The sequence below is a fragment of the Delftia sp. CH05 genome, from assembly GCF_009827015.1.
GTDB classification, from domain to species: Bacteria; Pseudomonadota; Gammaproteobacteria; order Burkholderiales; family Burkholderiaceae_C; genus Comamonas; species Comamonas tsuruhatensis.
In genome coordinates, this window is sequence record NZ_WUMG01000013.1 from 1 (window position 1) to 115,343 (window position 115,343).

Consider the following 115,343-nt stretch of genomic DNA (forward strand, 5'->3'; position numbering starts at 1 on the left):
GGCTGGCGCGGCGGTGGAGCTGGCTCCAGCTATGCCCCTGGTCAAGGCGGCAGTGCGACGCCAGGTGCAGGCGGCGGCGGGGCAAATCCTGGCACTTCCGGCAGCGGACACAACGGCGGGGTCAGCACCTATCCAGATGGGAGCAGCGCACCCATTGGTGATACCACGCGCAGCCCGGCATTTTGGCAAAGGCCCATTCATCAGTGGGCAGATGGAACGCCGGAATCAATGCGTCCTGCAAAGTGGTGGATGTATCTGGATGCACGAATTCCTGCGACACCCACACGCTCGGGATCTAATGGTCTTTCATTTCCGCTGGAGGTGAATGCAGAGGCTAACGACAGCATGGTTCCCGGATTTGGTGGCGCTTGGGGACGAGCGGGATCTCCTGCCCCGCGCACCACTTGGGGCGGCAGCTGGGGCTATGAAGAAAGACTTAATGGCACGCCTGTTCAAGCTTCAAACGACCAGCTGACAGTACCAAAATGTGGGGGGTACAACTGCTCTTTCACAACAAACTACTACCAACTCTCGCATGTGGGAAATTATGCAGACCCAACGGAATTTCAACTGACTCGAAAGCCGACTCTCAGATCGTATGAGTACGGGAGTGACTACGAAGAAAAATCCAATTTGCCCGGACAAGTCGTTTTTATGTATAGCGCCGTAGAGTGCAGTCTCCTGAAATAAAATGAACATCGACGCCGTCACCGCAACAGACCTGAGCAGCCTCATTGAAGGTATTTCCGACTTGGGCGTATGTCTCACTGCACCTGAAAAAAGCATTCAATTTCCGGGCCCCCTGCATCTCGATCCCCTGCTTCGAGACTACGCTATCAGTCTCGCAAAGTGTTTCAAGGAGCTGAACCTTGAGGACGGCACTGTTTCGTTCCAAGGGAATAATTGGCGCGGTCACTTGGACTCAAGTGTTGTGGACGGCACTTGGATTCGCTTCCGTAAAATGCAATCGAGTGCGCCCACACTGGAGAGCTTACCCACCAAGCTCTCTGAAGCGTCACAGCGATTCCTTCTTGACCAACGACATTCATCAGGGGGGCTCATACTCATCAGTGGTCCAACAGGCAGTGGTAAAAGCACTACGGCTGCCGCCACTGTCGTATCCAGACTGATTGAATTCAGTGGATATGCTCACACAGTTGAAGAGCCCGTAGAACACCCGCTCAATGGCTGGCATGGACAAGGATATTGCACCCAAACCCAAGTGAAAGAGAACGGAAGCGGCTGCTGGGAAAAGGCACTTCAGGGAGTTTTGCGATCGCAAGCCGTTGGCACTCCATCCATGCTATTTATTGGCGAGATTCGTGAAGACGGAGCAGCAAGAGAGGCCTTGCGCGCAGCAGGAAACGGGTTCCTCGTCATTACGACAAGCTTTGCATCTGATGTCGCTACAGCCGTCCAAAGTTTCAGTGACAGAATTGAGAAGGGACAGATAGAGATGTTTTCTCAATTGCTACGCGGTCTATTGTTTCAGCGCCTTGAAAACAAGCTTCTGCAAGTTCAGCTATTAGAGAAAACATTGGTCGTACAGCAGCGTATTTCTCAAGGAAACTACTCAGGCATTAATGAAGAGGCACAACGACAGGCCAATGCCCGACTGTATGCATCTGCACCTCCAACGATTACAGCAGTTTCAGGCGGTAGAACAGTCACTGGCTCCATCGGCGGTTTTCGTTTACCTTGACTGCGAGTGATGAATGTGGATATTCGTATACATTGCGTTCTTTTTGGCTGCAATACTCAGCTATGCGTCATCGCAGGGTGATTCCGGCGCCACAGAAATAAAGATAAGCGCGAGTGAAGAAATAAAGCAGTACAAAGCATTCATGACCGCTGCTGATCATTATTTTTCTGATAGTGACAGAATCGCTATGAAGAGACTTTACTGGCGAGACATCAAGGTGAGCGCCCCTTCTGGCATGAACACAGCTGATATGCGCTCTTCCTGGTATGTGATCAAAGGCGAAGACGGTGCGTGGTCTGCTTGTACTGACATCAGCGAGGAAGCCATGGCAAACATTGCTCAACTGTTTCCCGACGCAGAATCAGGGCCGAAGATTCAAAAAAGAGAGAATTACTATGCCGTCGGAAATCAAGAAATCGCAGAGTCCGCCACTTTACTGTGCAGTATGTAGGAAAGACAAAATGAAAAACCAACACAGAGGTGTAGCGTTGATCGAGATAGCTGTTGGATTGACGCTGCTTTCAATCATTCTGCTGGCAAGTTTTAGCCTATTATCAAAGGGCAACGAAGTAACTAAGGCAAAGTCCATATCGAGCGACTGGACGCAATTCGCAATAGCTGCTGATGCACATTTCAACTCCAACAGAACGGCTTACATAGCAGCCATGACGGACGGAACAGATGCGGACAAGCTATGCAAGGTCAATGTGAACAGTGCGACCGGAGAAGGTGGAACCGTCACATATGATCCAACATTGCATAGGTGCGCTATTGATAGCAGCATGCTGAAATTCCATGCAGCCTTGCCAGCGACCACAGGTGATCTGAATCCTTATAGGGAGCGGTGGGTTGCCATATTCAAGCTGGTGTACGACCGGGACGACCCACCCAAGCCGACTGGTGGTGTAGAGAGCTTTATCGTCTCTGCGACGGTCGATGGATCGGCCCCTGTCGTCTTGGCTGATCCCAAGCTGTATGACAGCGCCTTGACCGCATCGGGATACACGCAAGGTAATGGAGGAGTTGTACCAGATGCAGATCGGTCCACCTGTATCGCATCGCGTGCGCAGAATCGTTATGAATCTTGTGGTGCGGGTTGGAAAATCAATTTACCTGACTTCCTTACATCGGCTGAGGTCCAGGCATTCGCAAATAGGTTGAGCAAATAGGCGAAAATATGCAACAAAATTCTTTTGTCGAGCTGGATAGCTTCACAGACCTGATCAACAAGATTTTCAATACGAATGATTCTGCCCTGTACACTGATGTGTATATTCAGCCCGAACAGCCTGTCAGATTGAGAATTACCAGCAATCAATGGGCCGACTTTGAAATAACCAGCGATGGTGCAGCACCTCGAAAGCTTATCTACACCGCTGGCGATCTCAACAAACTGATCACCAATCTCTTTTCCAAAAGGGAACAGACTCCGCAATCGGGGGGGAAATGGAATGATCTGCTTGAGAAGAACAACGGATGTCTTCATCCGATGATTACCCTTGATGCTCCAGGAAAAACCGAAGGCGAGGTAATACCATTTCGCGTTAGGTGCACGCTGCAACAGCAAGATATGGGGGGAATCGGTTTGATGCTGCGGTGTCTGCGTCCGGTAGCGGAGACGTTGAGCGAACTGGGTCTTCCGGAGACACTCTCCAGTATATGCAATGCACGCAGTGGCCTGGTTCTGGTAACTGGCCGCACTGGTGCAGGAAAGAGCACAAGCATTGCAGCGATGCTCAACCAGATCAATAAGCAACGATCATCCAATATCGTCATCATCGAAGAGCCCATAGAATTCATCTACAAAGCTCGGATGTCGCGGTTTACCTACCGAGAGGTGGGAAACGATGTAGACAGTTATGCCAACGCAGTTGAACAAGCGCTACGGTATGTTCCAGACGTCCTGAGCATCGGCGAAATCCGTGACGCAGAGACTATGAAGGCTGCCGTGCGCGCCGGTGAATCGGGTCACCTGGTGTTCGGCACTATCCACGCCGCCAATGCCATGGGCGCAATCCGAAAAGCGCTAGGCTTTCTTGATATGCAGGGCGAAAAACTGTCTTTTGCGACAAATGTAGTAGGAGTTTTGGCTCAAGCCTTGCTGCCAACCATTAATTCTCACGCGAAATCGCTCGCTTTTGAAATAATGGATTTCACGGCCAAGCAAAACGGTGTGACTTTGTTGGCTGAAACTGTTGAGAAAATGCTGTCGCCACAAAGCGATGGTACGGAACTGCAAAATTTTGAGAAAGATTTTTTAAGTCAACAACGGCGAATAGGCGTGGGAAGCTCCCCTTATGTACAAAGTCTCAAATACCTGTTGAAACACAAAAAAATAGATCTTTCAAGCGGATTGTCACTGATTCATGACTCGACAAGTATAAAGGAGTTGAGGGACATAGCTAGCCAAACCAATTAGTTCAAGGCTCATTAAAATTCCATAAGGACGATTTACTGGAGTATTTTTGGAAATTAATTTATTATTTAGACTCCACTTTCTAAGAAGTTATTTCATACTTCTCGGAAAGCTCGGCTATCTGGGCTGCTGCCGATTTCGATGACACCCTCCCGGTGGAACCGCTGCGGCCCAAGCCTAAGCTCGGCCAAAAGCAAGACTGCGTTCACCTCTCGGCACATCGCTACCGCGAGAACTACAGGACAAGAACATGCCAAACAATTATTTCGGTGAATCTTCCTGCACCGCCGCGGCCAGCGGGCTCGTGCAGGTGCGCGGTGCGCGCGAGAATAACCTCAAAGAGGTGGACGTCTCCATCCCGCGTAACACGCTGGTGGTGTTCTCGGGAGTCTCCGGCTCCGGCAAGTCCTCGCTGGCCTTCGGCACGATCTATGCCGAAGCCCAGCGACGCTATTTCGAGTCAGTGGCCCCCTATGCGCGGCGACTGATCGACCAGGCCGGAGTACCGGACGTCGATGCGATCGATGGCCTGCCACCGGCAGTCGCGCTGCAGCAGCAGCGGGGCTCCAGCAACGCACGCTCCTCCGTGGGGAGCGTGACCACCCTGTCCAGCCTGGTGCGGATGCTGTATTCGCGCGCCGGAGCCTATCCGGCCGGCCAGCCGATGCTGTACGCCGAGGATTTTTCGCCCAACACGCCGCAGGGAGCGTGCCCAACGTGCCACGGCCTAGGCCATGTGTACGAGGTGACCGAGGCCATCATGGTGCCTGACCCCTCCCTGAGCATTCGCGAGCGGGCAATCGCCTCCTGGCCACCCGCCTGGCAAGGCCAGAACCTGCGCGACATCCTGGTCAGCATGGGCTACGACGTTGACCGACCGTGGAAGGACCTGCCGAAGAAGGACCGCGACTGGATTCTGTTCACCGAGGAAACACCCACGGCGCCGGTGTACGCAGGCTTCACGCCTGCCGAAACCCGCGCCGCGCTCAAACGGAAGATGGAGCCAAGCTACATGGGCACTTTCACCGGCGCCCGGCGGTATGTACTGCACACCTTTGCCAATACCCAGAGCGCGCTGATGAGAAAGCGCGTGTCCCGCTTTATGGAGGGCAAGCCGTGTCCCACATGCCAGGGAAAGCGGCTCAAGCCCGAAGCGCTGTCGGTCACCTTTGCCGGAGTGGACATCGGCGCGTTCATGCAAATGCCGCTGGACCACTTGGCGACCCTGCTCGAACCCATCGCCCAGGGCGATTTCCGCGCCCATGCGGCGGGCGCGGGTACGGACAAGGAAGCGACCCGGCGCGACCGTGCCGAACGCGCTGCCTCCGGCCGTGCCGTCCATGAGGTATCGCCCGATGTGCGCCGCACGTCGGCGTTGTCGCAAGAAAAGCGGCTCGCCGCGCAGCGCCTGGCCGGTGGCGTGATGGCACGCCTGCGCCAACTGCGCGGGCTGGGCCTGGGATACCTGACGTTGGACCGCGCCACGCCGACACTTTCGGCTGGCGAGTTGCAACGCCTGCGGCTGGCCACGCAATTGAGTTCGCTGCTGTTCGGCGTCGTGTACGTGCTTGACGAGCCTTCGGCGGGGCTGCATCCCTCCGACAGCCAGGCCCTGTACAACGCACTCGATCGGCTGCGCGACGCCGGCAACTCGGTGTTCGTGGTGGAGCACGACTTGGACCTGATGCGACGCGCGCAATGGCTGGTGGATGTCGGGCCGGATGCCGGTGAGCGTGGCGGGCGGGTGCTCTACAGCGGCGAGCCGGATGGCTTGCGCAAGATTGCCGAATCGCGCACCGCGCGCTATCTGTTCGACGAGATCCCCGCGCCCGGGAGTCGGGAGCGTGAGGCGTCCGGCTGGCTGGAACTGCTGGGCATCCACCGCCACAACCTACATGGCGTGGATGCACGCATTCCGCTGGGCGTGCTGACAGCCGTTACCGGCATCTCAGGCTCCGGCAAATCCAGCCTCGTCGCGCAGGCCCTGCCGGAGTTGATGTTGCTGCACCTGGGCCACGAACCTGAAGATGATTCGGCCGAAAGCACCACCAGCGAAGGACCGGCAGTGATCGAAGCGACCGGCGGTCATCTAGCGGGCGACGTTAACGCGATACATCGCCTGGTACAGGTGGACCAGAAGCCGATCGGGCGCACTCCGCGGTCGAACCTGGCGACCTACACCGGCCTGTTCGACCATGTGCGCAAGCTGTTCGCCGCCACGCCCGATGCACGGCGCCGCCGCTACGATGCCGGGCGCTTCTCGTTCAACGTCGCCAAGGGGCGCTGCGAAACCTGTGAGGGCGAGGGCTTCGTTAGCGTGGAACTGCTGTTCATGCCAAGCGTGTACGCCCCGTGTCCGACCTGCCATGGAGCACGCTATAACGAGGCCACGCTGAAGGTGCAATGGAACGGGCGCAACATCGCCGAAGTGCTGCAGATGACCGTGGACGAAGCCCGCGAATTCTTCGCGGGTGAAGAGGCGGTGGCGAGGCCACTGCAACTGCTGCGCGATATCGGCCTGGGCTATCTGCGTCTGGGACAACCGGCCACTGAGCTTTCCGGTGGCGAGGCGCAGCGCATTAAGCTGGCGACCGAACTTCAGCGCAGCCAACGCGGACGCAGCCTGTACGTGCTCGACGAGCCGACCACCGGGCTGCATGCCTCGGATGTCGACCGGCTGCTCGTGCAGTTGCAGCGCCTTGTCGACGCCGGCAATACCGTGGTGATGATCGAGCACGACATGCGCGCGGTTACCCAGGCCGATTGGGTGATCGACGTGGGACCCGGCGCGGGGGAGGCCGGAGGCAGCATCGTGGTGGCGGGCTCCCCTCGGCAGGTGGCGGGGGCGTCGGGCAGCCGAACCGCACCGTTCCTTGCACAGGTTTTGGCACGGGGTGAGTAGCCCGGCTTCCAGCGGCTGGAGACTGTCGCAATTTTGGCGAGCGCCAAATCAAGCCACATGGAGGGACGTCTGAACTGCATGATCTATACGCTGTACTGCAGTTCGGGCGCGCCGATCGGGGCGTAAGCGTCCTGCGGACATTTTTCCTGGAAGGCCCATAGACGCATCGTCTCAGCCAACGTCTGGTTTGCAGCGATTGCAGTCAGTGATCATTTCCAGACATGTTCACGCGCATGCCAGGAAGCAGTCGCTGACCGCCGCGTATTCCGGCGATGTTGCGAGCGTTGATGAGTGCATTGAAGTCAATGGCCAAGCCAAGTCTTGAACCGAGACCAAAAATTTTGGGGGCGTGGCTCCCATTCTTGATAGGCCACTTTGGGCTCTGGTGCTAGTACGGTCAACTGTCGAATCGCCGAGCGCATCTCGCCGCTGCCACCGTAGTGTGATGCTTTGGCCTTCTTGTCACGACGTCGCTCCGCTTCAACCTGCGCGTCTGACCAGGGGCCTGCCTCCAGCACGCGATTGCGCTGGATCACATAGTGCGACCGGCACTTCTGGTTCCAGTTGCCCACGGAGGGGAAAAGCGAAATGGATTCGCCGTCGAAGGTCATGCGCCAGTCGGTCGGTGTGAACGGCGTCACCACGCGGTCGCCGCAGCCGCAGCAGCACGAGTGCACCGCTGTTGCGTACTCCATCGAGACGTACAGCACTCCTGGCTCCAGTTCACGTGGCACGTTCCGAACGAATCGGTGCTCCAGGGCGTGGTGCCGCATCACGATTGGTCTCCGTTCAGCAGCATGCCGCCGTCCGTGGTGTAAGTGCAGTGGTGCTCCTGCTCCAGGTCTCGGTAGAAGCCGCGCAGCTTCTTCCACTTCATCACGGCCAAGCACGCGTTCAGAGCATTCAGGTCGGCCACCTGGATGTTGGACGCATACAGGTCCTGGCCACCACCACCAGCGAAGGAGATGCGACCCTGGTGGACGTGTTCGCGCTTCTCAGGCGTGCTCGTTGTGACGCGCAGGATGCCCCCGAGGCTGCCGTTTGTAAGTTCCAGGCCCATACCGACGTCGATGAAGGGAACGCCCAGCGCCTCAAGCTTGGTCACGACGGCGCGCTTCTCCTCGCCGGCATCCATGCTGAGGAACGCAAAGGTGATGCCGTCTAGCAGACCGAGCGTCTCCGTCTTCATCTTCACAGGGTGTGCCTCGATGAAGCGGTGCATGCGCCCGTAGATGCTCTTCAGGTAGTGCACCTTCATCGGAGCATCCCGCAGCTCCTCCAGGGTCGGTGCGCCAGGTGCACGGAAGGCGTTGTGCGACAGGAAGACATCGGGGTCGAACAGGCGAATTTGCTTGACGGGGGTCTTTGCCACAAAGTCGAGGATGTAGCCACCGGTGCCGCCTAGGCCGATGATGGCCACGACCTCCTGTCCCAGCTTGGCGACCAGCGCGCCAATCCCAACGCGGCTGGAAGCCGTGTCGAGGTAGTTGAAAACGCTAGCCTCGTCTTCCTCGTCGCCTCCGCGGAAAACGCGCGGGCTAAGGCCCTTCTGTAGCACCGCAGCCGGCCCGGACACGATGGTCGCATAGGTCGACATCTTGGCGTAGTAGTCCGGGTAGCCCTGATCGCTCGGCTTGCTGGAGAAGGTGAACCGTGCCTTGAGCCCGTGGCCAAGGTCGGTGTTCGGCTCGGCATGCGAGATGCCCTGCAAGCGCGTCCCGTCGGCATTGCATGGGAAGTCGCCATCCCAGTTCATGACGTGCGTTTCGGGCTTGCGGGTGCGGTCGCCAGCCAAGTCAAGGGCCGACGACAGCGTGCCGAGGCGAACCTGGCGCTGGGCATCGACGTAGGGCACCTCCCGCATCACCAGGAGGCTCCCCTGGATGCGCATGAAGTAACCCTCCGAACGAAGGCGCGCCAGGTCGGGATTAAGACTGAACAGTGCGCGTGACATTGAAGATGGTTCCTTTCCTCTTGACTTCGACCGAGCCGCCCTCGCCGAGCTCGCCGGCGTGGGGGAGCGAGGCCGCATTGCGGTAGGTCATCGAGAACTTCACATTGGTCTCGCCGGCCGCGTTCGGGTAGTACAGCTTGACTACTTGCTCGAAGGTGACGTGCTTGTCCGGCACAGTCTTCTCTTCAGAATTGACCAAGATGACGTAGCCCGTGTCCGGCTTAGGTGCGGTGATGAAGCGCTCGATGCCCGGTGCGTCGAGGTTGATGCGGTCGTCCGGGTCGATCATGCGGTCTTCACCGCCACGAACCTCCACGAACACGGCCTCATCCGGCGACGTGTCCGCGAGGTCGTACAGGACGCTACCCAGCATGTCGGCGCGACCCCAGGCCAACTGGCGGTCGTTCAGCGTGAACTTGAAGTCGCGGTCGGACTTGAACGCGATGAAGCGCTCAGCGCCCTTGCCGCGCAGATCGAAAGTCTCGTCGAGACGGACGTCCTCGAATTCACCCGTGTCCAGGTAGGCGAACAGGATGTAGTCGTTGCGGTGGTCCAGGCCTGCGCTGGCCAGGATTTGCCGGCCTGTGGGAACCGGGTCCGGCACGTCGATGTGGCGGAAGGTCAGGCCTTCCAAGCCAAAGCGGATACGGTAGGCGGCAGCCTCCCGCAGAGGACGGTCCTCACGGATCGCGTCGCCAACGTCGTCAAAATCAGGATGTTTCATAAGGTCCTTGCGGTTGCTGTAGCGAGGTTTTTCTCGCCTACAACCCTCGAATCGGACCTACCGGACATCGCCGGTCAACTTTTTTCAGAAATTTTTCGAGAGCGTGCCTGGTGGCACGGCGCCGCACACGAAGAAAGCTGGGCAGTTAGGACAGATAGCGTCCGATGGCTCGGTCTTGAACTGGCCGGCTCGGATGCCACGGAAGATGTCCGCCAGCTTGTCCTGGCGGTTACTCAGTTCCCTGGGGGTGAGAGTCAACGGCTTGGATTCAGCGTCTGCCAAGTAGACGAGCTCGACACTGGCATCGGGGAATGCCGCCCTGGAGGCCAGCACGAAGGCTGCTGCTCCAACGTCCTTCCCGTCACCACTGGACGCGTGACCCGTCTTCACCCTGCGCAAGGTTCTGACGCCGTTTCGCACCAAGACTTCGTCTGGGGTGACTTCTACCTCGTAGTCGCCGAACGAGACGGGGAGCGCTGTTGGTGCCTCTATAACTGCGCCCGCTCTGGAATCCAGGAAATATTGAAGCATCGTCGTTGCCATCGCCCGGAAGTCGTCGACGTAGCCGTGTTCATGCAGACCGTGGGTGACAAATGCCATCGAGAGCAGCTCATCGAGTTTTCCTGTCGGTGCCCCCCCTTGCGCCGCGAGGGCGCGGTAGACCTCGCGCACCGCCTCGTGCATCTGCATGAACGAGTTCGTCCGACGACGACCGCCCACCTGCAGCAGGTGCGTGTACAGAAACCGTCGGGCGCAAGACTCGTAGAGTCCGACTGCGTCGGAACTGAAGCGCGGCGTACCGGAGAAGACGACAGGAATGATCGCCTCGTCCGGAGCAGGAGGCATGACGGTCGACGGCGTCACCGGGCACGAATCGACTGGCCCGATCCGCTCTAGGAACGGCGATAGCGCTCTGGCGCGCCCGGTCGCGGTCGCGGTAGCACCGTAGAACGCCAGGCGATTCTTTGCACGGGACATGGCGACGAAGAACAGACATTCCTGCTCTTCGTTATGGGCTGCCCGTGCCACCTCGTCAGCGTTCCCTTTTCCGCCGATGAACATGCCCGCTGGTGGCGGGCACCTTGAGGTCCGCAGAGAGCCAGGAATCGAGTCCTTGTTGACGCCGGCGATGTGGACAACCGGGAACTCAAGCCCCTTCGAACCGTGGATAGTCATCAGGCGGACTGCGTCGACCCCCTGGGCAGCCGCAGGTAGCTGCCTCAGGTCTCTGTCATCCCTCAGACGCAGCAGCCGCCTTATGCGGTCAGACAGTCGCTGGATCGGGAGTCCTTGAGCGTTAGGTTGCACTCGAACGAAGTTCATGAACTGCCATATTGCGATGCCTTGGGCCTGCTCCGGTACGCTGGTCGACGCTGCGATGCGTGCTGCTTGCCTGGTTCGGTCCAACAGCAGCGTCGCTAGAACGGTCCAAGGCTGCGATGTTGCGTCGAAACCAGCAAGGGCCGCATGGAGCGCAGCCAGTGCCGCTTGCCCCGCTGGCGTTACCTCGATCGGGGCATCAAGCCGCCATGCGCCTAGCTCCGCGTTGGTTCCCCGAAGATGCTCAAGGACCCGGACTGCGTCTTCCAAGCCCATCGTGAACTCCGGCCAGCAAGCGGTCCGGATCAGCCCCATCGCGCGGCGGTCGACAAGGAGCGTCAGCATGGCGACAAGGTCCTTCACTTCCGGCCGCTCGAAAAGGCTCCCCAGGAAAAGCACCGGAATGCCTGCGCGCTCGAGTTCCCGTCCGATATCAGACAGTCGGTCATTCCCGCGACACAGGACGGCTTGGTCGCGATACTGGTATCCCTCTGCGCGGAGCTCTTCAATGCCATCAGCGATGGCCGATGTAAGCAAGGGCGTGGTGCCCACCGTGATGACCTCGGGCAGCTTTCCACCAGGGCCTCGATCCGCTTCGAGCGCCTTCTCGCTGCCGGCGACAGACATGCCCGTCGCGAACGTCGAAAAGGCATGGACCACTTCCGAGGTGGAGCGGTAGTTGAGCTTCAGGCTGTCGCGCACAGCGCCAGGGAAATCTTCTCGTCCGAAGCGGGACATGTTGAACGACGAGGCACCGCGGAACCGGTAGATGGATTGCTTGGCATCTCCTACCACCCACAGGTTGAGGCCCGTTGGCTTCAGCGCCGCCAGAAGCCGTACGCTGCTGCGGTTCACATCCTGGTACTCGTCAACCAGGATGTGGTCGTAGTCGCTCTGAAGCTGAGCTCGAACTGCATCATCGCTCTCCAGCAGCAGCACCGGGCGCATGACCAGGTCACCGAAGTCCAGGCATTGAGAAACGGCTTTCAGTTCCTCGTAGCGCGCATAGACCTTGGCGACCTCTGCTGCCTTCTCTGCAGCTTCCACCGCGCCCGGGTCGGTTGCCGCCGCATGCATAGCTGCGGCCAACACCTGATACCCAGCGGCATCAACAACCTCATCCTTTGCGCGTGACACCGCAGTCAAGATTTCAGCCGCTGTCTGCGATGGATCGTAGAGGTTGCGGTAATGGGTCAGGCCGAGTCGTGGAAACTCGTTCTCAAGAAGCTCCACGGCCTCGGCTCGATCCAACAGGCGAGGATCGGCCGGTAGGCCGCACCGGTCATTGAATCGCCGTAGGATGTCCAGGCCGAAGCTGTGGAAGGTACCGATGCAGAGTGCTGCCGCGTCCTTCGGCCGCTTCAACGCGATCCGCTCGATCATCTCTCCAGCGGCCTTATTCGAGAAGGTAAGGAGAAGGATGCGTCGTGGGTCCACGCCTTCGTCCAGCAAGCTTTCAACACGTGCAACGAGTGTGCGGGTCTTCCCCGTTCCCGGCCCAGCCTGTAGTAGGAATGCCGCGCCCCGATGCCGAGCCGCATCACGCTGTTTGTCGTTGAGAGGAATTTCAACGGGGTCGGCTTCAGCGGCGACCGGAACGGCTGGCAGGAGCAGCGCATCGAGCATCTGCTGAGCGACGACTTCGAATGGAGCACCTAGACGTCCTGCAATGTCAGAACAGGTTTGGCCCTGAACAACATGCAGGTCAACGATCCGGGACCTCGGTAGCAGAAGTTCCCTGGCGAAGAGGTCCATTTGGACTTCTCGACGTTGTCGGCGGCTATAGTCGATGACCCGATCCATCCCGATAGGAGCAGCTTCCGAGGTGCGGGCTGGGTCAATCTGCGCAGCTGTCTCGTGCGCCTTTTCTCCATCGCCTAGTACGGCGTGCCCGATTTCGTGCGCAACCAGGAAGGCTTGATCGAAAGGTGAGCCTTCGCGCTCATGGAGGATGAGGGGAAGTTCAGGATCAAAGGAGGCTCGGCCGCCATCGAGCATCGCGGCGCCGGGAGCGCAGGTCTCGACGGTTATGCCGAGGTCGTTCGCGATGCCAACAGAGAATTCGTACGGAGACCAGGGGTTGTCCCCGCGCTGGAGGGCCTCATCATGTAGTCGCCGAGCGTGCTGCCGAGCCAGCTCTATCGGGTCCATGACTACTCCTCGCGAAATAGGTTCGAAATGCTCTGTTCGTCGACGCCTGCGTCTTGCAAGACTCTCTCGAACGACACTTTCTCAGGGGCGACAGGTTTTACGGCCGACTTCCTAGCACGAGCCAGCGAAGCCTCAGGAGGAAGAGCGAGGTATGAGAGCAGTGTCTCGGTTGATGTCTGCAGCGCCTCAGCCATTTTCGCCAGAACGCGGCGGGGTAAAGTGGCGACCTCTATACGGCGCTCTCGGAACGCAAGGCCAACCTGCACAGGTAAGGACAGTACTTTGATGGCGTCGGCAAACGTCTTTGCTGGGGCAACCTGCAGAGTCTGAAGCGTTGCCAGGGTCTCTTGAAGACGCTCCATGCCTGCCGCGACGAGGTCGAATTCGGCAGCACCAGGGGGAACGTCGTCGTCAAACTCGCGAGTCATCTCCATGGAGAGGTCTATCAAGGCCGAGGAATACTCGGGGTACTGGGCGAGGTATCGCTGCAGAACTCCGTCGTCTCCTGACTCAAATTCCATGGCGAACGCCCTCAGGACATCGTCTGCGGTGATTTGTGGCCGATTAGCCATCACTTCCTCCCCTTGCGCTCAAGGCGCAGCTTCAGAGACACAAAGGCCTTGTCACGATGCGTGCGGACGGTCTTCTCCGATCTTCCCAGGACTTTGCTGATGGACTCGACCGAGGGGTCGTTGGACTCAATGGGAATGTCTTGCCGCCACATCACGACGATCCTCCTTTGGAACTCAGGTAGGCTGTCAATCGCCTCATCAAGGAGGAGCCGGTAATCTTTTTTGTCGAGTTCGTTGGCGTCGAACGGATCGTAGTCTCCGACGGCTGACTCGACCTGGACGGAGACCTCGCCATCCTCTGTCTCAATTTCAGTAGTCCGGTTCTCGTGCTTCCAGTGGCGATCGTTCGCGTCCCGACGATCCGCCGCGACCGCGCTGTTGAAGTTGACTTCGTAGTAGTCGAGGCGATCGTCGTACTGGTTCCGGTCGCTGAGTAGCAGGTCAATGAAGTGATCGCGTACGGCCTCGCGGATGTTGATCTTGGTCATCGAGACCGTTTTGCCGTCGGCGTTGGCTGCTGAGGGAACTCGGCGAGCCACGCGGAGTAGAAGTTTCTCGGTCAATTTCTCGCGATGAGCGCCGGAAGCCGCATTGCGCACAAAATATAGCAACGCTTCAGCGGAAACGTATTCGGGATCACTGACCTGCCATATGTCAGCACGACGCTCCAGTTCTGCGGCGCTGATCCCAGTGAGAGCTTGAATCTCGCTCTCGACCTTTTCTCGCCTGAAGTAAGGCGTACCGTCGAGCTTGCGTTTACGAAGAGGACGTGTCACGACTACTCCTCAGCTTGGGGAATGAAGGGCGCCTATTCGGCCACTGCGTCAAACTGTAACATAGTGATCGAGATGCACTTCGCATCGCGCGGTACGCCAAAGTTATCAGTCCAATGAAGCGGCTCGCCCGCCGCTGTTTTGAGAGCCCCCTAATTGTGGCCATCCACTCGCACAACAAGTCTGCAGCGGCCGACTACTCCTGGTCGCGATCTCCAGGTCGCCCGGTGCCAGCTAGCCGCCGTTCAGAGCGGCCGAACCAAGCTTGCGCCCGTGCGGCTATCACTGAGCACCTCAGATTTCTGTCTGCTCTGAAATTTCTAGGGCGTCATCAACCTCGATGCCCAGGTATCTCACTGTCGACTCGAGCTTGGAGTGTCCTAGAAGTAGTTGAACCGCCCTGAGATTTTTGGTGCGCCGGTAAATCAGCGTTGCCTTTGTTCTGCGTACAGAGTGCGTGCCGTACTCCGCACGGTCCAGGCCGAGCTCCTCGACCCAATGTCCCAGGATCCGAGCGTACTGTCGGGTGCCCAAATGAGGCGACTCGTGCAGTCGGCTGGGGAACAGGAAGTCCTCGGACTTCAGGCGCGCCTGCTTGATCCAAACCTGCAATACGTCCCGCGTCGCTTGAGTGATTTCGAACTGGACCGGTCGCCGTGTCTTCTGCTGCATGATGATGGCGCGCGTCGCTACCTGATCGCCATGGCACACGTCCCGAACCTTGAGAGCGACGAGGTCACAGCCGCGCAGCTTGCTGTCAATGCCGAGGTTGAACAAGGCGAGTTCACGAACCCTGCCGTCCATTTGGAGCCGAACGCGTAGCGCCCAAATGTCCTTAAGTTTGAAGGGCACCTTTTGGCCGACGAGCTTGCCTTTGTTCCATGGCTCGCGATGAATGAAGTTGCCTGTGGTTCCCATGATGGTCTCCCATCGAGTAAAGAACACTACAGGATGCACTTCTCAACGGACCGAAGTCGCCGCGTTGCCGGCGCTCCACACCGGCAACGCGGGAATTTTCGACGTCGGCTGATTTCCGTGCATGTGAAATGTCGGTCTCGGCCAGAAGCGGTCAGCCGCGATGCCCCTTCTGGCCGGCTGCTTCAGGCTTCAGCCGCCGGTCGGCCGCCCTCCCATGAATGACGGCTGCTAGGAAGAGGGGACACTTACATGTTCAGTCCCACAGTGAGATGGTGCGGATGAAGTCTAAAGCGGCTTGGATCTTTTTCCCATGCCTCGCAAATCGCCCGGAATGGTGTCTTCCACCTGAGCGCCTTCAAGTGCTTGCCGAAGTTATAGCTTTGAACGAAGGCCTGGACATGCTCCCGTAGCTGCTCCAGCCCCTCGTACTCGTAGGCCTTGATCGTGGATTCCTTGATGGGCCGATTCATGCGCTCGACCATTCCGCTTGTCCAGGGGTGGTACGGCTTGGTATGCCTTTTCTCGACGCCATTGAACTTGCAGATGCGCTCGAAGATGTGACCGATGCATGTGTCAGTGACGCCGCCTCTGAAGCGTTCTTGTCCCGTAAAGGCCATGCCGTTGTCCGTCAATACGGTATGTATGCGGTACGGGAAGGCCACAAGCACCTGCCGAAGGAACTGTGCTGCATTGGCTTTTGTGGCCCTGTCAAAGAACGCGACATGCGTGAATTTTGTGACGCGGTCTATGGCAACAAACATGTGCTGTTTGCCGCTGGAGATCTTCATTTCGGCGCTGTCGATGTGCACGAAGCCCAGCGTCGTTTCTTCAAACTTTCCGTGCCTTCGTGGCAGGTGCGTTGCGGGTTGTCGGCTGATTCCGTGACGCTGCAGGCATCGATGCAAGGCGCTGCGGCTGAGCTTGGGTGCTGTCTCCAGGAGTTGCCCCATGAGATCGTCCAGCGACAGATGCCCTTGCTTGCGCAACGCAATCGCCAAGTGTTCTTGCTCTTGGGAAAGATGCTGGCTTGCTCTGCCCCGAGGACCCATGGGCTCATCGAGCACCGAGGTGCGCGCACGCCACTTGGCCACGGTCTTGGGGTTGATGCCGTAGAGCTGGGCCAAGGACCGATGGGAACCGGTCGCTAGCTGGAGCTCTGCGCGGATACGCGGCGTTGTGCGGGCGCTGCCATGCAGGCGGATTGCCATAGTGCTTTCTCCTGTTCCAGGCTGAAGAATGCACCATGACTTCCCGGGACCGTACATCTTAGGTGCAACTTGCCCACAGCTTAATTAAACATGGCAGCTACACGTTCAAACTCAAGCACAGATTTTCCACCTTGCTCGAATATATTAACAATCGTCTTATAAGGATCAGAAACCTTATATTGCCTTAGAGTCGGCTTCTTAGGGTCTTTATAGTCAATAATCACCTTATTCTTCAAAAGAACTGGCAATAGTTTACCTGTGTAAATCCGAGCACGAACATCATCTTGCTTCTTGGGATAAAAATTCCCTTGATCATGAAACAGTTTGAAAAATTGAGTGAGCTTATCTTTTAGCTCAGCCTGCTCGTCTATGACCTCTCTTTCTCTTTTTGAAATATGATGTGCGATATCTGAAACGTCGCAGCTTGAATCAAATGTATTTTTATGTATCTTTATCCTGACTCCTGCACCCGGCTCCAAATCTATAAATGAAGATGATAAAAACCTCGTTTTCTCATCGATAGAGCAGTCCCAAAAATGCTCATAACCCTCAAAATGAGATGAGCGTATCGTCATCCCTCGAAAATCAAATATTGGCTTTGCTCGCGCAGAACTATTTAATCCAAAAACATAAACACCGTCCAGTGAATTTTCCTTTAAATGTAAATCTTTCAATATTTTGGTATTAACTTCTGAGTCAAAGATATTTTTCTGCCTCCACTGCATTGTAAGCCACAAAGCTAGAATGGCTGAAATTGCTCCCTGCAGTATAGATTTATCGATCGACGCTTCATCTGTCAATCTTTTTTTGAGCTCATCAACTGTCTCTACAGCCATTAGCTCAAAATCATCATCCAATATTATTCTTTCAGATATAGAGCGACTAAAATCATTATCAAATCCAACATAGGAATTCAAGATTTCTATAACTCTAACATCTAACAATTCGATCTTGTAATTGATAAAATATCTAACTAAATATAATGCCTTAAAGTAATCGTAGAAAAAATCATACCTGAAATATAGTTTATTATCTGTACATGATAAAAGCGGATGTCCTGTTAGCTTCTCCACAAATTCATCACTAATCTGAATAGAAGTAGATCTTTCAAACGCAGCTTTCACATCATATAAACTTATATACCCAGATTTCGATAATGAAAAATCAATCAGAAAATTTATTTGCGTATCTATATCATAGTTACTGAGTTTTTTGATTTCTCGACCACACACACTTCCAACTAAAAAGTCATTCGAGTTTTTTAGATTGAGTATCTTACTGCGAGTAACTAACTGTACCTCTTCGTCCCCGAATTCTTCCTCGTGCTTAATTAAATAGACAATTAGATCCAAAATGTAGGGAACATATATTGCTTCGTCACTTGTGTCATCTGAAACCAACTTCAATGCTAGCTTCTGAGCCATCACCATTGCTTTGTTGACCTTGAAGCGATTATTCTTGAATGCTTGAACAAAAAAATCGTCAGCCAATTTTTCATTGAACGGTAGTAGCGTAATTTCATTAACTACATGACCTGGATCAACTTCTCGCCAAAAATTATCGCGGCAAGTTACAAGGATTTTCCCTCGCTCCATATTGTCTGAATAGCTTCCAACGATAGATGAAATGAACGCAGCAATATCAAATTTGGAGCCAAGCTTAGCAATTACTTCATCAATACCATCTAAAACTATAATTAGGCTACCGTTGTCAACAGACAATTTCAGAAGATCCTTGCTAAAACTCTTAGTGGCAAATTCTTCACGTTGATTCTGAGCAGAATAAAAATCATAGAGATCATCTATCTTCTTCTCAGATCTGGCAGCTCGTGTTAAGCCATCAATAATCTCATTTGAATCGATAAACATTAATCCTATAGTTTCATCTATTTTATTAATATTATCTAAAAACTGCTTAACCAAAGTTGTTTTCCCAATGCCTCCATATCCTTTTACAATCATCAAGGGCGATGAAGAACAAGCATACCATCTGTCCAAAACCTTGAGCGCCGAATTTTCCCCTTCTATTACCTCCGCTGTGAAGCTCTCCACAAATACTGGCAAGTTGTACCGTTCAAAATCTCCTATAAAGTCTCCATACAAAAAATTCAAACCAAACTCTTCGATAAAATAAACATGTTTACTTTTAAAAACCTGAGCAATATTTTCTTTTCTTTTGTCCTTATCCTTTATCGAAGGAGAATCGGTCAAAATTATTAGCGGAAGTTTTGGATCGAAATAGTCATTTTTTTTAATAAACGCGTTAGTTTTACCTTGACTAGTACGTTCGTGAAGATAAAGAAAGTGCTTAGACCCCCCCAGCGCCTCACTAATTTTAAAAAGCTCGAATACAATGTCTGCCTTCCAATCTCTTACGACTATTGGATAGCCAACATCAATTGACCAACTGGAGTTTTTTTCGATATACAGTTGGACTGTCTTGGAGATGCTTCGATCTTTTTCTTTAATCACCCCACTATTTTTTAAAACCATCTGAGAGTTGTAAAATTCAAATTGCTTATTTAGCTCTTCTATTTCTCTTGGATCGGCAATACGAATAGAGTCGCTGTCTTGCCCTTTTCTGACGAGAACAGCTCCGGCATCTAGTGTTCTGGTTTTAGTCATCAATTCAGACTTCAGCAAAACAAGACGACGAGGGGATGGTATTTTGAATACTAAAATATTTTTTCCACCTATTTCAACTGCATCGACTTCAAGATCGAGTGGTGGATAGTTAATTAGATTTTCTAAGCGATTTATTATCTTTTGCCTAAAACCACGAAGATCACTGATAATAGGAATCTGTTTCAAATCAATATTGAATATATTTCTGGTCTTTTCACAGAATCCGAATATCAAATATCTTTCATGGCCAACGTAATCAACATAAGCATTACATAGACTCACGATATCTTTATAAAATTCACCCCATTTTGAACCAAGATTACTTGTATCGGCATCTGATGACCAATACCATTCGCGCTTAAACTCCAATATTGGGGATTCATCTTGCTCAAGAAGGCTCTCTATAAAAGCGGAATCAATCATATTAACCCTTTATTAATTGAAATTAAAATCAAAAAAGTAATTTTTAGAAGTTTGACTAAAAAAGCGATTTGCGAACACTACTCTTCACCAGGCGGATGAAGCTTCTGGTACGCTCTTAAAGTTACTGCCGTTTGTCGCAGGCGATATTTGGAGTCTGATTCCAATTCCTGCTACCTCGCGGGCAAGTGTCGCGTAGAACCAATGATCGTCAAGGACTTAGATCCACGGGTCATGGCGACATACAGATCCTTGGCGCCCAATGCGTCAGCATCAAGAATGACTACATGGTCGTACTCCAACCCCTTCACCAGCAGCGTTGTGCCAATGAGCTTGGGGTGGGTTATCGGCCTCCCCGTGTACCTCATGTCGCGCTGATATTTATTCGCAGCTTCTGTCAAATCTGCTTCCACCCCATCAATGTGAATCTTCAGCACGTTAAGGAAGCGATACAGCAGATCACGACGGTAAGGTGACGTTTCAGGGTTGGCCTTCAACGCCAAGAAGAAATCTCTAAGGTGAGCGCTTGTGGGGCCGTTCAGATAGGCATTGGCGGCATGCAGGACCAACGGGTACTTGGTAGCCTTGCTCTGCTTTGCGACCTCGCCCTTCTGAGTCCCTGCAGTCAGTGCCTTTCCAACCCCTGTGAAGCACATCTTGGAAAAATCTAAAGCCAAGAGGAAACCTTGCTGGATTGTCTTGGCTGCAACCAGTTTCTTGATGAACAAGTGAAGGTCTTTGCCTTCAACCTCTTCAATGGAAGAGAAATTGCCACCCGTAGTTCTTGCCAACAAATGGGTCTTGTTCTTGGACTGCTGGTCGCCGCCATGAAGGGCAATCACACTCTCCTGATGACCCAGCAAACGCATCAGTGAGGAGTACTGCTTTGACGCCAATAACTCTGGGGTGGTGTGATTGAGTATCACACAGGCAGGGAGGTCGTCTGAAAGATCGATCTTCTGCCCCTGTTCCAGTGTCTCCCTCGCCTTCTTGAGCCAAGCTCCAAGATTCGGATCGCCAGCCGTATTCCAGCGCCACGGAATGTTCAGTTGCCCCAGACAAGTGAAGCTCGGATAGACACTTACCGTCCAATCAACAGGTTTGCCTTCTTCACCACCAAAGTCAAAGATGGCCTGCATAGGATCGCCTAGAATTCGGCAAGGCATGAACTCAGCTAAGACACAGACAAGGGTGTGCTGCAGATCGGAGCAGTCTTGGTACTCGTCTACATACACGCCGGCATAGGTTGCAGCGACAACGCGACGAACGAACTGCTTGGCAAGCAACCCTGAACAGCATTCGTAGAGCTTGTTCCACTGCTTGCTTGTGGGGTGCTCTGCCTTCCACCCAGAAGTTTTCGGGTAGGCCAGGCAGAGGCGAAGTGACCAGCTCGCAATTGTGTCAATCTGGTACTTGGAAGCAGGCACACCAAGAGCGGCCATTTTAGTCTTGATGGAGTTCACACCTGCGAAGGTGTGAGTCAGGATGAGCTGCCTTTTGGTGGCCGCTTTCACTGCCATGGCGATGAGGTGCGTTTTGCCGTAGCCGGCCGGAGCGATCACATACCCTTTGGTAGTGAAGTCATTGAGCTTGAGGGCTAATTCCTCAGACATGCTCAGCCCAATTCCAAAGCGCCTCCAGTTTGACTGCCAAATCCTTCTTTAAAAAAGCAGCCTCGTTAAACGTATGGCTCACCACCTTGAACCACTGATCGCCCCGTGTTGTATCCTTGAACCAGCCGGCCTTTTTCGCGGCAGATCCAATAGCGTTTCGCAGCTTCGCACTTTCAGTCCATTTCTCAAGATCTTGGTCAATTTCATCCTGAACTCTGGAGCGCACTTGGTCATACACCGGGTAACCCAATTCATTTTGGGCAAGCTTTAAGCTGACCAAGACGCTCTCCCAAGGCAGATCTTGAAATGCTCGCTCCTCCAAGGAGTACTTGTCGCTCCAAACATGCACGGGGACACCAAGCATTATGAGTTCCGCTACATCAGCAGTCGAAAACTGATCTTCAGCGTCTGCATCCGCGAGCACTGAAACGTCATAGCAGAGCGACTTGAACGCCTTTGCCAAATCCTTGATCTTGCTAGCGCCCCTCGCGTCCAGAAGGGCAACGCCGTGATACGACAGCGGGTCCTTGCCCTTTTCGACCTGGTGATCATCAAACCCTCGCACGAACCCAACTTCGGTCGCCCCCTCGCAGACCACTACCTTCTTCGCCAAGAATGCTTCTGTGCTGGATCGAATCTTTCCCTGCACCTCAAACTCTTCCAGACCGTCCTCCGATGCGGAAGTGATCTGCACAACCCCACCCTTGCTATGCACGACGTATAGCTCCTTGACGGTGAGTTCCCGCAGGACTGTAGGTGAGTGCGTAGTGAGGAAGTATTGGCCTCGTTTGTCATCTCGGATATGCTTGATAAGACGGGTGATCCGGTGCGGCTCCAAGCCAAACTCCACCTCGTCAAACAACGTGATGTGTCCTTCTTCTAAACCCATCTTTTGAATGCCGCACAACAGCATTCGCCTCGACCCAAGGCCCAACTGACGAAGAGGGATTTCACCATCATGGAGTGCCAACCCACCCACTTTCAGATTGATGGAAGCCAGATCGAGGTGAGCCTTGTAGGCGCCTGACACCGGCACCCCCAAAAGCTTTGCAATCTCCTGTGACTTCTCAGCCGCCGCATCAAAATTCTTGAGAGAGACAGCCCGATCACCCTCCAAAGAGGCCTTGGCCGTTCGGGAAGCATTTGCCAGCAGTTCGGTTAGACTCTGGGCTTCAGTGAGCTTCGCCAACGCCGTGCCGGTAGCCCAAGAAAGCTGCTTCTCGCTGTAGGCTCCGATTAGGCCGACACTGACCTTGTTCCTGTCGCTTTGCTTAAATGGAACACCGTCAGGGTGCCGATCACAGACAACCACCCACTTGGGCTCAAGATCTTTATCCACCGTGAGCCGCACGGTCAGAACACTCTCGTGATGGTCTTCAGGTTCGTCAGTGAGCTTCAGCGCGGCAGCATCCCAGCCCCGAACATACTGACCATACTTGTCCAAGGAGCAGAACACTTCGCTCAAGGCCCCGATGGTGACTTCAATGATGATTGAATCTGCGACATTGCACTGGTGAAAGTCAGAGTCGCTGATGGTCAGGTTCCACTGCGGATGGAAGGCATATCTGATAGCGTCTAAGATTGTGGACTTGCAAGAATCACCTTTGCCTATCAAGCAAAAGATGTCTGCGTTGGGAAGACACCAGTCAAGTTCTTTCAAGCCTCGAAAGTTCTTGATTTTTATTTTTCTGATCTTCACAGAGCCACGTCCTCCAGAACTTCAGCTATGAACTGGGCTACTCCCCATCAATGCCCCAAGCACAGCATGGAACTCTCTTCGCCCTCATCTTCCCATCATAGATACATCTCGTCACGTTGAGCAACTGTTGCTGGAAATCGAGTGGCTTTTAATGGTGTTTGAGGAGCCAGCGACGTCAATCGCTGCAGAATCGTTGGATTCAGGGGAATGTCCGAAGTGCGACATAGAGCGGGCACTGACGCTGGACTACCTGCTGTCAGCAAACGCCGCAAAGCCGACACTACAGGCCCGAGACGAAAGACTGGAACGGGTCGAGAGCCGTCGTCTGGTTGTCTCCGCTGAACCTCGGAAATCAGCCGCAGTTGCCGTCGGCAAGGACGGCAGTGCAGCGGGGGCGCTGAACTCGGCGCCCGAAAGCTGCATCTCAGTGCTGAAGTGGATGCTTGCCAGCGGCGCACGGTTGTCTGAGAAATCCGGGGTGATTCAAGTCTGAAGAGCTTTCAGATACGCTGACGTTCCATCGGGCGCCAGGTCGATACGCCAGTTCTTGACGACCTGCGCCGCATGGGCCTCATCGAAAGTGCCCAGCAAGTACTCCATTAAGTCGTCCTGACGAGGCTGACCGAACACCATCCGATAGATCGCCAAGCTCGCCTTCAGGCGCTTCAGCCGCTGATCGTCCTTGCTCCATGGCAACCTGAAGACGAGCCTCTCGACCTTGGCACCGTCTGGCAGCTCGAAGATCCAAAACGGGAGCAAGTCGGATGCACCTTGCGGACGACGCGCGCGCACATGGTCGAACATGTCCTGCCACGGCTCAGTACTCGCCGTGCTGAGCCCCGCGCGCCCCGCCTGCGCCACGTTCTTGCGCACGGCATGCCCCTTGTATCGGTGCACACGGCCCTCGCGCTGCTCCAGGTCGACAGGATTGCCCGGCAGGTTCCAGTGCACGATCGAGTGACACCAGGAGTGAAAGTCCAGACCTTCCTGCCCAACCGACGTGGAGGCAAGAACGAACGGCCGGAAAGGAGAGTTGAAGGCCGCTCGGATCGACTCCTTCCGCGAGATTGCGCCGTCTTCCTCTTTGGCATCTCCGTATCGCACCGCGTATCGGCAGCGCAGCGACAGTGGATCAGGATCCATTGCGAGCCTGCCGTCGACGACCAGCGGATAGTCGGGGCGCAGCTGGCTGGTCCGGATGGTTGCCGCCTCGAAGACTTTGCTGGCGACTGCAAAGATGCCATCCGTAGCGTCCTCGGCGCTGCCCGACTCGGCCTCGTGCAGCAAGTGAACGTACTCGTCGAGCAAGGCCTGCAGATTGCCTTGCGCGCAATAGTTCAACGCACGCTTCCAGTACGCGGCCTCGTCTTCGTCCTGCTGCAGCATTGCAATCGCCTCGGGCGCATTGAACTGATGTCGCAGCCCATCGGCAATTTGCACAGCGGCAGTGCTCAGCGCAGCGAAGGTCGCCGTCGTCTCCGGCGCGACGCGGCGCAGAGCCCTCAGCGCGCACACCGCAGGACCAGCAATCGCAATATCCGCCAAGACGTCGACCAAGTCCTTGGGGACTCGCCGCATGGCAGGCAATTCGCCGTCCCAGACCTCGATCCAGTGTTGAACGTGGCGGGCGAATCCCCCCTCGGCCTCATGCGTATCACCCTCTTCGTCGGCACCGGAACGCTTGCGCGCACGGTGCCAATGGTCATCGCACCAGTTGCGCATTCCGGCGTTAGTTGCGCTGGTTTGCTCCAGGAGAATGAGCGCAACCCAGTACCAGCGCGGATCAGGTGGGCTGAACTCGTCAGCCGAGGTGACCGAGAGCGGAGGCAGAAACGCCTCGATCCGCTCGCGGACGCTCGCGCGGACTTCGGCCAGCGATGCTTTGCCGCCCGTCTCGACAAATGCCTGCAGTGGATCAAAGGCGTCAGCCAGCACCCGCGACGGGAACATCAGGGTCAGTGCGTTCATGCCGGCGAACGTGCCGTCCTCCTTGACCGGGAAGCGAAGCCGCGCCCGCACTTGCCGCGTGAGCTGGTCGTACCGCGGCTTGCGTTCCAGGCCGGTCACCGACTTGGATTCGACCAGGTAGGACAGAAGCCCCGCAATTGCGTCGGGCACCACGTTCCAGCTGGAGAAGACCAAGGACTTGGTGAATCCGGCTGCATGCTCAAAAGGCCCCTCGCCGGCCCAGTACAGCATCGACGGAGGCACCCAAAGCAGGCGCCACGATTGATGAGCTTCGATATCCGCCGCCAATGCGCGCAAACGACCGTTGGCAGGATCGACGGCGCCGTATTTCGCCATCGACCTCTTGTGCAAAGTCCGATACGCCGGCTGCTTCTGCAACGCCTCGACGAACACTCCCTCGTTCTTTTTGTCGGCCAGCCGGCGCTTGAGCTCGTACTCCTTCATGAAGTTCAGCAGATACGGGCTCGAACGCCAGTACTCGATCGGGTCGCCGGACCCTACGGCCGTGCTCAGCCGATCAATGGAGCGGAATTCCAGCAAGTCTTCTGGGGCCAGTTGGACCGGCACCGCTCGCTCACGAACCATGGCATCCAGTCCTGCCGTTGCTCCGACGCGCTCGGTCCGGCACATGATGCGGCGCAGTCGCCGCTCGATCTTGGCCTTGGTCTGCGCCGGCCGCTGAGTGGCAAGGCTCTGAGCATCCAGCGTCATCAGCACCTCGCGGAACTCCCGCAGGTCCTCTTGCAACGCGTCGACCTGACGGCAATCGTCAAACAGGAACCCGGCGGTCTGCAGGAAGTCTCGGTAGTGGTTCTCTTCCTCGTGATGCGCCGCGTACATCTTGTACGGCGTGGCCGACAACAACAGCACCCGGAGATCGTCCGAGTGGTTGAAGAGCTGATGCGCCAGCTCAGCCGCCGGGCTGATTTCTGGCGCCGCGAGCAGATCCCTGAAGCGCTGGAACTCGTCCAAGATCACAAGATCTGGCTTCAATGCGCTCAGGCAGCAACGGGCCAGCGTGCGCCTAAGCTCACTCGTCAAATTGCGCGCTTCCTCACGATGCTTCGGAGTTATGGTTCTCCGACCGTCGGCCGCGTGTGCCGTCAGCTCACGAAGCCTTTCCAGGAATTCGCTGCCTTCCACGGCATCGAGGAACGCTTCGGCAATTGGCTCGTCATAGTCCAGCGGTTCAAACGCTTCGGTGAACCACCCCTGGCCGGCTGTACCTTGAAGCACGTGAACCAGTCCTTTGGCACGGAGGTTCAACCGGTCGCGCAACATCTGGAAAATCAACCTGCGCTCGAGCTTCTGACCGCCGCGATTGCCATGGTCGAAAGTCGTTCCCGGCGTGAAGCTGATGAAGTTAATGGGCTGCTTGCGCAAGCACTTCACTTCCAGTGGAAGCAGCGTCAGACGTGTTGCCTTCACGAACGCGTTCTTCCCCGTGACGTTCAGACGCGCGACGTTCTGCGCTGCGATGTCGGCGTTGGAGCAGATATAGATTATGTCGATGCGTTCACGCGTTCCTTGCAAGTGCTCAACCGCCTTGGCGATGACGCCGCGCGCCACCAGCGTCTTGCCCAAGCCCACCTCGTCCGCCACCAGGAACCGGCGTACCGCGTCTTGATCCAGGAACAGGCGGCGAAACGCGAACTCCACCGTACGGAGCTGGAAGTCCTTGAGCCGGGCCAGCACCGGCTGCGCACTGAAGGGGTGGTTCATCGCGCGCCCTCACTGCTTCTGGCTTCCTCGAAGACTCGCCACAGCGCCATGAAGTCTGGCGGGATGAGCGATTCAGCCCCCTCTCCTTGTGCCTGGGCGAGCTTGCCGACGGCGCTGGCCACATGATCCAGCTTGGCAGGCTCACGCGAGAAGGCCTTGAGCATCAGCTCGAAGAGAGCAAGCGAGTCATCGGGAGCAGAGACGCCCCAAAACCAGCTTCCCGTGCCCTCGCCTTCACCGTCCGGCGCCTCATTGCCAAACACGCCCAGCAGCAAAGCGAGGTAGCGCAGGAATGCAGCTCGGTTGCCGAGCAACACGGCGAGCACCGCTGCCTCTCTGTCCTGCGGTGGATTGGCAAGCGGCAGTTCCAGTCCGAACAGCAGTTCCTGCTTTCCCATCCGAACCCGGAATCCGGTCAGAGACGTCACCTCATGCGCCATGAAGCTTCCGAGCTCAAGGCTTGGCGCCCCCTCCACCCTCCGGTTTCCTTCTGGCGACACGGTCAACGGCCACGCCCAGATCTCGGTTGTCGGGTAAGCCAATGTCTGCGTTCCGTGAAGCGTCAGCGAATAACGTCCGTCCTCGGTCATCTCACAAACCAGTTGCAGGCCGGCCGCCACGATCCTTCGCCGAATGGCTTCAAGCGCGTCTTCGAGCTCGCGTTGCTTCAGCAGCGGCCCCGGATCTATCGGCTGGTACGGCTCGAGCAGTGCGCCCATGCCTTTCTCCCTGGTGAGCCAGTCTCGCGGCCGTCCGACCTTGCCATGATGCCCGCAAAGCTGCGCCATCACCTCGACATTACTGCCCCGCTCCAGCGCAGCAGTCGTGCAATTCGCAGACCCGACCAGCGCATACGTCCAAGCGCCCTTCTGCCAAATGAGGGCTTTGGCGTGCAACCCACGGTGCGCGTCCCTTTGGGCCTCTTCCTCTGCACCCAGGTCGGCGTTGTCGTCGACCACGTACATCCGACACAACCCTCGCGATTCGTCGCTGAGCAAAGCGATCTCTTCCTGGCGCGACACCACGCCAACGGGACACTTGCTCGTTGCTGCGACAGCCTGCAATGCGGTGTCACGCAGAAAAGGCGACACAACTACCAGCTCATCGGATTCGGGCAATCGCAACGGTTGAGGCTTGGCACTCAGCCCGATCACATGGAACTCCACCGGTTCGCTGAACCCTGGTGGCAGCTCCCACGCACAGCGATGCAGCTGGTCGGCCAGCGTCTGCAATTGCCGAAGTCGCTCACCCGAAGGCCTCTTGTGGCGGCACAGATCAGGAAGCTGGCGCACGAACGAGGCAAGCGCTTTGTTCTCCGTACGAGGCCGGCCCTGCGGCTGCCCTTCTAGGCACAGACTGAGATCCCAGGAGCGGTCATCTGTCAGATTGCGCGAGAGCACGAGCAGCCGAATCAGCGGAGCATCGCCCTGCCCCTCGCGCAGGAAGCGCAGCACCCAGACCTTGGGATGAAATGCGCCGCCGTGCGGGGCCAGCACCTCATAGATCATCTCCTCGGTCAACCCCAATAGCGCATGAGGCATGCGGGGTACGTGCAGTCTTCCGCTGTCCGCGAAAACGCTCAGGCGCTTGGTCGTCCGGCGCATGCCCTCGAGCAGGCGCAGAGGGTCGTTCTGCACACCTTCGTCTTCACTTGCAGCCAGCCACGCCAGGTGCGCAGGCAGAACCATCAGCGTCGCAATGTCCAAGGAGTACGTCGTCGCGATGCCAGTGTCGAACACGTACCCGGCAGGAGGCGTGACCGCCTCAACCAGTGTGCTGCGTGCGTTGGGCTGGATCATGCTTTGCTCCCCAGCCCTGCCGCCAGATCGGACAGGAAGTCGCTTGCCAAGCCCCAGCGATAGGTCAACACCGTCAAGCCTGAGCTGCCGCCCCAAGTTCCTGCGTTCTTGAAGCGAGAGCGTGGGCCCTTCATGCTCTCTTCACGGTGGCGGATGAGATCTCGGGCGACCTCCGACTCTGGAATCTGGTCAGGTCCGTCGCTCACCAAGCGAAACCAGTTCTTGATGAACGTCTGCGTCGATGACGTGATGGTGTGGTTCCGACCCGTCACCCGCAGCCAGAAGTCCTCCAGGCTCCAACCGGCGAATCCATTCGACTGAACTGAAGTCGCCCATTCGGTGAGTCGGTGGCGATAGGCGTCGACGCCATCGGACCGTTTCCACACCTCGCTCAGCGATAGGTTGTAGACCAGCGCGGCGCCTTCGATGAGCTTGGAGAAGTTGCGTCCGTGCTCCACCAGTTCGCGCATCTCTTTCGGGAAGCTCGCCTGCCTCGGGTGCAACCAAGGGGCGTCAACCTCGACCTTGCTGCTCAAGGACTCGGTGTCGAATGCCAGCCAACTGAGCAACGAATCGGGATGAAGCTTGCGCCACTGCTCACGCAGGAACTGAGCTTCATCGCCAGTCAATTCGAGCGTCGCCTGGTCGAGCAGCGCCTTCAGGTCTCCTTCTGGCACCAGCTCCCGCAAAGAGGCGTGCCAGGTAGCACCCTTCAGAGGGTCCAGCCAGTCGTCGTCGTCCTTGCGTTGCTTGCGATGGCGCGCTGCATAGACACTGTCGATGCGCCGGAAATACTCTTGCTGCGTGCCGTTGAACACGCGAAGACCCCAGCGCCCCAACCCAGCCCAGTACACCGAGCTGGCCAACCGCTGCAACTCGTCCCCCGTCACGCGGCCGAAGGCTCCCCGCTCAGCCCTCAGCTGGCTGTTGAGCACGAGCTCGCGATCACGGGCGAGCTTGGAGAATTTGGCGGCGGGCACGCCTTCGTTCTCCATCTTCATGAAGAGCCAAGGTAGAAGCAGCATGTAGCGCAGACGCGTCTGAATCACCGATGTACCCGGAAACAGCTGATCAGAGATCGAGTCGCGGATGGCGCCGATGCCCAACTCGTCGCGCGTCTCGCTCTCTTTGAACATCTGCAGCAATCGGTGGCTGCGCTCCTTGGCCGCGTTGTCGTGATCGAGCCAGGTCAGGCTGGATGGCATTATTTTTATCCTCCCCTTGCCATCCTATTTGAACGCAGACTTAGGTCACCTCCGCCGACCTCCTTGACCGCCCCGTCCGGGCAACTCCGCGCTTGATCTCTGCGACGGCCTGCTGTTGAGTTCAACACTTCCTGCTACTGAGTTCCACGAACCTTGCTACCGTACAGCAAATTCGTCTAAACCCACCCTTTTCGCTGTTCCATCGCGGAACGCCGTCGACGGACCAACCTCTCGAGCTTGCGCATGTACCGGTGAGGTACCGCAAAGCAGTCGTTGGTGAGCGACAGCAACCAGCCTGAAGCCGTCACGCAGAAGTCTGCGGCGGCCGACTGCTGATGTAATACAGCTATCGTATTTCCAAGCTCGCAGATGAGGGTCGCAGCTGGCCCGCTGACCTATGGGCCACGGCAGCCTGCCGAGGGCCGGGCGGATGGCTCTCGACAGGTCGACCGCCAGCGGTCAGCTCAGGTTCGCGCTGCGCATGCGCACGCCCCAGGCGCCCAGTCCTGTGAACAGCAGGCCCAGCAGTCCCAGCGGCCAGGGCCCCATCAGAGGGACCGGCGCAGCGGTCGTGGGGCCGGCCATTTGCACCACCACGCCGGGGTCCACAATTTCGCCGTTCTCGATGCCGTCGGCATCGCCGGCACCGCCATCGGTCAGGGTCAGGGTCACCCGGTTGCCCGTGATCTGCGCACCCGCATAGACGGCCCATTGGCCTGCACTGTTTTTCTTCCAGTATTGGAGAGGCGCAGCCGAGGCGGGGAGGCTGGCGGTGTAGTCGATCTGCATCTGCACGGCGCCGCGCACGTCACAGCCTGTCAGCTTGAAAGCAAACTGCGGCCCTGCGGCCTTCACCTGCGAGGGCAGATCCGTCACGGCACCGGCGGGACTGGCCTGCGAGCTTTCGAAGGTGCAGCCCGGACCACCTCCCGTGAGGGCGGCCTGCAAAGCGGAATCGCTGTGGCTGCGCCGCAGCGGGGTGACGGCGTTGCTGGGCTGCGAGGCTGCGCTGGCCTTGCCTGCGGCATTGGTGGCCACCACGGTGAAGGTGTAGGCCGTGCCGCCGGTCAGGCCATGAACGGTGCATGTCAACCCGGTGGTGGCGCTGCAGGTTTTTGAGCCATCTGCCTGCGCGGCCACGGTATAGCTGCCGATCGCCACACCGCCGGTATTCACGGGGGCGGTCCATCGTACCGTGGCACGACCGTCGCCAGGCTCTGCGGTGACGCCTGTCGGGGCATCGGGCAGCCCTGCGATGATTTGCACGCTGCGGGTTTGCTCGGTGGCTGCCAGCCAGTTGACGTCGCCTGCCTGATGGACTGCCAGCGTGCAGGTACCTGCGCCTATGATGCCGACGGTCGCGCCGGCGACGCTGCAGACCTGCGGCGTGCTGCTGCTGTAGCTGACCGGCAGCCCGGACGAGGCGCTGGCCGCTGGCTGGAGAGTGAAGCTGCCGTCTTTCACATAGGGTTGGCTGGCCTGCGGATTGAAGGCAATGGTGTTCAAGCCCTTGGCGGCGTTCAGCGCATGGCTCACCGGCGCGGCGGCCTGCCATTGCGCATCGCCGGCCTGTGTGGCCGTGACCGTGCACACCGCCGTCCCTGCCGTGGCGAACGAGACGGTGTTGCCCTGGATGCTGCAGCCGGGCGACACGGTGAAGGCGACTTGCAGACCGGAGGTGGTGGAAGCCGTCAGTGCCAGGGGTTGACCGACCTGCTGCGGGCCGGGATCCGCGAAGGCGATGGTCTGCGCCGCGCGCGTCTCCTGCGGGGTGACCGTGGTCCCGTTCGAATAGGAGGCTCCGTTGCCCGCGGCATTGGTGGCCTCCATGACGATGGCGTAGGTCGTGCCATCGGTCAGTCCGGTGATGGTGCATTCATTGGCATTGCCCACGGGATTGCAGGAACCCACCGCCGAGCCCTGGAACTGTGCGATGGCGGTGAACTGGCTTGGTGAGCCATTGCCGTCGCCGGGTGCAACCGTCCATTGGACGCGGGCACTCTGCGCCGCAGGGGTGGCGCTGAGACCTGTCAGGGGGCCGGGAATGTCCAGCACGGCGGATGTTCCCAGGGGAATGATGGCGTAGCTGCCGCTGGGCCCCCCTGCCGTGGGCGCCAACGAAAGCTTTGCCGTGGCGTTGGCGGCCACAGCGAATCGGTAGTAGCTGCTGCTGCCCTGGCGATTGAGCAGTACGCTCGCATTTCCATTGGCGGGAAGGGCGATGTCACGCAATGGGAAACCACCCAAACCGCCATAAACGGATCGGAAGTTCCAGCTCGACATCGAATAAATGCCCGTGGACCCCAATGTGCCCACCTTGGGGTTGTCGTCCAGATAGACAGAGAGCAGGAAATCACGCAGCCATTGCGCGGGTTCCGCATTGATGGCTTGGCGAATATTGTCCACCCCCGTCAGATTGCTGTTCACCAGTGACTGGAGGAAGGATGTCTCATTTGCCTGAGAAATCCCGGCATACCGATCCGTCACGTATCGCAGAAATGCCCATTGGACACCGCTGCTGGCGGTATTGATTCTATTGCTGTCCATGACGCCCATACTGGACGGAAACTGCAGCCATGAGCGCCAGCCGGAATACAAATTGTTTTGATAGGTGTTGAAAGCAGCCACCCGGCGTGAGGCATTGGGGCCGGTGGTGAGATTGCTCAACACAATATTGCTGAATGGCCCCAGGCCGACGGAGGTGGCATAGAAAGCCTGCTCCATGGCCATGCCGCCCAGGGCTTCATCGAGCCATGTCTCTTCGAACGGACTGAGGGATGCCATGCGATGGCCATCCATCACCATGTGCGCCAGTTCCCGTGCAAAGGACGGTGCGAGGGCCCCCGTGACGTAGCTCACCGTGCGCACATTGCTGTTGACCACGCCTGTGGGATCGGGCGCAAGCATGTAGACGACTTCTCCCACGTTCCCCGTGGCACACTCCTGCCGGGACAGCTTGTCGCGCGGCAAGTAGAGCCCAACCCCGGAACTGCTGGCAGCCGCGTCCAGGCGGTTGAAGCCCTGGGTGATGAAGATGACGACTTTCCCGTTGCCGTCCAGGTCCGAAGGAGGACCGAACTTGCTCGTGACCGCAGGGTAGACCTGGGTATCGATGGCAGTAAGCGCATTTTGCAGATCGGTATTGTTCCATGTGGCCGCCGGATTGCTCTTATCCGTCAGCACAATGATGTTGTCACCCACCCAGATAACATCGGCTTCCGCGCTCAGGCCTGCCGCGCACTGATTGGCCAGTTCATTGTTCAGGCGCCATGTATCGCCCACAGCTGGCAACTGGCCATGTGGAACCGCGGTCGCGGGGTTCAGCGGGGTTCCCGGGTCGGTGCCACCCCGGCGGTTGAGAAAATCCGCCTGCATTGCCCGTCGCCGGACAATCCGCGGATCATCTGCGGGCACGGTAGCGTTGCCTGCATTGCCCGCCGCGGCCGCGATATTCCCCTGGAGCCCGATTTCTAGCGATAACGCCGATGTGGGCGATAGATTCAATGGAACCAGCAGGTATTCCGCGTCGGATGCGCTGGCATTATGAATCGCTATGCCTTGTATCGCTCCCTGGGTGTTGAGGGCACCTTGGTGACCGGCCGGGCTGACGGCATCCATCGCCATGGGCGACGAAGAGGCAGTCAGGCCCGAATTTGCAGCCCGGACGGCGGTGGTATCCGTCGATTCCGTGAGAAAGTAGGACTCCTGCCTGGGTTCGGCGGAAAAGGAAGAAAATGGAACCAATGAAACCAGAAGCAGCATGCGGCCAATAAAAGCCGAGTGATTTCTTATATGTGATGGCATTTTAAACAGGGCTGACGATTATGGCTTTGCTGGCGGTGGTAGGTCTGGATGATTTGCGGATGACGATGCCTAGATTGCGGATGTCGTTGTCTCAATCTATGCAGGCCTTCCGGTGTTTTGTAGATATTGATACTGATGAATCAATATCGATCTCCAGGGTCTGTAAATTCGTGCGTTAATGAATGTGCCAAAGTGTATCCTCTGCCTACGTTCCGTGGGAAGTGGTTGACACAACGCGCGCACTGGCGCGGACGCCTGGAGCCCCTGGCCTGCCAATCCTGTCGCTGCCAGCGACGTGCGATTTGTCGTGGGGAACACGGGTGCCACGGTTCAAACGGGACGCTTTCTCTCTGGGCTAGGAATCGCCGTCGGCGTTCATCACCATGTTCAAAAAAGACGTCTGGAAAGCCCCCTGCGACCTACATCAACGACCGGCTGCAAGCTCGAGTGTGGACAAGCGCGTGGTTGGCCTGGGCTGCTGCTGGTTTCGATGCCGCCTATGAACGAACGCTACGGGTCGGTAGCCCCATTCCATGCGCCGCGTAAGCGAACATCTAGCATCCCCTTGTATTGTCCTGAGGGCTAGCGTCGACTGCTCACCTGAAAAGCCGCCGCAAGATCGGCTTTAGCTTTGGTGCTCGGGTTACAGCAATGTGTCGATGATCGGACGCTCTCGAGCAGGCAATAGGTGGCAGCAACTCGCTGCACAGTAGGCGTTTGTATAAAACACGCAAACGACGGCTCAGGGTCGAGAGCCGCCGTCTGGTTGTCGGCGCTGAACGTTGGGAACCAGCCTGAAACTGCCGACCAGTAGACGTGGTGACCAGCCGGTCCCGGAAGGCGGTTATGTGTACGGCTCATTAATTCTCTTGGCATAAAGTGAAAAAAGCCCCGGCAGGATGATCCTGTCGGGGCTTTCTTTGTTTGTCCTAGTCGCACAGCTAGGTTGCCAGCAACTCCCTGGCTAGAGCCACTTCGATGCTTTCGCCCTCGTTATCATTGAGCACGTCCAGGCCACACTCGGGCATGTCGCCTGACGTGGATTGAGACACGGTGATCTTCTTGGCCATGAGCCGCAGGCACTCCATCTGGCTAGTGCCGGCGTAGCCCAAGAAGATCACGCGCACGTCGAGCTTTTGGCCAATGCGCCATGAGCGCCTGGCCGCCTGCATCATCGTGTAGACATTGAACCCGGACTGCATGAAGACGATGGTCGGGAACTCCAGGAGATCCAGGCCGGTCTTTACGAGCTCGGGATTTGTGATGACCACGTCGACGCCGCGATCGACCTGGTCAGCCACCCAGTCCTCTCGCTTTGATGCGTCCACGCTGGCGCGCAGCACAGCGACCTTGAAGCCCCGAGCTTCCAGGAGCATGCGCAGCCTGGCGGTGGTGTCGCGTGTGCCCGTGTAGATGGAATAGACCAGGACCTTGCGGCCCTGTGCTTTCTCTTCCGCACAAAGCTGCATCAGCTTCCCCTCCTTCGGCGTGCACTCGGTTTCCGAGAAGACAGGCGGCTGCAGGTGAAGCAGCGCCTTCGTCCTGGGATGCCTGACGGTCTCGGTCCTGAAGCAGCATTCTGGCCATGCCAGCAGCACGTTCATGACAACGCCCAGTAGCGTGCTGTCTTTCATGGCCAGGGCCTGTTTGAGCATCTGCACGAGCTTGAGCGCCATGACCTGGTAGGCCTCGGCCTGGTCCTCCTGCATCTGCACGTCGATGAAGGACTCGGCATAGGCCGGCAGCACCTTCTGGCCGATGTCGCGCAGCTTCAGGAAGACCGTGATGGGCAGCACGTAGCGCATGATGCCCACCGGGCCGAAGCCCGGGGCCTTGGATGTGCGCACCGTGAGCTGCTTGCCCTTGGCCGTGCGGTGAGAGGTCGATGCCGACTCCTTGTACACGTCCTTGAGCACGCCGTGCGTTCGCATGAAACCCATCGTAGCCGCAGCCATGGAGCCATTCTTGGACGGTTTGAATCCGTCCTCGATCAGCGCGGTGGGGTTGATCCGCCACAGGAGATGGAAGAGGTCGTCTGCATAGCCGCCCATGAGCGTTCCCGTCAGCAGCAGCACCTTGGAGCACTGGCTGGCCAGCACACCCATGGCCTGCCCCTGGGCAGAGCCCTCGTTCTTGTACTCATGACCCTCATCGACCACCAGCAGCCCAAAGTAGTCCTTGGGCAGGTAGCGCTTGATGAACTCGGTGGGCTGATAGCCCCCCTGACCTATCGAGAACTCGAAGTTGGCCAGGCGCCGCTCCATGCGCTTGGCCTGTCGGTCGGAAAACACCAGGTCGCCGTTCTCGTCCATCAAGTTCACGAACTCGTAGACGTTGTCCTCCAGCATGGCAGCCAAGGTCTTCTCGCCGAAGGTCTTGAGCAGTCGCTTGGCCGCCACCGGCCCGATGGTCGGCAACTGCTGCAGCGCGTCGAGCACCAGGTCGTACATGGACTGGATGGGCTTCCCGCTACGGATGAGCGTCCACAGCGTGGAGCTGCAGCCGTCGCACTTGCGCCGGCGTTCGCTCAGCAGCTGCTTGGCCAAAGGCGCCGACAGCGGCAGCGTCTCGCCCTCTTCCCCCTTGGATTCGAGCGGCCGCATGCAGTTGGGACAGCAGGCTGCAGAGAACACCTGGCCCTCTATCAGCAGCTTGCGCTCGATGAACGCCGGCCGCCAGTGGAAGCCCATGCGCATGCGCACGCGCCCGAGCACGAAGAACTCTGGCTGGCTGGATTCGAGGCCCAGGCGCGATCGCAGGGCCAGCAGCTTGCGCAGCGTGTCAGGGCCGTTGAGCACCCACACGCGTGCACCGGGCACGGTCTCCAGGATCTCGCGCCGCCACTTGTAGACCAAGTGGGGCGGCGAGATGATCAAGGTGCGTGGATTGCGCTGCTGCAGGCGCTGCAGCAGCACGGCGGTGCAGATGGCCATCATGGTCTTGCCAGTACCCATCTCGGCGTTCAACACGGCCGCAGGTTCACCCTGGTCGGCCAGCAGCTTGACGATGGCCTGGACGGCCTCCGACTGCGCTGCGAACGGCTTGCGTTTGAGCCCCTGCAGGATCTCCTGGCGATCCTTCCAGACGCTTGTCTTGCTGTCTCGCTCAGACATGTAGACAGGCGGGTGCTGGGCCCGCACTTGGTCCAGCAGGCCCTGGCCGAACTCGCGGATGAAATCGCCCAGCGGGATGGTCTCGCTGATCACATCGGCCAGGAAGTCCTCGCCCTCGATCTGGCCGAATTCGCCCGGGGCATCCGATGCTGCAACAGGTGCAACGGTAGTTGTGTCCTGCTCCAGGACGGGAGTGGTGGGGGTGGAAACTTCCATGATTTGCTCCAAAAAATAAGGGCGCACCGCTGAAGAACAGCGGCGCGCCCTGGTGGGTGGTTGAGATGGCGGGCCCGAGGCCTGGCGCGCTGCCAGGCAGGACTCACAAGAATGGTTCAGGCGACGAGCAGACGCTCGCGGACGCCGGCACTGACGTGCCGGATGAAGTGGTCGGTGATGCTCACGCGCAGCGCGCGCAGTTCGCCGATGCGCGGATAGAGACCTTGGCCAAGCTCGTGCACAGCGCCTTTTTCTTGACACCATGCCAGCAGAGGCTGCTGCCAGGTATCCAGCAACGCGATGGGCGCCAGTTCCTTGACAAGGCTCCACACACGCGCCTCGATGTCACCAGTGGTGGCCAGCACCCAGCCGATGCGATTTGCCTTGTCCAGGGCACGCAGGCGTTTGTCGTAGAGCCACAGGTGGCTCAGCGGCCCGAACAGGTTCTGGCGTGGCAGCCGGCCGCTGAACTTGGCCAGGCGGTCGGTAGGCCCGAGGTCCACCAGCTGACGCTTTCCGCCGGCGCCGACCAGGCTGAAGCGGCTGATGCCGGCTTCAGCTTGGCTGCCGAGCTCGGCGGCCGCGATGAACTGCATGGCAGAGGCATCGCGTCCGTAGAACGACAGGAACATGAGCTCGCCTTCGTCGTTGCGCAGGCACGCGTCAACCCAGAGATCCGCGTAGCCTTCGATACGGTAGAGGCTGCGATGAGGTGTCAAAAGATGCTCCAAAGAAGACGGAGCAGCCCCATGCGGGGCGTGCCCCACATGGGTTGAAGGTTGGATCAGCGAGCGTTTGGCACCCACAGCCACGCCGCGACAAAGGTGCCCTCTTGCGAGGGCGCCACAAGCGGAAGCGTGTCAATCAGGCAGGTCTCAGAACAATAGATCTCACGCGCCCGAGCGATGGCCACTGCGCAGTCCAATCGCCATTGGTTCTGGTCCTGCAGGGATCTGTCCAGGGCGCAGACGGCCTGGGCCAAGTTGCCCTGCTCCCAGGTGTCAACGACGCCGCGCGCAGCAACTTCCATGTCATGCATGTGCCGTCTCCTTTCGTTCCTGCGCCGCATAGTGCATTTCCACGGCCAGCTTGATGGATTCGAGTTGGGCCAGGATCAGCGTGTGCTGTTCCCGGGCCACCTTCTCGGTGACACGCTTGGGGCTGGTCGAAAGGAAGAGGCGATTGAAGTCGCCATCGCCGTTGAAACCAATCACGTGGCGGCGAGAGTTTCCGGAGCAAAGGTGGACCGAGGCACGGGACTCCAAAGCGCCGCCGAGTCCCTTGAGGGTGCAGATGTCGAGCTCCCGGGCGCCGCCCAGGTCAACGATCGTGACAAATCTGTGGCCATCGCGTGTGGAGTGGTTGTGGTGAGTACGCATGAGATGCTCCTTCAAATTGGATTGAGAGAGCGAGCGCCGCCCTTGCGGGACGATGCCCGCAGGGGTGGTTGGAAAAATGCCTGGTCTTGCGACCGGCGCGCTTTCAAGGCTCAGCGCGCCTATAACCGTTTTGAGTGGTTCAAACGGTTTTCCGCAGCGCACCCCTTGGCAAGCTCTGGAAAACCGGCTGTAGCCGGTTTTGGTTGAATTCAGCAGCGCTGAAAGGTGGTCAAGACGACCGTGTGCGCTCGAAGGCGATCACGTCCGCAGTAGAGAAGACCTGCACGAGCTCAGCGCGCGCCAGGGCTTCGAGATCCGGTGTTGGATCTGTGTCGCCCCAGGCCTCGGGATCGCAGTCGGTTGCATCATCGAGCTCCTTGCCCTCCGCGACGTGCATCAGCTCGCCATCGATGATGAAGATCGCTCCACGCGCATCCTTGAGGCCCGTGCCTTTTGGATGTCCGACCAGCAGCTCCATCACCGCGCATTCGTACTCCAGTGCACTCATGCAAGTGGTATCCACTGGCGCCGAAAGTGCGAACCTGCTGCACGTCGATGGCTCTTCCTGCAGGTATGCCTCCAACTCTTCGGCGCTGAACCGCTGAATGAACTTTGGCGCAATGAGTGCCTTCAGATCTGCCTCCATCGAGGACCAGTCGCTGGCATCTCGCAAGCAAATGCCGTCGATGCTGGACTGGCTCTCGATGCAGCTGACCAGACCGCCGACCAGGATGTAGTCGAGGTGCCCAGGCACTTGCAAGGCAGTGCCGGCGGGATGCCGGATGAGCACCGCACGAACGAGACGGGCGAAGTCTGTGTAGTTTGGATCTCGATGTGGCTGCCGCTGCAGGAAGAAGTTGAGGATCTCCAGCTCATGCGACTCCACCTGGTCGGGAGTGCAACGCTGAAAGAGCTCTCGGGCATACAGAGCCTGCGTGCAAGACACAGCGTTTTCTTCGTCCCAGGCCGATGAATCGCAGCTGCCGCCATCCCTTACATCGTCTCCTGTCTCAAGGTAAATAAGCTCCCCCAGTACCAGCAAGATCGCACCGTACTGATCCAGCTTCAGGGCACAGCCTTTGGGCTGCTTCACAAGAAGCTCGATCACGGATGTTTCCCATTGCTGGAACAACAAAACCGCTCCGGGAGCAGGCAGATGTGTAGTTTGGTTCATGGCTATCTCCATAGAAAATGGGACAGCTTCCCCCGAGGGCTGCTGCCCCGGGTGGGTGGATGAAAGGTGTCAGTGCAGCCTGCTGACAGGCTGCCCCGAGAGGACCTGCAGGGACTGCAGGAGCTCGGTGGCCACAAGGTCGCGCGCACGAAGATCGGCGGCGGTCATGCGGTTGCCAAGATGGCAGAGGACGTTCTCCAACGAAGCTTGCGCATCGCTGGCCAGGTCCAAGGTTTTCAGAATGTCCGGCACCAGGGCCGGAAGCGTTGCCAGCAGATCCAGCATCGATTCATCCAGGGCCGTAAGGCCTTGGCGATCCAGCGCTGCAATCTGCTTGAGGGTCTCGATCGCGGCCATCATCAACGCTCGTATGGCAGCAACAACGTGGTTGTCTGCCACCCTGCATCGGTGATGACCCAAATCGTGTGCGTGCCGACCTTGTAGACGGACATCACCATGGCGCGATCGACCAGCGAGTGCTGGTTGAGCGCACGATCGAGCGTGTGGATCTCGCCCCAATCCCCGCTTTGGTGCCGGCGAAGCAACTCGTGCGGATCGACTTCACCTTTGCAGATGAGGTCGTCCACGCCGAGCGTTGTCACCCAGCGGCCAGCGTGAAAAAAGGGTGTGGTCTGTGGGATGGTGGCGGCGGGCCGCACCAGGTCTTCAATTTCCATGGGTCATCTCCTGTGTTGCAGGGACGGCCCCACGATGGGGACTGTCCCCATCGGGTGAAAAGATTTCTCTACTTGGTTTCCTGCGCCTGGCACGAGGCCTTAGCGCGCCTGCAGCTCAGTCGGACTTGGACGTGGTCCGTGCCAATGCGCCGTACTTTCCGTCCATCTGCCTCACGACATCCTTTGCAATGTCCTGCCAGAACTGGCCGCACATGAAGCCAGAGTCGAACAATTCCGGGTTCGGGAACTCGGCGATCTCGCGTGCTTTTGTATGGATGCAATGAATCACGAAGGCCTGAACCATCGGGCCATAACGCGAGTACTCCATGAGTTCCGTGACGAACTCCACATTGGTGAGTTGCTGTTGCTGTGGCATGGCCACCTCCTTGAAATGCGGGGCGGCCGGCCCAAGGAGCTGGTGCCCCATGGGGTTGAAAGAAGTCAGGTGATCTTGACGATCTGCCCAAGGCGCGCATCGGGCGTGAGCTCGATGGCGTTGATGACGGGAACGAAACGATCCAGCAACACGGTGGACTGCGAGGCATGGCCCTTCTCGTCCACGTCGATGCTGACCTTGCGCTCCTTGCGTTTGTAGGTGTCGCCCTTGATCAGAAAGGTTCGCCCGTTGCCGGCCGTGATCTTTCCCGTGACCTGGCCAGCGGCCAAGGCCAAGGCCAGGTGCCAAGGTGTCAGGTCACGAAGGGGCGGTCGGCATGCGCCGGTTGCTTGGGCGAAGTGCCCCTGCAGGCCCTCCCACAGTAGGCTGTGAGAGAACTTAGCCAGCTCATCGGCCAGTTGCTCCTCATCGATCTGCACGGCATGGAAGTCGAGCTCCAGATCCCCCTGCAGCGCAGGGATCACATAGGGCTCCAGCTCCCACGAGTCCGGTAACAAGGGCGCGCCCTCCTCCGAGGCCTGCGCGTCCACCAGCGGCTGCAATGCGGCCTTGGTGGCATGCGTCGGCCGGCAGCGGGTGCCGACCACGATGCACTGCCGAAAGCGTTGCTCGGGTGCCATGAAGACGCGCAGGTTCTGAAAGTTGCGCACCAGGTAGCCGCGGATCTCGTCGTCAAGGGCGTAGTGCGGAATGATGTAGACCATCACACCGCCGTAAGCAAGATAGGGCACGGTCTTGCGCAGGAACGTTCGCTCCAAGCGCTCGGCCTTGTCCGGGCCGTCGATCAGGGATCGCTGCGCGGCTTGGTCAGAGACACCGTAGCCGTATGGCGGGTTGAGAAACAGAAGACCCATGCTGCGTGGCTTCACGATGACATCGTGCACATCGGCTTGCAACACGCGATCGAGGATCTGCTTGGCGTGCCGCGCACGGTCGCGGTCCAGCTCGATGCCGAAGGCCTCGGCGCCGGCGGCCCCACCGCGAGCGACGGTCAGCAGTTGGCGCACATCGGCCAGCGCCGTGCCCTCGCCGCAGCAGGGGTCCAACATGCGCACGTTCCCCTGATCGGGCATGCGCAGCAGATTGGAGATGCGGGCAATCGATTCTTCATCGGTCGGGTAGTACCCGGCCTTGATGTAGTTGCGCGCCAGGCGCGCGAAGATCAGGGCCATGGCCTGCTCTCCTCAAAGAAGAAAGCCAGCCCAGGGAAGTTCCCTGGTGCTGGCTGGTTGGTAGATGGCAAAGCAAGCTTTGCCTGGTAGATCACAGCTGGGTCCACATTCCGGAGTTCCAGGCCGAGATGGCCTGACGCTCGCTCTTCCAGGACTCATCAGACTCCCGCGTGAACGGACCATGCTCAGACCTCGTACCGAGGTAGAAGTCTCCATCGCTGGACAGCACCTGCAGCTGCAGGAACTCTCCGCGTTGGGCTGCGAGCAGGCCGAAGGGCGCGATTGCAGAAATTGCGGACGTTGCGAATTGAACTTGCGACATGTCATTTCTCCTTGAGGGGAAATGGACGAGCGCCCCCGGACGGGACGGCCCATCCGGGTTGAAGTTGAGTTGAGGTATAGAAAGTCCCAGCCACAGGAGGACCTGTGAACTGGGTGGGTGGTCAGAGATAGGTGCGCTGTGTCCAGCGCCCTTCATCCCATGCCTTCTTGGCCTTCTCACGGGTCGGCCAATACTGCATAGATTCGCGGGTGAAGGGACCACTGTCGGAACAGGTTCCGAGGTAGAAGCCCGCAGCACTCCGCAGAATTTCCATCGGATACTCCTTTCCGCTTGCGCGGGCAAGAGCACCAAATTGAACAGTTCCGTCCGCCTTGGCTGCGATTGGGATTTCGACTGGCGTCATGACATTTCTCCTTTGAGGGGGAAATGGACGAGCGCGCCCGGACAGGACACGGCCCATCCGGGAGGGGGAAGGTTGAATTCGTGCGACACTTTTCGGATGACCGAAACGCGCCACACATTGAGAGTGATTGAAGGAAGCCCCGTCGAAGAATTGGACCTGGTCCATCTCTTCGAGGAGCTCGATGCGCGTGATGCGCTCCCTATCCTGCGGCAGCGGATGCGACAGCAAAAGGCTGCGGCAAATTCCGTTCTCGCATCAGTTGAACCAGGCCGGCTGGCAGACCCGCAAGCAGCTCCGGACGTGCGTAGCACGACTGGACCAGCTTGACGATCGAACAGACTTCGCCTGGCGCGACCTGCTCGCGCAGATCCATCAGCTTTTCATATTCCTGCTCCGTGCAGGCCTGCATCCAGCGGTTGAACGCTTGGTGCGTGCGCGCGCGCTGCTCGGCCGTCCAGACAGGAAGAATTTGAGGGTTGGTCATGGTTGTCTCCAAAGAAATGGGGACAACCGACCCAGGGGGACGATGGTCCCCGAGGGTGGATGAGAAGGTGATCTACAGAAGTTTGACCGCCGCGACGGCGAGACCTACTACTGCGACCTGGGTGGTGATGATCCAGCGCAGCTGATCATTGAGACGAGCATTCAAGCGTGTTTCCACGGAAGCCATCTCAGCTTTCAGCTCGGATTTCATGGCGGTGCCATCCGCCTTGGTCAGCAACTGGTCGCGCATCTCTGCACGCACAGCATCCTGGCCGGTCTGGATGGCATTTTCAAGCTCACGCTCCACAGCACGGGCCTTGTCTGGCGTGACGCCAGCCTCGGTCAGTGCTTCAAAGACGCTCAGTTTGATGGGCATGCCCATGAGTCTACTCCTCCCGAAAAAAGAGCGGGCACGCCTTCCCTGACGGGCTCTTGTGCCCGCGAAGGGTGGTGATGATGGCAATGCCCAAGCAGCGAACTGCTTTGCACATTTGCGGGGCTCAATGTGCTCGAAACCATACTGAATGGTTTGATGGTTTCCCTCAGCAGCCGCAGCTGCAGGTGCTGAGGGAACCCATCGGATTCCACAGATTTCACAATGCTCCTGGCCGCCAGTGGCTGGCCGGTCACCAGGTGGAGCTCAGGCGACCAATGAAAGGCGCGGTCACAGACACGGCTTGGCTTTCACCGTGGCTGCACTATCGCAAAGCCGCTGCGCATCAGGTCGCAGCCACCCCAATTGGAGAGCCCTCTACCCTGTCGGGTCCTGCAGGCTGTCTATTGAGCACCCCCAGATGCGCAAGAGACAACCCGCGACGCGGGCTGATGTGTCTAGTCAGATCGGATGCCAGGTCTGGCTCTGAATGTCTGCCATCCTGTAGCCCAAGTCCTTGAGGGCTGCCACTTGCTGACGCAGGCGAAGACGATCTACGGTCGGGTCGAGCTTCACAGCGTCCCGGCTGTGCACTTGCGGCCAAAGCTCTCCGAAAAGCTCCTGCAGCTGCGCCTCTTGCGCTGACTGCGGATCTTCAACAGGTACGGGGTCAGAAACCGTCATAGCGGTCGGCGCCTGGTCCACTCTGGCCAGCCGCTTCTGGATGCGCTTTTTGAGCTCTTCCACGTTAGCTCTGGACTGGGCCGGGGCCGGACTTGATGTCCCGGACAAAGGCGTCGAGCTGGCAGTTGCTGATGCCGACCGAGGAGGCGGGGGCGGGACTGCAACCGGCTCTTCGTCCGCCGGGTCAGCTTCAACAAGATGGGGTTCTTCAGGCCTTTCTTCCATGTCATCGATCTGAAGATCGTGCAGCACAGCGCGGATCTCAGTGATGGACTTGTTGAAGTGGATGTACTGCTTCAAGAAGATGCGCTCCACCCAAGCCGTGCCTTTGTAGACGCCGTCATCGAACTGGTCGAGCAGCTGGTCGAAGACGCGGAATTCACCGATGTCGGTGAACAACTCTCCCACGCAAAAGTCGCCGTTGCGGCCTCCGCGGATTTTCTTGACTCTCAGCGTGATGCCGGAGAGCTTGATCATGTGCTCTTGCTCCAAAAGACGGAGCCTGAGCCCATGGGCAAGGCCCCATGGGTGAAAAAAAACACTCCACACGTGAACGCATGGAGTGCTGGTTGGATGTTCCGGGAGATTTCCAGTCAGCCGGCTATGTGATCTCGCACACCGGCGAAGTGTGTGCGTCAACGAGATGGTGCGCAAAATCAAAGTGCTCCAACCCGAGGGCGTGCATGTCTCAGGAGCTCACATGCCTTGCCACAAAGTGGCCACAGGTTTAAGCGATACCTGCAAACGCTTGGAAGCCTTGAGCATAGCGCAAAACTTGTAAATCTGGGCCAAAAAACAACCCCTGGCCTGCGATGCAGGACAGGGGCTGGTTGGCGCTACTTCAGCTTATCGCTGACCGGCAGGCTCTCGGTAACCAGCTCCGCTATGCGGTGCTGGACGACGAGGGTATGCCGAGGGGCCATGGCCGCGGGCAGCCGGAGCGGCTGCTTGACGCAACTGAGCGTGCCCTTGAGGGGCAGTGCTTGGCCGTTGGGCATCCACAGGACGCGACTGCTGAGCTCCCCGAGGGGCCTCTTGCTGTGACGCTCGCTGCGGAGCTTGGCGCGGCTGCTGACGCTGTTGCTGGTCTTCTGGCCAGGACTCGTCCTGGTAGAAGCCTTCGCCCTGAGGTTCATGCTCACGAGGAGCATCTTCGCCTGCAGTCTCAGCACCATCTGCGCTGCGCTTGTACACCGATTCCCCATCCACCGAAATCGAATAGATGAGAATCAGCCGACCCTTGATGAGCGCGGCCATTTCCTTATGCCCCGTGGGGCGTCCGGTTTCCTGGTCGCGCACATCGCGCTCGTAGACATGCGGGTAAGTGTCGGCGATGCGAAAAGTCACAGTGACCTTGCGACGTTCGTCCACACTTTGCTTCATGCTCTCGATCAAGCCGATCGCTTCGGCACCGCTTACACGGAGGTCGAAGTAGGTCGTGTCGGAAGAATCAGAGCTCCCACGCAACGCACTGATAGCGCATGCGAGGAAAGGCTCAGACTTGCGGCCACGGCCTTGCGGCGTAACCAAACGGACACGGCTCAGATAGCCGACACCGGTGGTGTGCAGGTTGAAATACTCGCGTTGTGCGTTCGTTGCTTGCATGGTGATCTCCAAAGTTTCCAGAATGTGGAAAGGGAGCGCAGATGCACGCACCGGACAGCGAGGTCTGGATGGGGCAGCTGGTCCCCATCCGGGTTGCGAAAAATGCTCTACATGGTCCTTGGGAGACCGTGCTGTGACTAGAAAGAGCTCAGTCACTGTGTGCCTTGCGGCGGTTCACGGGAAGAAGACTAACAGACAGATTTCAGCTGGTCAAATGCGGTTGACAGTTGCCTGCTGCCGCGCACTCTCCTCCTCCAGCAACTCAGTGATCCGCAGGATCAAGGCTGCATGTTTCTGCTTCAGAGAGGGGAGCTTTTCCTGAAAAGTGCTCCATGCTCTATCCAGCTGTTCGGTTATTGGCTCAGCCCTGTACGCGATGCTATCAACCATGGATTTAAGGCATTCTTGATGGCATTCACGATAAACATATAAAGCACCGATCCTGTCATCACCGAACCAGGCAATCTTACGGAAGTCTATAAGGCTTAAAAGTGCGATATGCTCGCCAACAGTACTCAGTTTAGCAAAGTCGCTAGCATTTACAGCTTTCTCCACTGCAGTGTGACGCTTAGCTCTAATTTGCTCTTGCTCAAGCTTCAGCTTTGCTGTTTTTTTCAGGACCTGGGCGCCCTTCTCCAATACCGCGATGGCGTCATAAATTGCCATGGATTCTTTGACGTCCAACTCAAACTCGCCATTTTTAAAGTTTCGCAGCCCACCAATCAGACGCATGATAGCAGTTGCCTGCGCCTTTCTAGCACTGCTATTCTTGGATATAAGCCCCTTGGACAATTCTTCAGCATTGATCATTATTTCTCCCAAGTTATAAAGAATCACACAAGTAAAAATCCCATCACCAAGCAAATGCTCGATGATGGGATTCGTTTGAAGCCCGTAGGCCTAGCGGTCAGTTCCAGTAGGCCGTTGGACCATTGGAAGGCAGATCACGTTCTCGCCTTGCGGCTTGGCAGATGCAGGCTTAACAGCTTGCTTCTCCTTGTGCTTAGCGCGAGATTTTTGGATTTCTTGTCGAACCAAACGATAGAAATCACGCAAAACTCTCACTGACCAGGTCACGCACATGGACACCTTGCGGCGCCGATCTGCGTACTTCTGGCCGGCTTCATAAGCTTTTTCCCGGATCTGCTCTGCTCGACGCAGAGTTTCCCAGGCCTTGGTATAGACACCCAGGTACTGCATCTTCAGATCGGGATGCTCTTCGAGCAGCCCAATCAAAATATCAGCGACCAGGGGATCTTGAACCCGCGAAACCATATCTGCCAGATGCTTTGCATCCCACTGGGAAGCGCTGACAAAGGCGGATGCGGTTTGTTGGGGTTTGCGAGTAGATGAGGACATGTCGTTGCTTTCGAGTGAAGGACAACGACCCCCATCTGGGACTCGTTGGTCCCGGTGGGAAGGTGAAGAAATGTGCCCTGCCTGCAGCTGCAGGCGCGCGTCTCACAAGGGCTCAGACGCTACGTGGTGCTCGGAGAGCGTTCACGAGACGATTGTAGCGGCGCTGAGCCCGCTTCGCTAGCTTGTAGTGCAGGATCAATCTAATACGTATTAACCACAGTACGCATTAATATTCTCAGCACATCTGAAATATTGTTATCATTAAGGCTTCTTTAACTTTTAAGGCGGACAACCGTGAGCAACTCATACAAAGAACTTCTCGCCCAGCGCGAGGCACTGGAAGCCCAGATTGAAGCCGCTCGCAAACAGGAAGTCAGTGATGTGGTTGCGAAAATTCGGAGCCTTGTTGCGGACTACGGCCTCACTGCAGATGACATCTTCACTGCAAAGCGCACATACAAGACTACAGCCGGCGAGCCAAAATTCCGAGATCCTTCCACTGGCAAGACCTGGACCGGACGTGGCAAGCCGCCAGATTGGATTAAGGACAAAGACCGCTCTGCCTTTGCGATCTAATAAGAAAAGACTACTATGTAGTCTTTTTTCATTTCATCTACAGTTTTATTTGTATTCATGGATATTGATAGAGAAAAATACTATTTAACAGACTTAGTAGATCTGCATTCGCATCTGCTGGCAAATGATTTGGTATTGGAATATCTCACAGGCGATGAAATTGTTATCAACGGAAACAACTACTCCGCGGATGAAATAGTCTCGTTAAAAATACTAGAATCAGAATTCAAACTATCCGTCAAGGACTTTGCCCACCTCTTTGTTGTCTTCAATAAAAGTCGTGTGCTTATGCAACTTGAAAACCCAAGAGGGAGAGATTGGGCGCCTGAAGGGTACTATGTTAAGACCATCAATCACGAGCTAATAGCACAGCAACACAAAAACAATATAGGAATATTTTTAGAAGAAGCGGACAGTTATGGCATAGCTATTGATGCATTGCACATAGATAGCTTTAATCTTAAAGAAGATGCACCAAGCTTGCTAGGTACAATAGGGTTCTGCTTGTGTGCACTCGTAGCATATCTGAATGGCTTCTCAAGGATCGATTTGGTAGGTGCAGGGCGCAATAGCCCCAAAGATAAGAACATCGGGTATTTTGTGTGGCCAAAGCTGGGCTTTGACTCCGCGCTTGACTTGATTGATCGAAGCAGTTGGCCACAAGAATATCTTGGATTCCGTACCATCCAAGATATCGTAAAAATAGACGAAAAATTTTGGGAAGACAATGGAGGGCAGCTATTAATGTCTTTTGATCTTAGTCCAGGTAGCGTCTCATGGAAGAAACTGCTAGACTACACACGGCGCAAGCTGCTCTGGAGTACCGAATGACTACAGCATCTAAAAGCATTTCTTCTATCAAGAAGGAACTCATCCAAAAGTTGTCTTCCTCGAAGATTGCTCCGACATCGAGCAAGGTTTCCCCTGACCGGTCCGTGGCTCTTGAGGTGGTGGTCGTTACGCATGTGGTTACCAAGAGCGAACGAGCCGCGCTTGCAAGAAGAGCGAGAAGTGCGGCCGCTACACACAAGTTCCCTCAGCTGAAACTTTAGTCGGCAAGATGTAGTAGTAAAAAAGCCCGGTCGGACCGGGCTTTTTTCATGGTGCTAAGCCGCCAAGAGCGCTTGCTCTTCCTCGACAACTTCGTCGGGCAGACGACGCATCTCATGCCTCTGCTTCTCTGGCAGGGCCGTCTTGGCAGCCTCAATGACCTCCTCCTCGGTCGTGCGCTTGTTCTCCTGCAGCGCGAGAACTCCTTCGTCGATGGTTCCAGGAATCACAGGCACCAGCACCAGGACATCCCTCTTCTGCCCCAGGCGGTAGGCCCGATCTTCAGCCTGGCGCATCAGCGCTGGAGTCCAGGGCATGGACGCGAAGGCCACGATGTTCGCGGCCGTTAGCGTGATGCCCACGCCGGCCGCCATGGTGGTGCCGATGAACACCTTGATCCCAGCATCGGTCTGGAAGGCATCCACAGCAGCCTGGCGGCGCTTCGCGCTGTCTGCGCCTACCAAGCTGACGCTGCGCATGCTCATCGCTTCCAGGGCCTGTTTCAGCGCCTCCACGGTGCTCATGTACTCGCAGAAGATGATGAGCTTGTCGTCCTCGCCCAGCGCCTCTGCGGTCTCGACCAGGAACGGGATCTTGAGCGTCTCCAGCGCCTTGCGCAGACGCACGATCTTGGGCATCGCCTGCAGGCTCATGTCGCCGTAGATCTCTTTGTAGACATCCAAGCCTTCCGCCGGCGACAGGTAGCGCATCTGCCGCTCCTTGCTGCCCAGGTCTTTGAGCACCGACTTGCTGCGGCGGATCATCCAGCCCTTGATCGCCTCGGCCAGGGCCGCACGCTTCTCGGGTGCACCGGCGAAGCGCTTGCGGAAATCCGCCAACGTCAGGTGTCCCAGCTCGTGGCCAGTGATGCGCAGCAGCGTGTGCATCTCGACTTCCCGGTTCAACAGCGGCGTTCCCGTGACCACATAGCAGCGCTCGATACGCGCGCCCAGTAGGAAGACGTTGCGCGTGCGCCCGCTTTGGTACTCCTTGAGGTAGTGGGCCTCGTCAACAGCCATCACCGCGAAATCTAGCCCTGTTTCGCGCACCAGGCCGCCCATACGCTCATAGTTGCCGATCACCCAATCGCAGACCTGCAGTGTGGCCATGCGATCCTCGCCCACCATGCCGATTCGGGCGTCCGGGTAGACCATTCGGATCTCGCGCTCCCAGTTCAGCCGCAGCGACGCAGGGCACACGATCAGAACTCGCCCGCTGCCGGCGGCCATGCGCGATGCCACCACAGTCTGGCGGCTCTTGCCCAGGCCCATGTCGTCACCCATGCACGCGCCGGACTGGCGCAACATGTGGACCACGCCCTCGGCCTGGTAGTCGCGCAGCGTGCCGCACGCGACCATGCTGGCCAGGGCCACAGCGTCATAGGGCAAATCCGCGACATGGCCGCGCTCCGTCGAGAGGAAGCCACTGCCCTCCTCCTCCCCTGTGCCAGACCCACCACCGCTGGGGGGTGGCGCGGACGGCACGCTGATGGGCGAGCCTTGGTTGCCGGTACTCGCCAGTTCCTCAATGACGACAGGCTGCTCGTGCACAAACACGAGCTCAGGCTCCACCCCTGCAATCGATTTCAGACGGTCTTGGATCTCCTGCGGTGTGGCCCTGACCTGCCAGGCGGATGCATGCTTGTGGAAGTAGCCGCCCAGGGAGCGCATGGCGCGCACGCACAGCGGGTCGTATGTGAAGCTGACGGCATGCCGGCCGCGGCTGAGATCACCCTTTGCAAGCGGGAACACCTGCACGTCGAGCAATTGCGTGAAGTAGTCCTGCTGCGGCGCTGCCATTGCGGCCCGAAGCGTCACATCGAGGCGCTCCAGGTCCACGAACTGACCGGCGTATGCGTGCTGCAGGATCTGCTCGACGCGTGCAGGATCATTGACATCCAGCATCCACATGCGCCGTGCTGCACACCACCAGGCATCGTAGGCTGCCAAGGGCCGCTTCAGACCAGGCACGTGCGTGAGCTGCAAGCCAACCCTGAGCCCGTCAAAGGCAGCCTGCAAAAGCAGGTCCGGGGGCGTGATAGTGACTGGACCGATCTGCACAGGTTTGATCTGACGATCAGCCATCAGATCACCCACTCCACTTTGTCTATATTAGGTCGCTTCTCAATGGGGTAATGCTCACGCTCCTTCAATTCATCTATTCTCAAACGCCGTATCTCAGGAGATTCATAACCCCAGTTCCTGGCTATTTTTATTGCTTGCGGATGGACTGACACAGGGAGAAGAGCTATCGCGGCATCAAACTCTTCGCAGGCCATCAGAATAAATTGATCAAATGATGCGCCATACTCAATGATATTTCTCTCGAATATGGCATTGCAGAAATCGTCCCAGTTGGACTCAACCAAACGGCCATCTTGAATCAAAGGTCTACGATTTAACTCGTTGCAACAAATTGAATTCACCACCCACTCCTGTGACAGCTTATATAGGCTGGCGGTCGCAAATGCGTCACTAGGAGAAATCAACTATTGCGCCGGGAAATAGCTTGATTCATGCCGTCGGCGCCACATCAAAACAATGGCCTCAACACGGCTATCGAAATCGCCGACATGAATGGAATCCGTCTCAGAGACCTCATCGTATGTGACAGTGATTCGAGTATTCCAGGCACCATCGAGCTCTTGTATCGCGCTGCCTACGCATGGATCTTTGGCGGCGCCAGTCTCGCGCATCAGCAGAAATGCAGAAGCTTCCTCTTCACGCTGGCCTGCACTCCTGACGACAACGACATAGAACTGACCGTCGTCCAGGACGCACAGCTCTTCGTAGCTTGCTGGTTGACTCGTACTTTTCAAAGCTCTCTCCTTCAGTTGCTACTCATGCCTAAACCAGCTACTCAAGCGGCGGACGCCATTTCTTGCTCACCTTCGGACTCTGGTGCTTGGCGTCGGGCCGATGCCTCGAATTCGATGCTTTTCACACGCGACAGCAGAAGCGCAATGTCTTCAGCGACGATCTTGATGACCTGCACCTCAGCGCCCGTTGCCGCGTCTTTGGCCATAAAGTCTCGCTCTTCGCCATACACCAGGACACGGCTGCCTCGGCGAAGAAGTCGCGCCACATCCTTAGCTTTTTGACCGTAAATCTCCACCTCGCGCCAGAAACCCCCAACCTGCTCAACCTCGCCTGTAGTTTTGTTTCGCGCATAGCGCCCAAACATGACGCGCATGCTTGCAACATCAAATTCTGCGTTGGCTCCCGAAATGACACGCAGATCGGGAGATTGGGCGAGATTACCTTTGCCGATAAAAATATTTTGCATATGTGGCTCCAATAGTGCGTGATAAAGAATTGCCCGACTGCACCACTGCCAGGCAACTCGATTAAGAAGAAAAGCTAGAACGAGGGTATAGGTGAGGCTCGGAGAGCTCCAACGACCTGCGCGCAATCTTGATCTTTGAGCGCAGTTGAAGGTGTTCTTCATTGAGTAGCTGGGCCTCCCTGGATGCGCGCAGACACCAGGCGCGAAGATCACCAGGCAGCATTGAGGCAATCTCTTCGAGCTCATCCCAGCTCAGATGCCGGTTTGCGCCAAGCCGCTGACGCCAGCGCAGAAACACGGAGCCGCGCGAACTGCGCTGGTGCACCACCAGATATGCACCCACGCCCTTGACAGATTTGGACTGCTCCGAGAGATGCCGCATCTTCTCAGCCACCGCATCAAGACTGGCAACACCTTGGCGCAGGGCGGCGAGCCCGCCCCTACCCGTAAGGGCCTTTACGTCAACCTGATTTTGACAGTCTTGATTCACTGCGGTATGCCTTGCCCAAACCACATGATTGACGATACGTTCATCGCCGGCATGCTGGGATTGCCCTTTCAACACCTGCCCTTTCACACCATCCCCTTTCATACCATTACCCCCGTGATTTAAATCACACAGTTTCCGTGCTACTCGTTGGCTCGGCTGGAGCGCCAATAGACGCATCGGCCTCGTCATGACGCTGAGCCTGCTCATCGGCCTCCAGCTGCGCGCCGACCTGGTGCAAGACTGCACGCTCAGCCTCCGAGAGCGAATAGCGACGACGCGAATGCGAAGGTGCAACTTCGACCTTGTAAATCACTGCCGGTACAGGCCCGAAGACTTGCATGGCAAACTCAATGCGCTTACGTGCTTGCTCGTCAGCACCGACCCAGTCTGCGCGGTTGAGATCTGCCATCTCACTACGCGACAACCACCTTGAGAAACGAGCGGTGTCGTAGAACACTTTCAGGATTGCCCGGGATGCAATGCTCAGGGACTCCCGCATTTGCGAATCGCTTTGCAGGCTCTTGCGATTCAGCGTTTTCTGCAAACGAACGAAATAGTCGTATTGCACAATGAGCGTCGAGATGTCATAGCCATATGGGCTCTTGAAGCCGAGATTCACGTTGACGGGGTTCGATGACGCAGCAACCGTGTAGTTGAGCCCCAGCTTGCGCTGCTGTTGCATGCGCTCCTCGCACTGCTGAATTGCCCCGCGAAGGTGCACTTGAACCTCCTGCAGGCCGCGTTCGTAGCGAACAAGCGCCCAGTCGGCATAGGGATTGTTGTTGGCCGTCAGCAGCCACAAATTGCGAAGAGATGCCGCTATTCGCCGGCCACCAATGATGGGGTTCACCTTCGAGCCAGGCTCACGGGCGCGGCCGTAGAACATGCGCAGCGCTTCGATCGTGTGGATGGTCATCTGGTCCACACCGTCATCGATCAGCATTCCCAGATCATCAATGGCTTGGGCATCGGAGATAGGCACCAAAGGATCAGCACCTCTGCGCTCCTGATGCTCGGATTGCATTTGCGCCAAACGCTCCCGACGATCAAGCAGTTCGACATAGCGATCGAAGCGAGGATCGCTTTCAGACGCACCAGCTTGGATGTATTCGGCGAGGATGTTTTCTTCGCCACGAATGGAGTAGCCATCAGCGAAAGGCGATCCGTCCTCTTTCTCGAACACGATTCGTGTGCCCAAGATGCTCTGCAGGTCTATGGCATCAATGCCGCTGCCGCGCTTGGTTTGTTGTTTGCCTTGGTTTGTCGCCATCTTCTTCTCCCAGTCAGTGTTAATAAACAATTTACCCCTCAGTCAGGGCAGTAATTCCACATAAGCCATAAATCCCTTGACGACCAGGATCTGCAGAAGCAGTAGCAAAGCCAGACAACCGCATCTAAAGAATAGTAGGCCCGCTAGATTCAACTGCTTCTTGAGCAAATGCACATTCGTCCCTCTAAGCTCAGTTTGTGCCGTCTGCTTTCCAAGCTTCCAAAAATGCAAACTCCTTCTTGCTAACGGCGGGCAGCCTTTCAGGCAGGCTCTGCCGAAGAAGATCCATGACCGCTTCGCGATGGACGGTTACAAGCGTTTTGGTATTTTTATGAACACGCACATTGATGTAGCCTGCTCCTGCGAGTCGATCAATTGCGCGTTTTACTGTCGTGACTGACACCGTCCCGCACAGTTGCTGATCCGCCATCTTGCCGGCAGTCATGGCGAACTCTTTAACATCCGCCTCCTCTTTCAGAAGTACCCACAGGACTGCTGCGTCAACATAGTTGTGCAGCCGTTGAACCAAATGGAGGAATAGTGAATTAGCTTTCATGTTCATCTCATTTCTTAGAGTCGAATATTTGGAGTCCAAAAAAAATGCACTTATTAGAGTTGGCTATCACCACAGAGAGCTACTCGCCTTACGCGGTGGGCCGTTTCGGACTACTCGGCAAGCCTTGCGCAGTGGGCCGTTTCGGACTACTCGGCAAGCCTTGCGCAGTGGGCCGTTTCGGACTACTCGGCAAGCCTTGCGCAATGGGCCGTTTCGGACTACTCGGCAAGCCTTGCGCGGTGACTCGAAACGGGTTACGTGGTAAGCCTGACGCGGTGACTCGAAACGGGTTACGTGGTAAGCCTGACGCGGTGACCCGAAGCGGGTTACGTGGTAAGCCTGACGCGGTGACTCGAAACGGGTTACGCGGTAAGCCTTGCGCGGTGCGTCGATTCGGTGTACGCGGCAAGCCTTGCGCGGTGCGTCGATTCGGTGTACGCGGCAAGCCTTGCGCGGTGCGTCGATTAGCTGTACGCGGCAAGCCTTGCGCAGTGCTTCAATTTGACGGACTCGGCACGCCGTGCGCGGTACGCCAATTTGACGGACTCGGCAAGCCTTGCGCGGTGACCCGAAACGGGTTACGCGGGCAAACTTCGGAGATGCCGAGGCAGCCTTTTGATCGTTGACTTGATTTGAAATCGAGTTCATCAAATCATTCCTCGGCTGGGAAAAGATCGTTCGTCCGCAAGGCTCGAACCAGAGGGCCAGCGTTCAGCATCACAAACCAGGCTTGCTGATCCGACCTTTTCACACGCAAAACATTTGTAGAGCCGTCAATCTGAACGAGCGAACCCGTAGAGCGAATGATGTAAACCACACCCGGCGTCAGTTTTGAAAACACCTCGTTCATCTCGATGTTCTGCATAAACCGCTGATTTGGCTCTGCTGGCAGTCCAAGCCTTTCCCCAAGTTCATCAAATTTCTCGCGTGTCATGGTCTCCATGCGAGCTTGCGCAACTTCGGCTGCATAGACCAACGCCACGGGTTGCCCCTGAGCCTTCTTCGTGACGATTCCATGCAGCCATCCGGCTGGACTGCGAATCTCTTTGCCGCGCGCCATTTGTCCTTGCAATTCATCCAGCAGTTCTTGCTGGTCAGGAAAAGTCAGTCCGTGAATGACGCGCTCAACAGCTTCGCGGTGAGATGCTGACAGAGCGATAGGGAAAACAAGCTGGGCTTTTTCCTCCTGCAGACCGACTTCTCCTTCTTCCGGAGCAAACTCAAGACCACTACTACTACCTTCAAGTTCTTGAGCAACCTCTGATGTAGTAGTAGTTATTGAAATAACGTCTTGTATATAGGTTGCAGGAAAGGGCAAATCTAGCTTGCAGGTTTCGGCAAGATTTCCAGGGTGTCCGTTGCAGGAAACGGCAGATTCGGAAGACCCAAGGATGCAGGAAACGGCATTTTTCAGACCTGATGCCTGCGCCCGTTGAAGAGGGCTCGGAAGATCGCCTAAGTCGTTGTCGCTACTGCGTTTTATGGCTGATACCAGTGACTTTTGGGAGGCATCATTCTCCTTGCCAACCTGTCGATTTCCGACAGGTGCAGGAAAGCTGTCCTCCAGGAAGTGGAGGAGCAAATCACGAGAACGCTTCGGCGCTGGCGGGCGAGCCGCTGTGACTCCTTCCAGAGTCAGGGTGAGTTGCTGCAGCCCAATTCCCAGACCAGACAAGTCCAGACCAGGCCCAGACGCAGCGGCACGCTCAGGCAACGCGGTAGAGGCAACTTGGGGCTCGCCGGTCGTGGCAGGGGCAGCACCAACAGCCAGGTCTGCGCTACGCGCCGATTTCTTCAGAGGCTTGATGGCCTGGCCACGCAAGCACAGGAGCAGCGCTTCAAAGTTGAGCCGGACAAGCGCACCACCTGATCCGCACTCCTGGATGAGACCGGCTTTTTTCAAGCGGTCTCGGGCGTTTCGCTGCACCTTCGTTCCAAGTGCCAGGGATTCGCTTATGTCGAGTTGAGATGCAGAGACACAGCCGTTGTCCAGCTGGCCGGCCCTCAACTGATCCCGATGGCACTGCAGAAGATATGAGAGGTACAGACCTGCTGCGATGTTGCTAGCTATGTCGGCCAGGGGCTTGTAGTAGACACGGCAGCTTCGCATCCACGATGCGACCGCCTCCAGGTTGGGCTTTGAAGGCCCGTGCTTTGTGCCTCCCAGCGCTGCGGTGAGAGCTTTAACGTTGATGCGGTAATTCAGGACGCTGGGGCGACCGATCAGCAGTTCTTCGAGAACCCCGGCCTCCATCAACTCTGTTCTCACGGTGGCTTGCTCAGTCCTGGTCAGACCGATTGAGGTTTGCCACTGGGCGATGGACATGTGGAACCATCCGCCGCGCTGTGGATGATTGCGCAGGCTATGGCGTGTCCAGTACAAAGCCATGCCAACAAAGATGGCTGCCTTGTGCCCAAACCTTTCGGAAAGAGCGGGGTGAAATGGCACGAAGCCGCGATCTTCGAGATGAAGGATGATCTGTTGGGCAACAGGCCCGGAGCTTTCGACTGCACCGGAGTCATCGCCACCCGACATGGGTGCATGCTCAGCAAGCAGTGGTTGAAGACGCACTGAGTGACTCCTGCTCAGTCCGGACTTGCAGGCCTGTCGGCCGCCGCAAGCTCAATCCCCAAATCACCTTTGGCCATGGCGGCAGCAAGGGGTTGTGCCTGCTTCTGCAGCTGCTCCATGAGCCGGTCGAGATGCACGCGATACTTCAGCGTCCGGCCCTTGCCGCCCTCTTCGGTCAGCAGACCCATTGCGGCCAGTGTGCGGCGGCATGTCTGCTGCTGAGGACGTGTTATGCCCGTATCTTTTTCCACATCACTGGCGGATAACTCCAGGACAAAGGAGTGCCCATTATCCCTATCCAACCCCTTCTCAACTGCATAGGACAGCCAGAGAGCAGCGAGAACATTCCCGGTCAGATCAACAAATGCCCGATTAATAGTTATAGGCGCCTGACCGACCAGGTCAAGAAGCATTGCAGATTGGAGATAGTTTTCGTCCGTCATACCGAATCAGTGATTACCTAGTGCTTTAGTGCTTGAATTGGAATCGTCACTTCCATAGAAGCTTTCATATTCCTTCACGCACGTATGAAGTGAATCTATAGAGTAGTCTGGAAATTTTTGATGAAGCGCGTAAAGCCAGTCCCTCAAATTCTCAGTGGGACCAGCTTTACGTCTTATTTCATGCCAAACGATGTGAATATGGTCAACAACATCGTGTTCTTTTGGGAGCTTTGTTCTCCCAACACTGGCACCACCCAGCAAATCACGCAATCTCCGAACTTCGTCGGAGGAGCGCTTAAATAATCTTGTGACCAGCGATCTGGTCGCGCCGTTGCGGACAAAATACTCGCACATTTCATCATCACGACGCTGACGATCAATTCCGTCCAGGTGACCGGAGATCTCACTCACCGAGAGATTTATACGAATACTTCGCATACGCGAGGCAAGATCAATCAAATCGCGTGTTTGGCGAGTCCGGAGCGTATCAATTAGCTCCGGAGTCAGTCCTAGCAGCAACAACTGATCGAGTCCAGCCTCCGTTTCAATAACGCGAATAACTTCGGTCAGAACAATAAAATTGAACTGCTCGTTACCGCGAATATCAAGAGGAACACTGCGACTTGTCATTGCACACACCAAAAATCAGGAAAACAAAGGTTTATACGGAATCTGTGCTTTTGCAGGATAGGCAGCAAAATATTCAGAAACAGTGCCGAGAAATTTCACAAACGGAGTCCCGGCAACGGGAGAACCCATCAGTCGGGAAAAATGAAGAGAGTGTGTATATAAAACGCCTGATTTGAATGCAAGACCAGCAGCAGCGCATACATCTCGCATTTCGGCTTCGCTAGTTTTCAATGCTTGGCTCCAGCGGGTATCTTTGGAGCACAGGCTAGCAAGCTCTTGATTGAATTGACCCGTGAACACCGCAAGGACTGACCAAAGAGCGGTGCGCAGGTCTTGCTTTTCCTCATCAAGTGCTTGGCCGTCAACCATCTGAACATCACTGGGAATTTCAACAATGAATCCCAAAGGCATTTGGCTCTCTACGACGATGAAATCAGAAATAGGTACAACGGCGTTCAGTGCGAGAATATCGTCAGAGAGTCGCTTGGCGAAATTAGCCAATGCATCGGCATCGGAATTAGCAGGCTTGACCTGGCTGGACTTGCGTGAAGCCGCGGGCTGTTGATTTGTGGCCCCGCCCCCCACAGCGCCCAGCATTCCCCCCAACGGTGCTTGTTGCCCACTAAGTTTCGCGTCGGGGGCAGCAGCCTTCACGCTGGCGAGCTCCTCCGCTGTGATTTTGGGATTGGCCACCACTGCGGAAAGAGCAACTGGGAGATTCTCAATCTCTATGCCAATGGCTTTCGCTCCGACAGTTTGCAGGTCAAGGACTAGACTTTGCAAATCGACAACCACGTCCTTGCGTTCGGCCGGGTCCTTGGCCACATTTGAGGCCTCCAGGCTTTCAAGGTCTTGACCGTGCATGAGGAAAATCTCCTCCAGCGCGGACCTAACTTCTTTTGACCTGTCAAATTTTTCTGCAATCTCATATATTCCGCTAAGTAGCGGCTTCAAAACGTTGCTAACTTCGTCGGTGCGTAGCCAGTTTCCAATGAAATGCATGTGCTCAACTGCAAATGCAAAATTTTGGATCATGCGAACTCCGTAATTGAGCCCTTGTTTTTTAAGTGCTTTATTGAGCTCCGTCGAGGAAAGAGCGCAACCATTCTCTTCCTCAAACTTCGATTTATACGAAGCCACACCTTTGGCGCGCTCCCAGAATGAAATATCGCCACGATTGTCGTTCTCGCTGAGATGCGCGGAAATGACAGCGGCTTCACCAGGCCATTTACGAGTGATGACAGTAAGCTTGTCAAAGCGTGTATCCCCTTCACGCTTGAGTTCTTGTGCGATGGAGACCCGTGTATTGCCGCCACCATAGGGAAAATACTTTTCAGCTGGCGAACGGCGCGTAACCATGATCGTATTCGTGATACGACCTTCGGCTATCATGCTCGCCTTGATTTCTTCTCTTTTCGGATTAGGGCGAGTTCGCGGGTTGTGTTTGTAGATCTCAATATCCTCGGGATCAAGGGTAGATACTGCACCGTCCACTTCCGCAAGTGGATCAACTCCAGCCGTCGCGTTGCGAGGGGTTGCGGTGGGGGCAGCAAGCGCCCTACGTGCCGCTTCCAGTTGCTGCGCTTGCTTATTCGGTTTTGTGGCGGAATCGTTCATGCTCTTGGACTCTTCTTCTGGCTTGGCGGTCGGCAAATCAGCTTTTTCGCTGACGCCTGTTTCTGATGGATTGTTGCGCTGCAAATCGGCAGCGCGCTGCGCTGCATTCAGCGTTACGGGTGTACGCATATAACCTCCTGGTTAATAAGGAGGATTAAGCAGCGTAATTTACGAAGCGCTTGTGATTAGGCGCGTACATTTCCGTGACGCTCGGGATGAGTTCCCAAAGCAGTTCGTGCATCGTTTCAGCTGCTTTGATACTGTCGATCCAGTGCACAGGAACTTGAGCGGTTGCAGCTTTTCTATATGCCACAGTTGATGGCACAGCCGTGTTGAGCATATTGACGCGGCCACGCATGGTGATGAAGTTCTCGCGAATGATGTCCGTCATCACGCGGCAATCGTTCGTCTTCTCCGAACGACTAAGCACAGCTTTCATGGGCGGCATCTTCATGCCGAAGTTGGCCACGCATTCGTGGCGCTCGATCAGCGCAGCTGTTCCGTGGAGAAATTCCCGTGCGGACACCACATCTGGCGACACAGGAACGAGCAACAGGTCCGCAGCCATCACTGCAGCGTCTTGCAGATGTCCCACAGCGCCCTGTGTGTCGATGATCACCACGTCGTAGGTGTGGGTGACATCGGCATGCTGCAAAGGCCTGTTGAGCCTCAAAAGCATGTCCATGGGGTTGCGCGTGGCCATCCAGTCCTGAAGTACACCATCCCGGGTGTCCGACTGGACAAGGTGCAACTTGGCGTTGGGGGCGGGGCTGATGACCGGCTTGCCGAGGTAGCCAGCCGGGCTCAGCTTGCAGTGTGAGATGCAGTCGGACGTGAGCACGCCCGACCTCACGAATTCGGTGAGGCCTTTTTCCGCTTGGTGGCTGAGCTCGTAGTAGCGGGAAAGCGACGGCTGGATGTCCGCGTCGATGAGCAAGACACTGAGGCCCAGGTCGTGAAGGAGGCCGCCAAGATTGGCAGCAAGTGTGGTTTTACCGACTCCGCCTTTGGTGGAGACCACGGTGATTGTGAGCATAGATACCTCGTTGAATGGTTGAACCAAACAACAAGGGTCAGGGGACTAATCAGTGCTCAAAATACTCTAACTGCTTCTAAAACACCATGAAAATGGTGTTTAGCTTGCTAGAGTTTATACATCGTATCAATCAAAGCATCGCGGCCTCCATCAACCCCATCTCGGCGCTGCTCATGAGCGCTTCGATGTCGGTCAGAATCAGCATGCGTTCGACATCGCCGCTCTTGAAGCATCCCATACCCATGATGTAGCCGGCATCCACCGAGGCACTCATCCGGGGCGCCGGCTTGATGTTGTCCGCGCCCAGCGCCAGAACGTCCGACACCGAATCGACCACCACGCCGATGACCCGTCCGCGCACGTTCAGCACGATGACGACGGTGAAATCGGTGTACTCGGCCGACTCGCAACCGAGCTTCAGGCGCAGGTCGACGATGGGCACGATCACGCCACGCAGGTTGATCACTCCCTTGATGAAATGCGGTGCGTTCGCAATGCGGGTGGGTGCCTCGTAGCTGCGGATCTCCTGTACCCGCAGGATGTCGATGCCGTATTCCTCGCCACCCAGGCGGAAGCTGAGGAACTCGTTGGGCATGGCGGCCACTGCCTTGGCAGCCCGGGTTGATGAGGCGGCTGTCGTCTGCGCCGTAACCGGTGCTACCGTTGGGCGCTCTTCAATCATGGCGGTCATCTTCGACTCCTTGGAGATTGGGGGCGGGTTCTGGCGCGGCGAGCCGCGCTCAGAACGACGTCCAGTCGTCAGTGCCGGTCTTGGCAGGTGCGATAGCGAGCCGGCTCGACTCAGAGGTCGATGCTGGGGCTGCAGCAGCCTTCGCCTTGAATGCCGGCCGGGCGATGTTCTTGGCACGGTCCGGGCCGCGACGCTCGACGGCAGCAGCGTTGGCCGCTGGGGCCGCAGCGTGGGTCGAGCCTCCAAGTCCTTCATGCGACAGCTTGAACACCGCCACGGCCTGCACCAGTTTCTGGGCCTGGCCCTTCAGGCTCTCTGCGGCGGCAGCGCTCTCTTCCACAAGCGCCGCGTTTTGCTGCGTCACCTGGTCCATCTGGCTGACGGCCTCGCCGACCTGCCCGATGCCGGAGCTCTGCTCGACGCTGGCCGAGGTAATCTCGGCCACGATGTCACTCACGCGTTGGATCGAGGCGACGATCTCGCCCATGGTCTTGCCGGCCTCGTCCACCAGCACGGTGCCTTGCTCCACCTGCTCGACGCTACGGCCGATCAGGGCCTTGATTTCCTTGGCAGCCTCAGCGCTGCGCTGCGCGAGGCTGCGCACTTCAGACGCCACGACAGCGAAGCCGCGGCCCTGCTCACCTGCGCGGGCCGCCTCGACGGCTGCGTTGAGCGCCAGGATGTTGGTCTGGAAGGCGATGCCGTCGATCACGCCGATGATGTCGCCGATCTTGCGGCTGCTGTCGCTGATGCCTTGCATCGTGGTGACGACCTTGCCGACCACCTCGCCACCTTGCGCAGCGACGGCCGAGGCGCCCTGAGCGAGTTGATTGGCCTGCTTGGCGTTGTCGGCGTTGTTGCGGGTGGTGGTGCCCAGCTCCTCCATCGTGGCGGCCGTTTGTTGCAGGGCACTGGCTTGCTCTTCGGTGCGCTGGCTCAGGTCCTGGTTGCCCTGTGCAATCTCGGAGCTGGCTGTCGCCACGCTGTCGGCACCACTGCGAATGGCGCCCACCACGCTAGACAATTGCTGCTGCATGCTGCCCATAGTGCGCAGCAGGTCACCTTCTTCACCCCTCACTCCGAGATCGATCGACTGATCAAGCTCCCCTGCCGCAATGCCCGATGCCACACGACTGACGTCGCCAAGCACGGCGCTGGTGCGACGACGCAGATAAAGTAGCCCGGCGAGCAGGCTCACGATGAGCAATGCCGTCGAGGCCATGGCAAGTTTCGACCATTGCTGCCGCGCCGCCACGGCTGCGGCCAGCTGTGCTGACGTGCGCTCATCGAGAAGAATCAGGAACTCGTCCACGGGTTTCATGATCTTGGCTTTGTACTGGTGGTACGCCAAGTCGTGCATCATCCCCAGAGCCTTGGCCTTGTCGGGTTCAGCTTGGCGCGTGAACCCACCTTGGCCGTCGTCATAGAGGCCCTTCACCATGTTCATGGCGATGGTTTCAGTGCGCACCAGATCATCTGAGTTGGCCTTGGCTTCGGCCAGCTTGGCGAGTTCGTTGTCTGCAAAGCCGGCCCGCTTCATCAGATCAAGCAGCGGCACCGTTTCGCCTGCAGGACGCACGTTTTGCGCATCGGCTGCCCGGAAGTCCCAATAGATCCGCTCGTAGGCCTGAGGCCGTGGCAGCTTGCCATTGCGAATATCCAGAATCTCGATGTATTGCTTCTCCCACTTGGCGTCACCGGTGGCCACGTAGGTGCGCGCCAGTCGGGTGAGGTCGTCAGAGCTTTGCCGCAACTCATCGGCCAGCAGGTAGGACTGGTATCGCCTGGCGGCGGTTTCGTCGGCAAGAGCGCTGCTGCGGTTGCTCATGATGGCTGCGCCAATGGTGGCTGCGCCAAGAACCAGCAGGAGAGCGGCACCAAAACTGTAGGCTTGTCTGATCTGGAGTCTCATTGTTGTTCCTTCCACTGTGCTCTCGCCCTCGACCAGGACGATGGAGTTGAGTTCGCCATGCAGGCTTGACCTGGCTTGGCGCAGAGCATGGGGCTTGCGACTTTTCAGCCCCCCTGCCCTGCGCTGTCCCGCGTCACCCTGAACTGGCCGGATCGGCGCAGCCACATGCTGCCATTGAATGCCAAAATTGATCCGATGGCTGCATCATAGATATCAATTTAATCAAATATGAATTAAATTTTTCTATCAATTTGAGGAAATTGCTACTGATGTGCGTGAGCACACCTCCGATCCACAACTCGGCATGTACGGATATCAAGGAGTCCGCTGTCGGTGTCTGCGCGGAAATAGCCAAGCTGCAGCGCGTGCTCGGCAAGACAACCTTGGAGAACGAAATCCTCAAGGAAGCCGTGCGGTACGCCGCGGAAAAAAGTGGATTGCGCGCTCGCCTGTGCGCGACCTGCCTGGGCGCGGTGAAGGCTGGGCCGATGGCCGCAGCCATCGCACACCCAGCGACGACGCCGGGCTGCTCGCCGAACTGCGCCAGGAAATTGCCGACTTGCCCAGCTGGCCTGTTGTATTTGCCCTCGGTTTCAGAACGAGTGGCGCAGGCCCAGCATCAGGCCGGTCTGCGATGCGCCCGCCAGCGGGCTGCCGCCGACTGCGGCCGAGCTGACCGAGATGGCCAGGCGCTGTCCGTTGTCAATGCGTGCGGCCTGGGCATAGACCGCCGTGCGCTTGGAGAACTTGTAGGTGGCGCGCAGGGCCAGCAGGGTGGAGCGGTCGCCGCCCTGGGCGTAGCGCAGTTGCTGCAGCTGGCCATCGACCACGACGGCGGCGCTGGGTGACCAGGACAGGCCGCCCCATGCCAGGGTGCTGCGCGGCGTGGCGCCGTTGCTGGCCGAGGCCGCCTGGGCCGCGTCGTTGTCGCGGCGCATGAGGCCGGCGCCCAGCTTGATGGTGGGTGACAGCGCGGCATAGCCGTTGAGCATGATGCGGCGGTCCTTCAGGTCCGAGCGCGTCAGCCCTGCAAATGCGCCGGCGCCGCCGCGCATCTCGTCCACGGCCAGGGCAAAGCCCCAGGGCGCGGTGTCGTACTTCAGCATGGCCGACCACTGGCGGCAGGCCTGCCTGTCCGTGGCCGATTCGCCGGCGCAGTTGGTGCCGGCCGGGCTGGGGCCGGCGTTGACGGCATCGCGTCCCAGGCTGTACGCGGCGCCCAGGCTCCAGGCGCCGAAGCGTCCCCGGTAGGCCAGGGAGTTGTCGGTGCGCGTGTTGGGGATGTAGCTGTCCAGGCTGCTCAGGCCGAAGGCGTTGGGGCCGAGCAGGTCGGCATCGAACAATGCCCAGTACAGCATGGTGTAGTTGCGCCCCAGCGAGACACTGCCCCAGCCTCCGGACAGCCCCACCCAGGCCTGGCGCCCGAAGCCCCGCCCGCCCTGGTTGAAGGTGCCGGCATCCGGGCCAAAGCCTGACTCCAGCGCAAAGACGGCGCTCAGGCCGCCGCCCAGATCCTCGCTGCCGCGCAGCCCCCAGCGCGACGGTGCCGTTCCCGTGAGGCCAGGCATGCGCGTCAGCGATCCGCCGCCTTGCACATTCGTCAGGTGCTCGATGCCGGTGTCCAGATGGCCGTACAGCGTCACCGATGAGGCGGTCTGGGCCTGGGCGCCGCCTGCTGCTGCCAGCATGGCGAGCGGGGCGAGGCGGCCCAGACAAACCCGCAGTGGGCGCCTGGCTGGGGGTTGGGGAATGCTTTTGAGAGTGCGGTTCATGCTTGTGTCTCCTGTCGTTGTCGTTGCGGAATCGGCACGCCGCAACGCTGCGCCTTGGGAAAGGCGAGAGTGGCGGGCACGGGGAAATGGGAGAAAGCGGCTGGGCGCCCTGCTCTTCAGGTGCCCGGGAGGTCCCGTTACATGACGAAGCGCGCCACGCGGCGCGTGATCAGCCAATGGCCTTCAGGACTGCGGCCGAAGGTGTCATCGAACTCGCCTACGAGCTGGCGCGGTTGCGCCGGGCGGCCGTGCGGCGTGATGGCATCGGCCTCGTCGCAGGACCACAGCAGCACCTGGCTGCGCGCGCTGGCGCGGTCCGGGCCTTGCAGTTCCACCAGCGTGTTGGTGACCAGATGCCGGGTCATGCGGCCCGCGGGACGCCGGGAGTACGCAGCGGCGATGGCCGTGCGCCCGCCCAGTACCTCGCCGCCGGGCCGTTGCAGCTGGCCGTCTTCGGCAAACAGCTGCGCCAGGGCCTGGGCATCACCGGCATCCGCAAAGGCAGCAGCGCGCAGCACCAGGTCCAGGCAGGCCTGGCGTGCCAGCAGCCGGTCGATTTCATGGTTCATGTTTCTTGTCTCCCCGGAATTCGCAGCCTGCGATGGGCTGTCTTGATCCAGGCACCAAGCATTCCATGCCGGCATCGATCCGGCCAATGCCGGAGCCCCGGCCATCAATGCGTTTTTCTTATGGGACAATCAAAACACGTTCTTCCAACGTACCGCGAAGCGCCTTTCAATGAACCTTTCTCTTGCCCCCTGGGCCAGCAGCAATCCCTCGCGTTTTCCCGAGTTGGCAGGCCATTTGCGAGCCATGCGCGCCACGCTGGGCGTGGTGCGCCACGGCAGCACCACGCGGGCCGCCCAGGCTATGCATCTTTCTCAGCCGGCCGTGGCGCGTTCGGTACTGCAACTGGAAGAGGCCTGCGGCATGCCGCTGTTCATGCGCGGTGCGCGCGGCATGATGCCGACCCCGCTGGGCAGCCAGCTGGCCGCCCGCATAGAAGCCATGCTCCAGCACCTGGGCAGCGGCGCGGCCGACGCCCAGGCCGCCGCCACGCTGGCGGCCAGGCGCCCTCCCCTGCCCGAGCGTTTTGCCGAGACCGTGCCGGCAGGGCAACTGCGCGCCCTCATGGCCATTGCCGACTGCGGCAGCGAATCCCTGGCCGCGCAGTGGCTGGGCCTGACGCAGCCCGCCGTGCATGCGGCGCTGCAGGGGCTGGAAACCAGTCTGGGCATGCAGCTGTTCTACAAGCTGGCCTTCGGCACGCGGCTGACGCCGTCCGGCGAAGCGCTGCTGCGCCGTGTCAAGCTGGCCCTGGCCGAGGTGCGCGGCATGGACAGCGATATTTCCGCCTGGCGCGGCGAGATCCGGGGGCGCGTGGTGGTCGGCGTGCTGCCGCTGTCGGTGGGAATCTTCCTGCCGCGCGCGGTCGACAGCCTGGCCGCCAGCCACCCGGACATCGAGGTCAGCATCGTGGACGGCACCTACGAGAGCCTGGTGCAGCACCTGCTGAGCGCCGACATCGACGCCATAGCCGGCGCCCTGCGCGCCGACATGCCCTCCGATGAGGTACGCCAGCTGCACCTGTTCGACGATGACCTGGTCGTGGTGGCACCGTCCGGCCATGCCTGCCTGGGCTGCGGCCAGCTGGTTCTGGAGGACTTGCTGCAATGGCCCTGGGTGTCGCCCCTGCCCGGCACGCCGGCCGATCGCGCCATGGTCCAGCTGTTCCGCAGCCAGGGCCTGGAGCCGCCGCGCGCCAGCCTGCGCGCCAGCAGCCCGACCATGACGCTGGCCTTTGTGCTGCAGACGGGCCGGCTGGCCCTGGCCTCACGCGGACAGGCCCTGCAGGATGACCACGGAGGGCAGTTGTCCATCGTGCCCGTGGACCTGCCTTCCACACGCAGGCGCATCGGGCTGGCCACGCGTGCGCTGAGCACGGCCTCGCAGGACCTGGAGCTGTTCATGCAGGCCTGCCGGCGGGCCGTGGGCGATCTGCCGGCCTAGCCCGAGCGCAGCGCTCGCTCAGCGCCCCATCCAGTCGAGCAGTGCCCGCGACACCTGCTGCGGCTGCTCCATGGTGCTCATATGGCCGCTGTCCTCGATCACCACCAGCTCGGCGCCCGGGCACAGGGCCTGCATGCGCTCATGGCGTGACAGCGGGCTCCAGGCATCCTGACGACCGCAGGCCAGCAGGGTCGGGCAGCGCAGCTGCCTGAGCACATCGCTCGCATCGGGGCGGTTCAGCAAGGCATTGATCTGCGCGGCGAACACCTCGGGCGTGAAGCGCGCCACCATGTCGAGCACCTCACTGAACAGCGGCGTATCGAGCCGGTCCGGATGCACCATGCCGCGCGCCCATTGCAGGCCCATCTCGCGCATGCCGCTGTGCCGGGCGATCTGCAAGAGCGCCATGCGCTTGGCGCGTTCGCTCTCGCCGGCCTCGCCCGGAGCGATGGGGTCCATGCCGGTGTCCAGCAAGGCCAGCCGCTCCACACGCTGGGGCGCCATGCCGGCAATGGCCAGGGCCACGCGCCCGCCCATGGAATGGCCCGCCAGCGAAAACCGCTCGGCCGCCACGCCATCCAGCACCAGGCGCGCCATGTCTTCGATGGTGGCCGCCGCGCCATAGGACGGAACAATGCACTCGGCAACACCAGCAAAGGACAGGGCCGCATGCTGCTCGCGCCAGACCGTCTCGTCGCACAGCAGGCCCGGCAGAAGTACCACGCAAGGCCGGCTCATGCAGCGTTCTCCAGGATGAGGTGTCCCACGGCCGTATTGGACGCGGGCACATGGTAGAAGCGGTGGTTGACCCTGGGCAGCGGCGCGGGGCCGTCCACATCGGCCATGGCGCCGCGCGCGATCAGCCACATCACCAGCTCGATGCCTTCGGAGCCGGCCTCGCGCACGTAGTCGATATGCGGCATCTTGGCCAAACCGGCAGGGTTCTCGATCAGCAGGTCCAGGAAGCGGTTGTCCCACTCCTTGTTGATCAGGCCCGCACGCGCGCCCTGCAGCTGGTGGCTCATGCCGCCCGTGCCCCAGATCTGTACGCTCAGGTCTTCGTCGAAGCTTTCCACGGCGCGGCGGATGGCGCGGCCCAGGTTGAAGCAGCGCTGGCCCGACGGCACGGGGTACTGCACCACGTTGACGGCAAACGGAATCACCGGGCAGGGCCAGGCGCCCGTGCGCGCGTCCTGCTCGCCGCACATCAGCGACAGCGGCACGGTCAGGCCGTGGTCCACGTCCATCTTGTTGACGATGGTCAGGTCGAAGTCCTGCTGGATCACCGACTGCGCAATGTGGCTGGCCAGTTCCGGATGGCCGATGACCTTGGGCACGGGGCGCGGGCCCCAGCCTTCGTCGGCGGGCTGGTATTCAGCGGCCGTGCCGATGGCAAACGTCGGGATGAAGTCCAGGCTGAACGCGGTCGCGTGGTCGTTGTAGACCAGGAAGATCACGTCGGGCCTGTTGTCCTTGAGCCATTGGCGCGAGTGCTCGAAGCCCTTGAACAAAGGCTGCCAATAGGGTTCGCCCGCCTTGCCCAGGTCCATGGCCGCGCCGATGGCGGGCACATGCGAGGTGTAGACGGATGCGGTGATGCGCGCCATGTCAGTTGCCTTTTTCCTGTCGTTCCTGCTCATGCAGGTAGCGGTTTCCATTGATGCTGCGTCCGCCGCCCAGCATCATCTGGCGGTAGTCCTCCTCGTTCATGCCACTCATGGTCGAGACCATGTTCTGCACGCTGACGCCGTCGGTGGCGCCGATCTTCACGAGGAAGTAGATGTTTCCGCCCAGCGCAATGCAGCGGTTCAGGTCGCGGTCCAGCACGGCCTGTCTTTGCTCGGCCGTCATGGCCCATTCGCCCAGATAGGCGCGCTCGTCAGCCCGAAAGCGCTCGCGGTTCTCGGCCTTCATCAGCGACATGCAGAACTGGTTGAGCCAGTAGCCCTGGCGGGATTGCTCGGCGTCGAAGACCGTGGTTCCCGGTACGTCGAGATAGGGTTTGTCCAATGCCATGGAAGTGTTTCTCCTGCGCTTGAGCGCTTGGGCGCTCGGGCGCTCGGGCGCGTGCTCACGGATAGGGATTCAAGGATCAAGCACCAGCCGCTCGCAGCGCGCCATCCCCCGGCGCCAGGGTGCGGCCGGCGCCCGTGGCCCACACGGCCAGCGCAGCGGCAATCAGCGGCAAGGCAAAGACGTAGTACAGCGAGGCAGGCTGCCAGCCACCGTCCAGCAGCAGGCCGGCCATGGTGGGCGCCACGATGGCGCCTATGCGCCCAATGCCTATGGCCCAGCCCATGCCGGTAGCGCGCACCTGGGCCGGATAGGTGGCCGGCACCAGCCCGTACAGCCCGGCCATGGAGGCGAACAGGAACACGCCCACGCCTACGGCCGCGGCAAACGCCCAGCCCAGGCTGGCCGAGGCCAGGCCGAACAGCGCGGTGAACAAGGCATTCAGCAGCAGGCTGCCCATGGCCAGATGCCGCAGCTTGGCCTTCACCGCCAGCAGGCCGAACAGGCTGCCGCCGGCAATGCCTCCCAGGTTGAGCAGCACGCCGCCCGTCACGCCCTGCTGTGCCGACAGGCCGGCCTGCACCAGCAGCTTGGGCGTCCAGCTCAGGGAAAAGTAGACACTGAACATCAGCAGGAAGAAGCCGGCCCAGAGCATCAGCGTGGGGCGCGCCAGGCCGTTCCTGAACAGGGCGGCCACGGTATTGCCCTGCTGGACGTCACGGCCGGCTTGCGCGGGCAGCTGAAGCATGGCGGGGTGCCCCATGAGTGCCATCAGCCGGTTGAGCTTTTCCAGCGCACGTGCCGGGCGGCGGCCCAACAGAAAGTCCACCGACTCCGGCAGCCGCCACAGCACGATGGGCACCATCAGCGCCGTGGCCAGGCCGCCGAACACGAAGACCGAGCGCCAACCATGGTGTGCCAGCAGCCAGGCGGCCATGAGCCCGCCCAGCGTGGCGCCAATCGGATAGCCCGTGGCCTGCAGCGCAATCGCCGTGCTGCGCCATTTGTTCGATGAATACTCAGAGGTGATCACCCCCACGCTGGCCAGCATGCCGCCAATGCCCACGCCCGTCATGGCGCGCAGGGCTGCCAGTTCCACATAGCTGCGCGCTGCGGCAGAAAGCAGCATGCCCACGGACACCACGACCAGGCACAGCACGATGACGGGTTGCCGGCCACGGCGGTCGGCCACGGGCGCCAGGAACAGCGAGCCCAGGGCCATGCCGATCAGCCCGGCACTGAACAGCACGCCCAGCTGCGCCCCGTTGAGCTTCCACTCGGCAGCGACGGCCGAGGCGGTGAAGGCCATCACCAGCACATCGAAGCCGTCCAGCATGATGAGCAGGATGCAGATGGCCACGGCGAGCCACTGGAACGGCGCCATGGCGCCCTCGTCCATCGTCTTGCGGATATCTTTCATACAAGTCCTTGTCGGAGCAGGTTGTCTCTTTGCCCTGGCAGGCGCTTCGCGCCCAGGTCAGGTTCTGTTGTGGGGAAACCGGGGCGGCCTGTGTTCGGAGTGCACAGCGCCGACATTTCCCAGTGCAAAAAGTATCTCCACGCCAGCCTCTCCAGGCCAATGCCGACGGACGCGCAAGCTATGCGTTCTATTGATGGCCACATGCAAAAAGGCCGGCCACCCAGAGGTGACCGGCCTTCGTTCATCAAGAATCCAGGGCCTGAGCGGGCTGCCTCAGGTGCACTCCCCTGTCATGCCAGCCTCCCCAGCCCCGCCAGCAGCTTGTCGAGCGTGACCGGATAGTCACGCACGCGTACGCCGGTGGCGTTGTAGATAGCGTTGGCAATGGCCGCGCTCACGCCGCAGATGCCCAGCTCGCCCACGCCCTTGGCCTTCATGGGCGAGGCCATGGGATCGACCTCGTCCAGAAAGATCACTTCCTGGTGCGGGATGTCGGCATGCACGGGCACCTCGTAGCCCGCCAGGTCGTGGTTGACGAACAAGCCCAGGCGCGTGTCCACGGCCAGCTCCTCCATCAGGGCCGCGCCCACGCCCATGGTCATGGCGCCGATGACCTGGCTGCGGGCCGTCTTGGGATTGAGGATGCGGCCGGCCGCGCAAACGGCCAGCATGCGCCGCACGCGGACCTCTGCAGTGAAGGCGTCCACGGCGACCTCCACGAAGTGCGCGCCAAAGGTGGACTGCTGCATCTTCTTGTCCAGCACGCCGAATTCGATGGCATCCTCGGCCGTCAGGTCGCCGTCGCCGGCAGCGCTGGCCAGGGCCCGGCGCTTGCCGCCCGCCTGCACATGCCCATCCGAGAATTCGGCCGTCGCCGGGTCCATGCCCAGCTTGCGCGCCACGGCCTCGCGCAGCTTCACGCAGGCGGCATAGACGCCGGAGGTGGCACTGGCCGCACCCCATTGCCCGCCCGAACCGGCAGACACGGGAAAGCCGGAATCGCCCAGCCGCACGCGCACCTGCTGCAGCGGCAGGCCCAGCATCTCGGCCGCCGTTTGGGCAATGATGGTGTAGCTGCCCGTGCCGATGTCGGTCATGTCGGTTTCCACGGTGACCATGCCCTGCCTGTCCAGGCGCACGCGGGCGGCGGACTTCATGACAGGGGCGCCACGGTAGGCGCCGGCCATGCCCAGGCCGATCAGCCAGCGCCCTTCGCGTCGTTGGGCCGGCTGGGGATTGCGCTGGCTCCATCCGAAGCGCTCGGCGCCCGTGCGCAGGCACTGCACGAACTCACGGCGGGAAAACGGCTTGTGCTCCTGGGCAGGGGTGCCCTCCTTCGCCTCGGGTTGCGGCTTCTTGCCGCTGTCCGGCACCACCTGGGTGTCGTTGCGGATGCGCAGCTCCACGGGATCGATGCCGAGCTTTTCCGCCAGCTCGTCCATGGCAACCTCCAGCGCCATGTGGCCCGTGGCTTCGCCGGGGGCGCGCATGGCATTGGCCTCGGGCAGGTCCAGCACGGCCAGGCGGGTGGCAGTCATGCGATGGGTGCCGGCATACATGCGGCGGGTCTGGTCCACGGCACCGTCCGCCGATCCTCCGGGCTGGTCGCCCGACCAGCTTTCGTGGCCGATGGCGGTGATCCTGCCGTCCTGCCCTGCCGCGATGCGCACTCGCTGGATGGTGGCCGGGCGGTGCGTGGTGTTGTTGGCCATCAGCGGGCGCTGCAGTGCGACCTTGACCGGGCGGCCTGCCGCGCGCGCCCCCAGTGCGGCCAAGAGCGCATCGGCCCGCAGGAACAGCTTGCCGCCAAAACCGCCGCCAATGAATGGCGAGACCAGGCGCACCTTGTCCTTGGGAATGCCCAGCGTCCTTGCCAGCTCGCCCTGCCCCCAGGCAATCATCTGGTTCGAGGTCCATACCGTGAGCTGGTCGCCCTTCCATGCGGCCAGCGTGGCATGGGGCTCCATCATGGCGTGCGACTGGTCTGGCGTGGTGTATGTGGCGTCCACCTTCACGGGGGCCGAAGCGAAGGCGCCGTCGAAATCGCCAATGGCCGTGTCCGGCGCATCGCCATTGATGCTGTCGGGTGGCACGGCGGAGTCCCTGGCCTTGGCCAAGTCATAGGCGCCAGCCACGGGCTCGTAGTCCACACGGACCAATTGCGCGGCAGCGCGCGCCTGCTCGAAGGTTTCCGCCACCACCAGGGCCACGGCCTGGTGGTAGTGGGCCACCTGGGGGCCTGCCAGCAGCGGCGCGGTGTTCATCTTGCCCTGGCCCAGCTTGCCAGCGGTCTGTGCCGTGACGATGGCGAGCACGCCGTGCGCGCGGCTTGCCTGCGCCAGCCCGATGCTGCGGATGCGGCCCTTGGCGATGGCCGAGCCCACCACATAGCCATAGGCCGGGTGCTGGACCACGTCATGCCGTTCATAGGCATACGGCGCCGTGCCGGTGGTCTTGAGCAGGCCGTCGATGCGGTTCATCGGCTGGCCGATGATCTTGAGCTGGTCAATGGGGTTGACCGTTGCGGGAGTGTCGAATTTCATGGCGTCAGTTCCTTGCCTGATGCAGCACGGCGGCGAGCGTGCGTTCGGCCAGCGGGAGTTTGAAGGCGTTGTCCTGCGTGGGCCGGGCGCCCGCCAGCAGGCGGTCGGCAACGGCCTTGGCGCCCTGCGGCATCAACGCTTCGGCCGCCTCCACTCGCCAGGGCTTGTGCGCCACGCCGCCCAGGGCCACGCGCCCGCTGCCGTCGCGCTGCACGATGGCGGCCACCGACACCAGCGCAAAGGCATAGGAGGCGCGGTCACGCACCTTGTGATAGATGTGCGTGCCGCCTGGCGGCGGCGGCAGGGTGACGGAGGTGATCAGTTCGCCGGCCTGCAAGGCCGTCTCTACATGCGGCGTGCTGCCGGGCAGCCGGTGGAAGTCGGCAATGGGGATGACGCGGGCCTTGCCGTCGGCCTGGATGGTTTCCACCGTGGCGTCCAGCGCGCGCAGCGCCACGGCCATGTCGCTGGGGTGGGTGGCAATGCAGGCCTCGCTGCCGCCGATCACCGCATGCTGGCGGCTCACGCCGGCAATGGCCGAACAGCCGCTGCCCGGCACGCGCTTGTTGCACGGCATATTGGTGTCGTAGAAATACGGGCAGCGCGTGCGCTGCAGCAGATTGCCGCCCGTGGTCGCCATGTTGCGCAGTTGGCCCGAGGCACCGGCCACCAGGGCGCGGGTCAGCACGCCGTAGTCACGCCGCACGCGCGCATGGGCGGCCAGGTCGCTGTTGCGCACCAGCGCGCCTATGCGCAGCCCGCCCTGCGCGGTGGGTTCCACGGTATCCATGCCGGTGCCGTTGACATCGACCAGATGCACGGGGGTTTCTATCTGCAGCTTCATCAGGTCCAGCAGATTCGTGCCCCCGGCGATGAAGCGGGCGCCCGGCCGGGCCGCCACGGCGGCGGCAGCCTGCGCGGGGGACTGGGCGCGTTCGTAGGTGAAGGCAATCATGTGCGCCCCTCCCCCGCCACTTCGGTGATGGCATCGACGATGTTGGAATACGCCCCGCAGCGGCACAGGTTGCCGCTCATGCGTTCACGCAGTTCATGGGCCGACACCAGGGGCTGGGCCACGATGTCTTCGCTGGCATGGCTGGGCATGCCTTGCCGGATCTCGTCGAGCATGCCCACGGCAGAGCAGATCTGCCCCGGCGTGCAGTAGCCGCACTGGAAACCGTCGTGCCGCACGAAGGCGGCCTGCATGGCGTGCGGGGATTGCGGCGTGCCCAGGCCTTCGATGGTGGTCACGGCGGCGCCCTGGTTCATCACGGCCAGGCTCAGGCAGGACACCACCCGCCGGCCATTCACCAGCACCGTGCAGGCCCCGCACTGGCCATGGTCGCAGCCTTTCTTGGTGCCGGTCAGGTGCAGATGCTCGCGCAGGGCGTCAAGCAGCGTGGTGCGGGTGTCCAGGTCCAGGCGGTGTTCCTGGCCGTTCACCTGCAGGGTGACGGGCAGTTGGACCCCTTCGGGGATGGAGGGAGGCTGCACTTGCGCGCCGGCCGATCGAGGCACGGCCGTTGCCGCAGCCGTGGAGGCACCTGCAATCAGCAGGTCCCTCCGCGAAACGGAAAGCTGGGTGTTGTGTTCCATGGGGCGTCCATCGTGTTGGCTCTTCGTGGGGCGTGCACACTGCTGCGGACACGCCACTCCAAGCATCGGTTCGGGACGCGCCCCGGGTTGTAGGTGATGGTCCAACGTCCGGGACATCGGGTTGTCCGATGACGGATCAGCGCATGCAGACGTGCGAGGGCCCCGGCCCATGCAAAGGCAGCGCCAGCAAGGCGCCCCAGCCTTTGCCGATGGGCCCTGCCCCGGCCTCGGCGCAGCGCCTAGGCCGCAGGCGGCATGTCGCCGCGCTGCATGCGCTCGAAGGCCTTGTCGATTTCCTCGGAGCGTATGGCGCCCGCAGCCGGCACGGGACGGCCCGCGCGCTGGGCATCGATCTGCTCCTGCATGCGCGTGGCCACCTGCATCAGCACGCGGTGCAGGCCCAGCTGCTGGCGGCGGGCCTGGTCCAGGTGCGTGACCACGGGCTCCAGGGACTGGGCCAGCGACCGGGTCAGCAGTTGGCCCAGCATGTGGACCAGGGCCTGACGGTCCTGGGCGGCCTGCACCTCCGACGGGGTGCCGGCCTGGGTGCTGGCGGGCTCGCTGGCCGCCCTTTGCGCCATCAGCTCGCGTATGCCGTGCAGCGAGTCGCCTGCGGCGCTTTGCGTCTGCAGCAGCCGGGCCAGCAGTGCCTGCAGCGCTTGCAGGAGCTGGGACTGTTCGGCATCCCGGGTGGCGGCGGCCTGCGCGGCCGCTGCCGATGCGTGGGCCTGGCCGGCGGCGTCTTCCTGCATCGCCTGCTGCTGGGACTGGGCCACCGACTGGGCCACCTCGCGCGTGGCGGCGACCAGGTCGACCAGCTGTGCCGTCACGCGCGTGGCGGCGTCGGCATTGGCGCCGCCTGCGGCCTGGCGGCGCAGGAACTGCTGGCGTATCTGCTGCCAGCGGGCGCTGTCCTCGTCGCTCATCTGCCCGCGCAGCTCGGCGAGCTTGAGCAGGTTCTCCTCGGCGCCCGTGGTCAGCATCTGCGCTTCGCCCTGGTAGTGGTCGGCCAGCATCTGCTGCATTTCCTGGTCGTTCATCACCGGGGTGATTTTTTCGGCCAGCTTGTTCATGTTGCGGTAGCTGCCCTGCAGCCGGAAGGCCGGCTCGGTGCGGTAGCCGTCGTCTTGCGCGGCGCTCTGGATGTACTGCTGGTTGACCTTGAACACCAGCTCGCGCACCTGCACCATGCGGGCCAGCACGGCCTCGATCTCGCGCAACTCGGCCGATGAATAGTCGTGCGACAGCGCATTGCCCGAGACATCCCTGCCCTGCGCCTTGTCCAGCAGCAGGTACAGGTCCTGCAGGCTGCGCGTGGCCATCGGCGCCAGCACGGCGTTCGAGGTCATGCTGTTTTCGATATAGCTGAGCTTGAACACCTCCTGCATGCCGCCCAGCACATCGCCCAGGTTGTAGATGTCGGCACGGTTGGCCAGCATGTCGGGGATCTTGAAGACCTCCCCCGACTCGGTGTACGGATTGCCCGACATGACCACGCAAAAGCGCTTGCCGCGCATGTCGTGGGTGCGGGTCTGGCCCTTCCACACGCCCTCGATGCGGCGCGTGCCGTCCGACAGCGAGATGAATTTCTGCAGGAACTCGGGGTGCGTGTGCTGTATGTCGTCAATGTACAGCATCACGTTGTTGGCCATCTCCAGCGCCAGGTTGAGCTTTTCCAGCTCCTTGGCCGCCGTGGCGTCCGGCGCCTGGGCCGGGTCCAGCGAGCGCACGGAGTGGCCCAGCGCCGGGCCGTTGATCTTCATGAAGATCAGGCCCAGGCGGTTGGCCACGTACTCCATCAGCGTGGTCTTGCCGTATCCGGGCGGCGAGATCATCATCAGCAGGCCCATCTGGTCGGTGCGCTTGTTCTCGCCGGCCACGCCGATCTGCTTGGCCAGGTTGTCGCCGATCACGGGCAGGTAGATCTCGTTGATGAGCCGGTTGCGCACAAAGGACGACAGCGGCCGGGCCTTGAATTCGTCCACCCGCACGCGCGAGCGCCAGTCCTGCAGCAGCTGCTGGCGCAGCGCCTGGTAGCGGCCGAATTCGGGGACAAAGCTGCGGAAATGGCGCGCGGCGCGCTGGCCCAGGTCGTCGATCTGCAGCCACATGCGGCCGTCCGCAATGCGCGGATGCTGGCCCAGCAGGCCCGGCACTTCATGGCGCAGGTCCACATTGCTGACCTTGCAGGGCAGTGGGCCGGCGCAGCACAGCCAGGCGGCGGCTTCGCCGCAATAGGCCAGCCAGGCCTGCCCTTGCCCGTCGTCCAGCGCGCGGCAGGCGGTCTGCAGCCAGTGCAGCGCGCTGCGCCAGCGCTGGTCCAGCGGCGCCAAAGGCCTGTCGTGCCGGTCCTCGCCCTGCCAGTAGGCCTGCATTTCCTCCCAGCGCTGCAGCGGCTGGGCCTGCTGCTGCACGGCGGCCTGCAGTGCGGCAATGGCCGACTGGCTGTAGCTGGAGAAGGAAAAGCGCACGGCCTTTTGCGCCAGCTCGGCCTGCAGGTAGTCGGCGGCGCCGTGGATGAGGCTGTCGATATCGCTGTCTGCGGGCGCCGCCTGTCCTGGCAGCAGGTCGCGCAGCAGGCCCCGCTCGTCGGCATAGGCGCGCAGGCGCTCGGCAATGTCGGCGCGCAGGCTCAGCTGCTCGGCCTCGCTGCCGAACATCTGCTGCATGGCCTGGGCCTGCTGGGCGCGCAGCGGCCACTGCGCCATGGCGGCAGCCAGCTGCGGCTGCTGCACCTGGGCATGTGCGCTCCAGAACAGCAGGGCCAGCGCGCGGGCACCGGGCGCAAAGCGCAGCACGCCGGCGGCATCGCGCAGGGGCAGCAGTACCTGCAGGATGCGGGCCGCATCATGGTCGTGGATACCGCGCTCATAGCCTTCGCGGTAGCGCGGCGCGGAGAATTCGCGGATGGCCTGGGTCAGTGCCGCCTCGTCGGGCAGCAACTGGGCCAGCCGGGCCTCGCTCCAGCCGTCGCGGCGCTGGCGTGCGGCCTGCACCACTTCCAGGGCCAGGTATTCACCGCGATAGAAGTCTGCCGATTCGGCCGGCGTGGAGGCATCCCAGTAGGCCTGCAAAGCGGCCAGCTCGGGATTGTCCACGGGCTCGAAATACTCGGTGCCGACCAGGTGCAGGAACAATGCGCCGTTGCGCGGCAGCAGGGTCAGGTCCAGTTCCTGGTTGCCCACGCTGAAGCGGTGGCGGCCCAGGCGAATGATGGCGCCGCCGCCTTCGTACAGCTCGCTGCGGTCCTGCAGCGCGCGAAACGCCTGGTCGCGCAGGTTCTTGACGCGGCCGTCGATATCGTCGGCCTTGACCGGGTCGTGCAGCTGCTCTCGCAGGCGCTGGGACAACTCCTTGAGCTTGCCGATCAGCGGATCGCCTGCAAAGAACGCATGCAGCGCGTCGGCACTGGCCAGTTTCTCGGTGCGCTTGGGCAGGCTCTGCACGATGCGCAGGGCCGCGTCCAGCACGCCTTGCGCCTTGCGCTGGCGCTCGTCCTGCAGCGACTGGCGGCGCGCCTCGAAGCTCTCCAGCACCTCCTCGCGCTTGGCCATGATGTCGCCAAGGAACTGCTCGTGCTCGCCGAAGCGGCTTTCGATTTCCTCCAGCTGCACCAGCAGGCGCGCCAGCTGCTCGTCGCATTTCTCGGGCGTCTGCGCCAGGCCCAGGGCGCTGACGATGCTTTGCGAGAACAGCGCCAGCTGGGCCGCGAACTGGGCCACGTTCTCGGCGCCGCCCAGGCCAGACCTGCGCTGCTCGGCGCGTGCACGCACCTGGTTCAGGCGCGCATAGACGGCCGAGATGCGGTCCACCACCTGGGTGCGCTGCGTGGCGTCGTCGATGGACAGGCTGCCCATCAGCTCGGACAGCATGTCCAGCGCGGCCGCCATGTCGGCCATGCGCGCCAGCGGCTCGTTGATCTGCGCCACCGTGGCTGCCGCCTGCGCAGCCTGGTCCAGCGCCTGCAGCTGCTCGGCATAGGGCTGCATGGCCTCGTCGGTGGCAATGAAGGCGGCCGTGCGCTGGGAGACATCGGCCTGGGCCTCGTTGACGCCCTGCACCATGGTGTCGATGGCGGCCTGGTCCACATAGCGCAGGTCGCGCGTGGCCATGAGCTGGCCGCGCAGCTGGCCCAGCTGGGTGATCGCATCCACGTATTCGCCAATGCCCTTCCAGTCCGCCAGGCGCAACTGCTTGAGCAACCGGCCATGGCGGCCGGACACCTCGCCCATGGCCTTGGCCGAGGCATTGCGGATGCTCTCGACCTTTTCGTACTCGTCGATGACCGCATCACCCGTGGCGACGATGCCCAGCAGGGTCTCGTGCACCCCCTTGAGCTGCGGCGCGCCCAGCCAGTGGTAGCGCTCGAACAGGCGGCGCGCGGCGTCGATCAGGCGCTCGTAGCGCGGCAGCGAGACCTCGGTGGCCGCGATTTCCTTGCGCACGCTGTACAGGTCCGAGATGCCGCTGACCAGCTCGGCATTGCCTATGCGGCCCAGGAAGCTGTCGCGCTGCGGCTGGCGCGCCGCGTAGTCGTCCGAGGCGAAGGGCGTGCGCCAGACCTGCATGGGGTGCACGCGCGAGGCTTCGTTGCTCTCGGCCGCGAAGATGACGATGCGCCCGTCGTCCATGCGCGCATGGCCGTGGCCGATGATGGGCGGCTGCAGGGCGCGCTCGATCAGATTGTACTTGAACAGCGCCATGCGCCCGCTCTCGGGCTCGTAGAACACGTAGAGCACGTCCTCGCCGTTGGGCGATCGGATGCTGCGCCGGTAGCGCATGCCCTGCATGTTCTGCTCGAACGAGCGGTTCTCCCCGCTTTGCAGGTAGTAGCCGCCCGGGAAGATGATGCCGTGGTCCTGCGGCAGCTGGATGCAGGCCGCGCCGATGGCATCCATGCGCAGCACCTGGCGGGAGACGGTGTTGAAGATCAGGTAGCGCCACTGCTCTTCGCGGTAGGGCAGGATCTTCAGCAGGATCAGGCTGCCGACGGCGGCGTACTCGAACACGGCGTCGTCCAGCGACTGGTTCTTCTCCTGCACGGGCTCGCTGTAGATGCCCAGTCCGTCGTTGGTGTTGTTCTCGACCTTGATGGTCAGCGTGCCGCCCAGGGTCTCGACGAAGACCTTGTCCAGCACGTTGATGTGCGGGTGGCGCCCCTGCACGAGTTGCTCGCGCCCGGCGCGCTGCCATTCGAAGTCATGGGGCGCAGGCAGTTCGATGTCGCGCTCGCCGCGGTTGTCTATGTAGCGTATGGGCTGGCCGTCCACGGGCACGGACCAGCGGAACACGCGCACATCGGACAGGCGCTCGCCGATCTGGAAGCTCGCCAGCAGCTTGCCGTCGCGCACGGCCAGCTGCATCAGCCGCGTGTTCTTGTAGTAGGCGTACAGCTCCTGGAAGTCCTGCACGAAGCTCTGTATGCCCAGGAAACTGTCCTTGAGGTCCACGGGAGTGACCTCGTAGCCCTGCTCTCCCTCGTGCAGGCGGTACAGGCCGAACACGTCTTCCACGCGCGTGGACTGCTTCAGGCCCATGAAGACGTTGTAGCCGAACAGCAGGTAGCCGCCGACCTGGGCGATGTCGCGGCCCAGGCAGTTGTTTTCGGTGCGCACGCGCATGCGCCCGATGACTTCCATCTGGCTGCGGCCGAATTCCTCCAGCCGCTCCTCGTTGAGCTGGCGCACCAGCGCCTCCAGCGCCTGCCCCTGGCCGTCCAGGCGCTTGGCCAGCACTTCGTAGGAGCCGCCGCTGGCGACTGCCTGGTCCACGGCGGAGGCGGCAGTGTCGGGGGAGAGGGGCGGTGAGGACGGTGTGGACGATGGGGACGGTTGGGACATGGGCGTCACGGGCTTTCGCGTGTCAGGGACCATTCACGCCTTTCCCCGCCGGCCGGCAGACGGGCGGGCAGGCAGGCGAAGACGAAGGCGGATGCGGGAGGCTGGGCAGCCGGCGGAGGGAGCGGCCGGGCGGCCGCCCCGTTCAGTCGGCCGTTGAATCGACCGTTCAGTCGACCCTCTGCGTGGGCGGCAGGCCCTTGCCGTCGCCCAGCGCGTTGAGCAGCGATGCGCCGCCCTTGCCGCTGAGGAACTTGCCGATCAGGTCCTGCACGATGGGGCTCTTGCCCGCCACGCCTTCCACGGCCTTGCCCACGGACAGCGCCTTGGCGAAGTTGTCGAAGAAGGCGCCCTCGCCCCCCACGATGTCGATGTTGGCCTTGCTGAGCGCGGCCGACAGCACCTCGGACTGGTCCTTGGCCACGCTCTTGTTGGCTTCGATGGCGGCCAGCGCCTGCTCGAAGTTCTTCTCCAGCTGCATGCGGAACTCCTCATGCGAGCGCGCCTGGTCGGACAGCGAGGCCAGCGCGGTGAACTTTTCGGTCAGGCCCTTGGCCTCGGCGAAGAGCTTGTCGCGCAGCACATCGGCCTCGGACGTGCCCACGTCGCGGGTGACCAAGGCCTTGGTCGCGCCCACCTGGGCCTCGCCGCGCGCCTGGGCCAGCAGGCGTTCTTCCAGCACCTTGGCATCGGCCAGGCCCTGCTTTTCGTTGGCGTCGGCCGTGGCCTCGATGACGCGTGCCTCGGCCAGGCCCTTTTCCTGCTGGCCCTTGGCTTCGGCCATCATCTTCTCGGCGATCACCCTGGCCTGCGCCAGGCCTTCCTTTTCCAGGGCGGCGGCCGTGACTTCGCGCACCTTGGCATCGGCCAGGCCGGGCGCGGCGCGCTCGACCTCGATGGCCTCGGCCAGCTTCTTCTTGGCCTCGGCGGTCTTGCTGGCCGCCTCCAGCTCGGCCTGGGCCATGGTCGTGACTTCCACGGCCTTGTGGCGCGAGGCGGCCTCTTCGGCCTCCGCCTTCTTGACCTGGCGCACCAGGTCTTCCTCGGCCTGGGCCTGGGCAGTCAGCACGGTGACCTGCTTCATGCGCTCGGCCTCGGAGACCACGCGCACTTCCTTGATGCGTTCCTCTTCCTGGGCCACGGACTTTTCCACCACCACGCGCTCGCGCACCACGTTGGCGATGTTGGCCTTCTCGACCTCGATGGCCTTTTCCTTCTCGATGCGCTGCAGCTCCACCTCGCGCTGGCGGGCCACGATCTCCAGCTCCTTGGCGCGCGTGACCTTCTCGACCTCGATCACCACCGCACGCTCACGGTTTTGCTGGGCCACGGCCACTTCGCGCTGGCGATTTTCCTCGCGGATGTCCAACTGCTCCTGGGTCTGGATGCGGGCCTGCTCGGCCTTCAGGCGCTCTTCTTCCTGCACCTTCTGGGTCTCGGCCTGCTCGCGCGCCTGGATGGTGGCGATCTCGCGCTTTTGGCGGGCCTCGGCGTCGGCCTGCTGGCGCTCCAGCGCCAGCATGGCTTCCTTGGTCTCCACGTTCTTCTTGGTGATGGCCAGGTCGGAGTTGCGCTCGAGCTCGTTGGTGACGATGTTCTGGTTGGCCGTCAGCTCGGTGATCTTGCGGATGCCTTCGGCATCCAGGATGTTGTTGGGGTCCAGCGAGGACTTGGGAGTCTGCTCCAGGTAGTCGATGGCCACGTCCTCCAGCACATAGCCGTTGAGGTCGTTGCCGATGACATGGATGATCTGGTCGCGGAAATCCTGGCGGTTCTCGAACAGCTTCACGAATTCGATCTGCTTGCCCACGGTCTTGAGCGCCTCGGAGAACTTGGCGTTGAACAGGTCGTTGACGGCCGTCTTGTCCGAGGCCCGGTCCACGCCGATGGCCTTGGCCACCTTGAGCACGTCCTCGGCCGTTTCATTGACGCGCAGGTAGAAGGCCACGGTGATGTCGGCGCGCATGTTGTCGCGGCAGATCAGGCCTTCCTTGCCGCGCCGGTCGATCTCCAGCGTCAGCAGCGAGATCTGCATGAATTCCTTCTTGTGGATCACCGGCAGCACCAGGCCGCCCGTGAACTTGACCTTGGGCTGCGAGGTGGTGTCGTTGATGATCAGCGCCGTGCCCTGCGGGACCTTGATGTAGAAGGCCTTGACCAGGGCGAACAGCCCGAGGATGACGACGAAGACGGAACCGATCACCACCCCGGCGACGATGTACCACTCCATATTGCTCATGTTCATGCGAATCTCCCCTGTGAATTGCTATCTGTGAAAACGCTGAAAAACGCAAAGGCCGCGCCCGCCGCACGGGCGCCCGGGCCAATGGGAATCAATGGGAACGAATAGAAAGGAATTCCTGGAAATTCCTGAAGCTAGCGCGGCAGCTCGGTGCCGTCGAACTCGGCCTTGCTGACCACGCGCCAGGCGTTGTGCTCGGGCAGGTGCTCGATAAGCACGATCTCGGTGCCCCGGCCCAGTGCGCGCTCGGGCGAGCGCATCTGCACGTTCAGGCCGGCGCCGCCGTCCTCCACGCTGCCGTAGCCCTGCGTGCCGTCCACTACGGCGCTGCGCACCAGGCCGGTGCGGCCCAGCAGCACCTTTGGCTCCTCTGCAGGCGCCACCTTGTTGACGATGCCCCGCAGCGGGCGCAGCACCAGCACCGTGGCGGCAAAGCCCAGCACGGCAGCCGCCACGGCCACCAAGGTGCCGGTCAGCAGGTTCACCAGGGTCCAGCCCTGGGGCATGGGCACGAAATGGCACAGCACATAGGAAGCCAGCCAGGACAGCAGGAACAGCGCGGTGAGGATGACCGTGAGCGGAATGCCGCCCAGGCCCACCTTGAGCAGCAGCCCGGCCAGCGCGCTGGCCGAGTGCTCCACGCCGTGCGCATGGTCGCTGCCGTCGAACAGCACCCAGTGGTCCAGCGAGTCCACCTCCAGCAGGCCCAGCATGGCGATCAGCCAGTACAGCAGCATGAACAGCAGCAAGGCGCCGAAGATGAAGGTCGGAAAGCCGAACGCGTATTGCAGGAATGCAGACATGTTTTATCTCCTCCCTTCAAACCCGGCAGCCAGGACGGCGGGCACGACGCGGCCTGCCCGGACCACGGCTGCGCATCAAGCGCTTTTTCCGCCAGCGGCTGCGCGCTGCGCCTTCAGGCGTTCCAGTACCGATTGCGCATTGCCCGCCTGGGGCGTGATGCCGGCGGCGCGCAGCTTGGCATCCAGCGCGTCTTCGCTGCTGTCGCGCGCCAGCTCGGCCGCGCTTTCCATGCGCGCACCGCGCTCTGCCTGCTTTTGCTTGATGCGTTCCAGCGAGTCCAGCGCGCTTTGCACGCGCGTCTGCGAGCCTGCATAGCGGCCGGCCACCGTGGCCTGGGCGCGCTGCACGCTTTCCGTGGCCTTGACGGTGTCGGCCTGCTGCTTGAGACGCTTGATATGCGTTTGCGCCGTCTGTATGGCCACGCGCAGCTGCTCCACGCTTTGCGTGTAGGCATCCAGCTGGGATTGCTCCTCGTCGCGCTGCGTCTCCAGCACGGAGACCTTGCCGGCCACTTCCAGCGCCAGCGCCTCGTCACTGGTGTCCAGCGCCTTGACGGCATAGCCCTCGTACTCGGCAATGCGTTCCTGGGTCTGCTTGAGCTTGCCGGCCGCCAGCTTTTGCTTGGCCATGATGTCGGCCAGCGCTTCCTTGGACTTGTTCAGGTCGCTGTCGGCATCGCGGATTTCCTGGTCCAGGATGCGCAGGGCCTGGCTGTCGGTCACCGCCTCGCCGGCCTCGTGCGCTGCGCCGCGCAACGCGGTCACCAGCTTGTTCCAGATGGTCATGATGATCTCCTTGGGGCTCAGTGTCTTCAACGGGCAGGCTTCAGGCCTGCACTGGCGCGGGCACCGGCGCAGGGGTCAGATAGTGGGCCAGCGCCTCGGTGGCCTGGATGACGCTGTCGGCCAGGGTGAGGATTTCGGAAATGATGTCGCCCTCGCTGCTGCTGGCATGCAGGGCGGCGAACATCACATAGCCCTCGCCGCCATGGGCCTGGGGTTCCAGCGCCATGGTGGTGAAGGGAAACAGCTTTTGCAGGCGCAGCATCTGCTCGTTGAGGCCGGCGCGGTCGTGCACCTGGTCGGCGGGCCAGAGAAAGGCCTCCACCACGAGCTGGTCGCCCGACAGGGCCACGTGGACCGGCAGATCGCCGAATTCGGGCAGGCTGATGAGCAGACTGGCGTCCGCGCCTTCAAGCACCTCGATATGGAGCCGGCCGCCCTGCACCAGCGTTGATTGCTGCAGATCGCCCGCCAAGGCGTGAATATCCCGATATGCCTGTCTGCTGTTGTCCATGCTGCCCTCCTTGTGGATGAGAACCATTGAATCCGGTTGCAAGCCGGACACGCGCATTTGCTTTTCCAATTGCTGCAATGCAGCACCGTACTCTGGAAGAATCCAGACCTCCTTTTTCACCAGCCCCTGCTCGCGCAGCCGTTGCCGGTGCAGACGCTGGTAGTGGGCTGATGTCTTTTGTTCCATGCGGATACCATAGCGACCATTACATGTGATGTCTACATGTAATGAAGATCAATTTGTAAACGGATATGTAAAAGGAGTGCCGCAATGGAAGGCATTGCAGACGCACTGACCATGCCTTTGCGTTGCTGCAAATGACCTTTCATTATTCATTTTTTCTACTGAAAATCATTTATCGACAATTTTTCCTATCACCCACAGGAGAGCTCCTGCACAGGGGGCGACCGCTGCCGCGAAAGGCTGCCGAGGCACTGCACAATGGCCGCTGTCGCAGGCAGATCCGGCCCTTGGCTGCCCGGCGCACGCTACGGAAACCTCTGCATGCCCGCCTTCAGGCTCTCACTTCGCACGGCAGTCACAGCCCCCTTCATAGCGGTGTTCGTGGTCACGGCCGGGCTATTGGCGGCATGGCAGCAGCGCCAGGTGGACCAACTCATCAACCGCGAAAGCCTGCGGCTGCTCGACTCCCTGTCCACCACCACGCGCCACCAATTGGCCGATTACCTGGAGACCCCGCTGCGCGTGCAGCAGGCCCTGGCCGAGACCGTGGCCCGGCAGGCGCTCTACACACCCGGCGACCTGCGCCCCATCTATGGCTATCTGACACGCTCATTCACCGAGCTGTATGCCCAGCACCACCAGATCAGCCTGTTGAGCTTCGGCGGCGTACAAGGTGAATACACGGGGGTGCGGCTGGAGCCCGATGGCCGCTACCGCCTGATTCTTCAGGACCGCAGCACCCAGGGGGCCCTGCAGATCTTCGAGGGGCTGGAGCCCGGCCCGCCCATGTCCAGCCTTGCCGGCTACGACCCCCGCGTGCGCCCCTGGTACCAGCCTGCCATCCACAAAGACGGCCCGCACTGGTCGCCCATCTACACGGTGACTGGCGACCGCGGCGATACCACGATTTCCGCATCCACGTCCGTGCGGGTGTCCGGCCAGCTGGCCGGCGTGGTGGCTGCCGATGTGCGGCTGAGCAGCATGAACCGCTTTCTGCGCGACGAGCCCTTGCGTGGCAACGGCCATATCGCCGTGGTCGACGCACAGGGCTACATGGTGGCGCACTCGTCCGAGCTGTCGGTGCTGAAACGGCGCGAAGGCCCCTATGACCCGCCCGTGCGCCTGCGGCTGTCCGAAAGCCCCGATCTTGCGCTGCGCAGCCTGGCCGCCCTGCTGCCTCCCCATCTGAGCGCGGATTCATCGGCGCCAGCGGGCCCCGAGAACACCATCAACCTGAGCTTCAAGGAACAGGGGCAGATCTACCACGGCCAGGTCACCGCATTCCACGATGGACGCGGCATCGACTGGCGGATCCTGGTGCTGCAGCCCGAATCCGATCTGGTCAGCAGCATGCGGGCGGACAGCCGGCATGCGCTGGTCCTCGCTTTCGGCCTGGCCTTGCTGGGACTGGGGCTGGGCGTGTGGTGCCTGCGCCGGGCACTGCGCCCCCTGGCGGTGACGGCCGATGCGGCCAACCGCCTGGCCAAGGGCGACTGGAGCGCGGTAGGGGCGCTGCCGGATACGTCCCTGGTCGAGACATCGTCCCTGGTCTCGGCCTTCCACAACATGGCGCAGCGGCTGCAGGAATCGTTCGAGCACATGCGCACCCTGCTGCAGTACGACAGCCTGACGCAGCTGCTCACGCGCGCCGGCCTGATCGAGCAGGCCGATGCGGCGGCAGCCGCCAACACGCCCTGCCGTGCCGCGCTGTGCCTGCTGGAGCTGCAGAATTTCCGCAGCGTCCGCGACGATGTGGGCCACGGCACGGGCGAGCAGCTGCTACGGGCCGTGGCCGAGCGGCTGCGCAACCACCATCTGCAGTTTCCTGCCCTGCTGGCGCGCACGGCCAGCAACGAGTTCGCCATGCTGTGGCTGCATGACTGCACGCCGCAGCAGATGCAGGACAAATGCCGCCATCTGCTGGAAATCTTCGACCAGCCATTTTCCGTGGGCAAGGACGACATCGTGCTGCGCGCCTGCGCGGGCGCCGTCAGCGGCGAGCTGCTGCCGGGCGCGCTGCCCGAGTGGCTGCGCAACGCCAGCATTGCGCTGGGTGAGGCGCAGCGCGGCTCGCACCCCTTCCTGCTGTTCGAGCCCAGCCTGGCGCAGAAGATGCTGGGCCGCACGCAGCTGGCCATGGAGCTGCGCCAGGCGCTGGAGCGCAACGAGCTGCGCGTGTTCTACCAGCCCGTGGTGGACCTGGCCACAGGCAGCATGGTCGGCGCCGAGGCCCTGGTGCGCTGGAACAGCCCGACGCGCGGCATGGTGCCGCCCGGCGTCTTCATTCCGGTGGCCGAGGAGTCGGACCTGATCCTGAGTGTGGGCGAATGGGTGCTGCGCACGGCGGCGCACGACATCGCCTCCCACCTGCCCCAGCTGCCCGCCGACTTCGAGCTGCACGTCAACATGTCGGCACGCGAGCTCATCCAGTCCGACTTCGCCTCCACGCTGGAACAGGCACTGGCCACCAGCGGCCTGCCCGCCCGGTTGCTGACCCTGGAGCTGACGGAGTCCATGCTGCTGGACGACAGCGACGCCACGCTGCAGCGCATTGCCGCCATCCGCGCGCTGGGCGTGAAGATCGCCATTGACGACTTCGGCACCGGCTACTCCTCCCTGGCCTATCTCAGCCGCCTGCGCTTTGACTGCATCAAGATCGACCAGAGCTTCGTCGGCCAGTTGCCGGAGTCCGAATCCGACAAGTCCATCGTGACCGCCGTGCTGCGCATCGCCCAGGGCTTTGGCGTCAAGGTCGTGGCCGAAGGCGTGGAGGAGCAGGCCCAGGCCAGGCTGCTGCATGCCCTGGGCTGCGAGCATGCACAGGGCTATCTGTTCGAGCGGCCGGTGCCGCTGGCGCAGATGCTGGAGTACCGCTCTCCCTGGCACGAGTGAGCCACCAGTGGGCCACCAGGGAGTCGCTGGTGAGCCGCTGCTGCCTTGTGGTGCCCTGCCTGTCGGCTTTGGCTGACGTGTGCCGCTTGCATGATCCGGTGCACATGCAGGTGCAATCCACGAAACAATCGGCGCCTGTTCCAGCCTCCCGCCTTCCATGACGCCCACCTACTCCGAGAGCCAGCCGCCCCCGCCCCGTCTGGACCCCGCCGGCCCCATCCACCTGATCGTGCCGCTGCGCCCAGGCGCCGACCTGGAACAGCTGCGCGCCCGCCTCACCAGCGTGCCCGCGCTGCAGCAGCGCAGCGTTCAGTGGCATGTGCCTGGCGCACGCGCCGACATCGTGCACCTGGCCGCCCGCGCCGTGGACAAGGCCAGCCAGGATGGCGGCCTGGTCGTGGCCGCCGGAGGTGACGGCACCATCAATGCGGTGGCCGCCGCAGCCTGGGAGCGGGGCGTGCCCATGGGCGTGGTTCCGCTGGGCACCTTCAACTACTTCGCCCGCGAGCAGGCGCTGTCGCTGGAGCCTGCCCAGGCCGTGCAGGACATTCTTCAGGCATTGCAGGCCGGCCAGATGCGGCCCGTGAACGTGGGCCTGGTCAACGAACGGCTGTTCCTGGTGAACGCCAGCCTGGGCCTGTACCCGCGCCTGCTGGACGAACGCGAGCGCGCGTCCACACGCTTTGGCCGCACGCGGCTGGTGGCCATTGCGGCCTCCATCTGGAGCATTCTTCGCGGTGGCAGCGCGCGCCGCTGGCGCGTGGCCCTGCGCCCCGACCGGGATGCGCCGTTGCAGCAGCAGGAGCACCTGGCCACCACCCTGTTCGTCGGCAACAACCCGCTGCAGCTGGAGCGCGTGGGGATTGACGAGGCCCGCGCCGTGGCCGATGGCCGGCATCTGGCCGCCGTGCTGCTGCTGCCCCAGGCCAGCGAGGCCCCGGCGCGCGTGGTCTGGAATGCGGTAATGGGACGGCTGGCCCAGGACGATGCCGTCGCCAGCCTGGCCTGTACCGAGCTGGTGGCGGAGCCTGCAGGACGGCGTCCTCGCCGCATGAAGGTGGCCTTCGATGGCGAACGCGAATGGATGGCGCCGCCCATCCGCTTTCGCCTGGGCGAGAAGCCGCTGTGGCTGGTCGTGCCTGCCCCGGCAGAGCCCGCCTCCTCCTGAACGCCGAATGAGGAACAAGGAGCGCCCATGGCCTTGCTCATGCATTTGTCGGACCTGCATTTCGGCGCCCACGATCAGGCCGTGTGCGCCGCCGTGGCGAGACTGGCGGCCCGGCTGCCGGTAACGCTGCTGGTGGTCTCCGGCGACCTGACCCAGCGCGCCACGGCCGCGCAATTTGCCCAGGCGCGGGAGTTTCTCGACAGCCTTTCCGTGCCCCGGCGCCTGGTGGTGCCCGGCAACCACGATCTGCCGTTGCTCGCCTGGTGGGAACGGCTGGGTGGCCACGCCCACGACCGCTATGTGCGCTGGATCGATTCCGAACTGCAGCCCTGGTGCGCCGTGCCAGGCTTTTGCGTGATCGGCGTGGACACCACACGCTGGTGGCGCCACCAGCGCGGCAGCCTGTCGGCCGGGCAGATCCTGCACGTGGCGCAGCGCCTGGAGCAGGCCAGCCCCGCCGACTGGTGCATCGTCGTCAGCCACCACCCGCTGGCTGCGGCCCACGAAGAGGACCGCAGCCACCGTCCTCACCGCGCCGCGCAGGCACTGGCCCGCTGGCGCGATGCCGGAGCGCAACTGGTGCTCTCGGGCCATGGTCATGACCCCGGCCTGGTCCAGCCCCTGCCCGGGCTGTGGGCAGCGCAGGCGGGCACCGCGGTCTCGGTGCGGCTGCGCGCCCATGCGCCCAACAGCCTGTTCACCCTGGAGCATCGGGATGGCGCCACAGGCCAGGACTGGCGCCGGCAGCTCACGCGCTGGGACTATTCGCGGCAGGCCGGTGAATTCCTGCCCGTGCAAAGGCATGTGCTGGATCCCCTGTCCACTGCCCAGACTTGAGATCGCACAGGCCGTTCGTGGGACTTGCCTTTGTATTGCACAATCCATCGCTTGGCACGCACAGAAGGCAACCGTCGACCAAGTTTGCATGCTGTCCTACGTGATGGAGGGCGGCGGGTGTGGATGATCAGCCCTCGTCCATGCTGCCTTTTTGATAGCAGCATGACGCACTGCAACAAAGAGATATGCGAATCCTGTACGTTGAAGACAATGCCGACCTGCGAGAAACCATTGGCCTGCTGATGGAGAGCGAATCCCGTTTCGTGACCAGTTGCGCCACTGCCGAGCAGGCCCTGGAACTGGATGCGGGCCAGCCTTTCGACGTGGTGGTCTCCGATGTCAGTCTGCCGGGCCTGTCCGGCACCGATCTGGCGCGGCAGCTGCTGCAGGCCGATGCGCAGCGCTGGATCATCCTGTGCTCCGGCTACGACCTGGGGCCCTACCCGGCCGCCTGGGGTCCCCAGGTGCGGACCTTGCTCAAGCCCTTCGAGATCGAGGACCTGGAAACGCTGCTGGACTCCATACAGGAAGCGCTGCACACCAGGCCCGTCCACTGAGCCCATTTTTCCGAGACCGGCCTGCCGGTCCATCGGCTCCCGCCGTCACAGCACGGCCTTGGAGCCTCCCGCTGCCATCTCGCGCGGCAACTCCACCCTGAAGCTGGTCACGCCATCGGCGGAGTGCACATCGATGCGCCCGTTGTGCGAACGCACGATCTGGTGCGCGATGAAAAGCCCCAGGCCCAGGCCCTGGTGCTGGCCCGGCTTGCGCTCTCCTCCGCGAAACGGGTTGAACAGGGTGGGCATCAGCTCCGCAGGAATGGTGCCGCCGTTGCGCACCGTGATGACCACGCAATGGTCCTGCCTGCCATCGGCCGTCACCTGCACAGGCTGCGCCGGATCGCCATGGTGCATGGCGTTGCCCACCAGATTGGTGAGCACCTGGCACAGGCGTTCGCCATCCCAGGTGCCATCGAGATTGCCCAGCATCTCGCTGTCCAGGCGCCGCTGCGGAAAACCCGTCTCCACTTCCTGCAGCGTGCGCTGCAGCAGCGCTTGCAAGCTGGTAGGCCGCGGTGACAGCGGCAGGCCTTCCGCCTGGCGGATGCGGGTGACGTCCAGCAGGTCCTCGATCATGCGCGACATGCGCTGGCTGCTGCTGAGCATGCGCTCGGCCATGCTGGCCACCTTGCCCGTATCGGGCTGGCGCGTGAGCAACGTGGCGGCGGCCTTGATGGATTGCAGCGGCGTGCGCAGGTCGTGGCTGAGCACGGCCATGAACATCTCGTTGATGCGCAGCGCCTCGGTGCGTTCCTGCAGTTGATGGGCCAGTGCCTGCTTGCGCTGGTGCAGCTCGAAGAACACATTGGCCTTGGTGGTCAGCATGTGGGGATCGATGGGCTTGTACAGGAAGTCCACGGCGCCGCTCTCATAGCCACGGAACTGCCAGTTGTGCTCGCGCGAGCCGGCCGTCATGAAAATGAGCGGGATATGGCGCGTGCGCTCGCTGCCGCGGATCAGCTCGGCCAGCTCGAAACCGTTCATCTCGGGCATCTGCACATCCAGCAGGGCCAGGGCCACGTCGCTGTGGTTGAGCAGCAGCTCCAGCGCCTCGGGGCCGGACTGGGCCTTGAGGAATTCGATGCCGTCGCGTTGCAGCAGCGCCTCGATGGCGATCAGGTTCTCGGCGATGTCATCGACGATCAAGCATTTGACGCGATCTGTATGGGGCATGGATTCTCTCTCGGTATTTAGTCTTGTGGGGGCGTGCCGGCTGGACATTCAAAGCCTTCCCTGGCGGTGCAGCGATGCAATGAGGGAGGCAATGCCTTCGGGCGCCAGCGCCTGGGCCTGCGGCACGCGGGCCAGCGCCGCCAGCGGCATGGTGGGCATGCGGGCGCCGTCGGGCGCCTGCACCACGGCCAGGCCACCGGCGGCGTGCACGCTGGCCATGCCCTGCGCGCCGTCGTCATTGGCGCCGGACAGCAGCACCGCCAGCAGCCGCTCGCCATAGCAATCCGCAGCGGACTCGAACAGCACGTCGATGGAGGGCCGCGAAAAATGCCAGGGCGCATCCAGCGACAGCGCCAGCCGGGGGCCGCTGTCCACCAGCAGGTGATAGTCGGCCGGGGCGAAGTACAGGCACCCAGGCTCGATCCATTGCTGGTCCTGCACCTCACGCACCGGCACGGCGCAGCGCGGGCCGAAGAGCTGGGCCAGCAGGCTGCGGCGATCGCGCGGCAGGTGCAGCACCACCAGCACCGAGGCGCGCAGGCTGGCCGGCAGCGCGGGCAGCACCACCGATAGCGCATCGAGCGCGCCGGCCGAGCCGCCGATCACGATGGCCTCGTAGGCTGTGGCGGCGTCGGAGGCGGGTGTGTTCGTGGTCACGGGCATCACAGCCCGGCCTTCTTGCGGTAGATGCGGTCCTCGAGCACGAAGTCCTCGAAGGCCTCCGAATGCCCTGAAAACCGCAGCGACTCCTTGGAGCCCAGCCCCAGGAATCCGCGATGGCACAGCGCATCGCGGAACAGGCCCAGCGCCCGGTCCTGCAGCTCGCGCTCGAAATAGATCAGCACGTTGCGGCAGGACACCAGGTGCATTTCGGCGAACACGCTGTCGGTGGCCAGGCTGTGGTCGGAGAACACCATGTGCTCGCGCAGCCCCTTGTCGAAGACCACGCGGCCGTAGCGCGCCGTGTAGTAGTGCGACAGCGAGCTGTGCCCGCCCGAGCGCGCATGGTTGTCGGTGAAGGCCGCCACGCGCGACATGTCGAACACGCCCTGCTCGGCCGCGCGCAGCGCATGCGGATTGATGTCGGTGGCATAGATCAGGGTGCGGTCCAGCAGGCCCTCCTCCTCCAGCAGGATGGCCAGCGAATACACCTCCTCGCCCGCGCTGCAGCCGGCCACCCAGACCTTGAGCGAGGGATAGGTGCGCAGCAGCGGCACCACCTCGGTGCGCAGTGCCCGGAAATAGCTCGGGTCGCGGAACATGTCGCTGACCTGGACCGTGAGGTATTCCAGCAGCGCCGGGAACACGCTTGCATCGTGCAATACGCGGTCCTGCAGCTGCGACAGCGTCTGGCAGCCGAACTGCACCAGGGCCGTCTGCAGGCGCCGCTTGAGCGAGGCCTGGGCATAGCCCCGGAAGTCGTAGTGGTAGCGGTGGTAGATGGCGTCGATCAGCAGGCGCTGCTCGATGTCGGCGGTGCGGGCTTTTTTCATCGCCGGGCCGCCCCAAGATGAAAAGCGGCCCCCTTGGGGGGCAGCGGACCTTGCGCAGCAAGGGGAGCGTGGGGGCTATTTTTCAGCTGAAGCATCGCGTCCTCCTTGCTACTTGGGCATCCACACCCGCACCAGCGACAGCAGCTTTTCCACGTCCAGCGGTTTGGCGATGTAGTCGTTGGCACCGGCGGCCAGGCATTTCTCCTGGTCGTCCTTCATGGCCTTGGCGGTCAGGGCGATGATGGGCAGGCGGCGCCATTGCGGCCGGTTGCGGATCTCGCGCATGGCGGTGTAGCCATCCATCTCGGGCATCATGATGTCCATCAGCACCAGGTCGATACCGGCCTGCGCCGCGCCGCGAGACTCCAGCGCCTCCAGCGCCTCGCGCCCGTTGCGCGCGATCTCCACGCGGATGCCCGTGGGCTCCAGGATGCTGGACAGCGCAAACACGTTGCGCACATCGTCTTCCACCACCAGCACCGTGCGCCCTTCCAGCGCAGACTCGCGGCTGCGCGCGACCTGCAGCATCTGGCGGTGCTCGGCCGACAGCTCCGACTCCACCTGGTGCAGGAACAGCGTGACCTCGTCGAGCAGGCGCTCGGGCGAGCGCGCGTCCTTGATGATGATGGACTTGGAAAAGCGCCGCAGCTGCTGCTCTTCATCGCGCGACAGCGCCCGGCCCGTGTAGACGATGACAGGCGGGAAGGAAACATCGTCCTGGTCCGTCATGCGCTGCAGCAGCTCGTAGCCGCTGATGTCAGGCAGGTTCAGGTCCATCACCATGCAGTCGAATGTGGAGCCGCGCAGATGATCCAGCGCGGCGGCCGCCGTGCCCGCGCAGACGATGTCCACATCGCTGCGGCTGAGCAGGTGGCGCACGCTCTCGCGCTGGCGCTCGTCATCCTCCACCACCAGCACGCGGCGCAGGTCCTGGGTGAACTTGGCCTCCAGCCGCTGCAGGGCGTGGACCAGTTCCTCGCGCTTGACGGGCTTGAGCGCGTAGCCGACGGCACCCCGCCCCATGGCTTCCTGCGAATAGTCCGCGACCGAGACCACGTGCACGGGAATGTGGCGCGTGGCCGGGTTGCGCTTGAGCTGGTCCAGCACGCCCAGGCCCGAGAAATCGGGCAGGTTGATATCGAGCACGATGGCGTTGGGCTGATTGTCGGCCGCCATGGACAGGCCGTCGGACGCCGTATTGGCCACGTCGCACTCGAAATCCATCTCGCGTGCCAGCTCCGACAGGATGTCCGCGAAGCGCAGGTCATCCTCGATCACGAGGATGCGGCGCCCGCTCTGACCCCTCTTGCGCAGGGCGTCCGTTGCCGCCGACGCGGCAGGTGCCATGGCAGGCGACATGGGCGGCGCGAACGCAGGTGCGGCGGGCGCAACGTTGGCCGTTGCGAGCACGGGCACGGACGACGCTGCCAAGGCCTCTCGCAGCCCCTGCGGCTGAGGCTGCGGTGCGGCAGTCGGGGCCGTGGCCGGGCCGGACTCGGCCGACTCCAGGCTCACGGGCACGGTCAGTGTGAAAACGCTGCCCTGGCCAGGCGTGCTGGAGACGGTCAGCGTGCCGCCCAGCAGCCCCGCCAGATCACGCGATATCGACAGGCCCAGGCCCGTGCCGCCGAACTTGCGGTGCGTGCTGCCATCGGCCTGGCGGAAGGCATCGAAGATGAATTGCTGCTGCTGCTCGGCAATGCCGATGCCGGTATCGCGCACCGCGAAAGACAGCATGCCCTGGGGCGCGCAGGACACCTGCAGGCCCACCGAGCCCTTGGCCGTGAACTTGAGCGCGTTGGACAACAGGTTCTTGAGCACCTGGGCCAGCCGCATGGGATCGGTCTGCATGGTGGCGGGCACGCCCGGGTCCACCGTCCAGGTCAGCTCCAGGCCCTTTTCGCGGGCAATCGGGCGCAGCGGCTCCATCAGCGTCTGCAGCGCCGTGGCAATGGTCACGGGCTCGGCGACCACGGTGACCTGGCCGGCCTCGATCTTGGACAGGTCCAGGATGTCGTTGATCAGCGCCAGCAGGTCGCTGCCTGCGGCGTGGATGGTCTGCGCGTACTTGATCTGCTCGGCCTGCAGATTGCCCGGCCTGTTGTCGGCCAGCAGCTTGGCCAGGATCAGGGTGGAGTTCAGCGGCGTGCGCAGTTCGTGGCTCATATTGGCCAGGAACTCGCTCTTGTACTGGCTGGCCAGCTCCAGCTCGCGGGCCTTGTCGGTCAGCGCGCCCTGGGCGCGCAGCAACTGCTCGCGCTGGTACTCCAGCTGCTGGGTCTGCTCTTCCAGGTGGGCATTGGTCTGCTCCAGCTCGGTCTGCTGGTGCTCCATCTGGGTCTGCGACTCCTGCAAGATGCGGCTTTGCTGCTCCAGCTCCTCGTTGCTCACGCGCAGCTCTTCCTGCTGGGCTTGCAGCTCTTCCGACTGGCGGCGCGTTTCCTCCAGCAAGGTCTCCAGGCGCGAACGGTCCAGGCCCGAGCGAATGGCCACGGCCAGCGATTCGGAGGCGCGCTCCAGCAGGCTGCGCTCGGCTTCGCCCACGGGGCGCAGAAAGCCCAGTTCGATCACGGCGAACACTTCGCCGTTTTCCATGGCGGGCACCAGCATCAGCTGCAAGGGGCTGGACTGGCCGGTGCCCGAGGAAATCTGCAAATGCTGGGCAGGCACATCGCTGACATGCAGCAGCTTGCGCGACGCGGCCGCCTGGCCCGCCAGCCCCTCGCCGGGCAGCAGCTTTTGCTGCAGTCGCTCGCGCGGCAGGGCATAGCCGCCGAACAGGCGCAACCCGCCATCGGCGCAGTCCACCACATAGCCGGCGCCCACATCGGCACGCAAATAGTTGGCCAGGTACTCCAGCGCCTTCTGGCCCAGGTCTTCCAGCCGGTGGTCTCCCTGCAACTGCTGCCCCAGGCCGGAAAGACCGGACGTCACCCACGACTGGCGGGCCTTGACGCGGTACTCGCGCACCGTCAGCGCGGCCGATGCCAGGATCAGGCCCAGCAGGATGAGGGAGCCGCCCCAGGAATAGTAGGTCGAGGTGGTGGATGCCTCCACCCACAGCTGGCGACGCTGGGCCAGCTCCCGTGTCTGGTGCGTGTAGAGGTCGTCGATCAGCTCGCGCAGCCGGTCCATGGCGTTCTTGCCCACGTCCAGGCGCACCAGGGCCATGGCGGCGTCCAGATCGCCGGACTTGCGCAGGTCTATGGTCTCCTGCAGCTCGCGCAGCTTCTGGGCCGATATCTCCTCGATCTGCGCCAGCAGCCGGTGCTGGTCGGAGTCATTGGAAGTGCGCGCCTTGAGCGCCTCCAGCTGCTGCATCAGCACATCGCGTGCCTGCTGGTAGGGCTGCAGGTAGGCCGGGTCGCCCGTGAGCAGAAAACCGCGCTGCCCGGTCTCAGCGTCCTTGAGCGAAGCATTGAGCTGGCTGAGCTGGCGCATGGCCAGTGTCGTGCGGTCCATGGCCACCACGGCCTGGCCTCGCGTCTCAGACGCCCTGAAATTGACGAAGGCAATGACCAGGGTGGCCAGTGCCGCCGCGCCAAAGCCGGCAACAAGTGTCCATGGAATGGCAAAGCGCTGGGTGCTCTGATTGCGGGAGGATCGTGGCATGCAGTGGAGTTTCTGGCAGGAAGGGACGGGGAAATCCGCCAAGGACTGTAAACGTTTTGCGCAGCCCTCGGCAGCACTGTGGCGCAGCTTGCGCTGGTTTCGGCGACGCGCGACGCCCGCAGGCGCCATTGCAGCCGTTAACATGGCCCGATACTTTCCTTCCGACACCCCGCTGCGGGCGTCGGCCCACTTTCCAGGACCCATTGCATGAAAACCTTTGCCATCACCGTCGCATCGCTGGCCGCTGCCGCTTCGCTGGTGTCCACCAGCGCCAGCGCTGCGGCTTCGATCTTCCTCAACGACACCATCGCCGCGCGCATTCCCGCCAGGGACCTGCCCGATGCCAAGGCCGCCGTGGCCAAGGTGCTCAACGAGGCCGCCGACGGCTCCGTGACCGAATGGACCAGCGGCCCGAACCGTACCAACCAGCGCGTGACGATGGCCTTGCAGCCGCAGCAGACCGTGCAGACCGGGACGGCCGGAAGCTGCCGCCTGCTGTCGGCCGATGTGCGCCTGAAAAAGACCTCGGAAAACTGGCGCTTCTGGTTCTGCAAGCAGCCCGACGGATCGTGGAAGGCCAGCGGCAGCCAGCCCTGAGCAAGGATTGCGGTGGTCGGCGACCGGGAATCCGGCATGGACCTACGCCACCAGCCCTGGGCGCGTGGGAGCATGTCGGCCGGAAGATAGACCACCGGAGAACAACCATGCCCCATGAATTTGTGCATGCCACGACACTTGCCAGACGGCTGGCCCTGGGCGTCGCCGCAAGCTCTTTGCTGACGCTGGCCGCCTGCTCGGGCGAGACCTCGTCGCAGCGCGCGGGATTTCCCATGGCCGAAGTGCCGCGCTTCAACCAGCCGCCACCGGACAAGCCCCTGCTGGGCCAGCCCGTGATCACTGCCGAGCAGGTCATGCCCCATGCCAAGGGCGACCCGCATGAGCCGTTGCCGGCTGCCGCGCCGCTGCCCGCCCGGGCGTCTGAACCGGCAAGCGGGTCAGGTGCCACCAACAAGGAAGATGCAGGCGGCGTGAATCCGGCCGCCGGCCAGGCCGCCGCCATCACCGACGGCCAGGGAGAGGGCTCCAAGTACGAGCTGGGCGCCCCCAAGTAACCTGGCCGGGCTCAGAACGAGGTCCAGTCCCCATCGTCCTTGCCAGTGGCAGGCACGGACTGCCGGGAGGCCGGCAGCTTGGCGGCTGCAGGCTTGGCGGCGGGTGCGCCCGGGGACGCCGCAGGCGCGGCCAGCGGCCTGGCAGGAGCGCGCATCTGCGCTGCCGCAGGCTGTGCACGCCCGGCAGGGGCCGGGGCTGGGGCCACCGCCGGACGAGCGGACGCCACGCCCTCGATACGGAATACGCTCACTGCAGCGGCCAGCTGGTGCACCTGGGATTTGAGCGAGCCGGTTGCAGCGGCCGCCTCCTCGACCAGCGCCGCATTCTGCTGTGTCACCGTGTCCATCTGCGAAATCGCCTGGTGCACCTGGTTGATGCCGCTGCTCTGCTCCTGGCTGGCGGCGGTGATCTCGGCGACCAGGTCGCTGACCTGCTGCACGCTTTGCACGATGCCGTCCATGGTGCGTCCGGCCTCGGCCACCTGGCGCGTGCCCGCCTCCACCTTGGAGACCGAGTCGGCAATCAGGTCCTTGATGTCCTTGGCCGCCGAGGCGCTGCGCTGCGCCAGCGCGCGCACCTCACCGGCCACCACGGCAAAGCCGCGGCCCTGCTCGCCGGCGCGCGCCGCTTCCACGGCGGCGTTCAGCGCCAGGATGTTGGTCTGGAAGGCAATGGAGTCGATCACGCCGATGATGTCGGCAATCTTGCGGCTGGACTCGCTGATGCCGCCCATGGTGTCCACCACGCCCGCCACCACCTTGCCGCCCTGCACGGCTGTCTGCGACGCCGAAGCGGCCAGCTGATTGGCCTGGCGCGCGTTCTCTGCGTTCTGCTTGACCGTGCTGGTCAGCTCCTCCATGGCAGCGGCCGTCTGCTCCAGCGAGCTGGCCTGCTGCTCGGTGCGCGAGGACAGGTCCTGGTTGCCCGCGTCGATCTCGCCCGAAGCCGTGGCAATGCTGTCGGCACCCGAGCGCACCTGCCCCACGACCTGGGCCAGGTTGTCGTTCATCTGGCGCAGCGCCTGCAGCAACTGGCCCGTTTCATCGCGCGAATCGACGGTGATGCGGCTGGTCAGGTCGTTGTTGGCCACGGTGCGCGCCACGCGCAGGGCCTCGGCCAGCGGCCTGGTGATGCCGCGCGTGATCCACCAGGCGGCCAGCGCGCCCAGCACAAAGGCCAGCGAGACCACCGTGATGATGGCGGCTCGGCTGGCCGAGAAGCGCACCAGCACATCGGCGGCGGAGCTGTCGATGGCCGCGCGCTGCATGTCCAGCAGGCGCTGGACCATGTCGATATAGCGCTGCGTGGCGGGCTGGTATTGCTGGGTGAACAGGCGCTCGGCGTCTTCGGCGCGGCCCTCGGCCTTAGCCTTGGTCACCACGTCGCGGCCCGCCAGATAGCCGGCGCGCGCCTTCTTGATCTCGACCCAGATGTCCTTTTCCTCCTGGGTCTGCAGCAGCGGCTCGATGCGGTCCTGCAGCTTGCTGGACTGGCGCGAGGACTCGGCTGCGTCTTCGGCGAAGAAGGTGGCCAGCGAGGGATCGCTGCTCTTGGCAATGGCCGTGGTGCGGCGCGAACCCGAGTGGATGTTGCGGAACCAGTCGCTGATCATCCGCTCCTTGGCCAGGGCCACCTCGGTGATTTCCGTGGTCGAGCGGGCCATGTGCCCCATGCTGACGATGCTGGTGACACTGATGAGCAGCATGATCAGCAAAAGAATGGTGAAACCGCCTCCGAGACGAAGGCCTATGCGCAGATTTTTCATGATGGGGAAACAGGATGCGGGACGGAAACGCGGCAAAAACTAGTTCTTGAGGTAGGCGTCCAGCACCATGCGATTCCAGTTGGCCGAGCCGACCAGGGAATCGCCGAGCTTCTCGGCCGTCGCCACCACGGCGCTTTGCTGCTGCTGCAGCGCCTTGACCCGGTCGCCCAGGCTTGCCATGGACGAACTCAGCCGGCTGCCCGTGGACAGTGCATCGTTGGCGCTGTTTTCCACCGCCTTGCCAATGCCGGCCAGGGCCGAGGTCACGCCTGCGGGATCTGTGGCCATGGACTTTTCCAGGGCCTTGGCGTCCACCGCCAGCGTGCCGTCCTGGCGCTGGACGATGCCGATCCTGGCCAGGCTGGGCGAAGTCGCGCTGCCCGTGACACTCATGATGGCCGCACGCAACTCGCGCAGCGCGCGGGTGGCACCCACATCGGTGGTGGAGCCGGCGGCCGCGCTGGCATTGCCCTTGGCCGCGCTGGCGTTGTAGCGCGCCACCAGCTTTTCCAGCGCACCTTGGACCGACTGGGTGGTGCTGGTCGCCGTGAGGGCCGCCATCTCCTTGCCCGCCGTGGCCAGATCCACCAGGGACGACTTGAACTGCCCCAGCGCCGACAGCGAGGTAGAGCCCGCCTGGGCCTGGGCCGCAATGCGCTCGTGCGCCTTGGACAGCGAAGGCGCCAGCTTGCGGACTTTCTCCGCTTCGGTGGTCTCCGTCTTGGTGCTGTCCGTCTTCGTGGCGCCGGCCTGCGCATCGCTCTTCTTGATGGCCGAGTCCGAAGCCGTCTGCGCCGTGGTGCTGCTGTTGAGCCTGGACTGGGCTCGGGCCAACAGGCTTTGCACATTCAGGTTGTCGGTTCTGATGCTCATGTTCTCTTCCCTGTAAGTTTGCGGATGGTGCGGGCGCAGGGCCCGTCCACGGTTTGGCAGGGAGACTACCGGGACGCCGCCGCCGCAATGCAGGGATAAGCGGGCCGCTTACCCGCGACTTGCAGCCTTTGCCGGGCCGGATGCACGCCCGCCTTCGCCCAGCGGCCCGTGCGCCCATGAAAAAGGGCCTCCGAAGAGGCCCGTTCCACACATCCCGACCATCAAGCCGTCTGCTGCAGGGCTCCGTAGCGCTCGCGCGCCGTCTGCAGCATGTAGAAGGTGATGCGCTTGACCTCGGCACGGCTGTCGGCGATGTGCTGCTTCAGGCAGGACTGGGCCAGCGCGGCATCGCCGGCCTCGATGGCGGCAAGAATGGCGGCATGGTCGTCATAGGTTGCCGAGACGCGCGGCAGCTTGATCACATCCAGGCGGCGGATGATGCGGATGCGCTCTGTAATGTCCAGGTGGATGCGCGCCATCTCCTGATTGCCGGTCGCGGCCACCAGGCCGGTATGGAAGGCCTCGTCCAGCGAGGCCACGACGGCGGGGTCGGTCTCGCGCTGCTCCTCGGGCACGCACCAGACTTCGCGCAGCGGCTGCAATGACTGCAGCGATTCGCCCACCAGGCTGGCCACGGCGCTGGTCTCCATCAGGGTGCGCACCTCGTACAGATCCTCGAAGTACTTGAAGTCGAAGGCCTTGATCTGCCATCCGCTCTTGAAGTGCACATCCACATAGCCGTCGCGCTGCAACCAGAACAGCGCCTGGCGCACGGGCGTGCGGCTGACCTGCATGCGCGTGGCGATCTCGCCTTCGCTGAAACGGTCGCCAGGCAGCAGACGGAAATCGAAGATGTCGTTCTTCAGGCAGGCGTAGATCTGCGCAGCCAGCGAATGCGCGCTGCTTGCAGGCCCCTGGCGCGTCTCGCACACCGGCGAGGAAACAACCGCGATGCTCATGCGACTGCCACGCCTGCTGGAGCACGCAGGCCTTGCCGCTGGCCGCCGCCAGGGGCTGGCAACGACATGCCCGGAGCCCTGAAGAAGGGCCAGGCCTTGCCTTCGACACCGGACTCGCGCATGGCCGAAGACAGGGTATACGCCGACCGTAGCAGCAATACCATTGCCTGATTTGCGATCAGGCAATGGGCAATGGTCCATTCACGCATTTAGTACTCTTTCTTGTACACAAGTTGGCAGTGGGATTTATTAAAGAAACGAATTGCGTTTTAATAATTGGACCTACAAGAATATCCTCGACAACGGCCGATCTTCGTGTATGCTCCGCGACTTGCCGCCGCAAAGGCCATACGCACCACAGCGTTTGGCAGCCCCCGGCACCAGGCATTCAAAGTGACTGGACCAACACCAACAGGAACCCACTCGCGGTAATCCTGCGCATATTTGCGCCAATCCATTTTTTCAGAGAGTTTCTGCACACACCTGGTGCAACGAGCACATCAATTTCCCCATGCCTGCGGCCATGGGTTTGTGTATTTGTTAAATATTGCAAGATATTGAGGCATTCAGCCTCTGACAGGAATGGAAGGCGGCTTTCTGTCAAGGAACTGACATGTGAATCTGCTAGCAGCGGCCTTGCGCGTGCAGAGACAAGGCACGTCCTGCCCGATATTCCATCCACCGCTCGATTCCAGCTTTCCATACTGGAAAGCCTCCATCGATGGATGGAGGCCATATTCCCGCGCATCCACGGCAAACCCACGCCGGATGCATCCGACGCGGGTTTGCCGCAGCAGCAAGCCTGCGCAAGAAGACTCAGGCTTCGCGGTTTTCCTTGATGTTGAAGCCCATCTGGCTCTCGGCGCCCTTGCCGCCCTGGTTGGTCTGCTCCCAGTACTGGGTCTTGACCTTGGCAGCCTGGAACGAGTAGTTGACAGTCACGGTGTCAGAGGAGTTGGCGCCGCTGACGGTCACGTTCGTCACCATGACGTCGGTCAGGGTGATCTTGGTGAACTCGATCTGCGAGCCGCCGGCCTTGCACAGCGAGATGTCGACCTGGCCCAGGTGCTTGCCCGTGGCGCAGTGCTTGAGCACGGCGGGGTAGCACTTGTCCACCTTGGCGATGACGTTCAGGTCATGGAAGCTCACCTTGCCGGCGCCGGCACCGCCGCCGCTGGCCATGGTGTTGGGCTGGGTCGCGCCCCAGGTGAAGGAGTCGATGTCGGTCCAGCCCTTGTGGTTGGAATCCTGGGATTCGCCACTGGCGCCCTCGACCTTCATGAACATATCAACGGACATTGCACACCTCTCGAATTAATGGATTAAACGTTCGCATGCAACCCAATAGACCGACTGCATCGGATGGTTCACACGCGAACAAAGGGGAAAACCACTCCCGGGCAGAGCGCACGAAACCGATTCACTGAACATGTGATTCAGATCAGTGCGGCGCATACCCTGGATGGTCAAGGAATGTATTGACAATCGCCTGCAATCCTCACTGTCGTGAACCGCCCTCCTTTGTTGGAGCCGCGATGATAGTGGATAAGATCGGAAAAATACAAACAATTGGCCCGACTGAATTGTTACGGCCGATACATCTGAAAAAAAATGTATCCATCGCTTATCCATTCGATACGTGTCATGGCTTTTTGCAGAACTCAAGCTACACTCACGCCGCATTCGGAGTCCGATTGAAATACGATCTTGTATTCATGACGAGTCCATGACGTTCGTCTTTGGCCCCCGGCTTCAGACAATTGGCTGATCGAGGAAAACCAGCGGTTGCATAGACAGATTGCCGGTGCGATGCCGGCTTTGTGCTTGTCCAATGGCCTCGAACAGATTCGGCACCCTGGCACTGCGACAGACCTCGCCCGCCAGCGTGTGAAACAACATCTTGGGTGGGATTGCATGGATAGCGAAGCAGCATGTTCGACCAACTGCCTTCCGGCAGGTGTCCAGATTGGCGAATACCGCGTGCTCGATGTCATCGGCGAAGGCGGTTTCGGCATCGTCTACAAGGCCCGTGACCTCTCGCTGGACCGCGAGGTCGCGATCAAGGAGTACATGCCTTCGGCACTGGCCGGTCGGCAAAGCTCCCATCAGGTGCATGTGCGCTCGCAGCACCGTGGCGCGTTCGACGCCGGGCTGCGCAGCTTCATCAACGAGGCCCGCCTGCTGGCGCGCTTCTCCCACCCCACCCTGGTGCATGTCTACCGCTTCTTCGAAGCCGGCGGCACGGCCTACATGGTGATGCGCCACTACGAGGGCCAGACGCTGGGCCAGGTGCTGAAGGCATCGTCCGGCCGCATGGATCAGGCCGGGCTCAGCGCGCTGCTGATCCCCTTGCTGGACGTGCTGGAAGTGCTGCATGCGCAAGACTGCTTCCACCGCGACATCGCGCCGGACAACATCTTCGTGCAGCGCGATGGCAGCCCCGTGCTGCTGGATTTCGGCGCCGCGCGCCGCATCATCGGCGACATGACCCAGGCGCTGACCATGGTGCTCAAGCCCGGTTTTGCGCCCATCGAGCAATACGTGGACGACGGCGCCATGCCCCAGGGCGCGTGGACGGACATCTACCAGGTCGGCGCACTGATCCACCAGGCCGCCACGGGCCGCATCCCGGCCACCTCGGTCGCGCGCATGGTCACCGATCCCATGCAGCCGCTGACCTCCGAACAGGTACCGGGCTACTCCGACGCTTTTCTGCAGGGCATGCAAAGGGCGCTGGCCGTTCGCCCCCAGGACCGCCCCCAATCCATTGCCGAGCTGCGCAGCCTGCTGGGCCTGTCCACCGACGCCCGGGCAGCGCCTGCGCCGGGGGAGCCCAGCCCCATCTACATCCCGATCACGCCGCCTGCGTCCGTACAGGCCGCCATGGCCACCCAGTCGGCAGCCGTGCAGGCGCCGCGCTTCGTGCCGATCACGGAAATCTTCGTTCCTGCAGCAGCGCCGCAGGCAGCGCCCGCGGCCGCGGTCATGCCCGTGCCTGCGGTCCCGCCTGTTGCATCTGTTGCATCGGTCCCTCCTGTCGCCACAGTCGCACCGGTGCCGCCCGCTCCCACCGCGCCTGGGGGTTTGGCAACAGGCGGCCCTGTCCAGCCATCTGCAGCCGCAGCCGCGCCCCAGATGACGCCTCAGGCATCTGCCGCCGATCCCATGGACCTGGACAACGGTCCGTACATCGACATCGACCAGGCACTGCCCCCCGCTCAGCCTGCGCAGCCCCCGGTTCAGGCGCAGGCGCCTGCATCCCAACAGCCCGCCTCCGCACCCGCCGTTCAGGGCGCGCCCGCAGGGGTGCAGCCTCCGGCCGCTGCCGTCCAGGCAGTGCCCAAGGCCAGGCGCAGCAGCATGGCCGTGCCGATGGCCATCGGCGCCCTGGTGCTGGCGGCCATCGCGGGCGGCGGCGTGCTGTGGTACGACCATTCCCAGGACCAGGCCCGTGCCAAGACCCTGGCAGCACGCGACAGCCTGGCATGGCAGCAGGCGCAAAGCCAGTCCAGCCTGGCCCGCCTGCAGGACTACCTGGACAGCTTCCCCGAAGGACAGCACCGCACCGAGGCCCAGGCGCTGCTCAAGCAGTTGCTCAACGAGGCCTCGCTGGCCTCCACGGAGCAGGTGCAGCCGATGTCCCCGCCGGAGCAGGCCGCGCTGGCTGAACTCCCCCCTTCCCAGCCCGAGCAGGGCGCGCCCGTCGCCCCCGTCACGGTGGCCGCGGTGCCCGAGCCGTTGCCCACCGAGCCGCCCAAGACCGAAGCCCGCCCCGCCAAGCCCGCAGCGGCCACAGGCAAGGTGGTGTTCCGGGTCGTGCCCTGGGGCTATGTCTCCGTGAACCGCGCCCCGGCACGGACCAGCCCGCCGCTGACCCAGATGGAGTTGCCGGAGGGCGAGTACCGCATCGACATCAGCAACCCGGGTGCGGCCTCTACGGTGACCAAGACCATCACGGTCACCAAGGGCGAGTCGGTGACCGTGAACCATCTTTTCGAATGAGCGCGGCGCATGGCTCGACTGATGAACCACCGCTGGCGATGGATGCTGTGCACTGCAGTGCTCGGCCTGCCCTGCCTGGCGCATTCCCAGGCGGCATGCGAGGAGGCCGCGCCGGCCCAAACCGGCTCGGCAGGACGCCCGCAGCTGGCGCAGGGCATTGCGCTGTTCGAGGCGCGCGACCTGGCCCAGGCCGAGCGTGCGCTGCAGGCTGCGCTGTTTGGCGGGCTGGCGGATCCCATGGAGCGGGCCTCCGCCCACAAGTACCTGGCCTACACCTATTGCACGCACAAGGAATGGGCGCGCTGCGAGGCCGCCTTCGACGCCGCGTTCGCCGCCCACCCCGGCTTTGCGCTGCAGGCCTACGAGACCACGGGTACGCCGTGGCGGGACGCCTACAGCCGCGCCCAGGAACGCTGGACCCAGCGCTGCCCTGCCGCCCAACGGCTGCGCGTGGCAACCGCAGCGCCCACGGCCGGCGGCTTTGCACTGAACAGCCGCGTGATCACATCGATCACCGCACTGACATCGGGCTCGGCCCCGGTGCGCTCCGCCGCACTGGCCGCACGGCCTGAGACGCCACGGACAGATCACAACCTGCGCCTGAGGGTCAGCCCCTGGGCCAACGTGCTGATCAACGGCAAGCCGTCCGGCGTCACCCCTCCCGTCGTGCTGCTCAAGCTGGCGCCAGGCTCCCACACGGTGGAACTGCGCAACCCCGGCTTCGAGAGCTATCGGCAGGTGATCCGCATCACCGACGGCCAGTCGGTGACCCTTTCCCATGACTTTGATGCCCGATGACCATGTCCATGCATATCCCTCACTCCCTCCAGCGCCTGACCCTTGCCCTTGCCGTTGCCTTCGGGCTGGCCGCCTGCGAAACCGCACCCAAGCCGGTGGAGCCCGAGCCAGCACCGCCCGTGGTGCAGGCGCCTGTCGAGCCCGTCAAGCCCGTGGACCCGGTGGTGATCAAGGAGCAGGAGCTGGTCGAGGCCATCCAGCTCTACGTGGATGGCCGCTACGAGGATGCCATCACGGCCCTGACGCCCCTGTCCACCGCGCAGGAGCTGCCGATGAGCAGCCAGGTCAAGGCGCTCAAGTACATCGCCTTCAGCCACTGCGTGGAAGGCCGCCGCAAGCCCTGCCGGCAGCACTTCGACATGGCCCTGGCCCTGGACCCCACCTTCCAGCTGACCGAGGCCGAAAAGGGCCATCCCACCTGGGGCCGGGAATTCAACAATGCCCGCGCCGCGCTGCGCAACAAGCGCCCGGCGCCCGCGCGCAAGGCCTCCTGAGGCCTGCCGAGGCCCCCGACGCTTCCTGAAAACTGCCTAGCCTAAGACTCCATGGACAAAATCGAACTCAGGGTCGTGGACCACGATGGCGTTGCGGTCGACCGCCACTGGCATGCCGTATTCGGCATGGCAGGTGGCACGATCGGACGCAGTGGCCAGAACAAGCTCATCATCTCGGATCCGGACGCTTCCGTGGCGCGCGTGCACGCCATGGTCAGGCTCGATTCCGAGGGAGCCTTTGTTGCGAACCTGAGCGAGCGTGATCCCATCTGGGTGGCAGACCAGCCCGTGCGCTCGGGCCAGGAAGTGGCCCTGACACTGGGCGCGCGCATCCGCATCGGCGCCTACACCCTGGCCGCCGTGGCGCCGGGCACCCCTTTCGAGGCACCGGCCTCGCCCGGTGCAGCCGTGCCGGCGCCTGCCAGCGCAGCATTTGCAGCGGCTGTGACGCCCTCAGCACCTTCTGCGCCCTCAGCACCCTCAACGCCATCGGTTCCCTCGCCGGTCACGGTAATCCCGCAGCCACCGATCCAGCAGCCCCTCGCAGTTGACAGCCCGCTGCAGCCGCAAGCAACGGGGCCGGCAGAAGCTGCGCCACTGGCAGACGTTCTGCCTCCAGCCGCCGCCGGCATCGCCGATCCCTGGGAAGGCCTGACGGCGCTGAGCCTGGATGACATCCAGACCCCGCCTGCGCCTTCTGCCGAGAGTGCAATCCCCCCCGAGCAAACGGCCATGGCGATGCCGCAGCCGGCCAGGCCGCAGCACCGCCCGCTGCTGATTCCCAATGATTTCGACCCCTTTGCACCGCCGCCCGAGCAGGCTCGGCAGCAGGAAGAAGGCTGGGCCGGCCTGCCCTCGCAAGGCAAGGGCGAGCTGATTCAGCAGCGCCATGACGGCATGGTCCAAACGCTTCCCCTCAAGGGCCTGAGCACCGAGGCACTGCATGACGCCTCCCATACCGGCCTGCCTTCGTGCTTCGAGGCATCGCAAAAGCTCGATCCGCTCGCGCTGTTCGACCAGGGCGGCCTGCCCGCCGACGCAGCGCCGCTGCAACAGGCATCGGGCCGGGGCTCCGAGCTGGGCCAGGCCTTCAACCTGCCGCGCATGCAGCCGCCTGCGCAGCCAGCGGCGCCGGCCCAGCCGGCCGGCCTGGAGCAGTCATTGGCGCCTGCGGCGCAGACACAGCAACCTGTACAGGTTCAGGCCGCACCAACTGCCGTACCAGTTGCCGTACCAGCTCCCTTACCTGCCACTGCACCAGTTGCTGCACCGATGGCCACGGCCCCCGCTGCCGCGACGGCCCCCGAAATCCCCGCCCAGCCCGTCGTGCTCGACGGACTGCTGCCCACCAACGGGCTGGACCTGGACATCTTCCAGTCCGGCGCAGGCCAAGCTGCGCCAGCCATCGTTTCTGCCGCAAGCGCTGCCGCCGCTCCCGCCAACACCAGCTCCAGCTCCAGCGTCCACTTCAACGCAGCCTCCAGCATCCTCGGCCAGGGCGCCGCCGCCATTCCCGTCGGCACCCTGCCCTGCACCGCCGCGCCTGTCGATGCTCCGGTGCAGCCCCAGCCGGCCGCCAGCGCCGCCCACGCCGACCTGCAGGCCCTGGCCACGGCCTTCATGGAAGGCGCGGGCCTGAACCCGGCCAAGACCCATTTCGAGGTCACGCCTGAATTCATGCGCACCTTCGGCGAAGCCCTGCGCATTGCCGTGCAGGGCACCATCGACCTGCTGGCGGCGCGCTCCGAGATCAAGCGCGAGTTCCGTGCCGGCGTCACCATCATTGCCACGGGCGCCAACAATCCGCTCAAGTTCCTGCCCAATTCCGAGGGCGTGCTCATGCAGATGGTCCACCAGACCTTCCCGGGCTTCATGAAGCCGCTGCCCGCCATGCAGGACGCCTTCCAGGATCTGCACGTGCACCAGCTGGCCCTGATGGCCGGCATCCGCGCCGCCTATGCCGAGGCCCTGACCCGGTTCGATCCGACCGAGCTGGAGCGCCGCACCGAAACCAACCCCGGCCTGCTGGACAAGCTGCTGACCAATGGCCGCAAGGCTGCGCTGTGGGACGACTACAAGCACAACTTCGACGTGCTGCGCCGCCATGCCGAGGACGATCTGATGGCCTTCTCGGGCCGCACCTTCGTCGAGGCCTACGAAAACGCCGAGCAGTCCGTGAAAGGCCAGCCGTGATCGCCTACCTCGACGGAGACGGCCACCGCTACAGCATCCAGGTGGCCAGCGCATCCCACAGCGGCAGGCGTTCCAGCAACGAAGACGCCATGGGCCTGATGGACCTGGGCGCTGGCGGCCTGTGCTGCACCCTGGCCGATGGGGCTGGCGGGCACGGGCATGGCGAACTTGCCGCCCAGCTCACGGTCCAGGCCGTGCTGGAGGGCTTCCGGGAGAACCCGCTGTTCGCCCCTGCCAGCCTGGCCTCCCTGATTTCCCAGGCGGAGCACCGCGTCAGCGGCCAGCAGTCCACCTCGGCCTCGCGCATGCACATGAGCGCCACCGTGGTGGTGCTATGCATCGACCCCGGGCAGGGCCGCGCCCTGTGGGCGCACTGGGGCGACTCGCGCCTGTACTGGTTCCGCGCGGGCCGCATGCACCTGCGCACCGAAGACCACAGCCTGGTGCAGCAGCTGCTGCACGCCGGCCTGTACGAAGAGAACGACCCGCGCCGCCTGCCCAACCGCAACGTCCTGGCCGGCGCCATCGGTGCCGAAGGCCAGGTGCCGCCCAGCATCCGCTCCGCCGCCGTGGCCCTGGAGCCCGGCGATGTCTTTTTGCTGTGCTCGGACGGCCTGTGGGAAGGCATGCACGAGTCGGAAATGGAGCAGCTGCTGGCCGCGAGCCAGCGCCCCGACGAATGGATACAGCGCATGGTCGGCCGCGTCGTATCCAGCGGCAATCCGCACCAGGACAACCTCAGCGCGCTGACGGTGTGGATCTGCCCGCGTGACACCAATGACTGATATCGAGACAGGAGAAGCCATGTGGAAATCGCATGCACCGCATGTACCGCAAGCGCGCCGGCAGGCGCTGCAAACGCTGGGCGCCTTGGGCCTGGGCACGGCAATGGCGACCGGCCTGGCCGGCTGCGGCTCCCTCAATCCCCTGAGCCGCGCGCCTGAAGTGGCGCCCACGGCCGTGCCCGCCGCCGTGTTCGAGGTGGTGGCCGACATGGACATCAACCCCGACCGCGAAGGCATCCCCAAGCCCGTGCTGCTGCGCATCTACGAGCTGCGCGCCTCCGCCGCCTTCGACCGCGCCGGCTTCTTCGACCTGCAGGACAAGGACGACGGCCAGCTGGGCAGCGACTTCGTGCGGCGCGAGGAATTCCTGATCGCGCCCGGCCAGCGCCAGGTGATTGAGCGCAAGGGCAACCCCGATGTGCGCGCCTTCGGCCTGTTCGCCGCCTACCGCGATCTGGAGCGCAGCACCTGGCGCGCCTCGGCCGCCGCGCCCAACTCCGTGGAGCTGCGCAGGCGCTGGTGGGGCATGGGCTCCACCGAAAAGCTGCAGCCCGTGCGCTACCAGGTGCACCTGACCCGCGAGGAGGTCACCGTGCGCATCCAACCCGCATCCCAATAAACGCACATCTATCCACCATGGTCTGGCAACGCAAAGTCATCTGGGCCGAAGGCATGTTCCTTCGGCCCCAGCACTTCCAGCAGCAGGAGCGCTTCCTGTTCCGGCAACTGCAGTCGCGCAGCCTGCCGGGACAGCCCTTTTTCTGGGGCTTCTCGGAACTGGAGCTGGACACCGATCTGCTGCGCATGGGCAAGCTGGGCATACGCTCGGCACACGGCGTGCTGCCCGACGGCACGCCGTTCCAGCTGCCGGGCGACGACGAGGCGCCCACCCCGCTGGACATCGGCAAGGACCTCAAGGACGTGGTGGTGCACCTGGCCCTGCCGCTGCGCCGCCTGTCGGGCAGCGAGGTCACCTTTGGCGAAGGCACGCAAAGCCCCGCGCGCTATCTCAGTGACGTGACCGAAGTGGCGGACAGCAACGACGTCGGCGCCCAGCCCGCCGAGGTGCAGCTGGGCCGGCTGCGCCTGAGCCTGCGCCCCGCCCACGAGCTGACCGAAGGCTGGGTCAGCCTGCCCGTGGCCCATGTGGTCGAGCGCCAGGCCAGCGGAGGCGTGCTGCTGGAGCCCGGCTTCATTCCCACCGTGGTCAACAACGGGCCCAGCTCGGTGCTCAACACCTTCTGCAAGGAAATCCACGGCCTGCTGCGCCAGCGCGGCGAGGTTCTGGCCCAGCGCATGATCCAGCCCGAGCGCGGCGGCATCGGCGAGGTCGGCGACTTCCTGCTGCTGCAGCTCATCAACCACTGGACGGGCGCCGCCCAGCACTGGGTGCGCACCGGCAGCATCCATCCCGAGCGCCTGTTCGAGGAACTGCTGCGTCTGGCCGCCGAGCTGACCACCTTCGACCACGAGCGCCGCCGCCCCGAGGTGCTGCCCGCCTACGACCACGACGACCTGCGGCGCAGCTTTCCGCCACTGATGCTGGAGCTGCGGCGCAGCCTGTCCTCGGTGCTGGAGCAAAACGCCATCCAGATCCCGCTGCACGACCGCCAGTACGGCGTGCGCGTGGCGCTGATCCCGTCCACCGAGCTGCTGACCACCTGCGACTTCGTGCTGGCCGCCCATGCCCAGACCACGCCGGAATTCCTGCGCACCCACTTCCCCACCCAGACCAAGCTGGGCCCGGTGGAGCGCATACGCGACCTGGTGAACCTGCACCTGCCCGGCGTCACGCTGCGGCCGCTGCCCATCGCCCCGCGCGAGATCCCCTACCACGCGGGCTACAACTATTTCGAGGTGGACACCACGCACGACCTGTGGAACCAGCTGCAAAGCTCCGGCGGCCTTGCCATGCACGTCTCCGGTGAATTCCCCGACCTGCAGCTGGAGTTCTGGGCCATCCGCCGCTGACGGCGCGACGCATCTTCCGACATGAACAGTTCCAACATCAGCCACCAAATGCCCTGGGGGAGAGACGGCGACGCGGGCCGAGCCGAAGGCGCAGCCAGCGGCGCAACCGCGCCTGCCGGCCAGGAGCCGCTGCGCTCCAACCTGCCCGACGTGGTCAGCGGCGGCAACCCGCTGGTGGCCGCCGCCAACCAGCTGCTGAACCTCATCCCCCAGATCCGCGCCATGGTCACCAACGAAGACCCGCGCGCGCTGCAGCAGCTGCTGCTCGAACACATACGCGAGTTCGAGCAGCGTGCCGGCGCCAGCGGCGTGCCCATGGAAACCATCATCGGCGCACGCTACTGCATCTGCACCGTGCTCGACGAAACCGCCGCCCAGACGCCCTGGGGAAGCGCAGGTATCTGGCCTCACTACAGCCTGCTCGTGGCCCTGCACAACGAAACCTGGGGCGGCGAGAAGTTCTTCCAGCTGCTGGCCCGGCTGGTACAGACGCCGCACCAGCACATCGACCTCATCGAGCTGCTGTACTACTGCGTGATGCTGGGCTTCGAAGGCCGCTACCGCGTGATCGACAACGGCCGCGCCCAGCTGGAGACGCTCAAGGCGCGCCTGCTGCAGCTCATCGAATCGACGCGCGGCGACCGCAGCAGCCTGCTGTCCGTGCACTGGCGCGGCGTGCAGCGCCTGGCCTCGCCGCCCTGGGCCATGGTGCCGCTGTGGGTGGCGGCAGCCATCACGCTGCTGCTGGCGTTCTTCATCTACCTGTGGTTCAGCTACCGGCTGTCCAACAGCTCGGATGATCTGTTCGCCGCCATCAACGAGATCCGGTTCCCGCGCACCTCGGCGGCTGCCACCGTGGCCACCATCAAGCCGCGGCTGCGCCAGTTCCTGGAGCCCGAAATCCGCGAAGGCCTGGTCAGCGTGCGCGACGAAGCCGACCGCAGCACCGTCATCCTGCGCGGCGACGGCCTGTTCGACCCGGCTGCCACCGTCGTCAAGCCCCGCTACGTGCAGGTCATCCACCGCGTGGCCGCGGCGCTGGACGAAGTGCCGGGCAAGGTCATCGTTAATGGCTACACCGACAACCTGCCCATACGCACGGCACGCTTCCCCTCCAACTGGAACCTGTCGCAGGAGCGCGCCCAGGCCGTGTCCCAGATGCTGGGCGGCTCGCTGCGCGACCGCCAGCGCCTGCATGCCGAGGGCCGTGCCGACAGCGACCCCGTCGCCCCCAACAACACGGCCGAAGGCCGGGCGCTGAACCGGCGGGTGGAAATCGTCCTGCTGGTCGCGCCCCAGCAGCGTGACCAGCAACTGCAGGCCCTGCCTGCCGCACCCGAGACCAGGAACTGACCCCCATGATCCGTCGCATCGCCTCATGGCTGTTCAACCGCTACATGCTGGAGCTTCTGGGCCTGGTGGCCCTGAGCCTGCTCATCTGGTTCGTCGGCCCCCTCGTCTTCATCCAGCCCTACCAGCCACTGGGCAGCCCCACCGTGCGCTGGTGGTTGATCGCCGGCCTGTTCATCCTCTGGTTCCTGCGCCTGCTGCTGAAATGGTGGCGCGCACAGCGCATGAACGAGCACCTCATGACCGGCCTGTCCCGCCTGACCTCGCCGCGCGAGGCGGACGGCACGCCCGCTGCCGGCTCCGAGGAAGTGGCCGAGCTGGAGTCCCGCTTCAAGGAAGCCCTGGACACGCTGAGCAAGACCCGCTTCGGCCAGACCGAAGGCGGCCTGTTCGGGCGCTGGAACAAGCGCTACATCTACCAGCTGCCCTGGTACCTGATCATCGGCTCGCCGGGTTCGGGCAAGACCACGGCCCTGATCAACTCGGGGCTGGACTTCCCGCTGGCGGCCCAGTTCGGCAAGCGCGCCATCCCCGGCATGGGCGGCACGCGCAACTGCGACTGGTGGTTCACCGACCAGGCCGTGCTGCTGGACACGGCCGGCCGCTACACCACCCAGGAAAGCGATGCGGAGCAGGACAAGGCTGCCTGGAAGGGCTTCATGCAGCTGCTCAGGCGCTTTCGCGGACGCCAGCCGGTCAACGGCGTCATCGTCACGCTCAGCGTGCAGGAGCTGCTCAGCAGCAGCGATACCGAGCGTGCCCAGCTGGCCCAGCTGATCGGCCTGCGCCTGAGCGAGCTGTGCGAGGAGCTGACCATCCGCTTTCCCGTCTACGTGCTGGTCACCAAGAGCGACCTGCTGGCGGGCTTCAACGAGTTCTTCGGCGCCATGAGCCGCGAGGAGCGCGCCCAGGTCTGGGGCTTCACCTACCCCTATGACGAAAAGACCCAGCGCTCGCCCGCCAGCGACCCGCAGGCCGCCAGCGCCCTGTACATGGAGGAATTCGACGCCCTGGTCGCCCAGATCAACCGCCTGTTGCCCCAGCGGCTGATGACCGAGCCCGATCTTGCGCGCCGCAGCCTGCTCTACGCCCTGCCCCAGCAGTTTGCCGGCCTCAAGGACGTGGTGCGCGACACGCTGGATGCGGCGTTCTCCGCCTCGCGCTTCAAGGAAAAGCCGCTGCTGCGCGGCGTCTACTTCACCAGCGGAACGCAGGAGGGCATGCCCTTCGACCGCGTGATGTCGGCCCTGTCGCGCCGCTTTGCGCTGCGCGGCCGCCTGCCGGCCGATGCCGTGCCCCAGCAGGGCCGCAGCTACTTCCTGGAGTCGCTGTTCAAGGACGTGATGTTCAACGAGTCCGGCCTGACCGGGCGCAACGCCAAGAAAGAGCGCCAGCTGCGCCTGATGCAGGCCGCCGGCCTGTGCGCCCTGCTGCTGGCCCTGGGCGGCGCGGCCCTGGCCTGGACGCTGAGCTACGAGAACAACCAGCGCTACCTGAACGAAGTGGCCGACAACGCCGGCACGCTGCGCCAGGCCGTGGAGGAATCCAAGGCCACCGATCCCGACAACGTGGTCGCCCTGGTGCCCATGCTCAACCACGCGGCGCGCGTGGCGCAGAGCAGCCGCTTCGAGGAATCGGCCCCGCTGGGCTGGCGCTGGGGCCTGCTGCAGGTGCCCAAGGTGCAGACGGCCGCCCACGCCACCTACCTGCGCCTGCTGGAAGACGCCTGGCTGCCGCGCCTGAGCAGCCATGTCGCGCGCTCGCTGCGCCAGGTCAGCACCGGCAGCCCCGAGGCCAGCTACGAAACGCTCAAGGCCTATCTCATGCTCTACGAGCCCGACCACTTCGACGCCACCTTCGTCAAGGCCTGGCTGCGCAGCGATTGGGAAAACACCCTGCCCCAGCATCTGGTGCAGGCCGGCCTGGTGGACCAGCTGTCCGAGCACCTCGACCGCCTCATCGACGGCCGCGTGGTGGTCTCCGCCCAGCCCATCGACGCCAACCTGGTCGCCGAGGTGCGCCAGCGCCTGGCCCAGATGTCGCCCGCCCAGCGTGCCTACAGCCGCCTCAAGCAGCTGCTGAACACCGGCGACAAGCTGCCGCCCGACTTCAGCGTGGTGCGTGCCAGCGGTCCCGAGGCGCCCCAGGTCTTTGCGCGTGCCAGCGGCAAGCCGCTCACCCAGGGCATCAGCGGCCTGTTCACCTATGACGGCTACCACGGCCTCTTCCTGCACGAGCTGCCCAAGGTCACCACCTTGCTGGCCAAGGAGGAAACCTGGGTGCTGGGCCAGGCCGAAGGCCGGCGCAGCGTGGCCCAGGAAGTGCTCACGGGCCAACTGGCCAACGAGGTCAAGCGCCTGTACCTGATGGAGTACGCGCGCCTGTGGGAAACCTTCCTGGCCGACATCCGCCCCATACGCACGGCCTCGCTGGAGCAGGCCGGCGAGCAGGCCCGCCTGTACTCGTCCGCCAACTCCAGCCTGGAGCAGTTCATCCGCGCCGTGGCCCGCGAGACCACGCTGGCCCGCCGCCCGGACCAGCAGGAAGGCGGCAGCTCGGGCAGCACCAGCAGCTGGCTGGGCGAGAAACTGCAGCGCATCCGCGAGGAACAGCAACAGCTCAGCCGCCTGACCGGCAAGCCGCTGAACG

General features: G+C 61.8%; 93 protein-coding genes and 2 pseudogenes (1 of these 95 running past the window's edge). 26 read left to right on the forward strand and 69 right to left on the reverse strand.

Annotated elements, in window-relative coordinates:
* The 6 genes and pseudogenes from GRX31_RS30790 to GRX31_RS12715 all read left to right on the forward strand — a co-directional run.
* Window positions 1-690: pseudogene (locus GRX31_RS30790) on the forward strand (hypothetical protein); the annotation flags it as partial.
* A gap of 1 nt (window position 691) precedes the next feature.
* Entirely contained in the window at window positions 692-1,702 is a 1,011-nt protein-coding gene (locus GRX31_RS12695) for an ATPase, T2SS/T4P/T4SS family (RefSeq protein WP_160852985.1), read from the forward strand.
* 13 nt (window positions 1,703-1,715) lie between these two features.
* Window positions 1,716-2,153, forward strand: coding sequence for a hypothetical protein (locus GRX31_RS12700; RefSeq protein WP_160852987.1), 438 nt, complete (start codon window positions 1,716-1,718; stop codon window positions 2,151-2,153).
* A gap of 10 nt (window positions 2,154-2,163) precedes the next feature.
* Window positions 2,164-2,871 carry a hypothetical protein gene (locus tag GRX31_RS12705; protein WP_160852989.1) on the forward strand — a complete coding sequence of 236 codons (708 nt, stop codon included), beginning with the start codon at window positions 2,164-2,166 and terminating at the stop codon, window positions 2,869-2,871.
* An 8-nt stretch (window positions 2,872-2,879) separates the two neighbouring features.
* On the forward strand, window positions 2,880-4,121 hold the full coding sequence (locus GRX31_RS12710) for a type IV pilus twitching motility protein PilT (RefSeq protein WP_160852991.1): 1,242 nt from the start codon (window positions 2,880-2,882) through the stop codon (window positions 4,119-4,121).
* A gap of 247 nt (window positions 4,122-4,368) precedes the next feature.
* A complete protein-coding gene (locus GRX31_RS12715) occupies window positions 4,369-7,020 on the forward strand; it encodes an excinuclease ABC subunit UvrA (RefSeq protein WP_160852993.1) in 2,652 nt (883 codons plus the stop codon).
* 302 nt (window positions 7,021-7,322) lie between these two features.
* Here GRX31_RS12715 and GRX31_RS12720 read toward each other — a convergent pair whose 3' ends face one another.
* The 11 genes from GRX31_RS12720 to GRX31_RS12770 form a co-directional block, all read right to left on the reverse strand.
* Window positions 7,323-7,730, reverse strand: a complete 408-nt coding sequence (locus GRX31_RS12720; RefSeq protein ID WP_202396569.1) for a DUF6527 family protein — start codon at window positions 7,728-7,730, stop codon at window positions 7,323-7,325.
* Between the two features lie 62 nt (window positions 7,731-7,792).
* Window positions 7,793-8,974: a ThiF family adenylyltransferase gene (locus GRX31_RS12725; RefSeq protein ID WP_160852995.1), complete on the reverse strand. Its 1,182-nt coding sequence runs from the start codon at window positions 8,972-8,974 to the stop codon at window positions 7,793-7,795.
* On the reverse strand, window positions 8,949-9,698 hold the full coding sequence (locus tag GRX31_RS12730) for a multiubiquitin domain-containing protein (RefSeq protein WP_160852997.1): 750 nt from the start codon (window positions 9,696-9,698) through the stop codon (window positions 8,949-8,951). Before GRX31_RS12730 ends, GRX31_RS12725 begins: the two co-directional genes overlap by 26 nt.
* 84 nt (window positions 9,699-9,782) lie before the next feature.
* Entirely contained in the window at window positions 9,783-13,169 is a 3,387-nt protein-coding gene (locus GRX31_RS12735; RefSeq protein ID WP_160852999.1) for a UvrD-helicase domain-containing protein, read from the reverse strand.
* Between the two features lie 2 nt (window positions 13,170-13,171).
* Complete coding sequence (locus GRX31_RS12740; RefSeq protein WP_237426669.1) at window positions 13,172-13,690, reverse strand: hypothetical protein; 519 nt, start codon at window positions 13,688-13,690, stop codon at window positions 13,172-13,174.
* A 50-nt stretch (window positions 13,691-13,740) separates the two neighbouring features.
* Window positions 13,741-14,517 (reverse strand): RNA polymerase sigma factor, encoded by a 777-nt coding sequence (locus GRX31_RS12745; protein ID WP_160853003.1) that lies wholly within the window; start codon window positions 14,515-14,517, stop codon window positions 13,741-13,743.
* A gap of 291 nt (window positions 14,518-14,808) precedes the next feature.
* Window positions 14,809-15,432: a tyrosine-type recombinase/integrase gene (locus tag GRX31_RS12750; protein WP_160853005.1), complete on the reverse strand. Its 624-nt coding sequence runs from the start codon at window positions 15,430-15,432 to the stop codon at window positions 14,809-14,811.
* Window positions 15,433-15,677: 245 nt separating this feature from the next.
* Entirely contained in the window at window positions 15,678-16,640 is a 963-nt protein-coding gene (locus tag GRX31_RS12755) for an IS481 family transposase (protein WP_160853007.1), read from the reverse strand.
* Window positions 16,641-16,720: 80 nt separating this feature from the next.
* A complete protein-coding gene (locus GRX31_RS12760) occupies window positions 16,721-19,687 on the reverse strand; it encodes a hypothetical protein (protein ID WP_160853009.1) in 2,967 nt (988 codons plus the stop codon).
* Window positions 19,688-19,857: 170 nt separating this feature from the next.
* Window positions 19,858-21,297 carry a UvrD-helicase domain-containing protein gene (locus tag GRX31_RS12765; protein ID WP_160853011.1) on the reverse strand — a complete coding sequence of 480 codons (1,440 nt, stop codon included), beginning with the start codon at window positions 21,295-21,297 and terminating at the stop codon, window positions 19,858-19,860.
* Window positions 21,290-22,996 (reverse strand): AAA family ATPase, encoded by a 1,707-nt coding sequence (locus tag GRX31_RS12770; RefSeq protein ID WP_160853013.1) that lies wholly within the window; start codon window positions 22,994-22,996, stop codon window positions 21,290-21,292. Before GRX31_RS12770 ends, GRX31_RS12765 begins: the two co-directional genes overlap by 8 nt.
* Before the next feature lie 127 nt (window positions 22,997-23,123).
* On the opposite strand from GRX31_RS12770, the gene GRX31_RS12775 reads away from it, so the two are divergent.
* Window positions 23,124-23,489: a hypothetical protein gene (locus GRX31_RS12775; RefSeq protein WP_160853015.1), complete on the forward strand. Its 366-nt coding sequence runs from the start codon at window positions 23,124-23,126 to the stop codon at window positions 23,487-23,489.
* Here the strand turns inward: GRX31_RS12775 and GRX31_RS12780 are convergent.
* From GRX31_RS12780 to GRX31_RS12880, 21 genes are all read right to left on the reverse strand, one after another.
* The gene (locus GRX31_RS12780) at window positions 23,480-26,686 is read right to left on the reverse strand and encodes a helicase-related protein (protein WP_160853016.1); all 3,207 of its coding nucleotides are present in this window, start codon (window positions 26,684-26,686) and stop codon (window positions 23,480-23,482) included. The genes GRX31_RS12775 and GRX31_RS12780 overlap by 10 nt on opposite strands.
* On the reverse strand, window positions 26,683-28,485 hold the full coding sequence (locus GRX31_RS12785; protein ID WP_160853017.1) for a phospholipase D family protein: 1,803 nt from the start codon (window positions 28,483-28,485) through the stop codon (window positions 26,683-26,685). The genes GRX31_RS12780 and GRX31_RS12785 overlap by 4 nt, the downstream gene beginning before the upstream one ends.
* Complete coding sequence (locus GRX31_RS12790; RefSeq protein WP_160853018.1) at window positions 28,482-29,690, reverse strand: DUF6361 family protein; 1,209 nt, start codon at window positions 29,688-29,690, stop codon at window positions 28,482-28,484. Before GRX31_RS12790 ends, GRX31_RS12785 begins: the two co-directional genes overlap by 4 nt.
* Before the next feature lie 459 nt (window positions 29,691-30,149).
* A complete protein-coding gene (locus GRX31_RS12795) occupies window positions 30,150-33,452 on the reverse strand; it encodes a fibronectin type III domain-containing protein (protein ID WP_160853019.1) in 3,303 nt (1,100 codons plus the stop codon).
* A 983-nt stretch (window positions 33,453-34,435) separates the two neighbouring features.
* Window positions 34,436-36,823, reverse strand: coding sequence for a DEAD/DEAH box helicase (locus tag GRX31_RS12800; RefSeq protein ID WP_160853020.1), 2,388 nt, complete (start codon window positions 36,821-36,823; stop codon window positions 34,436-34,438).
* 116 nt (window positions 36,824-36,939) lie between these two features.
* Window positions 36,940-37,542, reverse strand: coding sequence for a hypothetical protein (locus GRX31_RS12805; RefSeq protein WP_160853021.1), 603 nt, complete (start codon window positions 37,540-37,542; stop codon window positions 36,940-36,942).
* Between the two features lie 65 nt (window positions 37,543-37,607).
* Window positions 37,608-37,862, reverse strand: a complete 255-nt coding sequence (locus GRX31_RS12810; protein ID WP_160853022.1) for a hypothetical protein — start codon at window positions 37,860-37,862, stop codon at window positions 37,608-37,610.
* On the reverse strand, window positions 37,855-38,202 hold the full coding sequence (locus GRX31_RS12815; protein ID WP_160853023.1) for a lactonase family protein: 348 nt from the start codon (window positions 38,200-38,202) through the stop codon (window positions 37,855-37,857). Before GRX31_RS12815 ends, GRX31_RS12810 begins: the two co-directional genes overlap by 8 nt.
* 229 nt (window positions 38,203-38,431) lie before the next feature.
* A complete protein-coding gene (locus GRX31_RS12820) occupies window positions 38,432-39,376 on the reverse strand; it encodes a hypothetical protein (protein ID WP_160853024.1) in 945 nt (314 codons plus the stop codon).
* A 69-nt stretch (window positions 39,377-39,445) separates the two neighbouring features.
* Window positions 39,446-39,736, reverse strand: a complete 291-nt coding sequence (locus GRX31_RS12825) for a hypothetical protein (RefSeq protein WP_237426670.1) — start codon at window positions 39,734-39,736, stop codon at window positions 39,446-39,448.
* On the reverse strand, window positions 39,736-40,053 hold the full coding sequence (locus GRX31_RS12830) for a type I restriction endonuclease subunit M (RefSeq protein ID WP_237426671.1): 318 nt from the start codon (window positions 40,051-40,053) through the stop codon (window positions 39,736-39,738). Before GRX31_RS12830 ends, GRX31_RS12825 begins: the two co-directional genes overlap by 1 nt.
* Window positions 40,054-40,168: 115 nt before the next feature.
* Complete coding sequence (locus GRX31_RS12835; protein WP_160853025.1) at window positions 40,169-40,429, reverse strand: hypothetical protein; 261 nt, start codon at window positions 40,427-40,429, stop codon at window positions 40,169-40,171.
* Between the two features lie 65 nt (window positions 40,430-40,494).
* Window positions 40,495-41,622 (reverse strand): DUF6094 domain-containing protein, encoded by a 1,128-nt coding sequence (locus GRX31_RS12840; RefSeq protein WP_160853026.1) that lies wholly within the window; start codon window positions 41,620-41,622, stop codon window positions 40,495-40,497.
* A gap of 91 nt (window positions 41,623-41,713) precedes the next feature.
* Window positions 41,714-41,944: a hypothetical protein gene (locus GRX31_RS12845; RefSeq protein ID WP_160853027.1), complete on the reverse strand. Its 231-nt coding sequence runs from the start codon at window positions 41,942-41,944 to the stop codon at window positions 41,714-41,716.
* A gap of 121 nt (window positions 41,945-42,065) precedes the next feature.
* A complete protein-coding gene (locus tag GRX31_RS12850; protein WP_160853028.1) occupies window positions 42,066-42,308 on the reverse strand; it encodes a hypothetical protein in 243 nt (80 codons plus the stop codon).
* Window positions 42,309-42,507: 199 nt separating this feature from the next.
* Window positions 42,508-42,792 (reverse strand): hypothetical protein, encoded by a 285-nt coding sequence (locus tag GRX31_RS12855; protein ID WP_160853029.1) that lies wholly within the window; start codon window positions 42,790-42,792, stop codon window positions 42,508-42,510.
* Window positions 42,793-42,864: 72 nt separating this feature from the next.
* Window positions 42,865-43,173, reverse strand: a complete 309-nt coding sequence (locus GRX31_RS12860; RefSeq protein WP_141832066.1) for a hypothetical protein — start codon at window positions 43,171-43,173, stop codon at window positions 42,865-42,867.
* Window positions 43,174-43,626: 453 nt separating this feature from the next.
* The gene (locus GRX31_RS12865; RefSeq protein ID WP_160853030.1) at window positions 43,627-44,325 is read right to left on the reverse strand and encodes a DUF3275 family protein; all 699 of its coding nucleotides are present in this window, start codon (window positions 44,323-44,325) and stop codon (window positions 43,627-43,629) included.
* Between the two features lie 369 nt (window positions 44,326-44,694).
* Entirely contained in the window at window positions 44,695-45,453 is a 759-nt protein-coding gene (locus tag GRX31_RS12870; RefSeq protein ID WP_160853032.1) for a DUF3577 domain-containing protein, read from the reverse strand.
* A 210-nt stretch (window positions 45,454-45,663) separates the two neighbouring features.
* Window positions 45,664-46,263, reverse strand: coding sequence for a hypothetical protein (locus GRX31_RS12875; protein ID WP_160853034.1), 600 nt, complete (start codon window positions 46,261-46,263; stop codon window positions 45,664-45,666).
* Window positions 46,264-46,353: 90 nt separating this feature from the next.
* Window positions 46,354-46,812, reverse strand: coding sequence for a hypothetical protein (locus tag GRX31_RS12880; protein WP_160853036.1), 459 nt, complete (start codon window positions 46,810-46,812; stop codon window positions 46,354-46,356).
* A 294-nt stretch (window positions 46,813-47,106) separates the two neighbouring features.
* Between GRX31_RS12880 and GRX31_RS12885 the strand changes: the two genes are divergently transcribed.
* Window positions 47,107-47,388 carry an H-NS family nucleoid-associated regulatory protein gene (locus tag GRX31_RS12885; RefSeq protein WP_160853038.1) on the forward strand — a complete coding sequence of 94 codons (282 nt, stop codon included), beginning with the start codon at window positions 47,107-47,109 and terminating at the stop codon, window positions 47,386-47,388.
* A gap of 57 nt (window positions 47,389-47,445) precedes the next feature.
* Window positions 47,446-48,219 carry a hypothetical protein gene (locus GRX31_RS12890; RefSeq protein ID WP_160853040.1) on the forward strand — a complete coding sequence of 258 codons (774 nt, stop codon included), beginning with the start codon at window positions 47,446-47,448 and terminating at the stop codon, window positions 48,217-48,219.
* A 275-nt stretch (window positions 48,220-48,494) separates the two neighbouring features.
* On the opposite strand, the gene GRX31_RS12895 is transcribed toward GRX31_RS12890, so the two are convergent.
* The 14 genes from GRX31_RS12895 to GRX31_RS12955 all read right to left on the reverse strand — a co-directional run bounded on the left by GRX31_RS12895 (window position 48,495) and on the right by GRX31_RS12955 (window position 62,940).
* Entirely contained in the window at window positions 48,495-50,522 is a 2,028-nt protein-coding gene (locus tag GRX31_RS12895) for a DEAD/DEAH box helicase (protein ID WP_237426672.1), read from the reverse strand.
* Window positions 50,522-50,863 carry a hypothetical protein gene (locus GRX31_RS12900; RefSeq protein WP_160853042.1) on the reverse strand — a complete coding sequence of 114 codons (342 nt, stop codon included), beginning with the start codon at window positions 50,861-50,863 and terminating at the stop codon, window positions 50,522-50,524. The genes GRX31_RS12895 and GRX31_RS12900 overlap by 1 nt, the downstream gene beginning before the upstream one ends.
* A gap of 63 nt (window positions 50,864-50,926) precedes the next feature.
* Window positions 50,927-51,256, reverse strand: coding sequence for a hypothetical protein (locus tag GRX31_RS12905; RefSeq protein ID WP_160853044.1), 330 nt, complete (start codon window positions 51,254-51,256; stop codon window positions 50,927-50,929).
* 41 nt (window positions 51,257-51,297) lie between these two features.
* Window positions 51,298-51,723 carry a single-stranded DNA-binding protein gene (locus tag GRX31_RS12910; protein ID WP_160853046.1) on the reverse strand — a complete coding sequence of 142 codons (426 nt, stop codon included), beginning with the start codon at window positions 51,721-51,723 and terminating at the stop codon, window positions 51,298-51,300.
* A 61-nt stretch (window positions 51,724-51,784) separates the two neighbouring features.
* Window positions 51,785-52,315, reverse strand: coding sequence for a hypothetical protein (locus GRX31_RS12915; RefSeq protein WP_160853048.1), 531 nt, complete (start codon window positions 52,313-52,315; stop codon window positions 51,785-51,787).
* A 22-nt stretch (window positions 52,316-52,337) separates the two neighbouring features.
* Window positions 52,338-53,483, reverse strand: a complete 1,146-nt coding sequence (locus GRX31_RS12920; RefSeq protein ID WP_160853050.1) for a PFL_4669 family integrating conjugative element protein — start codon at window positions 53,481-53,483, stop codon at window positions 52,338-52,340.
* A 190-nt stretch (window positions 53,484-53,673) separates the two neighbouring features.
* The gene (locus tag GRX31_RS12925) at window positions 53,674-54,045 is read right to left on the reverse strand and encodes a hypothetical protein (protein WP_160853052.1); all 372 of its coding nucleotides are present in this window, start codon (window positions 54,043-54,045) and stop codon (window positions 53,674-53,676) included.
* 646 nt (window positions 54,046-54,691) lie between these two features.
* Window positions 54,692-56,611: a hypothetical protein gene (locus GRX31_RS30550; RefSeq protein WP_202396574.1), complete on the reverse strand. Its 1,920-nt coding sequence runs from the start codon at window positions 56,609-56,611 to the stop codon at window positions 54,692-54,694.
* 14 nt (window positions 56,612-56,625) lie between these two features.
* Window positions 56,626-57,054, reverse strand: coding sequence for a hypothetical protein (locus GRX31_RS12930; RefSeq protein ID WP_160853054.1), 429 nt, complete (start codon window positions 57,052-57,054; stop codon window positions 56,626-56,628).
* A 6-nt stretch (window positions 57,055-57,060) separates the two neighbouring features.
* On the reverse strand, window positions 57,061-57,684 hold the full coding sequence (locus tag GRX31_RS12935) for an STY4526/YPO1902 family pathogenicity island replication protein (RefSeq protein WP_160853056.1): 624 nt from the start codon (window positions 57,682-57,684) through the stop codon (window positions 57,061-57,063).
* Window positions 57,685-57,699: 15 nt separating this feature from the next.
* On the reverse strand, window positions 57,700-59,430 hold the full coding sequence (locus tag GRX31_RS12940; RefSeq protein ID WP_160853058.1) for a hypothetical protein: 1,731 nt from the start codon (window positions 59,428-59,430) through the stop codon (window positions 57,700-57,702).
* Between the two features lie 25 nt (window positions 59,431-59,455).
* Window positions 59,456-60,337 (reverse strand): ParA family protein, encoded by an 882-nt coding sequence (locus GRX31_RS12945; protein ID WP_160853060.1) that lies wholly within the window; start codon window positions 60,335-60,337, stop codon window positions 59,456-59,458.
* Window positions 60,338-60,467: 130 nt separating this feature from the next.
* A complete protein-coding gene (locus GRX31_RS12950) occupies window positions 60,468-61,028 on the reverse strand; it encodes a chemotaxis protein CheW (RefSeq protein ID WP_151020530.1) in 561 nt (186 codons plus the stop codon).
* A 49-nt stretch (window positions 61,029-61,077) separates the two neighbouring features.
* A complete protein-coding gene (locus GRX31_RS12955) occupies window positions 61,078-62,940 on the reverse strand; it encodes a methyl-accepting chemotaxis protein (protein ID WP_160853062.1) in 1,863 nt (620 codons plus the stop codon).
* A gap of 341 nt (window positions 62,941-63,281) precedes the next feature.
* Here GRX31_RS12955 and GRX31_RS12960 point away from each other — a divergent pair.
* Window positions 63,282-63,511, forward strand: a pseudogene (locus GRX31_RS12960) (IS3 family transposase); the annotation flags it as partial.
* Between the two features lie 22 nt (window positions 63,512-63,533).
* Here GRX31_RS12960 and GRX31_RS12965 read toward each other — a convergent pair.
* Both GRX31_RS12965 and GRX31_RS12970 read right to left on the reverse strand, forming a co-directional pair.
* Window positions 63,534-64,712 carry a porin gene (locus tag GRX31_RS12965; protein WP_160853064.1) on the reverse strand — a complete coding sequence of 393 codons (1,179 nt, stop codon included), beginning with the start codon at window positions 64,710-64,712 and terminating at the stop codon, window positions 63,534-63,536.
* Window positions 64,713-64,849: 137 nt separating this feature from the next.
* Window positions 64,850-65,281 (reverse strand): nuclear transport factor 2 family protein, encoded by a 432-nt coding sequence (locus tag GRX31_RS12970; protein WP_160853066.1) that lies wholly within the window; start codon window positions 65,279-65,281, stop codon window positions 64,850-64,852.
* 169 nt (window positions 65,282-65,450) lie between these two features.
* On the opposite strand from GRX31_RS12970, the gene GRX31_RS12975 reads away from it, so the two are divergent.
* Window positions 65,451-66,722, forward strand: a complete 1,272-nt coding sequence (locus tag GRX31_RS12975; RefSeq protein ID WP_160853068.1) for a LysR family transcriptional regulator — start codon at window positions 65,451-65,453, stop codon at window positions 66,720-66,722.
* Between the two features lie 18 nt (window positions 66,723-66,740).
* Here GRX31_RS12975 and GRX31_RS12980 read toward each other — a convergent pair whose 3' ends face one another.
* From GRX31_RS12980 to GRX31_RS13035, 12 genes are all read right to left on the reverse strand, one after another.
* Complete coding sequence (locus GRX31_RS12980; RefSeq protein WP_160853070.1) at window positions 66,741-67,460, reverse strand: alpha/beta fold hydrolase; 720 nt, start codon at window positions 67,458-67,460, stop codon at window positions 66,741-66,743.
* On the reverse strand, window positions 67,457-68,329 hold the full coding sequence (locus GRX31_RS12985) for a class III extradiol dioxygenase subunit beta (protein ID WP_160853072.1): 873 nt from the start codon (window positions 68,327-68,329) through the stop codon (window positions 67,457-67,459). Before GRX31_RS12985 ends, GRX31_RS12980 begins: the two co-directional genes overlap by 4 nt.
* 1 nt (window position 68,330) lies before the next feature.
* Complete coding sequence (gene ligA / locus GRX31_RS12990; protein ID WP_047328087.1) at window positions 68,331-68,738, reverse strand: protocatechuate 4,5-dioxygenase subunit alpha; 408 nt, start codon at window positions 68,736-68,738, stop codon at window positions 68,331-68,333.
* Window positions 68,739-68,814: 76 nt separating this feature from the next.
* On the reverse strand, window positions 68,815-70,155 hold the full coding sequence (locus tag GRX31_RS12995) for an MFS transporter (protein ID WP_160853074.1): 1,341 nt from the start codon (window positions 70,153-70,155) through the stop codon (window positions 68,815-68,817).
* A 290-nt stretch (window positions 70,156-70,445) separates the two neighbouring features.
* Window positions 70,446-72,698 (reverse strand): aldehyde oxidoreductase molybdenum-binding subunit PaoC, encoded by a 2,253-nt coding sequence (gene paoC, locus GRX31_RS13000; RefSeq protein WP_160853076.1) that lies wholly within the window; start codon window positions 72,696-72,698, stop codon window positions 70,446-70,448.
* 4 nt (window positions 72,699-72,702) lie between these two features.
* Window positions 72,703-73,653 carry an FAD binding domain-containing protein gene (locus GRX31_RS13005; RefSeq protein ID WP_160853077.1) on the reverse strand — a complete coding sequence of 317 codons (951 nt, stop codon included), beginning with the start codon at window positions 73,651-73,653 and terminating at the stop codon, window positions 72,703-72,705.
* A complete protein-coding gene (paoA, locus tag GRX31_RS13010; RefSeq protein WP_123693362.1) occupies window positions 73,650-74,294 on the reverse strand; it encodes an aldehyde dehydrogenase iron-sulfur subunit PaoA in 645 nt (214 codons plus the stop codon). The genes GRX31_RS13005 and paoA overlap by 4 nt, the downstream gene beginning before the upstream one ends.
* A gap of 239 nt (window positions 74,295-74,533) precedes the next feature.
* Entirely contained in the window at window positions 74,534-80,134 is a 5,601-nt protein-coding gene (locus GRX31_RS13015; protein ID WP_237426673.1) for a DNA repair ATPase, read from the reverse strand.
* A 166-nt stretch (window positions 80,135-80,300) separates the two neighbouring features.
* Window positions 80,301-82,376: a hypothetical protein gene (locus tag GRX31_RS13020; RefSeq protein WP_046240080.1), complete on the reverse strand. Its 2,076-nt coding sequence runs from the start codon at window positions 82,374-82,376 to the stop codon at window positions 80,301-80,303.
* A 131-nt stretch (window positions 82,377-82,507) separates the two neighbouring features.
* Window positions 82,508-83,176, reverse strand: a complete 669-nt coding sequence (locus tag GRX31_RS13025; protein WP_016446961.1) for a hypothetical protein — start codon at window positions 83,174-83,176, stop codon at window positions 82,508-82,510.
* A 75-nt stretch (window positions 83,177-83,251) separates the two neighbouring features.
* On the reverse strand, window positions 83,252-83,962 hold the full coding sequence (locus GRX31_RS13030; protein WP_016446962.1) for a PspA/IM30 family protein: 711 nt from the start codon (window positions 83,960-83,962) through the stop codon (window positions 83,252-83,254).
* Between the two features lie 40 nt (window positions 83,963-84,002).
* The gene (locus GRX31_RS13035; protein WP_227469518.1) at window positions 84,003-84,473 is read right to left on the reverse strand and encodes a YjfI family protein; all 471 of its coding nucleotides are present in this window, start codon (window positions 84,471-84,473) and stop codon (window positions 84,003-84,005) included.
* Window positions 84,474-84,914: 441 nt separating this feature from the next.
* On the opposite strand from GRX31_RS13035, the gene GRX31_RS13040 reads away from it, so the two are divergent.
* The 4 genes from GRX31_RS13040 (at window position 84,915) to GRX31_RS13055 (ending at window position 90,110) form a co-directional block, all read left to right on the forward strand.
* Window positions 84,915-87,548 carry a bifunctional diguanylate cyclase/phosphodiesterase gene (locus GRX31_RS13040; protein ID WP_160853079.1) on the forward strand — a complete coding sequence of 878 codons (2,634 nt, stop codon included), beginning with the start codon at window positions 84,915-84,917 and terminating at the stop codon, window positions 87,546-87,548.
* Window positions 87,549-87,705: 157 nt separating this feature from the next.
* Entirely contained in the window at window positions 87,706-88,716 is a 1,011-nt protein-coding gene (locus GRX31_RS13045; protein ID WP_160853080.1) for a diacylglycerol/lipid kinase family protein, read from the forward strand.
* A 27-nt stretch (window positions 88,717-88,743) separates the two neighbouring features.
* Window positions 88,744-89,553 (forward strand): metallophosphoesterase family protein, encoded by an 810-nt coding sequence (locus GRX31_RS13050; RefSeq protein WP_160853082.1) that lies wholly within the window; start codon window positions 88,744-88,746, stop codon window positions 89,551-89,553.
* Between the two features lie 185 nt (window positions 89,554-89,738).
* On the forward strand, window positions 89,739-90,110 hold the full coding sequence (locus GRX31_RS13055; protein ID WP_016446967.1) for a response regulator: 372 nt from the start codon (window positions 89,739-89,741) through the stop codon (window positions 90,108-90,110).
* Between the two features lie 45 nt (window positions 90,111-90,155).
* Here GRX31_RS13055 and GRX31_RS13060 read toward each other — a convergent pair whose 3' ends face one another.
* From GRX31_RS13060 to GRX31_RS13075, 4 genes are all read right to left on the reverse strand, one after another.
* Entirely contained in the window at window positions 90,156-91,286 is a 1,131-nt protein-coding gene (locus GRX31_RS13060; protein ID WP_016446968.1) for a hybrid sensor histidine kinase/response regulator, read from the reverse strand.
* A 48-nt stretch (window positions 91,287-91,334) separates the two neighbouring features.
* Complete coding sequence (locus tag GRX31_RS13065) at window positions 91,335-91,949, reverse strand: chemotaxis protein CheB (RefSeq protein ID WP_016446969.1); 615 nt, start codon at window positions 91,947-91,949, stop codon at window positions 91,335-91,337.
* The gene (locus tag GRX31_RS13070) at window positions 91,949-92,779 is read right to left on the reverse strand and encodes a CheR family methyltransferase (protein ID WP_016446970.1); all 831 of its coding nucleotides are present in this window, start codon (window positions 92,777-92,779) and stop codon (window positions 91,949-91,951) included. The genes GRX31_RS13065 and GRX31_RS13070 overlap by 1 nt, the downstream gene beginning before the upstream one ends.
* A gap of 108 nt (window positions 92,780-92,887) precedes the next feature.
* Window positions 92,888-96,391, reverse strand: coding sequence for a response regulator (locus GRX31_RS13075; RefSeq protein ID WP_017407004.1), 3,504 nt, complete (start codon window positions 96,389-96,391; stop codon window positions 92,888-92,890).
* A 207-nt stretch (window positions 96,392-96,598) separates the two neighbouring features.
* Between GRX31_RS13075 and GRX31_RS13080 the strand changes: the two genes are divergently transcribed.
* Both GRX31_RS13080 and GRX31_RS13085 read left to right on the forward strand, forming a co-directional pair.
* Window positions 96,599-96,988, forward strand: a complete 390-nt coding sequence (locus GRX31_RS13080) for a hypothetical protein (RefSeq protein ID WP_160853084.1) — start codon at window positions 96,599-96,601, stop codon at window positions 96,986-96,988.
* 107 nt (window positions 96,989-97,095) lie between these two features.
* Window positions 97,096-97,503: a hypothetical protein gene (locus GRX31_RS13085; RefSeq protein WP_034367181.1), complete on the forward strand. Its 408-nt coding sequence runs from the start codon at window positions 97,096-97,098 to the stop codon at window positions 97,501-97,503.
* Between the two features lie 11 nt (window positions 97,504-97,514).
* On the opposite strand, the gene GRX31_RS13090 is transcribed toward GRX31_RS13085, so the two are convergent.
* From GRX31_RS13090 to GRX31_RS13110, 5 genes are all read right to left on the reverse strand, one after another.
* Entirely contained in the window at window positions 97,515-99,269 is a 1,755-nt protein-coding gene (locus GRX31_RS13090) for a methyl-accepting chemotaxis protein (protein WP_160853086.1), read from the reverse strand.
* A 39-nt stretch (window positions 99,270-99,308) separates the two neighbouring features.
* The gene (gene fliD, locus GRX31_RS13095; RefSeq protein WP_017407064.1) at window positions 99,309-100,142 is read right to left on the reverse strand and encodes a flagellar filament capping protein FliD; all 834 of its coding nucleotides are present in this window, start codon (window positions 100,140-100,142) and stop codon (window positions 99,309-99,311) included.
* 221 nt (window positions 100,143-100,363) lie between these two features.
* Window positions 100,364-101,101 (reverse strand): GntR family transcriptional regulator, encoded by a 738-nt coding sequence (locus GRX31_RS13100; RefSeq protein WP_016453385.1) that lies wholly within the window; start codon window positions 101,099-101,101, stop codon window positions 100,364-100,366.
* Window positions 101,098-101,310, reverse strand: coding sequence for a hypothetical protein (locus GRX31_RS13105; protein ID WP_126311363.1), 213 nt, complete (start codon window positions 101,308-101,310; stop codon window positions 101,098-101,100). The genes GRX31_RS13100 and GRX31_RS13105 overlap by 4 nt, the downstream gene beginning before the upstream one ends.
* 607 nt (window positions 101,311-101,917) lie before the next feature.
* Window positions 101,918-102,400, reverse strand: coding sequence for an Hcp family type VI secretion system effector (locus GRX31_RS13110; RefSeq protein WP_016446977.1), 483 nt, complete (start codon window positions 102,398-102,400; stop codon window positions 101,918-101,920).
* A 615-nt stretch (window positions 102,401-103,015) separates the two neighbouring features.
* Here GRX31_RS13110 and GRX31_RS13115 point away from each other — a divergent pair.
* The 9 genes in view from GRX31_RS13115 to tssM are tightly spaced (at most 51 nt apart) and all read left to right on the forward strand, a layout consistent with a single transcriptional unit that may run on beyond the window.
* A complete protein-coding gene (locus tag GRX31_RS13115; protein ID WP_160853088.1) occupies window positions 103,016-105,103 on the forward strand; it encodes a serine/threonine-protein kinase in 2,088 nt (695 codons plus the stop codon).
* Window positions 105,104-105,112: 9 nt separating this feature from the next.
* Window positions 105,113-105,901 (forward strand): PEGA domain-containing protein, encoded by a 789-nt coding sequence (locus GRX31_RS13120; protein ID WP_016446979.1) that lies wholly within the window; start codon window positions 105,113-105,115, stop codon window positions 105,899-105,901.
* An 8-nt stretch (window positions 105,902-105,909) separates the two neighbouring features.
* Window positions 105,910-106,395, forward strand: a complete 486-nt coding sequence (locus tag GRX31_RS13125) for a TssQ family T6SS-associated lipoprotein (RefSeq protein WP_223275220.1) — start codon at window positions 105,910-105,912, stop codon at window positions 106,393-106,395.
* 51 nt (window positions 106,396-106,446) lie between these two features.
* Window positions 106,447-108,588: a type VI secretion system-associated FHA domain protein TagH gene (gene tagH / locus GRX31_RS13130; protein WP_160853090.1), complete on the forward strand. Its 2,142-nt coding sequence runs from the start codon at window positions 106,447-106,449 to the stop codon at window positions 108,586-108,588.
* Window positions 108,585-109,373, forward strand: coding sequence for a PP2C family protein-serine/threonine phosphatase (locus GRX31_RS13135; protein ID WP_046240040.1), 789 nt, complete (start codon window positions 108,585-108,587; stop codon window positions 109,371-109,373). The genes tagH and GRX31_RS13135 overlap by 4 nt, the downstream gene beginning before the upstream one ends.
* Before the next feature lie 19 nt (window positions 109,374-109,392).
* The gene (tssJ, locus tag GRX31_RS13140) at window positions 109,393-109,992 is read left to right on the forward strand and encodes a type VI secretion system lipoprotein TssJ (protein WP_016446983.1); all 600 of its coding nucleotides are present in this window, start codon (window positions 109,393-109,395) and stop codon (window positions 109,990-109,992) included.
* A gap of 17 nt (window positions 109,993-110,009) precedes the next feature.
* Window positions 110,010-111,344, forward strand: coding sequence for a type VI secretion system baseplate subunit TssK (tssK, locus tag GRX31_RS13145; RefSeq protein ID WP_016453380.1), 1,335 nt, complete (start codon window positions 110,010-110,012; stop codon window positions 111,342-111,344).
* A gap of 21 nt (window positions 111,345-111,365) precedes the next feature.
* Entirely contained in the window at window positions 111,366-112,697 is a 1,332-nt protein-coding gene (locus tag GRX31_RS13150) for a DotU family type VI secretion system protein (protein ID WP_043790650.1), read from the forward strand.
* A 5-nt stretch (window positions 112,698-112,702) separates the two neighbouring features.
* Window positions 112,703-115,343 carry the 5' portion of a type VI secretion system membrane subunit TssM gene (tssM, locus tag GRX31_RS13155; RefSeq protein WP_133073232.1) on the forward strand. 1,016 nt of this gene lie beyond the right edge of the window, so only the first 2,641 of its 3,657 coding nucleotides appear in the window; it begins with the start codon at window positions 112,703-112,705; its stop codon lies beyond the right edge, outside the window.

Excerpts from the sequence above, each read along its gene's own strand:
- GRX31_RS12995 (WP_160853074.1), bottom strand. The coding sequence starts at position 70,155 with ATGAAAGATATCCGCAAGACGATGGACGAGGGCGCCATGGCGCCGTTC.
- GRX31_RS13120 (WP_016446979.1), top strand. The coding sequence starts at position 105,113 with ATGGCTCGACTGATGAACCACCGCTGGCGATGGATGCTGTGCACTGCA.
- GRX31_RS13060 (WP_016446968.1), bottom strand. The coding sequence starts at position 91,286 with ATGCCCCATACAGATCGCGTCAAATGCTTGATCGTCGATGACATCGCC.
- GRX31_RS12780 (WP_160853016.1), bottom strand. The coding sequence starts at position 26,686 with ATGAACCACCCCTTCAGTGCGCAGCCGGTGCTGGCCCGGCTCAAGGAC.
- GRX31_RS12840 (WP_160853026.1), bottom strand. The coding sequence starts at position 41,622 with ATGGCCCTGATCTTCGCGCGCCTGGCGCGCAACTACATCAAGGCCGGG.
- GRX31_RS12815 (WP_160853023.1), bottom strand. The coding sequence starts at position 38,202 with ATGCGTACTCACCACAACCACTCCACACGCGATGGCCACAGATTTGTC.
- GRX31_RS13125 (WP_223275220.1), top strand. The coding sequence starts at position 105,910 with ATGCATATCCCTCACTCCCTCCAGCGCCTGACCCTTGCCCTTGCCGTT.
- GRX31_RS12695 (WP_160852985.1), top strand. The coding sequence starts at position 692 with ATGAACATCGACGCCGTCACCGCAACAGACCTGAGCAGCCTCATTGAA.
- GRX31_RS12730 (WP_160852997.1), bottom strand. The coding sequence starts at position 9,698 with ATGAAACATCCTGATTTTGACGACGTTGGCGACGCGATCCGTGAGGAC.
- GRX31_RS12875 (WP_160853034.1), bottom strand. The coding sequence starts at position 46,263 with ATGATCAATGCTGAAGAATTGTCCAAGGGGCTTATATCCAAGAATAGC.
- GRX31_RS13085 (WP_034367181.1), top strand. The coding sequence starts at position 97,096 with ATGCCCCATGAATTTGTGCATGCCACGACACTTGCCAGACGGCTGGCC.
- GRX31_RS13105 (WP_126311363.1), bottom strand. The coding sequence starts at position 101,310 with ATGCGTGAATGGACCATTGCCCATTGCCTGATCGCAAATCAGGCAATG.
- GRX31_RS12975 (WP_160853068.1), top strand. The coding sequence starts at position 65,451 with ATGAACCTTTCTCTTGCCCCCTGGGCCAGCAGCAATCCCTCGCGTTTT.
- GRX31_RS12935 (WP_160853056.1), bottom strand. The coding sequence starts at position 57,684 with ATGACAAGTCGCAGTGTTCCTCTTGATATTCGCGGTAACGAGCAGTTC.
- GRX31_RS13025 (WP_016446961.1), bottom strand. The coding sequence starts at position 83,176 with ATGTCTGCATTCCTGCAATACGCGTTCGGCTTTCCGACCTTCATCTTC.
- GRX31_RS13040 (WP_160853079.1), top strand. The coding sequence starts at position 84,915 with ATGGCCGCTGTCGCAGGCAGATCCGGCCCTTGGCTGCCCGGCGCACGC.
- GRX31_RS12785 (WP_160853017.1), bottom strand. The coding sequence starts at position 28,485 with ATGATCCAGCCCAACGCACGCAGCACACTGGTTGAGGCGGTCACGCCT.
- GRX31_RS12760 (WP_160853009.1), bottom strand. The coding sequence starts at position 19,687 with ATGATTGATTCCGCTTTTATAGAGAGCCTTCTTGAGCAAGATGAATCC.
- GRX31_RS12765 (WP_160853011.1), bottom strand. The coding sequence starts at position 21,297 with ATGTCTGAGGAATTAGCCCTCAAGCTCAATGACTTCACTACCAAAGGG.
- tssJ (WP_016446983.1), top strand. The coding sequence starts at position 109,393 with ATGTGGAAATCGCATGCACCGCATGTACCGCAAGCGCGCCGGCAGGCG.
- GRX31_RS12920 (WP_160853050.1), bottom strand. The coding sequence starts at position 53,483 with ATGGCGACAAACCAAGGCAAACAACAAACCAAGCGCGGCAGCGGCATT.
- GRX31_RS13075 (WP_017407004.1), bottom strand. The coding sequence starts at position 96,391 with ATGCCACGATCCTCCCGCAATCAGAGCACCCAGCGCTTTGCCATTCCA.
- GRX31_RS12705 (WP_160852989.1), top strand. The coding sequence starts at position 2,164 with ATGAAAAACCAACACAGAGGTGTAGCGTTGATCGAGATAGCTGTTGGA.
- GRX31_RS12825 (WP_237426670.1), bottom strand. The coding sequence starts at position 39,736 with ATGATGGCCGCGATCGAGACCCTCAAGCAGATTGCAGCGCTGGATCGC.
- GRX31_RS12930 (WP_160853054.1), bottom strand. The coding sequence starts at position 57,054 with ATGACGGACGAAAACTATCTCCAATCTGCAATGCTTCTTGACCTGGTC.
- GRX31_RS12865 (WP_160853030.1), bottom strand. The coding sequence starts at position 44,325 with ATGATCAAGCTCTCCGGCATCACGCTGAGAGTCAAGAAAATCCGCGGA.
- GRX31_RS12870 (WP_160853032.1), bottom strand. The coding sequence starts at position 45,453 with ATGCAAGCAACGAACGCACAACGCGAGTATTTCAACCTGCACACCACC.
- tagH (WP_160853090.1), top strand. The coding sequence starts at position 106,447 with ATGGACAAAATCGAACTCAGGGTCGTGGACCACGATGGCGTTGCGGTC.
- GRX31_RS12855 (WP_160853029.1), bottom strand. The coding sequence starts at position 42,792 with ATGACCAACCCTCAAATTCTTCCTGTCTGGACGGCCGAGCAGCGCGCG.
- GRX31_RS13035 (WP_227469518.1), bottom strand. The coding sequence starts at position 84,473 with ATGGACAACAGCAGACAGGCATATCGGGATATTCACGCCTTGGCGGGC.
- GRX31_RS12710 (WP_160852991.1), top strand. The coding sequence starts at position 2,880 with ATGCAACAAAATTCTTTTGTCGAGCTGGATAGCTTCACAGACCTGATC.
- GRX31_RS12940 (WP_160853058.1), bottom strand. The coding sequence starts at position 59,430 with ATGCGTACACCCGTAACGCTGAATGCAGCGCAGCGCGCTGCCGATTTG.
- GRX31_RS13070 (WP_016446970.1), bottom strand. The coding sequence starts at position 92,779 with ATGAAAAAAGCCCGCACCGCCGACATCGAGCAGCGCCTGCTGATCGAC.
- paoA (WP_123693362.1), bottom strand. The coding sequence starts at position 74,294 with ATGGAACACAACACCCAGCTTTCCGTTTCGCGGAGGGACCTGCTGATT.
- GRX31_RS12845 (WP_160853027.1), bottom strand. The coding sequence starts at position 41,944 with ATGTCGCAAGTTCAATTCGCAACGTCCGCAATTTCTGCAATCGCGCCC.
- GRX31_RS12895 (WP_237426672.1), bottom strand. The coding sequence starts at position 50,522 with ATGGCTGATCGTCAGATCAAACCTGTGCAGATCGGTCCAGTCACTATC.
- GRX31_RS13005 (WP_160853077.1), bottom strand. The coding sequence starts at position 73,653 with ATGATTGCCTTCACCTACGAACGCGCCCAGTCCCCCGCGCAGGCTGCC.
- GRX31_RS13110 (WP_016446977.1), bottom strand. The coding sequence starts at position 102,400 with ATGTCCGTTGATATGTTCATGAAGGTCGAGGGCGCCAGTGGCGAATCC.
- GRX31_RS12945 (WP_160853060.1), bottom strand. The coding sequence starts at position 60,337 with ATGCTCACAATCACCGTGGTCTCCACCAAAGGCGGAGTCGGTAAAACC.
- GRX31_RS12790 (WP_160853018.1), bottom strand. The coding sequence starts at position 29,690 with ATGCCATCCAGCCTGACCTGGCTCGATCACGACAACGCGGCCAAGGAG.
- GRX31_RS13150 (WP_043790650.1), top strand. The coding sequence starts at position 111,366 with ATGAACAGTTCCAACATCAGCCACCAAATGCCCTGGGGGAGAGACGGC.
- GRX31_RS12740 (WP_237426669.1), bottom strand. The coding sequence starts at position 13,690 with ATGGAATTTGAGTCAGGAGACGACGGAGTTCTGCAGCGATACCTCGCC.
- GRX31_RS12800 (WP_160853020.1), bottom strand. The coding sequence starts at position 36,823 with ATGGAAGTTTCCACCCCCACCACTCCCGTCCTGGAGCAGGACACAACT.
- GRX31_RS12910 (WP_160853046.1), bottom strand. The coding sequence starts at position 51,723 with ATGCAAAATATTTTTATCGGCAAAGGTAATCTCGCCCAATCTCCCGAT.
- GRX31_RS12985 (WP_160853072.1), bottom strand. The coding sequence starts at position 68,329 with ATGGCGCGCATCACCGCATCCGTCTACACCTCGCATGTGCCCGCCATC.
- ligA (WP_047328087.1), bottom strand. The coding sequence starts at position 68,738 with ATGGCATTGGACAAACCCTATCTCGACGTACCGGGAACCACGGTCTTC.
- GRX31_RS12915 (WP_160853048.1), bottom strand. The coding sequence starts at position 52,315 with ATGAAAGGGGATGGTGTGAAAGGGCAGGTGTTGAAAGGGCAATCCCAG.
- GRX31_RS13030 (WP_016446962.1), bottom strand. The coding sequence starts at position 83,962 with ATGACCATCTGGAACAAGCTGGTGACCGCGTTGCGCGGCGCAGCGCAC.
- GRX31_RS13020 (WP_046240080.1), bottom strand. The coding sequence starts at position 82,376 with ATGAACATGAGCAATATGGAGTGGTACATCGTCGCCGGGGTGGTGATC.
- GRX31_RS12890 (WP_160853040.1), top strand. The coding sequence starts at position 47,446 with ATGGATATTGATAGAGAAAAATACTATTTAACAGACTTAGTAGATCTG.
- GRX31_RS12715 (WP_160852993.1), top strand. The coding sequence starts at position 4,369 with ATGCCAAACAATTATTTCGGTGAATCTTCCTGCACCGCCGCGGCCAGC.
- GRX31_RS12860 (WP_141832066.1), bottom strand. The coding sequence starts at position 43,173 with ATGGGCATGCCCATCAAACTGAGCGTCTTTGAAGCACTGACCGAGGCT.
- paoC (WP_160853076.1), bottom strand. The coding sequence starts at position 72,698 with ATGAAATTCGACACTCCCGCAACGGTCAACCCCATTGACCAGCTCAAG.
- GRX31_RS12980 (WP_160853070.1), bottom strand. The coding sequence starts at position 67,460 with ATGAGCCGGCCTTGCGTGGTACTTCTGCCGGGCCTGCTGTGCGACGAG.
- GRX31_RS12750 (WP_160853005.1), bottom strand. The coding sequence starts at position 15,432 with ATGGGAACCACAGGCAACTTCATTCATCGCGAGCCATGGAACAAAGGC.
- GRX31_RS12850 (WP_160853028.1), bottom strand. The coding sequence starts at position 42,308 with ATGACGCCAGTCGAAATCCCAATCGCAGCCAAGGCGGACGGAACTGTT.
- GRX31_RS12700 (WP_160852987.1), top strand. The coding sequence starts at position 1,716 with ATGTGGATATTCGTATACATTGCGTTCTTTTTGGCTGCAATACTCAGC.
- GRX31_RS12835 (WP_160853025.1), bottom strand. The coding sequence starts at position 40,429 with ATGCCACAGCAACAGCAACTCACCAATGTGGAGTTCGTCACGGAACTC.
- GRX31_RS13050 (WP_160853082.1), top strand. The coding sequence starts at position 88,744 with ATGGCCTTGCTCATGCATTTGTCGGACCTGCATTTCGGCGCCCACGAT.
- GRX31_RS13080 (WP_160853084.1), top strand. The coding sequence starts at position 96,599 with ATGAAAACCTTTGCCATCACCGTCGCATCGCTGGCCGCTGCCGCTTCG.
- GRX31_RS12795 (WP_160853019.1), bottom strand. The coding sequence starts at position 33,452 with ATGCTGCTTCTGGTTTCATTGGTTCCATTTTCTTCCTTTTCCGCCGAA.
- GRX31_RS12880 (WP_160853036.1), bottom strand. The coding sequence starts at position 46,812 with ATGTCCTCATCTACTCGCAAACCCCAACAAACCGCATCCGCCTTTGTC.
- GRX31_RS13100 (WP_016453385.1), bottom strand. The coding sequence starts at position 101,101 with ATGAGCATCGCGGTTGTTTCCTCGCCGGTGTGCGAGACGCGCCAGGGG.
- GRX31_RS13090 (WP_160853086.1), bottom strand. The coding sequence starts at position 99,269 with ATGAAAAATCTGCGCATAGGCCTTCGTCTCGGAGGCGGTTTCACCATT.
- GRX31_RS12725 (WP_160852995.1), bottom strand. The coding sequence starts at position 8,974 with ATGTCACGCGCACTGTTCAGTCTTAATCCCGACCTGGCGCGCCTTCGT.
- GRX31_RS13065 (WP_016446969.1), bottom strand. The coding sequence starts at position 91,949 with ATGCCCGTGACCACGAACACACCCGCCTCCGACGCCGCCACAGCCTAC.
- GRX31_RS12925 (WP_160853052.1), bottom strand. The coding sequence starts at position 54,045 with ATGAACATGAAAGCTAATTCACTATTCCTCCATTTGGTTCAACGGCTG.
- GRX31_RS12755 (WP_160853007.1), bottom strand. The coding sequence starts at position 16,640 with ATGGCAATCCGCCTGCATGGCAGCGCCCGCACAACGCCGCGTATCCGC.
- GRX31_RS13115 (WP_160853088.1), top strand. The coding sequence starts at position 103,016 with ATGGATAGCGAAGCAGCATGTTCGACCAACTGCCTTCCGGCAGGTGTC.
- GRX31_RS12965 (WP_160853064.1), bottom strand. The coding sequence starts at position 64,712 with ATGAACCGCACTCTCAAAAGCATTCCCCAACCCCCAGCCAGGCGCCCA.
- GRX31_RS12955 (WP_160853062.1), bottom strand. The coding sequence starts at position 62,940 with ATGAGACTCCAGATCAGACAAGCCTACAGTTTTGGTGCCGCTCTCCTG.
- tssK (WP_016453380.1), top strand. The coding sequence starts at position 110,010 with ATGGTCTGGCAACGCAAAGTCATCTGGGCCGAAGGCATGTTCCTTCGG.
- fliD (WP_017407064.1), bottom strand. The coding sequence starts at position 100,142 with ATGAGCATCAGAACCGACAACCTGAATGTGCAAAGCCTGTTGGCCCGA.
- GRX31_RS12970 (WP_160853066.1), bottom strand. The coding sequence starts at position 65,281 with ATGAACCATGAAATCGACCGGCTGCTGGCACGCCAGGCCTGCCTGGAC.
- GRX31_RS13015 (WP_237426673.1), bottom strand. The coding sequence starts at position 80,134 with ATGTCCCAACCGTCCCCATCGTCCACACCGTCCTCACCGCCCCTCTCC.
- GRX31_RS12810 (WP_160853022.1), bottom strand. The coding sequence starts at position 37,862 with ATGCATGACATGGAAGTTGCTGCGCGCGGCGTCGTTGACACCTGGGAG.
- GRX31_RS12820 (WP_160853024.1), bottom strand. The coding sequence starts at position 39,376 with ATGAACCAAACTACACATCTGCCTGCTCCCGGAGCGGTTTTGTTGTTC.
- GRX31_RS13045 (WP_160853080.1), top strand. The coding sequence starts at position 87,706 with ATGACGCCCACCTACTCCGAGAGCCAGCCGCCCCCGCCCCGTCTGGAC.
- GRX31_RS13055 (WP_016446967.1), top strand. The coding sequence starts at position 89,739 with ATGCGAATCCTGTACGTTGAAGACAATGCCGACCTGCGAGAAACCATT.
- GRX31_RS12950 (WP_151020530.1), bottom strand. The coding sequence starts at position 61,028 with ATGACCGCCATGATTGAAGAGCGCCCAACGGTAGCACCGGTTACGGCG.
- GRX31_RS12830 (WP_237426671.1), bottom strand. The coding sequence starts at position 40,053 with ATGGAAATTGAAGACCTGGTGCGGCCCGCCGCCACCATCCCACAGACC.
- GRX31_RS12735 (WP_160852999.1), bottom strand. The coding sequence starts at position 13,169 with ATGGACCCGATAGAGCTGGCTCGGCAGCACGCTCGGCGACTACATGAT.